The organism is Rhodovulum sulfidophilum DSM 1374, from assembly GCF_001633165.1.
GTDB lineage: Bacteria > Pseudomonadota > Alphaproteobacteria > Rhodobacterales > Rhodobacteraceae > Rhodovulum > Rhodovulum sulfidophilum.
Genome location: NZ_CP015418.1, coordinates 1,550,001 through 1,661,361, shown reverse-complemented (window position 1 = coordinate 1,661,361; position 111,361 = coordinate 1,550,001). Strand labels below are relative to the sequence as shown.

Here is a 111,361-nt window from a genome sequence, read left to right as displayed (position 1 = left end):
CGCACCGCGAAGCATGGCCCCGAAGAACGGGACCTCGCCGGCAGGCTCAGTCGTCCATCTTGAGCGCGTTGATGAAGGCCTGCTGCGGGATCTCGACCTTGCCGAACTGGCGCATCTTCTTCTTCCCGGCCTTCTGCTTTTCCAGAAGCTTCTTCTTCCGCGTCGCGTCACCGCCATAGCATTTGGCGGTCACGTCCTTGCGCAGCGCCGCCAGCGTCTCGCGCGCGACGACCCGGCCGCCGATGGCCGCCTGGATCGGGATCTTGAACATGTGGCGCGGGATCAGCTCTTTCAGCTTCTCGCACATCGCCCGGCCCCGCATCTCGGCGCGGTCGCGATGGACCATGACCGACAGCGCATCGACCGGCTCGTCATTGACGAGGATCTGCATCTTGACGAGGAAATCCGTGCGATAGCCCGAGATCTGGTAGTCGAAGCTGGCATAGCCCTTGGTCACCGATTTGAGCCGGTCGTAGAAGTCGAACACCACCTCGTTCAGCGGCAGATCGTAGACCGCCATCGCGCGCGAGCCGGCATAGGTCAGGTCCAGCTGCTCGCCGCGGCGGTCCTGGCACAGCTTCAGCACGTCGCCCAGATATTCGTCGGGCACGAGGATCGTCGCCTTGATCCGCGGTTCCTCGATATGGTCGACATAGGTCAGGTCGGGCATGTCGGCGGGGTTGTGCAGCTCGCGCACCTCGCCATCCTTCATGTGGATCTTGTAGATCACCGAGGGCGCGGTGGTGATCAGGTCGATCCCGTATTCGCGCTCGAGCCGGTCGCGCACGACCTCCAGATGCAGAAGCCCGAGGAACCCGCAGCGGAAGCCGAAGCCCAGCGCGGCCGAGGTCTCCATCTCGTAGGTGAAGGAGGCGTCATTCAGCGCCAGCTTTTCGATGGCGTCGCGCAGATCGTCGAAATCGTTGGTATCGACCGGGAAAAGCCCGCAGAACACCACCGGCTGGCTGGGCTTGAAGCCCGGAAGCGGCGCCTCGCAGCCCTTCTTCTCGGTCGTCACCGTATCGCCGACGCGGGTGTCGCGGACCTGCTTGATCGAGGCGGTCAGGAAGCCGATCTCGCCCGGGCCCAGCTCGTCCACATTCTGCATCGCGGGGCGGAACACGCCGATCCGGTCGACGGGATAGACCCCGCCCGTCCTCATCATCCGGATCCGGTCGCCCTTCTTCAGCACGCCGTCGATGATCCGCACCAGAACCACCACGCCCAGATAGGGGTCGTAATAACTGTCGACCAGCAGCGCCTTCAGCGGCTTGTCCCGCTCGCCCTCATGCGGCTGCGGCAGGTGCTTGACGATGGCCTCCAGCACATCGGGAATGCCCAGGCCCGTCTTGGCGCTGATCTCGATCGCCTCGGAGGCGTCGATGCCGATCACGTCCTCGATCTGTTCCTTGACGCGGTCGGGTTCGGCCGCGGGCAGGTCGATCTTGTTGAGGACCGGCACGATCTCGTGATCGGCGTCGATGGCGGTATAGACATTGGCCAGCGTCTGCGCCTCGACCCCCTGCGTCGCATCGACGACCAGCAGCGAGCCCTCGACCGCGCGCATCGAGCGCGACACTTCATAGGCGAAGTCGACATGGCCGGGGGTATCGATCAGGTTCAGAACGTAAGTGTGGCCGTCCTGCGCGGGATACTCGATCCGGACGGTATTGGCCTTGATGGTGATGCCGCGCTCGCGCTCGATATCCATCGCGTCGAGCATCTGCTCCTTCATGTCGCGTTCGGCAACGGTGCCGGTCAGCTGGATCAGCCGGTCGGCAAGCGTCGATTTCCCGTGGTCGATATGGGCCACGATCGAGAAGTTGCGGATATATTTGAGCTCGGTCATGCGGGCGGATATGCGGTGCTTTTCGTAGCCGGTCAATGGGCTGTTTCGGGGGGCTGTTTCGGGGCGGCCCTCCGGGCGGGCCGGGGCCGGTGAGAGACACGGTGCGAAGGCCAGATATACCACGTCTCGGCGGAAACGCACGCGGGCGATTTGGGGTGGGGGCAGGTGCATGGCGCGGAGCCTGACGCAAAGGCCGCGCTTCCCTGACTTGATCGGGCTGAAGGGGAGCCTCAGACTGCGTGGGGTAGGGCGGTGCCAGTTGGGGCGGAATGAGAATACACGGTCGAGCTAGTTCCGAGCTTTGGCTGAAGGACCAGTCGCGCGACGTTAGGGCCGCTTTCGCGATGCGTTGTGCCTTGCGCGCATTTCCCGCAGCCGTGCGTGCTGGGGATGAGATGCTTCGCGAGATTTCACTGCCAGTGCTGCGCGCCATCCTAGCTTCAGGTGTTAAAGACAAATGCCAAACTCCTGAAGTCAAAAGCGCCCTAGAAAACGTCGAAGTCGAAGTTGAAAGAGCAGCTAACACGGCTCGTGGCAGCGGAGCGTATCCCGCGGCGAGCGCTGCTGCTAACGCTGTTCAAGCCACCGCGAGTGCTGCAGGCAGTGCTTTCAAAGCAGCCAATGCAGCTCGTGACGCTTCCAACGCTGCCCGCGCCACCCATCGTTCCTCAGTATATGCCGCTGCTGACCTTGACGCGGACATTTTGTCAATTGGCGATCCAAAGGCGGTGTTTTTTCTCCCCCTCTGGCCGCTTAGCCTTCTTCCCAATGGGCTCGCAGAAGAATATGAAAAACTGTGTTCATTCTGGCAGGCAGAAGCGCCCGTCTGGGCCTTCTGGCAGAGCTGGTACGAGGACATGCTGGCGGGCCGTCCAGTAGACTGGGACTTCTTGCGGCAGGTCATTCTGCTGCCCAACGGCGATTGGAAGGCGGGACCGGGGCGAATTGCGGAAAGGATCTCCGGTCTTCAGGCGCACTATCTGGCGGAAAAGACACCACAGGCCGAACGGATCGAATTCGTGCCCGAGACGGCACGTTTCCGGGCGGTTCCTGTCCCGGCCAGCAACCCGGGTCTGCTCGAGGCGTCGCTGTCGCAGGTCTCGGATGCTCTCGACGATGCCCTGGCAAACCCGTCGAACGGCCTCTCGGACCGGTCGCGCGAGGCGCGTGTCCTGCGCCGGACCGTCGCGAAATACGGCAACGATCCTCAGCGGATCGAGATGGACCTGACGACCGTCCATGCCGCCCTGACCCGCCAGATCGTATCGGAAGACCTGCCGCCGAGCGAAGAGAACCTGGCCCTGCAGGCTGCCTGCGAAGAGGGGGCGCGGGCGGTTCGCGCCACGCATCCCGAGATTGCCGAAAACCGCCGGATCCTGTCGCGGCAGGCCTGGAAGGAGATGACGCCCGAGGGCAAAGCCGCCGTCGAGGCGGCCCTGCCGGTCCTGACCGCGATTTCCGAGGATGACCTCGCGGATCAGTTTCGCGAGGATATTCCTGAGCTTGTCAACGACGCCATCGGTCCGGTGCCGGACTGGGCGCCGAAACTGCCCGGAGCCGATCCTGCCACCCGTATCTTCGGCCGGGTCTCGAGAATGTCGATCATCCTGCGAAGCTCGACCGAGGCGCTGGACGCCGTGGCCGCACGCCTGGGCATGACGCGGGGAGAGGTCATCGGGATATTTGTCAGTCTTGCAGGTCTTGGAATTTCGCTCATTTCCTGAAGGGCTCTCGAAACCTGCGCCCTCGTTCCTAGGTGTTATATGTGTTCCGTGGAACAACGGAGATGCCGATGACCGACCGGATCGCGATCCGGGTCCGTATCGCGGGCCGGGTGCAGGGCGTGGGCTTCCGCGCATGGACCGAGGCGCAGGCGGCGGCGTTGGGCCAGTCGGGTTGGGTGCGGAACGAAGCCGACGGAGCCGTTCTGGCCCTGCTCGCAGGGCCGGAGGACCGGGTGGCGGGGATGCTCGACGCGCTGCAGGAGGGCCCCGCCCCGGCGCGGGTCGAGACCGTCGAGACCACGCCGGGCGACTGGCCCGCAGAAGCCGGTTTCCGCATTTCGCGCTGACCTGCCGGGCCTGCCGGAAAGAAAAACGCTGCGAGCTGCGTGGTTTTGACGCAGTGTTAACTCACATTCGCTTAAATTTGCGTTGAACATGAAGGAGGACAAGGTTTGGAGGCCGCCATGCAACGGGTGCCGGAACATCCTCGCGATTACTCACCGACCGAACGCTTTTCGGACGCGATCGTGCATGTCACCGGGCTGGCCGCCGTGGCCATCGGCGTTCCGACCCTGGTCGTTCTCGCGATCCTGATCAGGGGCGACACGCCCGCGATCCTCGGCATCACCGTCTACGGCGTCGCGCTCTGCGCCATGATCGGGTTTTCGGCGCTTTACCACATGGTACGCCACCCGAACTGGACGCCGATCTTCCGACGCCTCGACCATTCCGCGATCTACTGGAAGATCGCGGGCACCTACACGCCCTTCACCCTGCTCTCGGGCCATGGCGCGGCGCTGCTGGCCGGGCTTTGGGCCGCCGCGATGGCGGGCACCGGGCTCCGGGTCCTGGCGCCCTACAGGTTCCGGATCGTCAACCTCGTGCTTTACCCGATGATGGGCTGGGCCGGCGTGGTCGCGGGCTGGAGCATGTTCGCCTCGCTCTCGGCCCCGGTGCTGGGCCTCGCGATCGCGGGCGGCGCGCTCTACTCCGTGGGAATGATCTTCTATCTCTGGGAAAGGCTACCCTATCACAACACGATCTGGCATGTCTTCGTCCTGATCGCCAGCATGCTGTTCTTCGCGGCCATCACCACCCATGTCGTCCAGACCGCCTGAACAACGGCCAAGCCCCTCTTCACATCTGCATCGGCCCGGTTGCGGGGATGCTCCGCCCTGGGCTACTGTCGCGCAAACACATGCGGCCGGAATCGGAAGAGCAGTCCGGCATCCGGCCCGGGAGAGCGACAGATGACAGTGAAGCTTTTCGCGACCGCGGCCGTTCTGGCCGGTCTTTCCGCAATGACAGCCCAGGCAGGCCAGATCGAGCGCGCCTGCCTCTCGTCGGACCGCCCCGGCGTAACGCGGGGACTGTGCGGCTGCATCCAGCATGCCGCCGACATCACCCTGACCCGCGGCGACCAAAGCCGCGCAGCCGGTTTCTTCCGCGATCCGCATCAGGCTCAGGTGGTGCGCCAGTCCGACCGTCGGCGCGACGCCGAATTCTGGCGCCGCTACAAGCTTTTCGGCGAAACTGCCGCAGCCTATTGCAGCTAGGCTCCGCCCCGTGACGGGGCGCTTGCAGGGTTTGTCCATCCGTAACGCCCAGCATGAAGACGGAAGCGCTGGTTTCGCCTGGGGCCCCTCCACGTCTCTGCCATAAAGGTCGCGCGGCGAGCCATCACGGTATGACATGACAACCGCAAACCGCCTGAAGGCGGGGTCATCCCGTTGGCCCTGTTTCACAGACAGGGCGCACGACGCGGAAACGCCCTGCCCCGCGGAAAGCGCTGCCCGCGTCTCGCTGCAGTCGTCCGTTATCGATTTGGTAACGATTGGTCTGCCAGAATAAGGTCATGATGACCGCATGCCCCGGGAAGCCGATAGGCCGGACCATTTCCTGAGGCGGCGCCACGGTCCTTCCCCGTGGCCGTCATCGGCACTCCCTGGCCGCTCTGCCTCCCCCCCGGGGCGGCCAGCCCCAAGTCCCGACACACCACTCACGAAAAAGAAAAGGCCCCGGCAGGATCCGCCAGGGCCTTTTCGATCGGCCCCGAAGGGCCTCACTCCTGCAGGATCACACGCAGAGAGAGTTCGCGAAGCTGGTCATTGCCGGGCTCGGAGGGCGCGCCCATCATCAGGTCCTCGGCGCGCTGGTTCATCGGGAACATGATGACCTCGCGGATGTTCTGCTGGTCGGCCAGCAGCATCACGATCCGGTCGATCCCGGCCGCGCAGCCGCCGTGGGGCGGCGGGCCGAAGCGGAAGGCGTTGACAAGGCTGGGGAAGCGCCTGCGCACCTCGTCCTCGGAATAGCCCGCCAGCGAGAAGGCCTTGAACATGATGTCCAGCCGGTGGTTCCGGATCGCGCCCGAAACCAGCTCGTAGCCATTGCAGGCCAGATCGTACTGGAAGCCCTTGACGGTCAGCGGATCGCCGTCGAGCGCCTCCATGCCGCCCTGCGGCATCGAGAAGGGGTTGTGTTCGAAATCGACGGCACCGGTCTCTGCGTCTTTCTCGTACATCGGGAAATCGACGATCCAGCAGAAGGCGAAGCGGTCGGTCTCGGTCAGGCCCAGCTCCTCGCCGATGACGGTGCGCGCCTTGCCCGCGACGGTCTGGAAGGACGAGGCCTTGCCGCCGAGGAAGAAGGCCGCGTCGCCGACACCAAGGCCAAGCTGCTGGCGGATCGCCTCGGTCCGCTCGGGGCCGATATTCTTGGCAAGCGGGCCTGCGGCCTCGGTCTCGCCACCCTTGTCGCGCCAGAAGATGTAGCCCATCCCCGGCAGCCCCTCCCTCTGGGCAAACGAATTCATCCGGTCGCAGAACTTGCGGCTGCCGCCCTTGGGCGCGGGAATCGCGCGGATCTCGGTGCCGTCCTGTTCCAGCAGCTTGGCGAAGATCGCGAAGCCCGAGCCGCGGAAATGCTCGGACACGTCCTGCATCCTGATCGGGTTGCGCAGGTCCGGCTTGTCGGTGCCGTACCATTTCATCGCATCGGCATAGGCGATCTGCGGCCAGTCGGCATCGACCTTACGGCCACCGCCGAATTCCTCGAAGATGCCCGCAATCACCGGCTGGACGGTGTCGAACACGTCCTGCTGCTGGACGAAGCTCATCTCCATGTCGAGCTGGTAGAAATCGGTGGGCGAGCGGTCGGCGCGCGGATCCTCGTCGCGGAAACAGGGCGCGATCTGGAAATAGCGGTCGAAGCCCGAGACCATGATCAGCTGCTTGAAGATCTGCGGCGCCTGCGGCAGCGCGTAGAACTTGCCCGGATGCAGCCGCGAGGGCACCAGGAAGTCGCGCGCGCCTTCGGGGCTGGAGGCGGTGATGATCGGGGTCTGGTATTCGCGGAAGCCCTTGTCCCACATCCGCCGCCGGATTGAGGCCACGACGTCCGAGCGCAGGGTCATGTTGGCCTGCATCGCCTCGCGGCGCAGGTCGAGATAGCGGTACCGCAGCCGGGTTTCCTCGGGGTATTCCTGATCGCCGAAGACCATCAGCGGCAGTTCCTCGGCGGTGCCCAGCACCTCGAGTTCGCGGACGAAGACCTCGATCTCGCCGGTGGGCAGCTTCGGGTTCACCAGATCGTCCGAGCGCGCCTTCACCACCCCGTCGATGCGGATGCACCATTCCGAGCGCACCTTCTCGACATCGGCGAAGGCCGGGCTGTCGGGATCGGCCAGCACCTGGGTGATGCCGTAATGGTCGCGCAGGTCGATGAAGAGAATACCGCCATGGTCGCGGACGCGATGAACCCAGCCCGACAGGCGCACGGTCTCGCCCACATGGGACTTGTTCAGGTCGGCGCAGGTATGGCTGCGATAGGCGTGCATCGGACGATCCTCGGGGCTCGTGTCTTCGGTTCCGGCCGATACACCCCCGATGGCCCGCGAAGTCAAGGGGAGCGACGAGAGCGGCGGCCATCGCCCGCAGCTTTGCCGCCGAAGGCGGCCCCGGAACGCCCGGTCGAAGCGCGGCACTGTGCCCAGCCCGGCCTGACGGGGTCGAGTGCAGCGCCACTACCGCACCGCCCCGCACATGCTTCGTGCGGCGGCAGCGCGGCCGTGAAACGCAAAAGGCCCGCCCAGAACCCATCGAGGGCCCGGGCGGGGGCTGGCAAGCAGATCCGCCGCAGTGCTCAGCTTCGGGCGATCTCGAACCGGCAGACCGCTCCGCCGCTGGCCGAGCAGCTTTGTTCGCGGGTGCGCAGGCGGCGGTCGACAAGGGTCTGGAACAGCCGGTCGAACACCGCCTCATGCCAGACGCAGATCGGATGCGGCGCTGTTTCGCCGCGGATCAGCGGATTGTCGGTCAGTTCGAACACCAGCGGGCGGGTCGAGACCACCCGGAACGCGCCCGACCCGGCGAACGTCCAGCTGTGCTTGGCGATGGCCTTGGCGAGAATCGGCGCCGCCAGCGCGGGCGGCAGCAGCTTCAGCACCCGCTGCGCCATTGCCGGGATGCGATGGGCAAGGATGTAATCCCCGGTCCGCGCGCCGGCCTCCCGCAGAAGGTCGGGCGCGCGGCCGGGAAGGCGGCGGCGCAGCGCGCGATGCATGGCAGCGGCCGGTCCCTCGTCCATCAGGCCGGTATCGGACGGAGGCGTCGACAGGCCCGCCGCATCAAGCATCTCGTCGCGAAGCGCCGCTCCGCCCGCCGCCTCCAGCACAGGGAGAAGCTGGAGAACGGCATTCGGTCCGATCCGGCCCGCGCGGCCGGACAGGTCGTCCTTCATGTCAGACTTCTTCCATTTGCTGATCGCCGCCACCGCAGGCCTTCACCTGCGAGGGATCGTCGGCGGGCATCTTGAAGCTGGTGTCCTTGGACTTGCGCCGGGCCGCAGCCTGGGCGGCACGGTCGGCATTCGATTCCCAGTCCTCGATCTGCGCGGCGGCAGGTTTGCGGGACATGTCGAAATCGAAATGCACCTTGTCCTTCGATTGCGGGCCCCAGTAGTTGTTCTTGCCCAGATCGTAGAAGGACCGGCCCACACCCGCCTTCAGGAACGCCTTCAGGCAGCCCAGCAGGTACCGACGGCGGAAGCCGTTGCCGCGCCAGGGGTAATGGAACAGCGCCTTGCGCATGTAGAACCGGCGATAGTTGTGCATCACCCGGTCCAGAAGCTGGGCACGGTCCATCGCCTCGGGCTTCATGATCGGGTTCACGAAGTTGTAGCGGCTGTAATCGAAGACCTCGACCTTGTTATGCAGCTCCTGGAAGAGCGGCGTGAAGGGCCAGGGCGTGTACATCGCCCAGTTGGCCAGATCGGGCTGCCAGTCCCAGCAGAGCTGGAAGGTCTCTTCCAGGGTTTCCTCGGTCTCGTTGTCCATGCCGACGATGAACTGGGCCTCGGTCAGGATATCGGCCTCGCGCAGAAGCTGGATCGCGCGCTTGTTGTCCTCGACCCGGGTTTCCTTGTTGAACTGGTCGAGCTTGAGCTGGGCGGCCGCCTCGGTCCCTAGCGAGATATGGACGAGCCCCGCCTGGCGGTAGAAGGGCAGAAGCTCCTCGTCGCGCAGGATGTCGGTCACCCGGGTGTTTATGCCCCATTTGACCTTGTCGGGCAGGCCGCGGTCGATCAGCTCCTGACAGAAGGCGATGAACTTCTTGCGGTTGATGGTCGGTTCCTCGTCGGCGAGGATGAAGAAGCCCACCTTGTGATTCTCGACCAGATCCTCGATCTCGTCGACCACCTTCTTGGGGTCGCGGATCCGGTAGTCGCGCCAGAATTTCCATTGCGAGCAGAACGAACAGGTGAACGGGCAGCCCCGCGCCATGTTCGGGATCGCGACCCGGCAGTTCAGCGGGATGTAGATGTATTTTTCCCACTCGAGGATGGTCCAGTCGGGCTTGATCGAATCGACATCCTTGATGGTGGGCGCGGCGGCGGTCGCCACGATCTCGTCACCGTCGAGGAAGGCGAGCCCCTTGATGTCGCGGCGGCTTTCCGGCCATTTGCCGTCGCGGATCGCGTTCATCAGGTTGACCACGATCTCTTCGCCCTCGCCGCGCACGATGACGTCGATCCAGGGCGCCTCGGACAGGACCTGCTTGAACATGAAGGTCGCGTGGATGCCGCCGAGGACACGGACCGCGTTCGGCACCTCTTCCTTGGCGATCTCCATCAGCCGCTCGGCCGCGTAGATCGAGGGCGTGATCGAGGTGGTCGCGATGACGTCGGGCTGCAGCGCCTTCAGTTGCTTGCGGACCTCGTCCTCGGAAATGTCGTTGGTCATCGCGTCGATGAACGTGATGTCGTCATATCCCGCAACCCGCAGCGACCCGGTGAGATAGGCCACCCAAGCCGGCGGCCAGTTACCCGCGATCTCGGCACCGCCGGACTTGTAGTTGGGATGAATAAAGACAATGCGCATGGATCGACTCCCCGTGTTTCGCGGGGAACATGACATATCCGCTGTCAATCTGACTTGACACAAGTCAAATCGCCGCCGCCGGGCTGCGCCCTGCCCAAGGACAGGCGGGGACAGGGCACGGCCTAGAACGGGCGCACCGCATTGCCCGCGTGAAACAGGACCCCAAGCCCTCCGGTGAACAGGATCCATCCCGCCACCGCATGCAGGATAACCGCCAGCGGAAAATTCCGGCGCGCCTCGCAGGCCCAGGCGAAAACGAGCCCCCCGAGGAAGGTCAGCCCGCAGACGACCGCGTTCCAGTACATCAGATGGGCCAGCGAGAAGAGCGCGGCATTCATCACGATCGCGGTGCGCAGCCCCGGCAGGATCGGCCCGTAGCGGCGGAAGAACAGGACCCGGAACACGATTTCCTGCGGCAGCGCCGAAAGCGGCGGATAGAGAAGGAGAATCGAGGCCAGCAAAAGCGGATTGCCGCGCACCAGCGCCAGCGCGTCCTGCGGCACCACCAGAACCGTCAGCGTGCCGACGATCACCGTGGTCACCACGGCAAAGCCCAGCACCAGCCATGGATCGATCCCGCGCAGGCCGCGGATCAGCTCGGACCAGCGAAAGCCCTCGGTATGAGACAGCAGCCCAAGCCCGACCGCGGTCAGGCTCAGCAGCACCGGAAACAGCGCCTGGGGCGGCATGAACACCGCGATGGCAAGCGGCGTGCAGACATAGAACAGCACCAATTCGCCCCAAAGCCTGCCGCGTCGGGGCATGCGGCGTTCCAGTGCGAGATCGAGCGTCCAGGCCATGTCTCTTCTCCTCTCCCGGGCCTTCTTTCCCGGGCCCACTATCCCGAGGCGGCGCGGCTTCGCCCGCCGGACAGGCGGAGGGGCCGGGCATCCGGCCTTCCAGAATGGCAGAAAAGCCGGGCCGCGCCGGGGCAACGTTCCGTCAGCATGCGGGCAGATCGTTCACAAATGCGGTAGGGCCTGCGCCGGTTCCCTCCGCCCCGCAGATGCCCGCGCCGATTTTCCCTCGCCCGCCCTTGCGCCCCAAGGCCGCTTGGCTATAACCCCCATCAATTTGCCAAAACTGAGAGCGGGACATGCCGAAGAGAACCGATATCAAGTCCATCATGATCATCGGCGCGGGTCCCATTGTGATCGGACAGGCCTGCGAGTTCGATTATTCCGGCGCCCAGGCCTGCAAGGCGCTGCGCGAGGAAGGGTACCGGGTCATCCTGGTCAACTCGAACCCGGCCACGATCATGACCGATCCCGGACTGGCCGACGCGACCTATATCGAGCCGATCACCCCGGATGTCGTCGCCAGGATCATCGAGAAGGAACGCCCCGACGCGCTTCTGCCGACGATGGGCGGACAGACCGGGCTGAACACCTCGCTGAAGCTTGCCGACATGGGCGTGCTGCACAAATACGGGGTCGAGCTGATCGGCGCCAACCGCGCCGCCATCGAGATGGCCGAGGACCGCAAGCTGTTCCGCGAGGCAATGGACCGGATCGGGCTGGAAAACCCCAAGGCCACCATCGCCAACAACATGGAAGAATGCATGGCCGCGCTCGAGCATGTGGGTCTTCCGGCGATCATCCGCCCGGCCTTCACGCTGGGCGGCACCGGCGGCGGCGTGGCCTATAACCGGCAGGAATTCGAGTATTACTGCAAGAGCGGCCTCGACGCCTCGCCGGTCAGCCAGATCCTGATCGACGAAAGCCTGCTGGGCTGGAAGGAATTCGAGATGGAGGTGGTCCGCGACAAGGCGGACAATGCCATCATCGTCTGCGCGATCGAGAATGTCGATCCGATGGGGGTGCATACCGGCGACTCGATCACCGTCGCGCCGGCGCTGACCCTGACCGACAAGGAATACCAGATCATGCGCAACGGCTCGATCGCCGTGCTGCGCGAGATCGGGGTCGAGACCGGCGGCTCGAACGTGCAATGGGCGATCAACCCCGAGGACGGCCGCATGGTCGTGATCGAGATGAACCCGCGGGTGTCGCGCTCCTCGGCGCTGGCCTCGAAGGCCACCGGCTTCCCGATCGCCAAGATCGCGGCCAAGCTCGCGGTGGGCTATACCCTCGACGAGCTGGACAACGACATCACCAAGGTCACGCCCGCGAGCTTCGAGCCGACCATCGACTATGTCGTGACCAAGATCCCGCGCTTTGCCTTCGAGAAATTCCCGGGCTCCAAGCCGGAACTGACCACGGCGATGAAATCAGTGGGCGAGGCGATGGCCATCGGCCGCACCATCCACGAATCGCTGCAGAAGGCCCTGGCCTCGCTGGAAACCGGCCTGACCGGCTTTGACGAGATCGACATTCCCGGCGCGCCCGACCCGGCCCAGATCGTCGCCGCGCTGACCCGGCAGACCCCGGACCGTCTGCGGGTCGTGGCCCAGGCGATGCGCCACGGGCTGAGCGATGACGAGATCCACGCCGCCACCAGCTACGACCCCTGGTTCCTGGCCCGCATCCGCGAGATCGTCGAGACCGAGGCCGAGATCCGCAAGGAGGGTCTGCCGGTCACCGAAGACGGGCTGCGGCATCTCAAGATGATGGGCTTCACCGATGCGCGTCTGGCCATGCTCACCGGCCGCGACGAGGGTCAGGTGCGCCGCGCGCGCGACAATCTGGGGGTCCATGCCGTCTTCAAGCGGATCGACACCTGCGCCGCCGAATTCGAGGCGCAGACGCCCTACATGTACTCGACCTACGAATCCCCGGCGATGAACGAGACCGAATGCGAGGCCCGTCCCTCGGCCCGCAAGAAGGTGGTCATCCTCGGCGGTGGCCCGAACCGGATCGGTCAGGGGATCGAGTTCGACTATTGCTGCTGCCATGCCTGCTTCGCGCTGACCGAGGCCGGGTATGAGACCATCATGATCAACTGCAACCCGGAAACGGTCTCGACCGATTACGACACCTCGGACCGGCTCTATTTCGAGCCGCTGACCTTCGAGCATGTGATGGAGATCCTCCGGGTCGAGAAGATGGCAGGCACGCTGCATGGCGTGATCGTGCAGTTCGGCGGCCAGACGCCGCTGAAACTGGCCAACGATCTGGAAGCGGCGGGCATTCCGATCCTCGGGACCACGCCCGATGCCATCGACCTTGCCGAAGACCGCGAGCGGTTCCAGGCGCTGGTGAACAAGCTCGACCTCAAGCAGCCCAGGAACGCCATCGCGGCCTCGGCCGAAGCGGCGATGAAGGCCGCCGAGGAAATCGGCTATCCGCTGGTGATCCGGCCCTCCTACGTGCTGGGCGGCCGCGCCATGGAGATCGTGCGCGACACGCCCCAGCTCGAACGCTACATCAACGAGGCGGTGGTCGTTTCCGGCAAGTCGCCGGTCCTGCTCGACAGCTATCTCTCGGGCGCGACCGAGGTCGATGTCGACGCGCTCTGCGATGGCGAGAAGGTCCATGTCGCGGGCATCATGGAGCATATCGAGGAGGCGGGCGTCCATTCCGGCGACAGCGCCTGCTGCCTGCCGCCGCACAGCCTGCCCGAAGAGATCGTGGCCGAACTGATCCGCCAGGCCGAGGCGCTGGCCCTGGGCCTGGGCGTGGTCGGGCTGATGAATGTGCAATTCGCGGTCAAGGATGGCGAGATCTACCTGATCGAGGTCAACCCGCGCGCCTCGCGCACCGTGCCCTTCGTCGCCAAGGCGACCGACAGCGCCATCGCCTCGATCGCGGCGCGGCTGATGGCGGGCGAGAAGCTGAGCGCTTTCCCGATGCGCGCACCCTACCCGGCCGATACCAGCCCCGACACGCCGCTGCCGCTGGCCGACCAGATGTCGCTGGCCGACCCGATCATGCCGTGGTTCTCGGTCAAGGAGGCGGTGATGCCCTTTGCCCGCTTCCCGGGCGTCGACACGCTGCTGGGCCCCGAGATGCGCTCGACCGGCGAGGTCATGGGCTGGGACCGGTCCTTCCCGCGCGCCTTCCTCAAGGCCCAGCTGGGCGCGGGCACCGACCTCCCGCGCGAGGGGCAGGTGTTCCTGTCGATCAAGGAGGCCGACAAGACGCCCGCGCTGGTCGAAACCGCCAAGATCCTCGTCGATCTGGGCTTCGGCATTCTCGCGACCCGCGGCACCGCGCGGTTCCTGGCCGAAAGCGGGATCGAGACGACGCTGGTCAACAAGGCCTATGAGGGCGGGCGCACCATCGTCGACGTGATGAAGGACGGGCTGGTGCAGCTGGTGATGAACACCACCGAGGGCAACCGCGCGGTCGAGGACAGCCGCTCGATCCGGAATGTCGCGCTGATGGACCGCATCCCCTATTTCACCACCGCCGCGGGCTGCCATGCCGCCGCCCTGGCGATGAAATCGCGCGAGGAAGGCGAAATCGGGGTGCGCAGCCTGCAGGGCTGATCCGCCGCCGCCTGACGATCCGGCGCCCGGGCAGCCACTGCCCGGGCGTCCTGTCTTTCGGGCTCAGAGCCCCAGCGGCCGCGCCATCTTCACCGCATAGCGGTCGGTCATGCCCGAGACGAAATCGGTCAGGGCATGAAGCCCCGAATAGGGGTCGCAGACATCGCGCAGATCCATCCCGGCCGAGGTGACCAGCTTGCGCAGATAGGGTTTCTTCTCGGCCATCGCCGCGGCATCCCAGCCGTGATCGGCCAGCCCCTCGATCACCGCATGGAAGCGGTCGAGCAGCGCGAAGATCAGGTCGCGCCCCGCCACTTCCAGCTCGATCTTGCGCGACGAGGGGAAGATCCGGTCATTCGCGACCTCGGAAATCGCCGCGAAGGCCTCTTTCAGCGCGAAGACATCCGTCAGCTCGGTCGAGAACCGGCCTGCCAGGATCTCGTCATGGTGATCGAGAAAGGCCGCGACGCTGGCGCGGATCAGCGCGCCCACGGCGTCAGCCCGCAGCTTGCCCACATGTTCGGCGTCGTACCGGGCATCGGCGGCCCCCTCCTCCCGCTGGACATCTTTCTCGATCAGTCCCCGCAGAAGCGTCTCAACCTCGCCGAAGGGCAGCACGCCGCTGGTGAAGGCGTCCTCGAGATCGAGGATATTATAGCAGATATTGTCGGCCGCCTCGACCAGGAAGGCCAGCGGATGGCGCACCCAGCCGCCGTCCTGCGGGATCAGACCGGTGCTTCGCGCCATCTCCTCCAGATGCGCAGCCTCGGCCTCGAAGGCGCCGAACTTCTTGCGTCCGATATAGGGCGCCGCCTTACCCAGCGCGCCGTCGCGCGCGAGACAGGGATACTTCGTGAAGGCCCCCAAAACAGCGTGGGTCAGCCGCATGCCGCCCTCGCGCCGGGACATCTCCAGCCGGGTCAGGATCCGAAAGCCCTGGGCATTGCCCTCGAAATGCTCGAACTCGCGGCGCTGGCCCTCACTCAGATCCGCACCGAAGGGCTTTCGCATCTCGAACCATTCCGAAATCGCATCCTCGCCCGCATGGCCGAAGGGCGGGTTGCCGATGTCATGGGCGGCACAGGCCGCCTGCAGGATATAGGACAGGTCGTGCCCGGCGCCGTCGAGCAGGATGCTCTTCGCGGCCAGCGCCTGCCCGACCTCGAACCCAAGCGAGCGGCCCACGCTGCTGGTCTCGAGGCTGTGGATCATCCGGTGATGCAGGTGGTCGTTCTCGTAAAGCGGATGCACCTGGGTCTTGTTGGCCAGGCGCCGGAACGGCTGCGAGAAGATCACCCGGTCGAGATCGGCCAGAAACGCCGGACGCCGCCTATCGCGCGCCGCGCGCGTTTCGGCCTCATCCGGGGCAGGCTCGCGCTGCTCGTGCCGAGCCTTCGTCAGAAGCCCTTGCCATTCCATATGTTCCATCGCTTTCCCCTCCGGCAGATCGGCGCCAGCATAGCGGCTTCAGCTTGCGGCGACAGCGCCGATCGCCTACCCCGCCCACCAGAGCCGGGATGGCGGTGCGAGGACCCCGGCAAAGAGACCCGTATCCCGCATTGCCGCGCGACTGTCAGTGACCCGGCCCGATGACAGGGCCCGGGGGGTGCGCGAAGGTCGCACCCGCTACATGTTGACAATACGCCCCCGCAAACATCAATATACTGTTGCTTTGGTTCCCGCGGTTTGCGCCGTGGGCGAAGAGGGAAGCCGGTGAGAGTCCGGCACTGCCCCCGCAACTGTCAGCGGCAAGCCGCGGCCCCTTGATCCACTGGCGCAAGACGCCGGGAAGGAGGGCCAGGGCGTCCGAGCCGCGAAGTCAGGAGACCTGCCAGAGCGGACCGAACGACCGCGAGCGGTGGGCTCGGGTGCGTGCGTCGGACCGGCGGGTCCGCGTGCCTCCCTGCGTGCCGCCCCTGACCAGAACCGAAAGCGAACCGCCATGACCGCCCCCTCGCCCCGTTCCGTCGCCAACCGCGACGGCCAGATCGTTCCCTTCGACGCCGGCCGGATCGCCCGGGCCATCGCCCGTGCGGGCGAGGCCACCGGCGAATTCGGCGCCGAGGAGGCCGCCCATCTCACCGCCCAGGTGGTGCGGGTGCTGAGCTTCCGCCACGCGGATGGCACGCCCGATATCGAGGAAATCCAGGATGCCGTCGAACAGGCCCTGATCGGCGCCAACCGGATCGCGACGGTGCGCGCCTACGCCGTCTATCGCGCCCAGCATGCGCGGCTGCGCGAGGACCGGCAGGTGCTGGTCGATGTCGAAAGCTCGATCAACGAATATCTCGACCGCTCGGACTGGCGGGTGAATGCCAATGCCAATCAGGGCTATTCGCTGGGCGGCATGATCCTGAACACCTCGGGCAAGGTGACGGCGAATTACTGGCTGAGCCATATCTACCCGCCGGAAGTCGGCCAGGCGCATCGCGACGGCGACATCCATATCCACGATCTCGACATGTTCGCGGGCTATTGCGCGGGCTGGTCGCTGAGGACGCTGTTGCGCGAGGGGCTGAACGGGGTGCCCGGCAGCATCGAATCCGGTCCGCCGATGCACCTGACCAGCGCGCTCGGCCAGATCGTCAATTTCCTCGGCACTCTGCAGAACGAATGGGCGGGCGCCCAGGCTTTCAGCTCGTTCGACACCTATCTGGCGCCCTATGTGCGGATCGACGGGCTGGATTACGCCGCCGTCCGTCAGGCGATGCAGGAATTCATCTACAATCTCAACGTGCCCTCGCGCTGGGGCACCCAGACGCCCTTCACCAACCTGACCTTCGACTGGACCTGCCCGGATGACCTGAAGGACCAGGTGCCGGTGATCGGCGGGCGCGAGGCCGATTTCGCCTATGGCGCGTTGCAGTCCGAGATGGACATGATCAACCGCGCCTATATGGAGGTGATGACCGCGGGCGATGCCAAGGGTCGGGTCTTCACCTTCCCGATCCCGACCTACAACATCACTCCCGATTTTCCGTGGGAGAGCGAAAATGCCGGTTATCTCTTCGAGATGACGGCGAAATACGGGCTGCCCTATTTCCAGAACTTCGTGAATTCCGAGCTTGAGCCGCATATGGTCCGGTCGATGTGCTGCCGCTTGCAGCTTGACCTGACCGAGCTCTTGAAACGCGGCAACGGGCTGTTCGGCTCGGCCGAGCAGACCGGCAGCCTTGGCGTCGTCACCATCAACTGCGCCCGGCTCGGCCATCTGCACAAGGGCGACGAGGCGGGGCTTCTGGCCGCGCTCGACCGGCTGGCGGCTATCGCGCGCACAAGTCTGGAACTCAAGCGCAAGGTGATCGAGCGCCATATCGAGGCCGGGCTTTTCCCCTATACCAAGCGCTATCTCGGCACGCTCCGAAACCATTTCTCGACGCTGGGCGTGAATGGCGTGAACGAGATGATCCGGAACTTCACCGACGACCGCGAGGACATCTCGACCGAGGCCGGTCAGGGGCTTGCGATCCGGCTGATGGACCACCTGCGCGCCCGGATGGTCGAATACCAGGAAGAGACCGGGCACATGTACAATCTCGAGGCGACGCCCGCCGAGGGCACGACCTACCGCTTCGCCCGCGAGGACCGCAAGCGCTTCCCGGGCATCCTGCAGGCGGGCACCGACGATCAGCCCTATTACACCAACTCGACCCAGCTTCCGGTCGGGTATACCTCCGATCCGTTCGAGGCGCTGGAACATCAGGAGCCGCTGCAGGCCCGCTATACCGGCGGCACGGTCCTGCACCTTTACATGGGCGAACGGATCTCCTCGGCCGAGGCCTGCAAGAAGCTGGTCCGCCGGTCGCTGTCCTCGTTCCGCCTGCCCTATATCACCGTGACGCCCACCTTCTCGATCTGCCCGAAACACGGGTATCTCGCGGGCGAGCACGAATTCTGCCCCAAATGCGACGCCGAGCTGATTGCGGCGAAGCGCGCGAAAGCCAGCTGAAGGAGTGATCCGATGACCATGATCGACAAGGACATGACGACCCGCGATGCCGAAATCGTCCTGACGGACGAAGAGCGCACCCGCTGCGAGGTCTGGACCAGGGTGATGGGCTATCACCGCCCGATGGCGTCCTTCAATACCGGCAAGAAGGGCGAGGCCGCCGAACGGGTCTATTTCGACGAGGCGAAGGCACAGCTTGGCTGAGCTTGCGATCTCCGGGCTGGTCCGGCATTCGAGCGTCGACTGGCCGGGCGAACTGGTGGCGACGGTCTTCTGCCAGGGCTGTCCCTGGGCCTGCCGCTATTGCCACAACACCGAGCTGCTGGCGGCGGGGCCGGGCCGGATCGGCTGGGACACGGTCCTGGCCTTTCTCGACCGCCGGCGCGGGCTGCTCGACGGCGTGGTGATCTCGGGCGGGGAACCCTTGTTGCAGAAGGGCCTGCCCGAGGCGCTTGCGGAGCTTCGGGCGATGGGCTTTCGCACCGGGTTGCATACCGGCGGCGCCTATCCCGCGCGCTTCGCCCGCGTCCTGCCGCTGCTCGACTGGATCGGTTTCGACGTCAAGGCCCCCTTCGACGCCTATGACCGGATCACCGGCGCGCCCGGCAGCGGCGCAAAGGCGCGCGAAAGCCTCGGCCTGCTACGCGACAGCGGCGTTGCCGCCGATCTGCGCTGTACGGTTCATCCCGCCCTGCTGAGCGCTGCCGATCTGGCCCGGATGGACGACGATCTGTCGGCGCTCGGCCTGCCGCCCGCGCGCCGACAGCCGTTTCGCGCCGAGGGTTGCGCCGATCCCGCCCTCTGCCGGACACCGTAAAACCCATACCCGGCCATACTGCCGCCTGGATAAAATCCGACGGGTTTTCCTGCATGCGGCCCCGGTCTTTCGCAACCGGGGTAAGGGATTCTTTGCGGCTTTGCGACCCAATGCCCCCAGCCGCTGCGTCGCAGCTTCCAGCACAGACAGGCCAAGGGGACGATGAAACGAATTCTGCAGATGCCAATCGGGCCGCGTCTCACCATGATGATCGCCGCCATCATGGTCGTGTCCATGTCAAGCATGGGGGGCTTCCTCTACAACCGCGCTTATGAATCGAGCTATAATAACGCGGTCACCGATCTCGAGGGGATGGCCCGCGACCAGGCCACCCGCGTCAGCGAGTGGTTCGCCGACCAGCAACACGCGCTTGCGGCACAGGCAGCCAACCCCTCCATCGCCCGCGCGCTCAGCGAATTTCACGCCTCTCTCGAGGCGGCACCGGATGGCTTTGCCCCGGTTCTCGCGGCCTATGGCAGCGACAACCCCTATCCGTCCGGCGAAGGTCAGAAGCTGGCCGATGCCGGAGACGGCTCGGATTACAGCCGCATCCATGCCCGGATCCATCCCGGTTTCGAGCGGATGCTCGAGTCTTTCGGCTTTTACGATGTCTTCCTCATCGCCCCTGACGGGCAGGTAATCTACTCGGTCGTCAAGGAGGCCGATTTCGGCGAGGATGTCGGCACCGGCCGCTATTCGGGAACGGCTTTGGGCAAGGTATTCCAGCGCGCCAACAAGGCCCCGGCCGGCACATCCGTCGTCTCCGACATCGAGGAATATGCGCCCAGCGCCAATGCCCCGGCCGCCTTCATGGCCGCGCCGGTCTTTGCCGAGGATGGCACCCGGCTCGGCGTCATCGCGATCCAGGTGCCGATCGGCAAGCTCTCGGCCATGGTCACGATGGCCTCCGCCCTCGGCCGATCCGGCGACATGTATATCGTCGGCGGCGATGGCCGTGCCCGCACCTATTCGCGTTATGAAAACCGTTTCGACGTCCTGAGCCCGCTGCCCGAACGCCCCTTCATCACCGCGCTCGAGACCGGCCAGAGCGGGCTTTTTTCACCGGTCGAAGGCATCACCGGCACCGACAGCATCGTCTTCACCACGCCGGTCGGGGTCGATTTTGCCGACTGGACCCTGGTCGTCGAACTCGACCGCTCCGAATTCCTCGCCGCGCTGATCGCGTTCCGGAACAGCGTGATTGTCTTCCTGCTGATCGGGCTCGCCGCCGGCCTCGGCGTCAGCGTGCTGGCCGCCCGCACGATCACAACCCCGCTCAAGGGCTTCATCGCCTCGATGAATGAGGTCTCAGCCGGCAATTACGCCAAGAAGATCGATGTGGCCGACCGCCTGGACGAGATCGGGGCGATGGGACGTGATCTCTCTGCCTTCCGGGATCGGCTGGCAGAGGCCGACCGCCTTTCGCAAGAACAGGAAGAACGTCGCGCAGAGCAGAAAAAGGTCGTCGACCGGCTGGGCAGCGCGATCCGCGCCCTGGCCGACGGAGATCTGACAGAAACCGTGCAGGAGAAATTCCCCGACGAATACGAGGCACTCCGACACGACTTCAACAGCTCGATGGCGACGATGGGCGACCTTATCGGAGCGGTTCAGGTCAATGCCCGCGCTGTCCAGAAGCTTTCCGAAGAAATCAGCGATTCGTCCGAGAACCTCGCCCGGCGCACCGAAAGCCAGGCCGCAACGCTGGAGGAAACCGCCGCGGCAATGGACGAATTGACCACCAGCGTCAGCTCAACCGCCGAGGGCGCAACCGAGGTCTCGCGTTATGTCGGCGAGGCGCAGAACCGGGCACAGCAAAGCGGTCAGGTCGTCGACGAGGCGACCGGCGCAATGTCCGAGATCCAGCGTTCATCCGAAGGCATCACCCAGATCATCGGCGTGATCGACGACATCGCCTTCCAGACCAACCTGCTGGCGCTCAATGCAGGCGTCGAGGCCGCGCGCGCGGGCGAGGCGGGCCGAGGCTTCGCTGTCGTCGCCTCCGAGGTCCGGGCCCTCGCCCAGCGTTCCTCCGAAGCCGCCAAGGAAATCAAGACGCTGATCGATACGAGTTCGACCCAGGTCGAAACCGGCGTCTCGCTCGTCAACCGCACGGGGGCCGCCCTGCAGGACATCGCCTCGCGGGTGAGCCGAATTTCCGAACATATCGAGGGCATTGCCACCGGGGCGCAGGAACAGTCCGTCGGGCTTGGCGAAATCAACGTCGGCGTGACTCAGCTCGACAAGGTCACCCAGCAGAACGCCGCGATGGTCGAGGAGGCGACAGCTGCCTGTGTCACCCTCAAACAGGAGGCCGACAAGCTCCTTACCCTTGTGGCCCGGTTCCGGCTCGGTGACGACGTCATCGCAACAACAGCGGCGAAGCCCCGCCGCCCCTCCGCTCCCGACGCTCTGGAACGGGCCCTGAACGAGCGGCCTGCCCCACAACCACCGATCTCTGCAGGCTGGACCGAGTTCTGAGACCAGCCTGCGCGGGCCCCACCGTCTTAGGCGGGGGCATCCTTAGCCACTGCGGCAAATAACATTGCTTTTTGATCTGCCGCTTAACCATCATCCAGAGGCGTGCCTAACCTGACGGTTGTTCAGATCGATCCTCGCAGATAGAATATTCTACCGCCGTACGGAGTTTTCATCTCGCGTAGCGGAGTTGGGCAGAAGATTACCCTAGTCAGTGCCAACGCTTCGCCAACCGAGGCTTGCCACTCCCGGAAAAGTGTGGGCGAGCGATTTTGGCGTCGATGGCTCATACGGCGATCACCCCACCCGCATAAGCCAAGTTCCGCAACACGGCTTTATTACGCAGTTCACCACTCATTCGGCCCTCGAGGCACTCTACAAGGCCATTCTGAACTTGCTCAAAAAAGGCGGTGAGCACCTATCTGGGAGCCAGTAGATGTTTCCTCGGAAATCCGTGACGGTGCGGGGTTTTGATCGGCAGGCGGAACCCCAGCTCCACGTTGCAGCGCCCGGCCGCCATACCGATCGCAAAACTAGCAGGCCCAATCCGCCCGGGGAAAGGGCAAGATCGCTCAGCCCCGGATTTATGCAACCAAACCGTCGTCAACGCTCCCGGCCACGTGCCCGCCGGAGAGCGAAAGGTGACCGAGCGTGAAAGCAAGGGAGGGCTGGAAAGGCGGCGGCGCGGGCATCAGAGCTATCCGAAGCCCGAACCGTACGACTCGCCTGTAGCCTCGACACGCGCGATGCCGCATCGAACCGCGACATGGTCGGGACTTCGGATGTGGCGGCCAGGGTGCGGCGCAGTATTTCGGCGCTTCGCGACGCCGGGCTCGACGTGACGGTGGGGTCGGTGATCACCCGGCTTACCGCCGACGCCGCCCTGGCGCAGGAGCTTTCGCAAATTGGGGCCCCGGCAATCCGGCCGATCTGCGACAAGCCGCGTCGCGCCTTCCGAGCTGACGGGGTGCAACCCGATGCGGGTGCAAGACGGGCGCGACCCGACCGGGGCCTCGATCAAGATCGACCGCAGCACACTCAATCTGAACCCCGGGACCGTGCTCTGCGAAAGCGGAAGACAACGATCCGATGGAGGGGCCGCTATTGCCCGCTGCCCCGGGGCAATGCCAGTGTCGCGCTCGTCCGCAACCGACGGCAACAGCAAGGCATTGTCGGCCCCGCCCGACCGGACCTGAGCCGCGCCGAAACGGTACCTGCAACAAGGTCGCGGGCGCCAAAGGCGAATTGTCTCTGGCCCCCGCGGCGGCAATAATGGCCCAAGCGCAGTTTTCACTTGCAAGGCAGGCCCCGCCATGTCCGACACCTCGCTCGACATCCAAGCCTCCGCCGAACGGGTGGCAGACTGCCTCCGCGACCGGATCGTCAAGGGCGAATGTCCGCCCGGATCGCGGCTGGTCGAGCGCAGGCTCTCGGCCGAGTTGAACGTGTCGCGCACGCCGATCCGGGAGGCGCTGAAACTGCTGCGCGCCGACGGCCTGGTCGAGATCTCGCTGCACCGGGGGGCACAGGTTTTGGCCTATACCGCCGAGGAGGCAGAGAACCTGTTCGACCTGATCGCGGCGATCGAAAGCCTCGCCGCAGAACGGCTGGCCGGGCACATCGGGGCCGAGGTTCTGGCGCGGCTCGAGACATTGCACGAGCGCATGCTGAAGCAATATGCCGCGCGCGAGGCCTCGGCCTATTTCGACACCAATACCGAAATCCATGACAGCATCGTGCGCGAGGCGGGCAACCCGGTTCTGATCGACAGTCACCGGCGGATCGCGGTGCGGGCCCGGCGCGGACGGTTCATGGCGATCTTCGATGCCGAACGCTGGCGCCAGTCGGTCGAAGAGCATGAGGGCGTCATGGCCGCCTTCCGCGCCCGCGATACCGCCGCCGCGGCGCGGATCTGGCGGCAGCATCTCCGCCATAGCGGCGAATCGGTCGCCGAGACGCTGCGACGCCAGCGCGGCTAGGCCCCGGATCGCTCCTCAATCTCGCTCGAATTCCACGCAGGCACCGATATGGATCGCCCATATTCAGGGCGGACGGGCAAATGGCATGCCATTTTCTCCAGATGGCATGCCATTTTTCACCCCTCGCCCCGTCTTCTCCTATCGTCGGACAGGACGAAGAACAGCTTGGCGGGACGATGCGACTATTATTGGTGAACCCGAACATGACCGGGGCGATGACCGACCGAATGGCCGGTATCGCGCGTGACGTGGCCTCCCCCGGGACCGAGATCGTTCCGCTGACCGCCGGTCGCGGCTTTCCCTATATCGCCTCACGCGCCGAGGCCCAGATCGGCGGCGCACTGGCCTGCGAAATGATCGCCGATCATGCCGAGGGCGCTGATGCCGCGATCATCGCGGCCTTCGGCGATCCCGGCCTGGCCGGCGCGCGCGAGCTTTTCGATCTGCCCGTGGTCGGCATGGCCGAGGCGGCACTGGTCTCTGCGGCGATGCTGGGCGAGCGGATCTCGATCGTCACCTTCTCGCCGGTGATGCGGCGCTGGTATCTGGATTCGGTCCGCGACGCGGGCCTGAGCGCGCGGTTCGCGGGCGTCCGCACCCCCGACGGCCATGCGCCCGACCTGGGCGATGTGCAACACTCCCTGCGCGAAGACCTGATCCGGCTGTGCAACCGCACCGTCCGTGAGGACGGGGCCGATGTCGTCGTGCTGGGCGGCGCTCCGCTGGCCGGGCTTGCACCCGAGATCCGCGGCGAGGTCGAGGCCCCGGTCGTCGACCCGATCAGCGCGGCCACGTTGCAGGCGCAGGCCCTGGCGGTGCTGGCGCCTCAGGCGGGCTTCGCCGGACGCGCATCGAAACCGCTGCCCAAGACGGCAACCGGCCTGCCCCCCGCGCTGACGCGCCAATTCGCCTGCGGCTGACCTGCCCCGGCAGGCATTTCGGCCCAACGCCCCCCGGACACCCTCATAATCGGATCAACAGGGAAAGGATCTGCCACATGAAACCCCTCCTTCCGCGGGCCTTCGGGCTCTGCCTCGGCCTGTCGCTTCTGGCTGGCGCGGCTTCGGCCCAGACCGTGCTGCGCGTCGCCGGCAACTTCCCCGAAGAGCACAGCGCCACCGGGGCCATGAACGTCTTCAAGGAAGAGGTCGAGCGCCTATCGGGCGGCGATCTCGTGGTCCAGAACTTCCCGGCCATGCAACTGGGCGGCGCGCAGGAAAACGTCGACCAGGTGCGGTCGGGCGCGATCTTCGCGGTATTCACCTCGATCGCCTATTTCACCCGCTCGGTGCCCGAACTCGAAGCGGTCAGCCTGCCATTCCTGTTCGACAGCCGCGAGAAGGCCTTCGAGGTGATGGACGGCCCCGTCGGCAAGCTGATGGACAAGGCGTTACTGGAACAGGGTTTCGTTAATCTCGGCTATGGCGAGCTCGGCTTCCGCCATGTCACCAACAGCGTCCGGCCGCTGACCCGTCTCGAGGATTTCCAGGGCCTCAAGATCCGCCTGCAGCCGAACGAGGTCCATCTGGAAACCTTCCGCGCGCTTGGCGCCAATCCGCAATCGCTGGATATCTCCGAGCTTTACTCGGCGTTGCAACAAAAGGTGCTGGACGGCGAGGAAAACCCCTACAACATCATCTATACCCGGCGCTTCTTCGAGGTGCAGAAATACCTGTCGGATACCGGCCACTTCTTCGATTTCATCAATGTCGTGGCCAACAAGGACGCCTTCGACGCGCTGAGCCCCGACAACCAGGAGGCGGTGCGGAGCGCGATGCGCAGCGCCATCGAATGGCAGCGGGCCGAGGCGGCACGGGTCGATCTTGAATTCCGCGAGAAGCTGGTGGCAGAGGGCATGCAGTTCGACGAGATCCCGGCCGCGGAACGCGCCCGGCTGCGCGAGGCGACCGCCTCCATCGCCGAAAGCCTGAAGGAACGGGTCGATCCCGAGGTGATCGATCTCGTGCTGGAACAGGCCGCGCAGTGAGCTATCCGGGGCATCCCTCGCCCGGGCCGGCATCCGCCGGCCCGCTGGCGCTGCTGCGCAGGGCGGTCGATCTGACCGACGCCCTGTCGCGCTGGATCATCGTGGCCGCGATGGCCGCCATGACACTTCTGATCTCGGCGCAGGTGTTCCATCGCTATGTCCTGAGTTCGTCCATCGACGCCGCCGACGAGCTGTCGCGCCTGTTCTTCGTCTGGTCGATCTTCCTGGCCATTCCGCATGGCATCCGCCGCGGCGTGCATGTCGGCATCGACATCGTGCTGCGCCTGATGCCGGGCCGGGCCCAGGACCTGCTGCAACGCGCCTCGGCCCTGGCCGGGCTCTTGCTGATGGCGGTGGTCTTCGTCACCGCGCTCGGCGCCGCCGGGGACAAATGGGGCGAGCTGATGCCGACGCTGCCGGTGACCGCCGCGCTTTACTACATCCCGGTCTGCATCTGCGCCCTGCATTCGGCCCTGCATCTGCTGCTGTTCGCCCTTGGCGGCCCCGAAATCTGGGGCGACGATGCCTGGAAGGAAACCGCCTCATGAGCGCCCTTGCCGTCTCTGTCTTTGCCGTTCTTGCCCTGATCGGCGCGCCCTTGGCCTTTGCCATCGGGCTGGGCGCGGTCGCGGCGCTTTACATGGGCGGGTTCGACCTGGTGGTGCTGCCGCAGCGGATGATGTTCGCGGTCAATTCCTTCCCGCTGATGGCGATCCCGCTGTTCATGCTGGCGGGCGAGCTGATGGTGAAGGCGGGCATCGTCGACCGTCTGGTCAGCTTTGCCAATTCGCTGGTCGGCCGGGTTCCGGGCGGCGTTGCCCATGTGACGATCGTCGCGGGCATGGTCTTCGCCTCGGTCAGCGGCGCGGCCGTGGCCTCGGCCAGCGCGCTGGGATCGACCCTGGTGCCGGCCCTGCGCAAGACCTATCCCGACGGCTATTCCAGCGCAGTGATCGCCTCGGCCGCCAATCTGGGGCCGGTGATCCCGCCCTCGAACGCGATGATCGTCTATGCGCTGATGGCCGGCTCCTCGGTCTCGGTCGGCGGCATGTTCATGGCCGGGATCGTGCCCGGCATCATCCTCGCGCTCGGGTTCATGGCGCTGGCCACGCTGATCGCGAAACGCCGCGGCTATGCTCTCAGCGGCACCCCCTTTTCGGTCCGGAACGCCCTGATCGAGACCCGCCGCGCGGGCCTGATCCTGATGATGCCGGTGATCGTCGTGGGCGGCATCGTCGGCGGCATCTTCACAGCCACCGAGGGCGCGGCCATCGCGGTCGTCTATGCGCTGGTGGTCGGGCTCTTCGTCACCCGCAGGCTGCGCGTCGCCGATCTGCCCGGCTGCCTGTTCCGGGCCGCGGTGATGGCCGCCATGGTCGGCGCGCTGATCGCCTTCGCCTCGGTCGTGACCTTCGTCTTCACGCTAGATCTGGTGCCGATGCGGCTGTCCTCCTGGATCCGCGACCTGACCTCGGACCCGATGACCTTCATCCTGCTGGTGATGGCGATGCTGCTGGTCGTCGGCATGCTGATCGAGTCGAACGCGGCCTATATCATGCTGGTACCGCTGTTTGCGCCGATGGCGATCAGCTACGGCATCGACCCGCTCTTTTTCGGCTTCCTGTTCATGTACAACCTCGTGGTCGGCATGATGACGCCGCCGGTGGGCGTGCTGCTCTTCGTCATGAGCGGGATCACCCGGGTGCCCATGGCACAGCTCACCCGCGAGGTCGCGCCCTTCGTGGCGCTGCAATTCGGGGTGCTGGCGCTCTGCGTCGCCTTTCCGCCGCTCGTGCTCTGGCTGCCCTCGCTGTTCGGATTCTGAAAATGACGCATCCCTCCCCCGACCTCCTCGTCGATGGCGCCTCGATCCTGACCTCGGACCCGGCCCGGCCCTTCCTGAAGACCGGCTGGGTCGAGGTCACGGCCGGACGCATCACCGCCATCCGCGACACCCGCCCCGAGCGCATCGACCCCGCGACCCGCATCGTGCCCGGCGAGGGCCGGGTGCTGACGCCCGGTTTCGTCAATGTCCACACCCATGCGATCCTCAGCATGGTGCGCGGCGTGGCCGAGGATATGGGCTTTGCCCCCGCCTATACGATGGGCGTGCCCCATGGCCATGATGTGCATCCCGACGAGGCTCATGCGCTGGCGCAGCTCGGCGCGCTCGAGGCGCTCTCTTTCGGCTCGACCCTCATCAATGACAGCTTCACCCATCAGGAGATCGCGCTCCCGGCCATGGCCGGGACAGGTCTGCGCGCCTTCGGCTGCGGCCGCATCCATGATGTCGATTTCACCCGCGTGCATCTCGGCGAATGGCGCCATGACGATGCCATCGGCGACTGGACGCTGGGGCTTGCCTCGGATCTGATCGCGGCCTTCCACGACCCCGAGGGCCTCAGGACCGGCGTCGTGCTTGCCCCCCATGCGCCCGATACCTGCTCGCGCACGCTCCTGGGCCGGGTGCGCGAGCTGCGCGACGCGCATGGTCTGAAGATCAACACCCATGTCTCGCAAAGCCGGGTCGAGGTCGATTTCATCCGCGAGCGCGACGGCATGACCCCGCCCCAGTTGCTGGACGAGGTCGGCCTTCTGGACGAAAGCCTGATCGGGGCCCATTGCATCCATCTGACCGAAGACGACATCGCCCGGCTGGGCCGGGGACGGGCGACCCTCGCCCATGTCGCCAAGGGCAACCAGACCCATGGCTGCCTCGCGCCGACGGCAAAGCTGCGCCAGGCGGGCATGAACCTGGCGCTGGCCACCGACAACATGCATGCCGACATGGTCGAGGTGATGCGCTGGGCGCTGGCCACCGGCCGTTTGCAGGAAGGTGGCGTCAGCGAGAGCTGGCAGCCCGCCGCGATGTTCGAGGCCGCCACCATGGGCGGCGCGCGGGCGCTGGGGCTCGAGGCCGAGATCGGCTCGATCGAGACCGGCAAGCGCGCCGATCTGGTGCTGTTCGACTTCCGCCGCCCGCATCTGCGCCCGCTGACCAACGTGCTGGGAACGCTGGTCCATACCGGGCAGGGGCGCGACGTGGAAACGGTGATCGTCGGCGGCGAGGTCGTGATCGAGGGCGGCGAGCCCCTGCGGGTCGACCGCATGGCGGTGCTCGAGGCCGCCGAGGCCGCCGCAGCCGCGCTTTGGGACCGCGCCCGGGCCGAAGCCGCCCGGCCCCGCTGAGCCGCAGCCTTGCCGGAAATCTGCCCGGCCCGGTATTCCCCCGTATTCCCGCAGCTTGGCCATCCGTGGACCTGCCCGGGCCGGTGTGAGGGAACGGCGCGGAAAGGCGAGCGATTGCCACCGCGGCTAGGCTGACGACGATCCGCCCGGCTGCAAGCGACCGAGAGGTTCAAGCTCGCGACCGGCTCACGGTACCGGCCGACATGGCGCCGAACCTGACTGACGCGACACGCAAGGCGGTCGCGTGGCGCGCGAACCGGATCGAGGAACATCGATCCCGGATCGCCGCCGGGAGGGGCTGCTGGCGCGCGTCCCGAAAAGTGGAACTCAATGACATGAAGACCAGAGACCGAAATCGCACCCAGCGCTGGCCCTTCCGCAGGTGCGCTCTGCCGTCATCCCCCGTTATGTAGTTTTTTCTCATATTGCAAAGCGACTTGACGAGGATGATCGTGGGGCGCCGGCGTCCTGCCGGCCAGGCCGCCGCAAATGGCGCCATGTATTTGAAAGGACGTAAAGATGAAACTCAGTGCAAGAAACATCCTCGAGGGGACCGTGAGCGCGGTCGAAACCGGAACCGTCACCACCCATGTCAAGATCGATATCGGCGGCGCCACCGTCACCGCCTCGATCACCAATGAGGCCGCGACGGATCTGGACCTGAAGGTCGGCGACAAGGCCAGCGCCATCATCAAGTCGTCCGACGTTCTGGTCGGCAAGGACTGATCCCGCACCCGCGCGGCGGGGCGGGGCGGGGCGGGCCGGTTGCGACCGCCGCCCCCTGCTCTGCCGCCGCCCCGCCTTCGGCGACCGCCAGCCCGGATGTCGCGAAGGCTCAGTGTTCAGGACAGGGCCGCCCGCCGTAATCGGGCTTGAGATCGATCAGCGGCGTTCCGTCGACGCAATCGAGCCCCCGCACCAGCAGCACATCGCCCTCGCGCCCCAGCAGCGTCACCACGGAAGACGCCACCGGATTGGGCCTGTTCGGCGAGCGCAGCGAGAACGTGCCCGTGGTCGCACCGTCATTGCGCGGGCTCTGCCGGACCAGGTCGCGCCGTGCGCCATCCATCCAGTACAGCAGCAACAGCCGCTCCTTGCGCTCGATCCCCGCCAGCGCCTCGGTCCAACGCGGATCGATCTCGATCCGGCAGACCGGCCCGGCCACGGCATCGCCCTGCCGCGGACAGTCGCGCGGGTTCTGCCAGGGCGTCCGCAGCCGTCCGACGAACCAGAGCGCGGCATCGTTTCGCTCTGGAACAGCGGTGCAGACCTCGCCGGGCCTGATCGCGGCGATGACCTTTTCCATGCCGTTTCCTTTCGTTCCGGGCCGCGCGGATCGGCGGCGGCGGTTCATCCGTTATAGTGCCGAATAACATAACGTGAGACAAGCGCGCGCCCGGCCCGCCGCACGGGGACCGCCGTGTTTCCGGCTGGGCCCACCGCCGCCGCACAGGAAAGCGTCGGGCTCCACTCCACAGCCCGCAGCCTGGCGCAACGACTGACCTCGCTTAGCAGGCCGCTGAAAAGTCATGCGACGAAGGCGTTGGTATCAGAACACCCCATTCACGGTTTCTCTCGTTGCGTTGCACGGTGCTCATCGTGCTGGGGGCCGGTGAATTTGACGACAATGGTCGCCGCAAGACGTTTTTCAGCGGCCTGTTAGGCGGGCCCTCCTCATCCCCGAAACTTTCCCGAGTTGGCACGGGCCTGCCTCCGACATGACCTTGCTGCGTGCTGCCCGCCATGGGCGGGCGCGGCACTCGGCGGTGGCGGGCCGACCGGCTTCGCGCTAAGACAGGACAATCTCGGCGGAAGGAGCAGGACGGCGATGCCGGTAGGATTGCGCAGCGCGCTGACGCTGGAACGACCCGGAGCGCGGATGGGCGCCGACCGGGTGGCGCTTCTGGCCGCGGTCGGCCGCACCGGCTCGATCTCGGCGGCCGCGCGCGAGGTGGGCCTGTCCTACAAGGCCGCCTGGGACGGGGTACAGGCGATGAACAACATCTTCGCCAGCCCGCTTGTCAGCGCCGCCCCCGGCGGACGTGCGGGCGGCGGCGCCACACTGACGCCTGCCGGCGAAAAGGTTATCGCCGCCTTCACCGCGATCCAGGAGGGGCTGGAACGGGTGGTTTCCTCGCTCGACAATCAGATCGATCTCGACCCCGGCGATATTCTCTGGAGCCTGATGATGAAGACCTCGGCCCGCAACACCTACCGCGCCACCGTGACCGCGGTCACCGAAAGCCCTGTCAGCGCCGAGGTGCGGATGGATATCGGCGGCGGCCAGACACTGACCTCGGTCATCACCGGCCAGAGCGCCGCCGGGATGGGGCTTGCCCCCGGCATCGAGGTCTTCGCCCTGGTCAAGTCGAGTTTCGTGATCCTCGCCCGGGGCGAGGAGCTCGGCGCGCTCTCGGTGCGCAACCGGCTGAGCGGCACCGTCACCGGCCGCACCGACGGGCCCGTGAACAGCGAGATCGTGCTCGACCTCGGCGGCGACAAGACGCTCGCGGCAACCATCACCCGCGAAAGCGCCGAGGCGCTGGCGCTGGCCCCGGGCGACAGCGCCACCGCGCTGATCAAGTCGAGCCATGTGATCCTGGCGCTGCCCTAGGCCCCGCCTTCAGGCGCGGGCGCGCAGCCCTGCCCGGCACCACTCAAGCAGAGCGCCCCGGTCGGGATCAAGCCGGTCGGCAGCCCCACCGGTGAACGCCTCCCAGGCCGCGACGCAATCGGGTTTGACCGCGACCAGCACCGGCACCTGCCGCTCGCAGGCGCGCTCGATGACAGCGCGAAACCCGTGCCCCTCGACCTCGGCCTTGCCGAAGCGCGGCAGGATCAACAGATCGGGGCCGGTCTCCAGCGCGGCGAGCGCGGCGCAGGCGGCCTCGGCCAGACCCTGCGGGTCGAGCCTGCAGCCCTGCGACCCGGCCCCCAGCTGCTGAGAGATCGAAAAGACGCCGCCGCCGGTCAGATCCTCGACCGCCATGCCGCCATCGGCGCCGCGGCGCTGCCGAAATCCCGCGAGCCGGACGCCCTCCGCCCGAAGCGTCGCCTCGACCGTCGCCAGCAAAGCGTCGACGGTCTGCTCTGGTGAAAGCGGGATCGCGGCCACACGAAACGCCGCCTCGTCGCCGGTCTCGGTCATTCGGGCCTCCTGCCGCGTTGCGACCGGAGCCAAGGCTACATAGCGCGTCCCACGCCGGCAATCGCTGCTTGCGCCCAGCCAGGCGGGCCGCGACCATTCGCCCTGAAAAGCAGCAATGGGCCGCAATAGGCGGCAGGTCGCGCGCCCGGATCGGGAGCGCGCGCAGCTACCGGCCCTCGATCCGGATCGAGAAGCTCCGCTGGGCACCGCGCGGGGGGGCCGGGAAGGGCGCGGCGCGTTCGACGATGCGCAAGGCCGCGCGGTCAAGCGCGGTCGAGCCCGAACTGCGCGCCACCGACGCCGAGGCCAGACGACCATCCGTCGCGACCCGGAACGCCACCACCGTGGCACCGCGGGCGCGGATCCTCGGCTTCGGAACCCGCGACAGCGCCCTCATCACCAGCCCCGGATAGTTCGAGCTTTCGGCATTGCCCGACTCGGCGCTGGCCCCGCCCCGGCCGCTGCTGGCCGCCTGCGCCCGCTCGCTGCCGGCCGCCTGACCGACACGGGCATTGCGATCGGAATTGCCTCTGGTCACCGGCTTCGGTTCTGGTTTCGGCTCGGGCTCCGGTTCGGGCTCGGCGGTCACCGTCTCGGGTTCGGGCTGCTCCGCCACCTCCGGCTCGGGCACCGGCGCCAATGCCTCGGCGGGATCCGGCACGACGGTCTCGACCGGCTCGGGCATATCGGGCCGGACCGGCTCGACGGGCGCTTCGGGCTCGACCACATCCTCGACGCTTTCGGCGCTGATGCGTCCGGCCGCCATCTCGGCAAAGCTCGAGCCGATCGCCGCCTCGGCCGCCCCGCTGCGCCCTTCCATCCGGGTCTCGGTCTGGGGCACGAGAACCAGGGCAAGCGCGCTATGCGCACCGAGCGCAAGGCCCAAGGCCAGCACCTTGCCAAGGCGGGAACTCGGTATCGTCATTTCAGCCCCCGTTCGGTCACGATCACCACCCGCTCGGCCCCGGCCGCCCGCAATGCCTGTCCAAGCGCCACCAGATCGGCAGCGGGGACGTCGCGGTCGGGCACGACCCGGGCGACTGTTGCGGCCTCCTCCTCCGTGCCCTCGAGCCCGGCAACGAAGGCTTCGGGCGTCGTCTCCTGCTCCTGCAGCGTCATCCGGCCATCGGCATGCAGAACCAGCGCCTCGGCGGGCGAGGCCCCTTCCAGCCCCTCGGTATCGACAAGCTTCAGGGTCGCGTCGAGCGGCGCCGCCAGCGTGCCCGCCACGAGGAAGAAGATCAGCAGCAGGAAGACGATGTTGATCAGCGCGATGGTCGGCTCGCGCCCGGCGCGGCGCACCTTCTCGGCCCTGATGGCTGCTTTTCTGGCCGTCATGTCGCCCCCAGCACAGTCACGCCCAGCCCCGGTATCGCGCGAAGCGCGACCAGGAGATCGGTCAGCCGCTGCGCCGTGACCGCGCCGCGCAGCGCCACCAGAACAACCTGCCCCGGCTCGACCGGATCAAGCCCCTCGGCCAGCCCGTCAAGCGCAAGCTCGCGGCCGTTCAGCCGCAGCCGGTCGGGTTCGAGCTGCAGGAACAGCGGCCGCGCATCGGGAGCAGCCGGCGCCCCGCCCTGCCCGGCCGCCACCAGATCGACCTCGGAAAAGCGGGTGAAGGTCGAGCTCAGCATGAAGAAGAGCAGCAGCAGAAAGATCACGTCGACCAGCGGCGTGAGCGACAGCCGCCGCCGACGCGGCCTAGCCATGATCCCGACCGCCCGACACGACCGGACGGTCCTCGCCAAGCGCATTTCCTGGGGCCAGCACGGTATGAATCGCGGTTTCGGCCAAGACCCGCTCGGCCTCCATCCGGCTTTCGAACCAGCTCAGGATCAACGCCGTCGGCATCGCCACCGCCAGGCCGACCGCCGTGGTCAGAAGCGCCACCCAGATGCCGCCCGCGAGGATCGAGGGGTCGACCTGCGTGCCCGCCGCCTGCAGCGCCTGGAAGGCCGCGATCATGCCCAGAACGGTGCCGAACAGACCCAGCAGCGGCGAGAGCTGCGCCACCGAATCAAGCAGCCGGAAGCCGCGTTCCAGCCGGGCGAAGCGGGCCTCGGCCTCGGCCTCCAGCCGTTCGGAATCGGTCTGACCCGACATGGCGAGGTCGAGCACCGGGCGCAGATAGCTGCGCGAGCGTTCGAGCGCGGCCCGCGCCCGGGCCCGCTCGCCCCGGTCCCAATGCGCGACGGCCTCCGACAGGGCCCGGTGCCGCCCGACGCCCGAGGCCGCGAATTGCCACAGCTTGTAAAGCACCACCGCCACCGTCAGCACCGAAATCCCGATCAGGATCAGAACCACCGGCCCGCCAAGATCGGCCACCCGGCGCAAAAGCTCGATCACCGCGCCGATCATCCGATCAGCTCCACATCTGTACGGCTGCTCAGCCCGAGCCCCTCGGCGCAGGCTTCCTCGTCAAGCGCCTCGGCCTCGCAGGCCGTCGTGCCATTGATCAGGATCTGCCCCAGATCGCCGCAATCGAGCCCGGGAACGGAGAATTGCCGCATCCGCGGCCGCCCGGCGGGCAACGCCCCGAAATCGAACAGGGTCAGACGCTCGACCTGGCCCTTATCGTCGATCAGCACGGTTTCGAAAACCGCCCGGTCGATGCCGGTCTCATAGCCGTTCCGGGCCAGAAAGCTGATCAGGCAACCGGTCTCGGCCGGCGCGACCGCATTCAGCTCGATCGAGAGATGCGGCCCGGCCTCCTGCGCAGCGGCGCCGAGGGATGAGACGAGAAGGCCAGCCGCAACTGCGGCGCCAAGGTGAGAGATGCCCATCGAGCGCTCCATTCCCTGAGATCCATTGAGTCGATCTGTTCTCTGGCGGCGGGAGCGACCCGTAACTGGCTTGAGAGATCGCCGGCAAAGAACCACAGCACGACCGCAGGCACAATACCCTAGTAAAACGCTCAGGCCAATTCCCTTCGTAAAAGGCATCTTGGGACACGTCCTGTCGGGCGACCGACGCCCGGCGGAAACCGGCGCCCGGCGCCGCGATTGGGGGCCAATCGGTCCAGCCGATGCCCAGCGCCGCCTTGTTTCCGGCCGGTCGACTGCGCGCCATCTTGCGACAACCCGACACCCGGCGGGCCCGGGCTGCGCTCCGGCTCGAAGGCGGTGTCATTGGCAAGGATGTCCCGTTTGGCCCGGGCGCCGCCCGGTCCGAGCCGCCCGAGAGATATGCAGAGCCGAGATCGCTATCGCGCAGGGTCGGCCCCGATGCCGGACTGCCGCGGAAATCGTAGCCAAGCGCGCGGTTATCGAACGCGCCATGGAATACGCCTCGGCGGTACTGCCGGGGACAATTGATGATATGGGACGACGAGCCACCGCGGTCCGCGATCTTCCGACCCGTCACTGGAGCGCCCCGTTGACGGGCTGACCTGAGCGCTGCCGCCCGGCCGGATCTGCCTGCGGCCAATCCATGCTGCCGAGCTGGATCACGGACTGCGGGAACGCTGGTCCCGGCAGCCACCGGCACCGCCGAGCCCCCGGCCGTCGAGCCCATCTCTTGCCCGAGATCGCGCATCGGATATGGGCGCCGAACCGTCCACCGACCTGAGCCAGAGCCTCGGCACGGCCATTGTCATGGTACCGAAGGATGGTGCTGCACGCACTGAACCTCGCACCGCGCCATGCCGACCGGTCGCGCTGGAAGGCAGGCTCACGCGCGACGCCCCGAAGAGAGGCTCACGACGGCAACACTAAGGCAACGTTCGGGCGCGAGGGCCAGGTCGTGACCGGCCCGTCCCCAGACCAGCCGGTGATGCGGCCGCCCGGACACGGGACAGCGCCCGAAAATGCGGGGCCTGCGCAAAACGAAAGGCCGCCCCTTGCGGCGCGGCCCCGGTCTGACCCTTCCCGGGGAAACCCCGGAGGCGGCTAGATCACTTGATCTTGCCTTCCTTGTATTCGACGTGCTGACGCACGACCGGGTCATATTTCTTGACCACCATTTTCTCGGTCATGGTGCGGGCGTTTTTCTTGGTCACGTAGAAATGGCCGGTGCCCGCGGTCGAGTTCAGGCGGATCTTGATGGTTGTCGGCTTCGCCATGTCTCATCTCCGTCGCGCGGGCGGCATCGCGCCCGTGAAGTTCTTGAAGCCCGCGTTTTAGCGATCCGCGCCCCCGAGTCAAGCAGGTTCTGGCCCCGCAAAGCCAAGCAGACCAAGCCGACTGCCCGCCGCCCGGAGGCGCGCGCTTCAGGCCAGCACCTGCGGCAGCCGCATCGCCTTGTGGATCCGCTGGCGCGCGGCGCGGCCCAGATGCAGCGCATCGGCCAGGCGATCAAGATGCGCGATCTCGGCCGGGCTGTCGAGCCTGGTCGTCACCACCCCCGCGGCATAGACGGCGGTGCGCTGGTGCGTGCCGGTCTCGGCCGCAAGCGCCTCGATATCGATGGGCCGCGCCATCTCGGCCTCGACGAAGGCGCGCTCTTCCTCGGTGGCATCGCCCAGCACATCGAAGATCGCGGCGCGCTCGGCCGCGTCGATCTCGCCATCGGATTTCGCCGCCATCACCATCGAGCGGATCAGAAGCCGCGCGTTCTTCTCCATCGAGACATCGGGCGGCGCGACCTCGCCCATCGCGTTCAGGATGTCCCTGGCATTGACCGATCCCGCCCAGGCGGCGCCGCCCAGCGCCGCCATCAGCCCGCCAAGACCGACCAGCGCATGATCTCCGGTCTCGCGCCCCTTCGCGCCCAGCCATTTGGCGTTGGTCTTCAGCGCCGCCGCGCCGCCCGGAACCTGCATCCGCTCGAGCAGCGGCCCGATCTGGCTGCCGATCCCGACCCGCGTTGCGGCCGATTTCACCGAATCGGCAATTCCCGCGCCGCCGCCCATCTTCTGGAACGTCTCGAGCCCCCTGGCCGCCGCAAAGCCCACGGCAAGGGTGGCCATCGTCCTGACAAAACTCATCCGGTCTTCCGTCCCTCTGCTATCCCCTTTCCGGGGCAGCGCGCTTCCAGGATCGCAACCTAGAGGCTTTCGGGGGCTGGCCAAGGCCCGAAACCGCGCCTCGCGGCCCCAAGCGGAGGCATTTCGGGGATGGGGGCAGGAAGAAACACAGGCAGGATATGCGCGGACGGCCTGTAAGCCGGATTCTGTCCGGGGGCGCGAGGCCCCCTGGATGACCATTCCTCTGGGCGTACCGTTACCGATACGCTCAAGCTGCCAACCCGGACCCCTGGGCCGAAGCCGCCCTGCAGGTCTGGCCTGCGCGGGGTCCCTATTCGGCATTGCTCCCGGTGGGGCTTGCCTTGCCGGTCCTGTTGCCAGTCCCGCGGTGGGCTCTTACCCCACCGTTTCACCCTTACCTCCGGCAAGCGGAGGCGGTCTGTTCTCTGTGGCGCTTTCCCTGGGGTTTCCCCCGCCGGGCGTTACCCGGCACCGTTGCCTCGTGGAGTCCGGACTTTCCTCGAGGGCGTGCACCCCCGCGGCCATCCAGCCATCCGCGCGAGGCCCGATCTAGGCGCCCGCGGGGCCGGGGTCAACGGGGAAGCGGCGGGCAAGATCGGCGATGACGGCCATGTCGGCGACCGCAAGCGGCCCCGTGGCCCAGGGCCGGAACCGCTGGCGCAACGCATCGAGCACGTGGCCCGTGTCCCAGCCCGCGCCATAGCCGAAGGCCGTGGCCGCCTTGCGAAAGGCCGTCTCGTCGGGCGCGGGACCGGCAGAGCTCCGGACCTCGGGCCAGACCGCCAACCCCTGCCGTGCCAGCCTTCGCCAGTCGAACCGCGGACCAGGGTCCCATTTGCGGTCGGGCGCCATGTCGGAATGGCCGATCACCCGCTCGGGCCGGATCGACCAGCGTGCAAGGATGCCGGGCAACAGCGCCTCGAGCGCGGCCATCAGCGGCGCCGAGAACGGCCGGTCGCCCGGATTGTCGAGTTCGATGCCGATCGAGCGGGAATTGACGTCCTCGACCCCGCCCCAGCATCCGGCCCCGGCATGCCAGGCCCGCCCGGCCTCGTCGACAAGCTGGAAAACCCGCCCGTCACGGGCGATCAGGTAATGCGCCGACACCCCGGCCGCCGGGTCGCAAAGCCGGTCCAGCGCCGAGGCGGAATCGGTCATGGCGGTGAAATGCAGCACGACCATGTCGGGCCGCGCCCCGCCGCGCCTTGCCCCGCAATTGGGCGAGGGACGCCAGAGCGGCGTCACGTCCCTAGCGTTCGGCAAGACGGAACGGCGAGGGGTCCCAGTAGCAGGCGAAGCCGTCGCCATCGGGGTCGATCCCGAACCGGTCGCGCTCGGGCCCGCCATTCTTGAGGAAGGCTTCCTGCGCGTGATCGTCCGAACCGTATTTGGCGCAGCGCCGGGCCAGCGTTTCGGGCGCAACGGCCCGGCCGCGCTTGTAGACCTGCTGGCCAAGCGGATTGGTGGTGCTCAGCGCATATTCGATGATGCCGGCGCCATCGCCGCCCGGACGCGGGGGCAGCGGCTCGGGCGGGATCACGGTGTATTGCTCGCGCTGCTGTTCCAGCCGCTCGCGGTCGCTGGCGATGGTCTCGCGGGCGGTGACGGCGGCAAAGCTCTGCTCGTCCGAGATCCCGGCATGGTTTTCAGCCTGCGCGCCGGGGGGCTCGGCGCCATCGGAGCTCTCGACCGCCGAGATCGGCGCGCCGGTCACCTCGGTCACGACATCCTGCGAGGGCGCCGCGGTGATCGGCTCGGCCGAGACCGCGCCCTGCAGGACGCCTTCGCGATGGGTGCTGTAATCGGCGTAACTGTCGAAGCCCTCTCCGGCCGCGGAATCGGGCAGCTGCGTATTGCACGCGGCCAGCGCAAGAACCGCAATCGCGGAAGTCACGGCACGCATCGGGTCCATCCTGTTCGTGGTGTCAATCCCAGTGATCCGGCGCGCCTTACCACCATTTCGCGGGCTTGGAAACAAATCCCGCGGCCCGCTCAAGAACATGTGCGGTGTTCAGCAACTCGCCTTCACCCCAGGGCTGGCCGATCAGCTGAAGCCCCAGCGGCAGCCCCTGGGCATCGAGCCCGGCCGGCACCGAGATCCCCGGCAGGCCGGCAAGGTTGACGGTCACGGTGAAGACGTCGTTGAGATACATCGCCACCGGATCGGCATCGGCCATCTCGCCCAGACCGAAGGCCGCCGAGGGCGTCGCGGGGGTCAGGATCGCATCGACCCCTGCGGCGAAGACCTCGTCGAAATCGCGCTTGATCAGCGCGCGGACCTTGCGGGCGCGGTTGTAATAGGCGTCGTAGAAGCCGGCCGACAGCACATAGGTGCCGATCATCACCCGGCGCTGGACCTCCTTGCCGAAGCCCTCGGCGCGGGTCTTCTCGTACATCTCGACGATGCCGTCGCCCTGCCCCAGCCGGGCCCGGCGGCCGTAGCGCACACCGTCATAACGCGCGAGGTTCGACGAAGCCTCGGCCGGTGCGATCACGTAATAGGCGGGCAGCGCGTATTTCGTGTGCGGCAGGCTGATCTCGACGATCTCGGCACCCGCATCCCTCAGCATCTCGGCGCCGTCCGACCACAGCTTCTCGATCTCGGCGGGCATGCCCTCCATGCGGTATTCCTTGGGGATACCAATGGTCTTGCCGCGGATATCGCCGGTCAGCATCGCCTCGAAATCCGGCACCGGAATGTCGGCGCTGGTCGAATCCTTCGGGTCATGGCCCGACATCGCGCCCAGCATGATCGCCGCGTCGCGGACCGTCCTGGTCATCGGCCCGGCCTGATCCAGCGACGAGGCGAAGGCCACGATCCCCCAACGCGAGCAGCGCCCGTAGGTGGGCTTGATGCCGACGATGCCGGTGAAGGCCGCGGGCTGGCGGATCGAGCCGCCGGTATCGGTGCCGGTCGCGGCCATGCACAGATCGGCCGCCACCGCCGAGGCCGACCCGCCCGAGGACCCGCCCGGGGTCAGTTGCCGGTCGTCGACCTTCCAGGGGTTGACCGCATTGCCATAGGTGCTGGTCTCGTTCGACGAGCCCATGGCGAATTCGTCCATGTTGAGCTTGCCCAGCATGACCGCGCCCGCATCCCAGAGGTTCTGGCTGACGGTCGATTCATATTCGGGCCTGAAGCCGTCGAGGATCTTCGAGGCGGCCTGCGAGGCCACGCCCCTGGTGCAGAAGAGATCCTTGATCCCCAGCGGCATGCCGCAAAGCGCGGGCGCATCGCCCGCCGCGATCCGGGCATCGGCGGCCTTGGCCTGTTCCAGCGCGATCTCGGGGGTCTTGTGGACGAAGGCGTTCAGCGCATCCGCACCGTCGATGGCCGAGAGATAGGCCTCTGTCAGCGCCACCGAAGTGGTCTCGCCCTTGCGCAGCGCCTCGCGCGCCTCGGCAATGGTCAGCCTGGTCAGATCGCTCATGGCGTTACTCCACCACCTTGGGAACCGCGAAGAAGCCCTCGCGCGCATCGGGCGCATTCGACAGGATGCGGTCCTGCATCTCGCCATCGGTCACGACATCCGCGCGCCGTTTCAGCCGCATCGGCGTGACCCCGGTCATCGGCTCGATGCCGGTCACGTCGACCTCGTTCAGCTCTTCCATGAAGGTCAGGATGCCCGACAGCTCCTGCGCCAGCGCCGGCAGGTCGTCTTCCTGAACGGCGATCCGGGCGAGGTGCGCCACCCGCCGCGCGGTGTCGATGTCGATGGACATGGGGCCGCCTTTCCGTGCTCTTGAAATCCGTCCCCGCGTTTAGCCCCCTGCCGCGCATGCTGCAAGAGCGCGCCCGGCCGGCGGCAGGGCGATGTCGCGACCGGGTCCCAAAGCGGCGGCACCGGAATGGCGCTTGCACTCGCGCCGGGCCTTTCTCCATAACGCAAGGCGCCGAAACGCGCGTTCACGACATTCAGGCAAGGATCCCGCCCATGGCCTCGACCGATTTCATCCTGACGCTCACCTGCGACGACCAGCCCGGGATCGTCGCCACCGTCGCAAATGCCGTCACCGCACTGGGCGGGAACATCCAAGACAGCGCCCAGTTCCGCGACCCCGAAAGCAATCTCTTCTTCATGCGCGTGGCCTTCCACACCGCCGCGCCCGCCGAGGCCGAGGCCGTCCGCGCCCGGCTCGCCCCCGCGATCAACGGCTATGGCATGGATGCCGAGGTAGTCGATGCCGCGCGCCGGCCGAAGATCATCCTGATGGTGTCGAAATTCGACCATGCGCTGCTGCATATCCTCTACCAGATCCGGGTCGGCTGGATGGAGGCCGAGGTCGCCGCCGTGGTCTCGAACCACGAGGACAGCCGCGCCACCGCCGAGGCAGCGGGCATTCCCTATTACTGCTGGCCGGTGACGAAGGAGACCAAGGCCGAGCAGGAAAAACAAGTGCTCGCCCTGGTCGAGGAGACCGGCGCCGAGCTGGTGGTCCTCGCCCGTTACATGCAGGTGCTCTCGGACAAGCTGAGCCGGGCGCTGGAAGGCCGGGTCATCAACATCCACCACTCCTTCCTGCCCTCCTTCAAGGGCGCCAAGCCCTATCACCAGGCCCATGAGCGCGGCGTCAAGCTGATCGGCGCGACGGCGCATTTCGTGACGGCGGATCTCGACGAGGGGCCGATCATCGAACAGGAAACCGAGCGGGTGAACCATGCGCTCTCGGCCGAGGATTACGTGGCCGTGGGCCGCGACATTGAAAGCCGGGTCCTGGCCCGCGCCGTGCGGCTGCATCTGCAACGCCGGGTACTATTGAACGGGCACAAGACCGTGGTCTTCATGCCCGGCTGACCCGGGCAAGGCCGCCCCCTGCCCCCGTCCGGCTCAGTCCGGCCGGGGGAATTTCGGCCCCTATCGGGCGGCTGGAGAAGCGCCCCGCGCAGGCATCAGAGCGCTCCATTCCGAGTCGCTCTCTTAGCGCTGCCCCGCCCCGAGCGCTCCGCGAGAGATGACGAAATGGGCGAAAATCGCGCCGTGACGGCGTTATATCAGCAGCCTGCCAATATCGTTCCTTTCAATTGCCGGCCGCAACGCGGTCCGTTCAATTAAAATTTTCAAACATTTCCGTGGGTCTTCTGCGTCATTCGGGAATACCGGACTTGCGGTATCCGACCATGCCTTCATTTTAAATGAAAACAACCAAAGACCACCAAGGCGGCACTTAATCTTCTCAGACCCTATCTTCCGGGAAATTGCCGCATTTTAATTAGACCCAAACCCATTTCATTATTTATGCAGTCTCGCAATGGAGGAACGTCCGGACATGGATGTGGTCGAACAGATCAGGGGCTGCCGGATTCCCCTTGCGATCATAGCGATCGAGGCCGACGTTCCCGAAGCCGAGATCGCCGCCGCCCTCAAAGGGTCGCAGGCCCTGCGCTTTCTGCAGGAAAGCCGGATCGCGCGCTATCTCGAAGGACAAGACCAACGGGCCTTGGCCTGCCCGCCCTGGCCCGGCCACAAAACCCGCCACAGCCCCTGACCGGGGGCAGAATCGGCCGGGGCCGATGTCCCGTCACGACGGAACCGGCTCGGCCGGACACTCCAAGTCAGATCGAGGACCGGCGCCCGGCTTCATGTCGACGATAGACCTCGATCATCCATCCCAGCATCGCGGCATTCAGCAGATGCCAGAGGAAATGCGTGCCAAGCGGCAAGGCCGCGCAGAGCGGCTGGTCCAGCATACGGAACGCAAGCGATATCGCCAGCAACCCGACGCCGATCCCAAGCCCCGCAGCGACCTGCGGCAGGCGCCGGGCGAGCGCCAGGGCATAGATGAGGATCAGCAACGCCACCGGCGCGTAGCCGGCCGAGCTCCCGAGCCAGTCGAGGCGCGCGAAAAGCGAACCGGCGATGACGGCATAGGGAATGAACAGCGCCGTCAGACCCAGCGACGGCCAGAGCCCCAGCCCCCAATAGGCGCGGTTGGCGACGAAGATATAGAGCAGGATGAAACCGAGAATCGGCCCCACATCCGCCACCGACGCCCATTCCGTCGCCAGGGTGTGAAAGAGAAAGCTGCCGATGCCGATGAGCCCCAGAACGGCGGCAAGCGCCCGTCCCAGCGGCAGCCCGCCGGTTCGCCGCCACATGATCACCGCCGCCAGCAGAAAGGCGGCGTTGGTCGCGGCGTTGACCGGCTCGGACCAGAAGGCCGGATCGGTGCGTTCGCAATAGGCGTCGATCTGTCGCGTCCAGTCCATGGGAATGCCCGTCCCGCTCTGTTAGCCTTGTGGCAGATCTTGGGGCAGGCGGGCGGTGCGGCAAGGCCCGCAGCAGAAGGGAGACCGACATGAAGATCGTCTGGCTGGGGCATTCCGGGTTCCGGATCGAAATCGAGGATCAGGTTCTGCTGATCGACCCGTGGCTGGCGGGCAACCCGCTCTTCCCCGAGGAACGGCGGGCCGAGGCGATCGGCGACGCCACCCATGTGCTCGTCACTCACGGGCATTTCGACCATGCCGCCGACACCATCGCCATCGCCCGCGAATTGTCGATACCGACAGTCGGCATTTTCGACCTGATGAGCTGGTGGGAAAGCCGGGAGGGAATCTCGGTGATCGGGTTCAACAAGGGCGGGACCGTCCGGCTTGGCAATGTCTCGGTCACGATGGTCAACGCCACCCATTCCTCCTCGATCCAGGGGCCGGACGGACCGGTCTATGGCGGAACCGAATCGGGATACATGATCGCGGGCGAAGGCCATGTGATCTATGTCAGCGGCGATACCGACGTGATGGCCGACATGGAAATCTTCAACGACCTGCATGCGCCCGATATCGGGCTGCTCTGCGCGGGCGGGCATTTCACCATGGACATGAAGCGTGCGGCCTACGCGGCGCGGACCTTCTTCAACTTCAAGACGGTGATCCCCTGCCATTACCGGACCTTCCCGCTGCTCGAACAATCGGCGGAAGCGTTGAAACAGGACCTGCCCGGCGTCCGGGTGATCGAACCCGAGGTGCTGGTCCCGATCGAGATCTGAACCACCCGCACCGGCCCGGGCCCGAGGCCCGATTTTTCGACGAAAAATCGCGCGCGGCCCGCCAGCCCGTTCAGCGTCGCCCGGCGAAGAAGGCCCGCAGCAACGCCTCGGCCTCGGAGGCGCCGATACCGTCGTAGATCTCGGGAACGTGATGGCTCTGCGGGTGCCGGAACACCTGCGCGCCATGCGCGACGCCGCCCGATTTCGGATCCGCCGCCCCGTAATAGAGCCGCGCGATCCTCGCCTGTCCGATCGCCGAGGCGCACATCGCACAGGGTTCGAGCGTGACATAGAGATCAAAGCCCGGCAGACGCTCGGACCCGGCGGCCGAACAGGCCGCGCGCAGCGCCAGGATCTCGGCATGAGCGGTCGGATCGCTCAGCTCGCGGGTCCGGTTGCCCGCCGCAGCCACCACCCGGCCATCGGCCGCGACCACCACCGCGCCGACCGGCACCTCGTCGCGGTCGGCGGCAGCGCGGGCCTCGGCCAGGGCCTGGTCCATATGACTGCGAAACGGGCTCATCGCATCCTCTCTTGCCGTGCCGTCGTGCCCTGCGCAAGCCGCTTCCCCCGCCCCGCGATCCGGCGTAAACCCGGTCCCATGGACAAGACCGGACAAGAGGGCGAGCGGATCGCCAAGGTACTGGCACGGGCGGGCATCGCCTCGCGCCGCGAGGCCGAGCGGCTGATCGAGGCCGGGCGGGTGACGGTGAACGGCCGCCGCATCGCGAGCCCCGCGCTCAATGTCGGCCCCGCCGACCGGATCGCCGTCGACGGCGCCGCCGTCGCGGCTCCCGACCGGCCGCGGCTCTGGCTCTATCACAAGCCCGCCGGGCTGGTGACCACTGCCAGGGACGAAAAGGGCCGCGAGACCGTCTTCGACAAGCTGCCCGAGGACATGCCCCGGGTGATGCCGGTCGGCCGCCTCGACCTCAATTCCGAGGGCCTGCTTCTGCTGACCAATGACGGCGCGATCAAGCGGCGGCTCGAACTGCCCTCCACGGGATGGCTCAGAAAATACCGGGTGCGGGTCAAGGGCACGCCCGAAGACGCGACGCTGGCGCCGCTGCGCACGGGGCTCGTCATCGCCGGAGAGACCTTCCGGCCGATGGAGGTCACGCTCGACCGCCAGCAGGGCGCCAATGCCTGGCTGACCGTCGGCCTGCGCGAGGGTCGGAACCGCGAGATCCGCCGGACCATGGAGGCGGTCGGGCTGGTCGTGAACCGGCTGATCCGGATCAGCTACGGCCCGTTCCAGCTGGGCGACCTGAAGCCGGGCGAGGTCGAGGAATTGCGCGGCCGGGTGCTGCGCGACCAGCTCGGGCTTGCCGCCCCCGAGGGCGAAGCCACCGCAAAGCCGAAACCGACCCGCCGCAAGCTCCGCAACCGGCCCGCCGAGGCACCCGAGCCCCGGCCCGCCCGGAAACCGCCCCGCGGGCCCGGCCCGGGCCCCGCATCGCCCCCACGCGGAGCGCGACGCGGCAAGGCCCCGCCCGGTTGAAACGCAAAACCGGCCGACACTTGCTTTTAACGACGCCGTCGCATCCCATGTATAGGCGTGGATCGCGAGGATTGAGGAGATCATGTCGGGCACCGGGTTGCAGAAATTGTCGTTCTTCCTGCTGATCGCGCTGGTTGTTTACGTCGCCTTCATGGGGGGCGCCTGATGGCGCATCGGTTCGGCGGCCGCTACAGCCCCGGCAGGCCCGCACCCGCAGAGCCCGCGCCGCCGCGCCACCCGTTCCAGGGGCGGCGTCCGGCCCGGGCGGCGGGGCGCGCCAATGCGATGTTCTTGGCACCGCTGCCGCTTGTGCCGCGGGCCTTCTTCTCGGACCCGGCCGGACTGGCGCTGTCGCTGAGCGCCTTCGGCCTTCTGATGCTTGCCGCCTGGCTGACCCGCGAAGGGCTGCGCGCCGAGGATGCCTGGGCCGCGCGCAAGATCGCCCGCCGCCCGGCGGTGCCGCGCAAGATCCTCGGCTCGGTCCTGACCGGGGCCGGGCTTTTCCTGGCCGGGATCGGCGGCGAGGGCGCCGCTCCGGTGATCTTCGGCGCGCTCGGCCTCGTGCTGCACAGCCTGGCCTTCGGGATCGACCCGCTTTCCGACAAGGGCATGGAGGGCATCGACAGCTTCCAGAATTCCCGCGTCGCCCGGGCCGTGGAGGAAGCCGAGAAGCATCTCGCAACGATGTCAGAGGCGATCCGGCATACCGGCGAGCGCAGTCTCGTTGACCGGGTCGAGCGGTTTCAGGCCACCGTGCGCGAGATGCTGCGCACGGTCGAGGAAGATCCCCGCGACCTGACCGCCGCGCGCCGCTATCTGGTGGTCTATCTGATGGGGGCGCGCGACGCGACGGTCAAGTTCGCCGATCTCTATCCGCGCAGCCGCGATGCCTCGGCCCGGAAGGACTACGAGACGCTTCTGGCCGATCTCGAAACCCATTTCGCCGCCCGGACCCGGGCGCTGATGCAGGACGACCGGACCGATCTCGACGTGGAAATCGAAGTTCTGCGCGACAGATTGCACCGTGAAGGCATCGCCCCGGTGCCCGTCACGCCCAAAACGGGAGAAACCGCATGACCTCGGACAGCAGTCGCCACATGGCGGCGCAGGATATCGCCGAAGTTGAAAAAGTGACAGCCACGGCCTTGCCCGAACCGGCGCAGGATCTGGTGGCGCTCGACCGCGCCGACCCGCCGGTGGCCGACGCGATCCGTTCTCGCATGGCCGAGCTCGACATGAGCGACAGCAATTCGATCATCGGCTTCGGCTCGGCCGCGCAATCCGAGCTGCAGACCATCAGTCAGGCGATGCTGGCCGATGTGCGCAACAAGGATGTCGGACCCGCGGGCGACTCGCTGCGCGAGATCGTGACCACGATCCGCGGCTTCTCGGTGTCCGAACTCGACGTGCGCCGCGAGGCGAGCTGGTGGGAAAAGCTGATGGGCCGCACCGCGCCCTTCGCCAAATTCGTCGCGAGATTCGAAATGGTTCAGGGCCAGATCGACTCGATCACCGACCGGCTTCTGACGCATGAGCACAGGCTTCTGAAAGACATCAAGTCGCTGGACAAGCTCTATGAGAAGACGCTCGACTTCTATGACGAACTCGCGCTTTACATCGCCGCCGGCGAACAGAAGCTGACCCAGCTCGACACCCGGGACATTCCCGCCAAGGAGGCCGAAATCGCCGCCGCGCCCGAGGCCGATCAGGTGATCCGGGCGCAGGAGCTGCGCGACCTGCGCGCCGCGCGCGACGATCTGGAACGCCGGGTGCACGACCTCAGGCTGACGCGGCAGGTGACGATGCAGTCGCTGCCCTCGATCCGGCTGGTGCAGGAAAACGACAAGTCGCTGGTCAGCAAGATCAACTCGACGCTGGTCAATACCGTGCCGCTCTGGGAAACCCAGCTGGCGCAGGCGGTCACCATCCAGCGCTCGAAGGAGGCGGCCGAGGCGGTCCGCGGGGCCAACGACCTGACCAACGAGCTGCTGACCGCCAATGCCGCCAATCTGCGCCAGGCCAACAAGACAGTGCGCGAGGAGATGGAGCGCGGCGCGTTCGACATCGAGGCGGTGAAGAAGGCCAATGCCGATCTGGTCGCGACCATCCAGGAAAGCCTGACCATCGCCGACGAGGGCAAGGCCCGGCGCGCGCAGGCCGAGGAGGAACTCGACAAGATGGAGGCCGAGCTGCGCGACACGCTGGCCTCTGCCAAGTCGCGGGCGCCGGGCGCCGGCGCCGCAACGGGGGTCTGAGCGCATCGTGACGCCCAAGCTGCGCCGTCTCTTTCAGTCGGGGGTCCTGCTCGGGGTGCTGGCCGGGTGCCAGCTCGCGCCCGCGCCGCCCGAGACCCGGCCAGTCGCCCGCCCCGACGGGGCCGAAACCCGGCCGCGCTCGGCCGACAGCGAGATCATCGCCCGGCATTACGCCCGGGTTCAGAACGACCTTCTGGCGCGCGGGCTCCTGCGCACCGATGGCGGCGAGGCCGACGTGCCCTTCACCCGCCACGCGCTGGTCGAGGATTTCATCCGGGTCGCGCTGTTCGACGAATACGTCACCCGGGACGGGCATCTGGTCGCGCGCGAGACCCAAAGCCGCCTGCGCCGTTGGGAACAGCCGGTGCGCTTCGGCCTTGTCTTCGGCGACACCATCCCGCCCGGACAGCGCGCCGTCGACCGGGCCGAAATAGCGGAATATGTGGGCCGGCTGTCCCGGCTGACCGGGCTGTCGATGCGGATCACCGCCCCCGAACAGGCCAATTTCCAGATCTTCGTCGTCAACGAGGACGAACGCCGCCGCATCGGCCCCGAGCTGCACCGCCTGATCCCCGGCATCGACATCGCCGCCGAAAGCACCATCGCGGTGATGCCCCGCTCGACCTTCTGCCTGGTGCTGGCCTTCTCGGAGGGCGATGCCAGCACCTATTCCAGCGCGGTCGCGGTCATCCGGGGCGAGCATCCCGACCGGTTGCGCCAGTCCTGCATCCATGAGGAGCTGGCCCAGGGGCTGGGCCTGGCCAATGACAGTCCCGCCGCGCGCCCCTCGATCTTCAACGATGACGAGGAATTCGCGCTGCTGACCCCGCATGACGAATTGCTGCTGAAGATCCTCTACGACCGCCGCCTCCGGCCCGGCATGCGCCCGGCCGAGGCCCGGCCCATCGTCGAGGACATCGTGGCCGAGCTGATGGCGGGCGAGAGTTGAACTTCGGTTCGCTCCTCAGCCGGGCTTGTTGCACAAAGCGGTAAGGAGGATTCATTGCGCGCATCCCGTGCTTTAGATCGATGCCATGCCGAAGCCCTCTCCCACCCGCTATCGCACGACGAACTGGTCCGACTACAACGCCGCGCTCCGCCAGCGGGGGGCGCTCTCGGTTTGGTTCGATCCCGACACTGTCTGGCACGCCGGAAAGACCGGCAAGCGGGGGCGGCCCGAGACGTTCTCGGATGCCGCGATCCAAACCTGCCTGACGCTGAAGGTCCTGTTCGGCCTTCCACTGCGGCAGACGGTCGGGCTGGTCGAGAGCCTGATCCGGATGGCTGGGCTCGACTGGCCGGTGCCGGACTATTCGACGCTGTGCCGACGCCAGGCGCGGATCGGCGTGCAGATACGCTATCGCCGCTCAGGCATGCCCTTGCCCCTCCTTGTCGACAGCACCGGTATCAAGTTCCGTGGCGATGGCGATGGCGAATGGCTGGCCCGCAAGCATGGTCCGTCGCGTCGCAGGCAATGGCGCAAGGTCCACATCGCAATGGACACGGAGACCGGCGACATACGCTCGGTCGAGTTCACCTCGCGCCGCCAGGGCGACAGTCCCCTGCTGCCCGACCTGCTGTCGCACATTCCCGAGGATGAAGAGAGTGCCACCGTCACCGCGGACGGCGCATACGACAGGCGGCGATGCCACACTGCCATCATCGCGCGCGGCGCGGATGCCGTCATACCCATCCCCCGGAACGGCCGCGCCTGGAAAGAAGACTGCCCCGCAGCATTGGGGCGCAACGAGATCCTGCGCGCCACGCGGCACCTCGGCAGGGCGCTCTGGAAGAAGTGGGCTGGCTACCATGTCCGAAGTCGGGGCGAGGCCCAGATGAACCGTCTGAAGCTCTTCGGTGAGCGGATCATGTCACGAGAACCCGACCGCCAGACCACCGAAATCCAGATCCGCATCATTCGCCATTGTCGCTCGGACCAATGGCGCGACATGGCTCATTCATGAATCGCTTCTCGGCCCTCGGCAGGGCCGAGATCGACGCTATCGCCTGACGGGCCATGGGAAAGGGGACAGTCAGCACGAACGCTGATTTGCGCAACAACGCCTCCTCAGCCCCGAAACATTCGAATTCTTTGCGCGCTACCTGCTGGCAGGCTACGTCGTGATATTCGTGCGCTCCGCCTTCGTCATGGGGCTGAGACCGAAGCCGGCCGAGCTCCTGATCGAGGCGATCATCCTCAGCCTCATCGTCCAGTTCATCGTCTACGTTCTGGCGGCGGTCTATGGGTCTGTCGTCGTCGCAAGCGCTTCCGGACATGACCTGCCGAAATGGATCACCGCTCCTCCGGACATGCTGAAACTTGTTGCCATCGTGATTGTGGTTCCGACGGGTCTCGGCTGGACATTGGGCCGGTTTCTCAAGTCTGACTGGCGCAACGGTCTGCTACGTCGCCTGTCGCTGCCGGTCATCCACCCCGTACAGCGCGCTCATGATTTCGCGTTCGGAGACAATCGCGCGCCGGGCCTGGTCGAGGTGACCTTCAATGACGGCACCAAGATCGGCGGCTGGTTCGGGGAAAAATCGCTTGCAGCTAGCGACGATGGCCGCAGTGACCTATATCTGGAAAGAGCGTACATCATCGACACGAGCGGCACATGGCGCGAGCCAAGCCACAGCAGAGCGATCCTTATCAATCTGAGAGACGTAAGATCGATAGAGTTTCTCATGGAGGCAAAGGCAGAAGATGGACCAGAAGGCGAAAATGATCGTTAACGGCTATCAGGCGAAGCCAAGAGAGCGCTCTGCCGGCAGCGAACGTGGCTATCAAGCCGGAGGGGGCCAGAACACGAAGCCCCCGACAAGTTCCCAATTGCCCCGAAACGCCGAATCCACGGTCCGGTTGCCACAAGCCAAATAACACGACATGGGCATTTTCGACTTTCTTTCCGGCGAGTTCATCGATGTCATCCATTGGGTCGAGGACCGCCGCGATACCATGGTCTGGCGGTTCGAGCGCGAGGGCCATGCCATCAAGTATGGCGCCAAGCTGACCGTGCGCGAGGGTCAGGCGGCGGTCTTCGTGCATGAGGGCCAGCTGGCCGATGTCTTCCGGCCCGGACTCTACATGCTGGAAACCAACAACATGCCGGTGCTGACGACGCTTCAGCACTGGGATCACGGCTTCCGCTCGCCCTTCCTCTCGGATGTCTATTTCGTCGACACCACGCGCTTCACCGATCTCAAATGGGGCACCAAGAACCCGGTGATGCTGCGCGATCCCGAATTCGGACCGACCCGGATCCGCGCCTTCGGCAGCTACGCGATCCGCGTCACCGACCCCGCCCGCTTCATGGTCGAGATCGTCGGCACCGATGGCGAATTCACCATGGACGAGATCGGCTTCCAGATCCGCAACATCATCGTGCAGGAATTCTCGCGGGTGATCGCGGGCTCCGGCATCCCGGTGCTCGACATGGCCGCCAATACCGCCGATCTGGGCGCGCTGATCGCCGCCGAAGTGTCGAAGACGCTCGATGCCTACGGCCTGACCATGCCCGAATTCTACATCGAGAACATCAGCCTGCCACCCGAGGTCGAGAAGGCGCTCGACCGGCGCACCTCGATGGGCATCGCGGGCGATCTGGACCGCTATACCCGCTATTCCGCGGCCGAGGCCATGGCATCTGCCGCCACGTCCCCGGCGGGCGGCGGCATGGCCGCCGGGCTTGGCGCGGGGCTGGGCATGGCGATGGGCAGCGGCATGGCCGGGGCGACGGGGCCCTGGGGCGCGCGCCCCGAACCCGCGGCGGCCCCGGTTCCTCCGCCCCCGCCTCCGCCGGCCGAACATGTCTGGCACATCGCCGAGAACGGCCAGACCTCGGGTCCGTTCTCGATGGCCCGGCTGGGCCGGATGGCGGCCGAGGGCAGTTTCCGGCGCGACAGCTATGTCTGGACCCAGGGCCAGGACGGCTGGAAGCGGGCCGAGGATGTGATCGAGCTTGCCCGGCTTTTCACCGTCGCCCCGCCCCCGCCTCCGCCGGGGGTGTAGCCCGCCGATGACTGCCTCCGATCACCGCTTTCCCTGCGACCAATGCGGGGCCGATCTGCGTTACTCGCCCGATGCGGGCCAGCTGGTCTGCGACCATTGCGGCCATCGCGAGCCCGTCGAGGACGACGCCCGCCGGACCGAAACCCTGGTCGAGCTCGACTATCAGGCCACGCTGGACGCGATGCTGCCCGAGAGCGAGATCGAGGAGATCCGCCAGACCAGATGCACGAATTGCGGCGCCGAATTCGAGATGGACGAGGCCACCCATGCCGCCGAATGCCCGTTCTGCGCCACGCCCGTCGTCACCGGAACCGGGCTCAGGCGGCGGATCAAGCCCAGAGGCGTGCTGCCCTTCGCGCTGTCCGAGGCCGAGGCGCACAAGGCCATGACCGACTGGCTGGGCCGGCTCTGGTTCGCGCCGAACGGCCTGAAGGACTATGCCCGCAAGGGCCGCCGGATGGAGGGGATCTACGTTCCCTACTGGACCTTCGACGCCGACACGACCACGAACTACCGCGGTCAGCGCGGCACGGTCTATTACGAAACCCGCCGGGTGACGCGCAACGGCAAGACCGAGACGGTGCGGGTGCAGCGGACCAGCTGGCGCTCGGTCTCGGGCCGGGTCGCACGGGTCTTCGACGACGTGCTGGTGCTGGCCTCGAAGAGCCTGCCCAAGCGCTACACCTATGCGCTCGAACCCTGGGACCTGTCGCTGCTGCAGCCCTATCAGCCGCAGTTCCTCGCGGGGTTCCGCTCCGAGGGCTATACCATCGATCTCGAGGACGGCCTGATCGAGGCGCGCAAGATCATGGAGCAGGTGATCCGCCGCGATGCCAAGTTCGATATCGGCGGCGACCGCCAGCGCGTCGACTGGCTCGAGACCCGGATCTCGACGCTGACCTTCAAGCATGTGCTGCTGCCGGTCTGGCTGGCGGCCTATCGCTATCGCGGCAAGACCTACCGCTTTGTCGTCAACGGCCGCAACGGCCGGGTGCAGGGCGAACGGCCCTGGTCGGCCTGGAAGATCGCCTTCGCGGTGGGGCTTGTGCTGGCGGTGGTCGGCGGGCTGGCGGCGGGCATCGGCTATCTCTCGGCGCTCCAGCAATGAGCCCATGCCCCCTTGCAGGGCATGTCCCGGCCGCCGGGCTCTGCGCCAGAACCGGACGGATGAGGCCCAGATGATCCTCTGCGCGGGCGAGGCCCTGATCGACATGCTGCCCCGGACCAGCACCGAGGGCGAACCGGCTTTCGTCCCCCATCCGGGCGGGGCGGTCTTCAACACCGCCATCGCGCTGGGACGGCTGGGCGTGCCCACCGGCTTTCTCGCAGGCCTGTCGACCGATCTCTTCGGCACCAGCCTGGCCGAGGCGCTGGCCGCCTCCGGCGTCGAGACCGGGCTTTGCCCGCGTCCGGCCCGACCGACCACGCTGGCCTTCGTCACCCTTGTCGAGGGCCAGGCGCGCTATGCCTTCCATGACGAGGCGACCGCCGGGCGGATGCTGACCCCGGCCGACCTGCCCGCGCTACCCGCATCGGTGGGCGCGCTGTTCTGCGGCGGCATCTCGCTGATGGCCGAACCCTGCGGCAGCGCCTATGAGACGCTGTTCCTGCGCGAGGCCGGACGCCGGGTCACGATGCTCGACCCGAATATCCGGCCCGGCTTCATCGCCGACGAACCCGCCTATCGCGCCCGGATCGCGCGGATGATCGCGGCGGCCGACATCGTCAAGGTCTCGGACGAGGATCTGCACTGGCTCGAAGGGCCGGGCGAGCCCTGCGATCTGGCGCGCGGGTTGCTGGGCCAGGGCCCGCGGCTGGTGCTGCTGACCCGGGGCGCCGCGGGGGCCCATGCGCTGAGCCACACGGCCGAGCACTTCATGCCCGCGCCCGCCGTCCAGGTCGTCGACACGGTCGGCGCGGGCGACAGCTTCGATGCGGGCATTCTGGCCGGTCTGGCAAAAGCGGGGGCCCTCGATCGCGCGGCCCTCGCCGAGGGGCTGCCGGACAGCGTGATAGAGGCCGCGCTGTCTCTTGCGATCCGCGCCGCCGCCCTCACCGTCTCGCGCGCGGGCGCCACCCCACCCTGGATGGAGGAACTGACATGAGAGCGCTTGTCCAGCGTGTAAGCGAAGCCGCCGTCCGGGTCGACGGCACCGCCATCGGCGAGATCGGGCCCGGGCTTCTGGTGCTTGTCTGCGCCATGACGGGCGACACCGAGGCCGAGGCCGACAAGCTGGCCCGCCGCATCGCCCGGATGCGGATCTTCCGCGACGAGGCCGGCAAGATGAACCGCGCGCTGCTCGATACCGGCGGCGCGGCGCTGGTGGTCAGCCAGTTCACCCTGGCCGCCGATACCACCAGCGGCAACCGCCCCGGCTTTTCCCGCGCCGCCGCGCCCGATCTCGGCGAGAGGCTGTATCTGCGCTTCGCCGAGGCGCTGGCCGCCGAGGGCATCGAGGTCGCGACCGGCCGGTTCGGCGCCGACATGAAGGTTGCGCTTGTGAATGACGGGCCGGTCACGATCTGGATCGAGACATGATCGCCCCAGCCTGCGTCCCGCCCTCCTGAGCCAATGGGCCTGCCCGCCCCCTTCGCAGACTGGTTCGCCACCCGTGGCTGGCAGATGCACCCGCATCAGAGCGCGATGCTGGACCGCGCCGAAACGCCCGCACTGCTGCTGGTCGCGCCCACCGGCGGCGGCAAGACACTTGCAGGATTCCTGCCTACTCTGGTCGATCTGGCGGAGAATCCGCGCGATGGCTTGCACAGTCTCTACATCTCGCCGCTCAAGGCCCTCACCGCTGACATAAGGCGCAATCTCGGCCGCCCGATCGAGGAGATGGCGCTGCCGATCCGGGTCGAGGACCGGACCGGAGACACCCCGCAGTCGCGCCGTCGCCGCCAGCGCGCCGATCCGCCCCATATCCTGCTCACAACGCCCGAAAGCCTCGCGCTGCTGCTCAGCTATGAGGATGCGCCGCGCATCTTCGCCGGGCTCCGCCGGGTCATCGTCGACGAGATCCACGCGCTGGCCGACTCGAAACGGGGCGATCAGATGACCCTCGCGCTGGCCCGGCTGGAACGGCTCTGCCCCGGGCTTCGGCGCGTCGGGCTTTCGGCCACGGTCGAGGACCCGCCCGCGCTTGGCCGGTTTCTGGCCCCCGCGGGCACGCCCTGCGAGATCCTGACCGCCGATCCGGGCCCGCCGCCCGATATCGCCATGCTCGAGACCGGCACACCGCCGCCCTGGGCCGGTGGCGGCGCGCGCCATGCCATCCCGGCCGTGCTCGGGCAGATCGCAGAACACCGCACCACGCTGATCTTCCACAATACCCGCGCACAGGCCGAGCTGTTCTTCCGCGATCTCTGGTTTGCCAATGAGGCGAACCTGCCGATCGCGATCCATCACGGCAGCCTGTCGCGCGAGGCCCGGCTCAAGGTCGAGGCCGCGATGGCCGAGGGCCGGTTGCGCGCCGTCGTCTGCACCGGATCGCTCGATCTGGGGATCGACTGGGGCGATGTCGATCTGGTGATCCAGGTCGGCGCGCCGAAGAACGTCAAGCGCCTGGTGCAACGGATCGGCCGCGCCAATCACCGCTATTCCGCGCCCTCCAAGGCCCTGCTCGTGCCCGCGAACCGGTTCGAGGTGGTCGAATGCCTCGCCGCGCTCGAGGCGGTGCGCGCCCGCGATCTCGACGGAGCGCCGCGCGGCCCCGGCGCCCGCGACGTGCTGTGTCAGCACATCCTGGCCTGCGCCGCCGCCGGTCCCTTCGAGGCCGATGCGCTGTTCGACGAGATCCGCTTGGCCGGACCCTATGCCGGTCTCACCCGCTCTGGCTTCGATGCCTGTCTCGATTTCGCCGCGACCGGCGGCTATGCGCTCCGGGCCTATGACCGCTGGCAGCGGCTGAAACAGGCCCCCGACGGACGTTGGGCACTACGCGATCCGCGCACGGCCCGCCGCATCCGGATGAATCTCGGCACCATCGTCGAGGAGGAACGGCTGAAGGTGCGCCTGAAGCCCGCCCGCCGCGGCGCACCGCTCGGCGAGATCGAAGAGGCCTTTGCGGCCACGCTGACTCAAGGCGACAGCTTTCTGATCGGCGGCCAGGTGGTCCGCTTCGAGGGGCTGCGCGAGATGGTCGTCGAAGTCAGCCCAAGCCCGGGCCGCATGCCCAAAATTGCGGTCTTCGCGGGCACCAAATTCGCCACCTCGACCCGGCTCTGCGGCCGGATCCTCGAGTTGCTGAACGTGCCTGACTGGCCCGGCCTGCCCGCTCATACCGCCGACTGGCTGAAGCTGCAGCGCAGGCTCTCGCGCCTGCCCGACCCCGACCGTCTGCTGGTCGAGACCTTCGCCTTCGAGGGCCGCCATCACCTCTGCGTCTACGGCTTTGCCGGACGGAATGCACAGCAGACCCTGGGCCTCTTGCTGACCCAGAGGATGGAGGCAGCCGGGCTCGCGCCGCTGGGCTTCGTGGCCGCCGATCATGCCACGCTGATCTGGGGACTCGACGAGGTCGAGACCCCTTCAGCCTTGCTCGATTCGAACAGTCTTCATAGCGCTTTCGCGGAGTGGCTGGCCGGAAACGCCGTCATGAAACGCAGTTTTCGAACATCGGCCGTGATTGCGGGGCTGATCGAGCGCAATCTGCCAGGCCAGCGCAAGACCGGGCGCCAGGCGACATTTTCGTCGGATATCCTCTATGACACGCTCCTTCGCCACGACCCCGGCCATCTGCTTCTGGACATCACCCGCGAGGAAGCGATGCGCGGTCTCGTCGATTTCGGCCGGATCGAGGAAATGCTGGCCCGGGTACACGGCCGGATCGACCATATGCGCCTCGACCGGGTCTCTCCTCTGGCCGCACCGCTGTTGCTCGAGGCCGGGCGGGTGCCGGTTCAGGGCGCGGCCGAACAGCGCCTTCTGGACGCCGCAGCGGCGCGGATGATGGCCGAGGCCGGCCTTGCCTGAGATCTTGCATTACGGCGGCAGATCGGTTCGACACATCGCCATGACCGGACATGATTTCACCCTGGCCGGGGCCCGGCTTACCGCCCGCGCTTCGGGCGCGCTCTGGTGGCAGGACGAATCTCTGCTGGTCGTGGCCGATCTGCATCTTGGAAAGGCCGGGCGGATGGCACGACAGGGCGGGGCCTTGCTACCCCCCTATGATAGCGACGAGACGCTGGCACGGCTGTCCGCCGAGATCGACATTCTGGCGCCCCGTTGCGTGATCTGCCTCGGCGACAGCTTCGATGACGACGAGGCGTCGCGCGCGTTGCCAGCCTCCGCCGTGCGGCGGCTGTCGGCGCTGATGGCCGGACGCCGCTGGATCTGGATCGCGGGCAATCACGATCCCGCCCCGGTCGCCCCTGGCGGCAGCGCCCTGGCCGAAACCCGGATCGGGCCACTACACTTCCGGCATATCGCCATTCCGGGGGAAAAGAACGAAATTTCAGGCCATTATCACCCGAAATCCCGGATTAGCCTGGGCGGGCGACGACTGGCCCGGCCCTGCTTTCTTATCGACGCCGCGCGGGCGATCCTTCCCGCCTTCGGCGCCTATACCGGCGGGCTTACCGCAAGCGATCCGACACTCGACAGGCTCATGGGGCCAGAGGCCTTGGCCGTCCTGACCGGACAGAAGGCCCTGGCTTTTCCGATGCGCAGCTGAGCGCGGCGTGCCTCAGACGGTCAGCCCCTCGGGCTCGGGCAGATCATTGGCGCGGCAGCAGGCGGTGACGGTATTGGCCAAGAGGCAGGCGATGGTCATCGGCCCGACCCCGCCCGGCACCGGCGTGATCGCGCCCGCGACCTCGGCGGCACCGGCGAAATCGACATCGCCGACCAGCCGGGTCTTGCCCTCCCCCTTCTCGGGCGCCGGGATACGATTGATGCCGACGTCGATCACCGTGGCGCCGGGCTTGACCCAGTCGCCAGGGATCATCTGCGGACGGCCCACGGCGGCCACAAGGATATCGGCACTGCGGCAGAGCCCGGCCAGGTCGCGGGTGCGCGAATGGGCGACCGTGACGGTGCAGCTTTCCTTCAGCAGCAATTGCGCCATCGGCTTGCCGACGATGTTCGAGCGCCCGACCACGACGGCGTTCAGCCCCGACAGACTGCCCAGCGTATCGCGCAGCATCAGCAGGCATCCCAGAGGCGTGCAGGGCACCATCGACTTCTGCCCGGTGGCCAGCAGTCCGACATTCGAAATGTGAAAGCCGTCGACATCTTTTTCAGGCGCGATGGCGTTGATGACCTTGGCCTCGTCGATATGGTCGGGCACGGGCAGCTGAACCAAAATGCCATGCACGGCCGGGTCGGCATTCAGACGCGCGATCAGCGCCAGAAGGTCGGCCTCGGAGGTTTCGGCGGCGAGGCGATGTTCGAAAGAGGCCATTCCGACCTCTTTCGTCTGCTGCCCCTTGTTGCGCACATAGACTTGGCTGGCGGGGTCCTCGCCGACCAGGACCACGGCGAGACCCGGGGTCAGGCCGTGCTCGGCCTGAAGCCGCGCGACATGGGCCGCGACCTTCTCGCGGATGCTGGCGGCAAAGACCTTGCCGTCGATCAAGGTTGCGTTCATCGCGGCTCCTCCCCGGCCCCAAGGGCCATTTCCTCGCGCCCGATCGACCATTCGATGAGGTCGCGCCAAAGCATCTCGGCCAGGCCCGGATCGAGCCCCTCGGCCGAGGCCCGGGTCCGGACATTGGCCACCACCTCCTCGACGCGGTCGTCGATCCGGGCGGGCAGGCCGAGACCCGACTTGAGCTGGGCGGCGCGGTCGATATAGCGCGCCCTCTCGGCCAGAAGCGCAACCAGACGCGCGTCAAGCGCGTCGATCTGGATGCGGAGTTCGTCCATGCTGCGGCACTGGTCAGGAGCGATCATCGGGCCTCTCGCGTTCCGGGATCCGTCCATGGCGTGTTAGCCTGCCCGCCTGGGGGGTTCAATCCGTCTGCGGCTCAGAACAGCCCTTCGATCTGGCCCTCGGCATTCAGGCCGATGGTCTCGGCCGCCGGATGGCGCGGCAGGCCCGGCATGGTCATGATCCGGCCGCAGATCGCCACCACGAAACCCGCCCCCGCCGCCAGGCGCACCTCGCGGATCGGAACATCGAAGCCCTCGGGCGCGCCGATCCGTTCGGGATCCGCGGTGAAGGAATACTGGGTCTTGGCCATGCAGACCGGCAGATGACCATAGCCCGCCTCTTCCCAGGCGGTCAGCTGGTCGCGGATCTTCTGGTCGGCCACGACATGATCGGCCCGGTAGATCCGGCGCGCGATGGTCTCGATCTTGTGGAAAAGCCCCATCTCGTCGGGATAGAGCGGCGCAAAGCTGTGATGGTCGCTCTCGGCCAGCGCCACGACCTTCTCGGCCAGAGACTCGATGCCGGCGCCGCCCTCGGCCCAATGCCGGCACAGCACCGCCTCGGTCCCCTGCCCGCGCACGTAATCCTGCACGGCGGCGATCTCGGCCTCGGTATCGCCCGCGAAATGGTTGATGGCGACGATGGCGGGCACCCCGAAGGAACGCATGTTCTCGATATGGCGACCGAGATTGGCACAGCCCGCCTTGACCGCGGCCACATCCTCGGCCTTCAGATCGTCCCTGGCGACACCACCATTCATCTTCAGCGCCTTGACGGTGGCCACGACCACCACCGCCGAAGGCGCAAGCCCGGCCTTGCGGCATTTGATGTTCATGAACTTCTCGGCGCCGAGATCGGCCCCGAAGCCGGCCTCGGTGACGACGTAATCGGCCAGCCGCAGCGCCGTGCGCGTGGCGATGACGGAATTGCAGCCATGGGCGATATTGGCGAAGGGCCCGCCATGGACGAAGGCGGGGGTATGTTCCAGCGTCTGCACCAGGTTGGGCTGCATCGCCTCGCGCAAGAGCGCCGTCATCGCACCATCGGCCTTCAGGTCGCGGGCATGGACCGGCGCCTTGTCGCGGGTATAGCCGATGATGATGTCGCCAAGCCGCCGCTGCAGATCGGCCAGATCGGTGGCCAGGCAGAGGATTGCCATCACCTCGGAGGCCACGGTGATGTCGAAGCCGGTCTCGCGCGGGTAACCGTTCGAGGCCCCGCCGAGCGAGCAGACGATGTCGCGCAACGCCCGGTCGTTCATGTCCATCACCCGCCGCCAGGTCACGCGGCGCTGGTCGATATCCAGCTCGTTGCCCCAGTAGATGTGGTTGTCGATCATCGCGGCCAGCAGGTTATGGGCCGAGGTGATGGCATGGAAATCGCCGGTGAAATGGAGGTTCATGTCCTCCATCGGCACGATCTGGGCATAACCGCCGCCGGCCGCACCGCCCTTCATCCCGAAACAGGGCCCGAGCGAGGCCTCGCGGATACAGATCGCGGTGTTGTGGCCCAGACGGCTGAGGCCGTCTCCCAGCCCCACTGTCGTCGTCGTCTTGCCCTCGCCCGCTGGCGTAGGATTGATCGCGGTCACAAGGATCAGGCGGCCTTCGGGACGCCCCTCGAGACCGGCGATGAACCCGGCCCCGACCTTGGCCTTGTCACGCCCATAGGGCAGCAGCGCCTCGGCCGGAATGCCGAGCCTGGCGCCGATCTCCTCGATCGGACGCTTGTCGGCCGCGCGGGCGATTTCGATATCCGTCTTCGGCGCCATGCCGACCCTCCCTCGGTTCCCGTTTTGCCCAGAGATAGCCGCTTGCCGGGGCGAGGGCCAGCGCCTCCGAACTCGGTGTGGACAGTTGAAACCGACGCGGGAGGACCTCGGGCAGCCCCTGCCGAGGCGCCCCGGAGGGCGTCCTTCCGAAGACCACAAGACAGCACGCGACCGGGCCGCAGAAGGGGAGACAGCGAGAGCGTGGGGTGCAGCGGAACAGCCTTATACCGGACTGTCTTTCCGGGCAGCCGCAGCAATGTGAAAGGAAGCAGGCCAGGGGCTCGCGCATCGGCCCATGCGCAGACCGCCCCGCCTGAAAAAGAAAACCCCGGAACCTGCGCGGTTCCGGGGCTTCAGTTCTGCAAAGAGCGCTGGCTCAGGCCATCGGTTCCGGCTCGAAGCCGGATTTGGGCCTCGGCTTGGTCTTCGGAATGGCCGTGACCGAGGGCGTGTCGCCACCGGCACTGGGCGGGTCGTCATCGCCCCGGCTCAGCGCCTCGCCGGCGATGACCTTGGCGATCTCGCTGCCGGTCAGGGTCTCGTATTCCAGAAGCCCCTGGGCCAGCCGTTCCAGATCCTCGCGCTTGTCGGTCAGGATCTGCGTCGCGGTCCGGTAGCCCTCGTCGACCAGAGCCTTGACCTTGTCGTCGATGATCTTCTGGGTCGCGGTCGAGTGCTTGGGCCCGCTGTTATAGGACCCGAGGTAGCTGTCCTGTTCATTGGCATAGTCGACATAGCCCAGCTCTTCGTCGAAGCCGAACTGGGTCACCATCGCGCGGGCGATCCGGGTCGCCTGCTGGATGTCCGAGGAGGCGCCCGAGGTCACGTTCTCCTTGCCGAAGATCAGCTCTTCGGCCACGCGCCCGCCCATCGCCATGGCGATCTTGGACTTGTACTTGGTGTAGCTGACCGACAGCTGGTCGCGTTCGGGCAGGCTGAGCACCAGACCCAGCGCACGACCGCGCGGGATGATGGTCGCCTTGTGGATCGGGTCATGCTGCGGGACGTTCAGCCCGACGATGGCATGGCCGCCCTCGTGATAGGCGGTCAGCTTCTTCTCGTCCTCGGTCATGACCATGGACCGCCGCTCGGCGCCCATCATGACCTTGTCCTTGGCGTTCTCGAAATCCTCCATCGTGACGAAGCGCCGACCGACGCGCGCGGCCATCAGCGCCGCTTCGTTGACGAGGTTCGCGAGATCCGCACCCGAGAAGCCGGGCGTGCCGCGGGCGATGATGCGCAGATCCACATCGGGGCCAAGCGGCACCTTGCGGGCATGGACGCCGAGGATCTTCTCGCGGCCCTTGATGTCGGGGTTCGGCACCTGCACCTGGCGGTCGAACCGGCCGGGACGCAACAGCGCGGGGTCCAGCACGTCGGGGCGGTTGGTGGCCGCGACGATGATGATGCCCTCATTGGCCTCGAAGCCGTCCATCTCGACCAGAAGCTGGTTCAGCGTCTGTTCGCGCTCGTCATTGCCGCCGCCATAGCCGACGCCACGCGACCGGCCGACAGCGTCGATCTCGTCGATGAAGACGATGCAGGGGGCGTTCTTCTTGGCCTGCTCGAACATGTCGCGGACACGGCTCGCGCCGACGCCGACGAACATCTCGACGAAGTCGGAGCCCGAGATGGTGAAGAAGGGCACCCCGGCCTCGCCCGCGATGGCGCGGGCCAGAAGCGTCTTGCCGGTGCCGGGCGGGCCGACCAGCAGCGCGCCTTTCGGGATCTTGCCGCCGAGACGCGAGAATTTCTGCGGGTTGCGCAGGAATTCGACGATCTCTTCCAGCTCGTCCTTGGCCTCGTCGATGCCGGCCACGTCGTCGAAGGTGACGCGGCCATGCTTTTCGGTCAAGAGCTTGGCCTTGGACTTGCCGAAGCCCATGGCGCCGCCGCGTCCGCCGCCCTGCATCCGGTTCATCAGGAAGATCCAGATCCCGATCAGGATGATGAAGGGCAGAAGCGTGCCGATATAGGCCAGAAGCCCGTTCTGTTCCTGCGGTTCGGCGGTGACATCGACATTCTTGGCGAGCAGCTGCTCGGTCACGTCGGTGCCGCGCGGAACGATCGCGGTGACGGTGGTGCCATCGGTTTCCCGGATCAACGCACGCTCGCCGTCCAGCTTGACGCTGGAGACCTCGCCGGCCTCGACGTTGCGGAGGAACTCGGAATAGCTGATGGTTTGCGAGGACGTCGTCCCCTGCCCGCCGCTGAACAGATTGAAAAGCGCCAGGATCAGCAGAAACAGGACGACCCAGAAGGCGATTTGTCGCGCGTTGCCCAAGGCGTACTCCTTAGAATTTCGGTGCGCCGGGCAAAGGGGCGCCCGACCATTGGACTAAGATAGCGATTGAGCGCGCATGTTCAATGCGAGAGTAGGTAGGCCGTGAATGAACAGTTTACCGCAGCGCTCCAATCCTTGCCATGCCCGGCCATCGGTGCGGCGATCAGCCCGCCCCCGCGCCAGACCGCGGGCGAGGCGATCAGGCTCGTGCGCGGCAGTCCCGCCGCGCGCCAGTCCGGACAGGCGGCAAGCCCCGCCTCGCCCAGCGCGCGGATCTCAAGCCCCTCCTGCCCCTCGGCGCCCTCAGGTCCGGAAAGCCGCCAGCGCCCGTCCCAGAGGCTGCCGGGCGCGCAGCTTAGCCCTGCTACGGCGGCGGCCTCGCGCCCGATCCGGATCCGCCCCCCGGCGCGTTGCAGAAGACAGCCGTGAAGCGTAGCGCGGGGGCCGCGCGTCAACGCCGCCAGCGTGGCCTCGAGCGCCCGGGCGCGCGGCGGATAGGCCGCACCCGAAACCCAGCCGAGCCCCGCCAGCATCAGCCGGCGCGCGATCTCTGCGGGCAGAGCGGCCAGCCCCCCGGCCTCGATCAGCAGATCGCCCGCCTCTTCGCGCACCAGCCGCGCCGCCGCCTCGACGGTCGCGGCCTCGAGGGCGGCCCGGGCCGAAGCAAGCCGGGTCGCGGTCGCGGCAAGCCCCGCCGCGCCGATCCCGAGCGGGCGCAACAGATCGAGCGCCTGCCGGACCCGCACCCGCTCGAAGCGCCGGTCGTCATTGGAGGGGTCGTCGATCCAGTCCTGCCCGCAGGCCTCGAGATAGAGCCGCAGATCGGCCCGCGAGATGTCGAGAAAGGGCCGCAGCCAGGTCACGCCCCCGGCCCGCCGCTCGGGCGCCATCCCCGCCAGGCCGTCGACACCGGCCCCGCGCGCCAGCCGCATCAGCACGGTTTCGGCCTGATCGTCGCGGGTATGGGCCAGCGCCACGCGGCCGATGCCCCGTTCCTTGGCCCAACCGGCGATCAGCCGCAGCCGTGCCTGCCGCGCCGCATCCTGCAGATTGCCGCGCCCGTCCCAGCCCTGCCAGACAAGCGTCTCATGGGGAATGCCGCGCCTCGCGCAGATCGCGGCCACGCGGCGGGCCTCGGCGGCGGCTTCGGGCCGGAGCCCGTGATCGACGGTCACCGCCGAAACCTTCGGACCCGAGGCCTCGGCCCGCGCCGCCGCGACCAGCAGCAGCGCCAGGGAATCCCCGCCGCCCGAAACCGCCACCGCCAGCGGCGCCTCGCCCGGACAGGCCCTCTCGAGCGCTGCGGCCAGCGGCGCGGCGCGGGCGGTCAGTTGCACCCGGCGGCCCCCATCGCACTCGCGGCCTGCTGCGCCTCGGCCGAGCCCGAGAAGCGGTTGCGCACCTCGCCGAGCGTGACGCAGGCCTCGCGGCTCTGCCCCAGATCCTTCAGCGCAAGTCCGAGCTTGAGCAGCGCAACCGGGGCACGCGGCCCCGACGGACTGCCCGAGAAGCTTTCGAGATAGGCGCGCGCGGCCTGCGAGGTCTCGCCCGCCGCCGACAACGCCTCGCCGCGCAGGAACTGGGCCTCGCCCGAAAGCGGACTGCCCGGATAGGTCTCGCCGAACCGGGCCAGGATCTCGGCCGCCTTCTCGTTCTCTCCGGAGGCGAGCGCGGCCTTGCCGGCGTCGAAATCGGCACGCTCGCCGACCGCAAGCTCCATGCCGTCCGTGCTGCCGGTGCTGTCGGGCGCGGGCGTGATCGCCGGGGCGGGCATGTCCGGTCCGGCGCCACCGCCCAGCGTCGAGGTCTGGCCAAGCTTCGAGACGTCGCCGCCCTCCAGTTCGACCAGCCGGAATTCGAGATCGCCGATCCGGCGGGTGCCGTCATCGACCACCTGCCGGATCCGGTGTTCAAGCTCCTCGGTCTTCGAGGTCAGCCGCTGCAGCTGTTCCTCGATCGCATCGAGCCGCTGCAGCGCAGATCCGCCCGCGGCCGCGCCCATGGCACCGCCGGTGGTCGAGAGCTCGCGCTTGAGCCCCTGCACCGTGACATTCAGCACCGTCAGTTCCTGGCGGATATCCGCCAGGGTCTCGTCGCGCGACTGGGCGGAGACGGGCCCGCCCGCCGCCAGCCCCAGAGCCACCGTCAGGGCAAACGCCGCAATCCGCCTCATCATCCTGTCCTCCTCAGGCCCCCGCGCCGGCAGCGAGCACGCTCACCGCCCGCCGGTTCTTGGCATAGCACGATTCCGCCGAGCAGATCGCAAGCGGACGCTCCTTGCCATAGGTCACGGTCTGCAGCCGGTTCGGCGAGACCCCGCGCGACACCAGATATTCCTTGACCGCATTGGCGCGGCGGGCGCCGAGGGCAAGGTTGTATTCGCGGGTGCCCTGTTCGTCGGCATGGCCTTCGATGGTGGCGGAATAGGCGGTGTTCTGGTTCAGCCAGTCGGCCTGGGCATCAAGCGTGACGGTCGCGTCGGGCGAAAGCGAGCTCTGGTCGACGGCGAACAGCACGCGGTCGCCGATGGTCTGGTTGAAATAGGCGACCGAGGTCGGATCGCTGGGCGAGCCGTTGACGCCATAGGCGCCGGCGGCACCGCCATTGGCCGACCCGAACCGGTCGGCATTGGAACAGGCCGAGACGGCAAGCGCCGTCACCAGCAGAAGAGAGGTAGCGATGCGGTTCATTCGAGAAGTCCTCTTTGTCGGGTCATGGCCGGCGGGGGCATCCTACCAGCGGGATCGGATCAGGCAAACGCGCCAAGGCGGGCCGGGCGCGTCTGTCGGGCTCAGGGCTGAAGCGGAGACCAGGACGGGTCGGAGCCCTGCCCCCGATAGGGGACCTTGCGCAGGTTCCGCCCGGTGATGTCGACGGTATAGAGCCCCGGCGCCCCGGCCGCGCCAGCGGTTTCGCGGGTGAACATGATCACCCGGCCATTCGGCGCCCAGGTCGGGCCCTCGTCGAGGAAGGAGGCGGTCAGCAGGCGTTCCTCGGAGCCGTCGGTCCGCATCACGCCGATATGGAACCGGCCCTTGTTCTGCTTGGTGAAGGCGATGTAATCGCCGCGCGGGGACCAGACCGGGGTGCCGTAGCGCCCCTGCCCGAACGAGATCCGGCGCGGCTCGCCCCCGGTCGCGGGCATCACGTAAAGCTGCTGCTTGCCCGAGCGGTCGGATTCGAAGACGATCTGGCTGCCATCGGGCGAGAAGCTCGGCGCGGTCTCGATCGAGGGCGCATCCGAAAGCCGGGTGCGGCGGCCCGATTGCAGGTCAAGCTCGTACAGATCGGTATTGCCGCCCTGCGACAGCGAGAACAGCACCCGCCGACCGTCGGGGGCAAAGCGCGGCGCGAAGGTCATGGTGCCGGGCTGGTCGTCGAGCACCCGGCGCTGACCGGTCGCCACATCCAGCAGATAGATCCGGGGAAAGCCGCTTTCGTAGCTGGTGTAGAGCACCCGGTCGCCGGTCGGCGAAAAGCGCGGCGCGATCACGATCGAATTGGCATCGGTCAGCGGCTGCATGTTGGCGCCGTCGTAATCCATGATCGCCAGCTGCTTGGCGCGCTCGTTCTTGGGGCCGCGCTCGGCCACGAAGACCACGCGGCTGTCGAAATAGCCGCCCTCGCCGGTGATCCGCGAATAGACCTGATCGGCCACCTTGTGGGCCACCCGGCGCCAGCTTGCCGCTGCGCCGCCGAATTGCAGCCCGTCACCCAGCGGCGCCTGCGAGAAGACGTCGTAAAGCCGGAACTTGACGCTGAGCCGCCCCGAGCCGTCGACGCTGACCGCGCCGGTGATCAGCGCCTGGGCATTGATCGCCTTCCAGTCGGAATATTGCACCGGGCTTGCAAAGCTCGTGACCGTCGACAGGAAGGCCTCGCGCGGGATCTCGCGGAACAGCCCGCTGCCTTCGAGATCGGCGGCGATCACCCGGGTGATGTTCCGCGCATATTCGGCCGCGGCCGCATTCTCGGCCACGAATTCGGGCACGGCGAAGGGCAAGGGCTCGATCACCCCCTCGTCGATCACGATCCTCAGGGGACCGTTCTGAGCCTGCGCCGGCAGCGCGGCATGTCCAAGGGCCAGCGCAAGGATCGCGGTCAGAAGGCGCAGCATCATCGAATCCTCATCTTTCCTGGGTCGAAGGTCATCTCGATCTGGCGCCACTGGTCGTATTTCTCGACCGGCAGCGGGAAACCCGACGAGCCGCACATCACAATGGCGCGGCGCGCCGATTCGTAGGTCTGGCGTGCGGCGGTTTCCGATCCGCCGGACCAGGACACCATCCGGATCGAGCCGATATCGGGCTTTCCGGTCTCTTCCATGTCGACGCCGACAACGACCGAGGTCTGCAACGCGTCGGTCGAGAGCGAGCCGACATTCCAGCAGCGCGAGACCGCGACCCGAAGCGCGTCGCGCTCGCCGCCGGTCAGCGGCGGGCCGCTGGCCGCGCGCCCGGTCCCGCCGGTGCCCTCCGGCGCCGCGGCCGGCTCCGACATCGCATCGGCCACGGCATCGGCGACGGCATCGGCCAGATCGTCCTCTTCCGAGGCGGGCTCTGCGGGCTCTTCCGGCGCCTCGGGCGCGGCGGCGGTATCTTCAGGCGGCAGCGCGGCGGGGCGGCTCCGGGGCCGTGGCGAGGCGGCCATGGCAAGCCCGGTCTCGGGCTGTTCCTCGGCCTCGGTCACGGTCTGGGTCGCGGCCTCTTCGGGCGCGGCCTCGTCGGCCTCGGGCTGCGGGCTTTCGGCGGCCGGATCGGGGCGGGTCGCCTGCGAGGGCTGCTCGGCCAGGACCGCATCCTCGGGCGGCGGCGCCGAGGGTTCGGGCGCGATCCGGGTCGAGGGACGCGGCGGCGCGGTATCGGTCACAGGCGCTTCGGGCGCGTCGGGGATTTCGGGGGCCTCGGGCGCGGTCACGGTCTCGGCGACATCGGCCTCGGCCGGGGGCTCGAGCGCCTCGGGCGCCGGATCGGGTTCGGCCGCTTCCTGCGGCACGGGCGGGGCGGGACGCTGGGGACGGGCCTCGGGGGCGGGCGCGGGACGGGGCGAGCTGGGCAGCGACGGGGCCTCGGGCGGGGCGATCTCCTGCGACGGCTTCGGCGCCGCGGCCGGAGCCGTCAGCGCCGCGAACTCGTCGCCGGACAGGATCGTCACGTCGCTTACCTCCATCGGTTTCGGCGGCGGGGCCTCGAACAGCCCTGCCAGCATCACCCAGGCGATCAGCCCCAGATGCGCGCCCCCCGAGATATAGGTCCCGGTGTTCATTTGGCCGCCCTACTCGTCCCGGCCGTCAAGGCTCGGCCCGCCGGTATCGGTCACCAGACCGATATTTCGGAAGCCCGCGGCATTGAGCGCGCCCATCACCTGCACCACACGTTCATAGGGAATGGCGCCATCGGCGCGCAGATAGACCTTGTCATCCTCGCGTTCGGCCGCCACCGCCTTCAGTTTCGGGATCAACGCCTCGTCGGCCAGTTCGGTTTCCTGCAAGGCGATCTTGCCGTCGGCGGTCAAGGTCACGGTGAGGGGCGCCTCCTGCTCGGCCGGCAGCGCGCTGGCGGCGGTCTTCGGCAGCTCGACCGGCACCCCCGCGGTCAGGAGCGGCGCCGCCACCATGAAGATGATCAGAAGCACCAGCATCACGTCGACCATGGGCGTGACGTTGATCTCGGACATCGCCGCGGGGTGGCGGCGATGTCCGCGCACCCGCCGTCCGCCCGAACTTTTGCGAGGGGTCAGGCTGGAACCCATGGCTCAGGCGTCCAGCTGGCGCGACAGGATGGTCGAGAATTCGTCGGCGAAGGATTCGTAGCCCCCGCCCAGCCGGTCGCTGTCGGCAGAGAGCTTGTTGTAGAAGATCACCGCCGGGATCGCGGCCAGCAGCCCCAACGCGGTCGCCACCAGCGCCTCGGCGATGCCGGGCGCCACCACGGCGAGGTTGGTGTTCTGCTGCAGCGCGATCTGCTCGAAGGCGTGCTTGATCCCCCAGACCGTGCCGAACAGCCCGACGAAGGGCGCGGTCGAGCCCACCGTCGCGAGGAAGGACAGGCCGGCATTCAGGCTGTCGGTCTCCTTGGCGATGGCCACATCCATCGAGCGGTCGATCCGGGCGGCGGCGCCCGCGATCAGCTTGCCGTCCTGACGGTGGCTGCGACGCCATTCCATCATGCCCGCCGCGAAGATCCGTTCGGGCGCGGCCTGCGGCTCGGGACCGATCTTGTCGAACAGCTCGTCCAGCGGCTCGCCCGACCAGAATTCCTCGTCGAAGCGCGCCGCCTCGGCGCGGGCCTTCCGGTAGGTGATGATCTTCTGGACGATGATCGACCACGACCAGAACGAGGCCACGATCAGCAACAGCATCACCAGCTTGACCGTGATCGTCGCGCGCAAGAAAAGGGCGAGCAAGGAGAAGTCAATCTCCTGCGCCATCGCAAGGGTATCGGTTTCCATTCTGCCTGCTCGTTGGATAGGGCCGGTTCTTCCGGCCTGCGTTACACCGGACGCTAGCGCGTTTTAAGGGGGATTGCCAACACAACCGCGTCAGCGCGAGCCCTCGCCTACCCGGTTTCGAGGCTTCGGCGAAACTCTGCCGGAAGCCGGACCGGCCGCCCCCCGGCCCCCAGAGCGGCCAGCGTGACCCGGGCCTCGAACAGCCGGGTCTCGCCGCGCAGGACCGCCTGATCCAGCACCAGCCGCGCCGGCGTGAACCGCTGCAGATCGGTTTCGACCGTCAGGAGATCGTCGAATTTCGCCGGGCTGAGATAATCGGCCTCGACGCGGCGCACAGCGAAGACGATGCCGCTTTCGGCCTTCAGCCGGACCTGGTCGAGCCCCAGCCCGCGCACCCATTCCGAGCGCGCGCGTTCTATGAATTTCAGGTAATTGGCATAATAGACGATGCCGGCAAGGTCGGTGTCCTCGTAATAGACGCGGACGGTCAGGCGATGGGTCATGGCTCCTGCCCGAGTATCTGTATCTGTCCCAGGGTGTGGCCGACCCGGGCGGCGAGGCGCAGCGCATGGCTGGAATCGTGGGCGACCGTCGGCATCGCCGGGTCATAGCCCGCCTGGATCACCGCCGCAATCTCGGGCCGCAGGACCAGCATGCCGTCGGGCGCGCGGGCCAGCGGGCTGCGCTCGGCGAAGGCTGTGTCGGACCAAAGCAGGATCGTCTGGACGATCTGGTTGAGCGCGATCGACTCGGCCGGCATCTGCGACAGGTCGGAATCCATCCGGATGAAGACGAAGGCCGCCTTGATCGCGCCCTGCTCGTCGAAGCGGAAGAAGCGGTACTGGTTCGCCCCCGCCGCCCGCAGCCGGGCGACCCGGCGCGCCAGATCGGGCACCAGCCGGTCGAGATGCGGCACCCGCACCAGCTCGGTCCAGTCCTCGAAGAAGAAGACGATGAGATTGGAGCCCAGATCGGGGTCGGTCTCGGCCATCTCGTGCCCGGCCAGCCCCACCACCGCCTCGCAGGCACCCTTGAAGATCGAGAGCGTGGCGTCGTCGACCCCGAACACGACCGGCGCGATGGGACGGCCCCAGCGGGCGAACAGATAGTCGCCCTCCGACCGGGTAAACAGCGCGGTCACCTCCTCGGGGGTCATCTCGGTCTCCTTTCGGCTTCGGTCGCGGCCGCCTCCTGCAGGGACGCGGGCAAGGGCGGCGGCAGGGCCCTCGTCAAGCGCCTTCGTCGAACAGGTCGGTCTGCGCGGTCTGCCCCGGCACGCGCGGCGGTGCAAGCCCCAGATGGCTCCAGGCCTTCTGCGCCAGCATCCGTCCCCGCGGCGTGCGCTGGATAAGCCCCTGTTGCAGAAGATAGGGCTCGATCACCTCTTCCAAGGCATCCCGAGATTCAGACAACGCGGCCGAGAGCGTTTCGATCCCGACCGGACCGCCGGCATAGTTGTCGGCGATGAGCTGCAGGTAGCGCCGGTCGGCGCCGTCGAGCCCGACCGCATCGACCTCCATCCGCGTCAGCGCATGATCGGCCACCTTGCGCGTGATCCGCCCGTCGCCCTCGACCAGCGCAAAATCGACCACCCGGCGCAGGAGCCGCCCGGCGATCCGGGGCGTGCCGCGGGCGCGCCGCGCGATCTCGCGGATGCCCTCGGGATCGGCGGGAATGCCCATCAGCCGCGACCCGCGCGCCACGATCTCTTCGAGCTCGGGCACGGTGTAGAATTGCAGCCGGACCGGAATGCCGAAGCGGTCGCGCAGCGGCGTCGTCAGCAGGCCCAGCCGGGTCGTCGCGCCGACCAGCGTGAAGGGCTGCAGCTCGATCCGGACGGTGCGCGCGGCCGGGCCCTCGCCGATCACGAGGTCGAGCTCGAAATCCTCCATCGCGGGGTAGAGCACCTCCTCGACGACCGGCGACAGCCGGTGGATCTCGTCGATGAACAGCACGTCGCGCTTTTCCAGATTGGTCAGGATCGCCGCGAGATCGCCCGCCTTGGCCAGCACCGGCCCCGAGGTCATGCGGAAATTGACGCCCAGCTCGCGCGCGACGATCTGCGCCAGCGTGGTCTTGCCCAGGCCCGGCGGGCCATGGAACAGCGCATGGTCCATCGCCTCGCCGCGCTGGCGGGCGCTTTGCAAAAAGACCCGCAGATTGGCCCGCGCCTCGGCCTGGCCGATGAAGGCATCCAGCGTCTCGGGGCGCAGCGCGCGGTCGGAATCCTCGGGGCGCGCCTCGGGGCGCAGCAGGGGATCGGGTCCGGTCATTCAGTCAGCCTTCAGTCCGCCCTGGGGGCCAGAAGTTTCAGCGCCGCGCGGATCAGCGCCGTGGTGTCGGCCTCCGGCGTCTCGCCGGCAGCGCGGGCCACCGCCTGGGCGGCTTCCGACGGAGCATAGCCGAGATTTCCAAGCGCCGACAGGGCATCGGCCTGGGCCGAGACCGAGGACGAAACCGGGGCAGCGGCCGGGGCCTTCGTCCGGGTCTTGTTCCCGGCCTTGGGGGCGGGATCGGCGGGCGCGATCACCTCGCCCGCGGCCGGGTCGGGGGAAAGGTGGCCGCCAAGCGCCATCACCGCAGGCGCCTTCTCCTTCAACTCGTTGACCACGCGCTGCGCGATCTTGGGGCCGACGCCGGGCGCGGCCTTGATCGCGCCCCAGTCGCCCAGCGCGATAGCCCGGCCGACGCCCTCGGCGCCGAGCGTGCCCAGAATGGCCATAGACGCCTTCGCGCCGATCCCCTGCACCCCCATCAGAAGCCGGTGCCATTCGCGGTCATGCAGCGTCGGAAAGCCGTAAAGCTGCAACAGATCCTCGCGGACCAGAAGATCGGTATAAAGCGCGACCGCCTCGCCGAGGCCGGGCAGGCCCATCAGCGTCCGGTCAGAGACGTGAACCACATAGCCCACGCCGCCGACATCGATCATCACCTGATCGGCGCCCTTGTGGATCAGCCGCCCTGCCAGCCGCCCGATCATGCGCCTGCCCTCGCCAGCGCCGCCGCCAGCCGCGCGCCCCCCGCTAGATGATGGGCATGGCACAGCGCGATCGCCAGCGCGTCGGCGGCATCGGGCCCGGCGATCTCGATGCCGGGGAATTGCAGCCGCACCATGTGGTCGATCTGGCGCTTGTCGGCATGGCCGACGCCGACAATGGCCTTCTTGACCGCGTTGGGCGCGTATTCGCCGACCTCGAGCCCGGCCTGCGCCGGCACCAGCAGCGCGATGCCGCGTGCCTGCCCCAGCTTCAGCGTGCCCGCCGCATCGCGGTTGACGAAAGTCTGTTCGACCGCCGCCGCCTCGGGGACGTGGCGGGCGACGATCTCGGTCAGCTGGATGTGCAGCGACAGCAGCCGCTCGGCCAGGGTCTCGCCCGAGGAGTGACAGACGCCATTGGCGATGTGACCGAGTCGGCTGCCCCGTTGCTCGATCATCCCCCAACCGGTGTTCCGGAGCCCCGGATCGATGCCCAAGACACGCATGCTCGCCCCAATTCCTGTGTCTTTTCGGACGCAGTAGCACGAAAAGCGAACATCGGCCAGATGCAATGCGGCCGGCCGGTTTCCGGGTCGCCCCGAAAGGCGCCCCCGCCCGAGGCCTGGAAACGTCCTGTCGAGGTCGAAAAACGACCAGACGCGGAAGCAGTTTTTCCCTTTTTCGACAAAGAGCTAACGGAGCCTTTCCGGCATGCGCGGGATGCATGTGTCGCATGCGGAAATGTCGGGTTGCCTACCTCATTCCGGACGCATAGCTGCGGTTTCATGTAGTCGACGAACGACTCGCAGCGACGGAAGGACCCAAGAGATGGCCATGTTCGAAGTTTCGCATCCGCAACGGGCCGGCCTGCTGGCCGATGCGCCCCGGTTCGGCCTTGTCACCGCCTTTTTCGCCCGTCTCCGGAACCGGGACGAGGTCCGTCGCACGCGCGATGCGCTGTCGCTTCTGACCGATCGCGAGCTTGACGATATCGGCCTGTGCCGCGGCGATATCGACCGTCTTCTGCACTGACTTCTGCACCGAGCCTCCCTGCCCGACCGGACAGGGCCAGGAAGACCGACCCCATATGCCCCGGGACGCACGATCTCTCGTGCGTCCCGGACTTGTTTCAGCCCTCCTGCGTCAGCCCGAATGCGGCGTGATGGTGCAGCTCGCCTTCCGGTTCCGCCGTATCGAAGGGCAAGGCCTGGACGAATTGGTGCGGACAGTCCCCGACCCGCAGCCCCGGATAGGACCTGAAGCCGAACCGGGCATAATACCCGGGGTCTCCGACCAGCGCCGCGCCTTTGCATGTGCTGCGCAACCGGCGGATCGCTTCGGCCATGAGCGCGCTGCCAACCCCCTCGCCATGTCTGGACGGGAGCACGGCAAGAGGGCCTATCAGCCCCCAGCCGCTCTCTGCTCCGATCCGCGACATCGAGACGGCAAGATAGCCGACGGCCTCGCCCCGGTCCTCGGCCACCAGCGACAGGATCAGCGCATCGTCGCGCCGCAACCGGTCGATGATATCCGCCTCTGCTCCGGTCGCCTGCGGCAAGAGTTGCATGGCTTCGGTCACGATCCTGCGGATCATGGTGGCGTCGCTGCCGACTTCGTTTCTGATCAGCATGTCATGCCCCCTGATTGTCGAGTTGCGCACGGACCGAAAGGCGGCCGCGCTTCGAGATGCGATATGCGCTGCCGCAGCGGGATTCGATCAGCCGTTTGCGCCGCAGCCGGTGAAAGACGGTCATGTCGAAACCGTCGAGGATCATCCCTTCGCGCGTCACGCAGGTGACCGACGTGATCTTGGAGCCATACTCCCGCTCGTGCAGGATCCGGCCGCCAAGAGCCAGAACGTGCAACGCACGCTGTTCGTGTCTTGAGATATTCATGGAAGTCTCGTGTCTTGGACGTGAAAAAGAGACCAAGCGCTGCTGCGCCGGTCGATCCGGGTTTCACGAGGCTCTCTGAAATTCAGAGAGCCGTATCACACAAGCTCTGACATCCAGTCTCCATAGGTCGAGAAACGACCTCGGCCGTCTCTCGGACGGTAATATGGGACATGCGGCCACGGATCGCAACGCGGTGAATTGACCGCTTCACAGCTGTCGGCTTCGTTTGCCCGTTGCAATCCGACCGGCTCCGAGGCGCGTTGGGTGCCTCCCCGTTCTTAGGGGAATGGGGAAGCAGAGTTTTCCCGGCGGGATGGCCGAGGAGCTTCCGATGAGGAAGACAGGTTTCCCAAAGCCCGGGTCATCGGCATCCTGCGGCAGCTGGAGGCCCGGGCCCGTTGCCGAACAGTCCCGCGAACATGGCATGAGCCGCGCCACGGCCGACAAGTCGTGCTGCAGCGAACGAGGCCTGATGGCGAGGTTTCGGTGCCACGCGGTCCATCGCCCGGGCCGAGGCCAGTTCCAACCGCGTCCCCCTTCCAAGAGTGGCCCGAGCGCAAAAAGAACGCAGGCCCCCGAAGGCAGCTTCCACTCGATATCGAATATCCAGACCCTGCGATATGAAAGAAGGGAAACCGCGCAAACCTACCCACGGCGTTCAGTCCGCTGCTCTTCGGCATCGCGAAACCGCGGAACGAATGACCTCTGGCATCTCTTGTTGCCTTCGCCGGGATTTTTTCGTACGTGGCGGGCAAGGTGCCGGGCACCTGCCGCCTGCGGACGCAAGTCACGGTGAAGCCCGGAAACGAAGACGACATCTCACCCTCGAAGCATTTCGCAGGTGGGCAATGCAGGCTCCCTCTCGATCCGAAATGCCTCTCCGGAGGAGTGAGCGATGTCCGTCGGACCCGCCCCGAATAGAATTGAGAACCCATTTCTGACCCGCCCCATCGGGCGGTTGTTCCTGTCGAATGCCCTGCCCATGGCGGTGGTCATGTCGATGGGGGGCCTGCTGAACGTTGCCGACGGGATCTTCGTCGGGCGCTTCGTCGGCCCCCAGGCCCTGGCCGCGGTCAGCCTGGCCTTTCCTGTCGTGATACTGCTGACGGCCCTGACCACTCTGGCGGGCGGCGGCATGTCGAGCCTGATCGCGCGGCATCTCGGAGCCGGGTCCCGCCCGGAGGCAGGCGCGGTCTTCGCCGGAGCGCACGGGCTGGCCCTCGCCATCAGCGCGGTGCTGATCGCCGGGGCGCTTGTGGTCGGGCCGGCGACGGTCCTTGCGCTCGCCGCCGGAAATGCGGCGGTGGCCGAGGCCGCGCAGAGCTATCTGCTGATCCTGATCCTGGGTGCCCCCATCCAGTTCGGTCTGGGCCTGCACGCCGATGCCCTGCGCAACGAGGGCCGGGCCGGGCAGATCGCCATGCTCTCGGTGCTTGTGAACCTGCTGAACATCGGGGCGAATTATGTCGCGATCGTGCTGCTCGGACTTGGCACCGCCGGCTCTGCGCTCGGAACCGTCGCGGCGCAGAGCCTCGGTCTGGCACTGTTGCTGCTGCTGCGGACGCGCGATCGCGATCTTCTGCCCCTTGGCAGCCTTTGGCGCAGCAGCTGGCTGTCGGGATGGGGGCGGATCCTCTCGCTCGGCCTCCCGCTTTGCCTGAATTTCATCGGAATGGCCCTGGTGGCCGGCATGGTGCTCCTGCTGATCGGCACAGCCGCCGCGGATCATGCCACCTGTATCGCCGCCTACGGGGTAACGACGCGCCTTCTTGGGCTGGCCTTCCTGCCGCAGATGGCGATCGCGCTGGCCACCCAGAGCATCACCGGCAACAATGCCGGCGCGGGCCGAATGGATCGGGCCGGCAGCGCCCTGCGACTTGCCATGGGCAGCGCCTTCCTCTGGTGCCTCGGCGTGGCGCTGACCGGAGCCTTCGCGGGCGCTCCGCTGGGCGGGCTGTTCTCGGAGGACCCGGCCATCACCGAGGCGGTTGCCGCGATCCTGCGGCCAATGACGGCTCTCTACGCCATCACCGGGCCGGTTCTCGCCCTCGCCCTGCATGTCCAGGCGATGGGCTATCCGCTTCGGACGGCGGCGCTTACCCTGATCAAACCATGGCTGCTGACGCCGGCCCTGCTTATCGTCATGAATGCCCTTTGGGGGATCGAGGGCATGTGGTTCGCCTTTCCGGTCGCGGATGCGATCCTCCTTGTCCTGGCCCTGAGCATGGCTCTTCGAACCCGCCCGATCACCCCTGTCCCAGCCCCCTGCCTGTGAAGGAAACAGCATGACACAGCCATCCCTCGAAACCGTCAAGACCCAGGCCAGGGCGCTCCGGCAGGCTTTGCAAGCGCAAGGCACGGCGATCAGCCACGCCCAGTCCCTCGAGCTCATCGCCCGTCAACATGGGGCACGCGACTGGAACACGCTTCATGCCCGGCTCGGTCAGCGCAACGCCCCAGCGGAGCTCGCCCTGGGCTCCAAGGTGACGGGCCACTATCTGGGCCAGGCCTATAGCGGTGTCATTGTCGCCCTGTCGGGGCTCTCGGGAAATCGCCATGTCGAGATCGCGCTGGATCAGCCGATCGACACCGTCCGGTTCGACAGCTTTTCGAACTGGCGCCACCGCATTCGCGGCACGATCGGCGAAGATGGCCGCAGCTCTCGCAAAACATCGGACGGCTCACCGCATCTGACCGTGGACATTGCGCCAAGCTGAGCCCGCGCCATCAAACGCGACAATGGGCGGCCGCTGGTCGAGCGGGCGGGTATGACAGAATTTTTCCGGACGCAAATCGTCAACACCTATGGCGATCTGCGCTAAACGGCGAATATCGTGGGCTTGCGAAGATCACGGCCGATCTGAAAGGTGCTGGGAGCAAAACCGTGCATCCGCTGGATCATTTCAAGCGGATCGGCGCGGCTGCTTGTCGCGCCGATGTCCAGCCGGACGATGTCTGCCCCGAAGGTGGTGAAGATCACCCGCGGGGCGCCAGAGCCACTCCGTACGCGCGATCGGAGGATACGCGGGCGACGATCTGTTCTCGACCATAGACGGTGAGGCGGGCATTCTGATGGGGATTTTTCATACCCGCGGCCCCGAGTTGGAATTTGGCGATTATCGCCTAACCCCGCAGCGGGCGAACAACCTTCCGGGACTGAACACCTAGATTTTCAGTCCAGGCATCTGTTGGATCGGATCGACACTGAGACTGTCTGGCATCCTCGCAGCTCCACGGATGATTGGGCTTGGTCAGGCGGTGTTCGATACCGTTGGCGTTGTTGCAGAGAGGCGGCTTGGCGTTCTTGCGGGGCGGAATGACAGCGTGGGCGCCGCGGTCAGCAATGGCATCGTGGCATTTGCGGGTGTCGCAGGCACCGTCGGCGGTGAAGCTGCCGAACAGGGTGCTGAAGTCAGGCACCGTCCAGTCGAGGCCAACCAGCTGCAGCAGGCTCTCGACGAAGCCGCTCGTTGCGGGTGTAGCGCACGCGGGCCTCGAGGCTCCAGACATCGGTGAAGAGATGGTTGAATTCGAGGCCGAGATTGGTCTGCTCGTTGGTGTTCTCGAGCCCCACACCGTCAAGATAGCTATTCCGGGCAAGATCACCGTTGGGATTGTCCAAGAGCGTCCCCTGGATCGGCAGGCAGGTGCGCGGCGGCCCGATCTTGTCCTTCGAATAGGACCCGAGAAAGGTCAGGCTGGTATCGTCGCTGGCCCATCTTTCGGTGACATTTCGCAAGCGCTTCGGTATTTCTCCCAAAGAGATGCGCTGCTGAGGCATGGCGGCATCCGCTCTGACAACGTCCTGTGTCGGGAAGATCTGGCTGGCCAAGTGTCTGATCCCGGGTTTTGATGCTGCGATCCGTTCGCAGGAATGGCAGGAAGCCCGCACGCCTTGACCATGCCTCGTGCTGCACAGGACATGACCGGCAGCCTGGGTCTGGCCTGCGGTCAGGCGCGGTCGCGGTACGAACAGAGATGGGTCCGGTCTTTCGACCCGTTTGCGGCCGGGCCGGGCTAGGGCATCGGTTTCATGTCAGGCGGCGGTCTTCAGGGGCGGTGTCCGGCTGCCCCAGGCCTCGTCCGGCGTCCCGTCCCGTCCATCGCGACCTTCTTCTTGGAGACCAAAGGAGAGTGCCCGGCAACGACATCCAGACCAAGCCAAAGCTGCTTCCGATTACGCTCGACGTCGGCCCGTGTCGGCGCGAGAGCGGAAATACCGAGCCGTTGCGAGGCTGCTCGATCCTCTTCGGAAAAATCGGCCCGTGCCTGATCAATGACATCTTGCGTCAGCTCCGCCTCTGCCTCTGCCTGGAAACGGCGCCGCAGGTTGGTGCAGGCTTCAGTCTAAAGGTCCAGAGGCAGGCCGTCGAACCCCTTTGTGCGGGTGCGCGCCACGCCCCATAAACCTCCAAGATCAACCTCGATGAGCCCCAGGTCCTCATGATCCACCCGGATTTCGACTTCGAGATCAGGGTTGGAGAGGAAGTAGTCCTCCACCGCCTGGCAGGTATAGAAGATACCCGCAAATCGAACACCGCGCCCGGAAATGGTCCGGGGACCAGTTCATCCCATTTGCCTGAAACCCTCATCGATTGCTGCGAAGGGCAGCATGATCGAGCCAAAGCGAGGCGGAAATCCGCGGGCGGCGGAAAAAACTGACAACTCTTCCCATGGCGCGGCAAAGATCTGCTCCTGCCCCTGCAGCAGGTCCCATAGCGCCGCCCCGGCCGCAGCGACTTCAGCCCGGCACTGACCGACGGCGGCTTCGGTGACCAGGCCCAGCGAGGCCATGCCCAGGGTGCAGGCCCGCGACCGCCAGCCAAGAGCGGTGATCCGGCCCTGCTCGTGCATCAGGTCTAGGGTAATCATGCTGCCGCAAACCTGGCTTCTGCGGGAAACCGTAACCTCCGGGTCCTTCAGCCGCCGGTCGGAACGCACCCGAGCCGCAAGCTCTCGGATGCGCGGTCTGTAGAGTGCGGCCAATTCCGCCTCGTTCATAGCCACGGTCAATCCACGTCGGGCTCGGGCGTCGCCTGTCGGCCCAGCACGGCAAGAAACTGAAGCGCAAAATGCAGCCCCCGCCGTACATCCTCATCGCCCGCCGCCCGCAGCAGACCCAGCCGCGACGGCACTGGCGCGGTCGCCGCCTGATTGGCCGCATAACGCGCCGCATTGCCGAGCGCCCACGCGGTACTGGTGATGTCTTCATACGCGGTCATCATCTTCTGGATCATGGCATCATCCGCCATGTCCACACCATCCGAAGCAAGCGACATCAGATCGATGACATTGTGCAGGCGCCGGCCTTGGATCAACGGTGCGAGCTTGTTGGCCAGATCGATCAGGCCCTCCTCCGTTGCCGCGTCGGAAAAAGCGCTCTCTTGATTGATACGCTCGAGCAGCGGGGTTTCCGCGCCGTTTGCTGTGGGGTTCGCCATGGCGCCCTCCTGTTCTTAAGCTTCAGATCTCAGATGATGCCACGCGCGACAGACCAGTAGATGCCGCGGTTGAATGCCTTGCGCAGCAGTCCGCCGACCTTGGTCGGTGGCGTCGGATACACATCCTTATCGTAGTTGTAGAAAAGCGGCATGCCCGCTTCCAATCCCATCTGCGCCACGGCCTGCACCTTGCCGTCATAATGCTCGACGATGCGGCCCAGCCGCATATCCCCGGCGATATTGTTGACGATCACCGGGCATTGGTTGTGGCAGGAGCCCCCGGCCTTGGAGATCGGCAGATCGACCGTATCGCCCATCACATAGGCATTGGGATAGCCTTCGAGTTGCAACGTGTCCCGGTCGGTGGGCAGCCAGCCCTCGTTGTTCGCCGCTTGCGAGAGACCGCTGTTGATCACCGCATCCACGGCGCGGATCGGCGGGGTCGACATCAGAATGTCGAATTCCTCTTCCTCGCCCTCGCTGGAGATGGCGACCTTGCGTTCCGGATCGACCTTGGCCAGCGTGAAGCTGCGTTTGTATTTGATGTCGCGCTCTTCGAAGATCGGCGGCAGGACAGAGCAGACCTCTTCCTGCATGAACAGGCAATTGCGCAGAAGCTGAGAAACGGTCGGGTAGGTATAGACGATCTCGATCTGGTCGCGCACGCCCTTGCGGCGCAGATACTCGTCGAGCATCAGCGTGGTTTCCATCGGCGCGATACCGCATTGGTGCGGCACGTTCGGCGTTTCGGGGAAGTTCACGGTGACAAACACCCGACCCTTTTCAAGGGTCAGCAGCTTGTCCGAAAGCTTCCGGGCCGGTTCGTATTGATAGAAATAGTCTCCGCCTTCCTTCAGCCCCTCGATCCGTTCCGGCGCGGGCAGACAGCCGGTGGAAACAACGATGTAATCGTAGCTGATCGTTTTGCCGCTGGCGGTCTTGACCTTGGAGCCCTTGAAATCGAAGGCTTCAACCTTGTCGAGTTGAAAGTCGATCTCGGGACGCAGAAGAGACTGCTGCTTCCTGCGCAGTTCACCCTTAAAATACATGTCAAAGGCAACATACATGAACGCCGGCTTGTAGTAGTGCCACGGATTGTCCGAAAGCATGGTCACCTTGACCTTGCCGTTCGCGATTTCTCTCTGGAACTTGGTGACAAGGCTGTTCGCGGTCATCGTCCCACCGATGCCGCCACCGACCACGAGTATATGCTTTTGCATGATTCCTCCCCTGGAACACTGGGACCCTCCGCCCACCAGTGCGGTAGACTTCGGACCAGGGGCCCAAGTACGAGCAGATTTGGCTTGCGACCAAGCGTCAACCTTTCCATTTTGGAAAACAGGGGTGCGTGAGAGGGGCCAGGAAATGAACGACGCCATCGGCTCTCAGCAAGAGCCCGACGCGGTGCGGGCGGCGGTTCAGGCACAGATCATCGAATGTCTCAACCGGTTCTATGCGATGGAATCGGGGATGTGGGGCAAGCCGCTCGACAGCCTGATCATCCGTACGGTTGTGCAGGGCCGAATGCAGGGCAAACTCTATGATTTTTCGGCCCTGTCAGAGGCGCTCGACCTTCCGATCAGCACGCTGCACCGCAAGATCAACAGCTTGGTCGAAAGCGGCTACCTGCGGCGCGAGCCCGTGGGAAAATCGATCTATATCGCGCCCACCGAGCGCACTTCGGTTAAGTTCGACGAGTCTTTCGAGGCGATGGTCACGACCCTGCGGCGGCTCTACCGGGGCGAATACAACTTCGACGGCGCGCCGAAGCTCTGTGACGAGCCATGAGCGCCCCCATAAAGCCGGATGCTGGCGTAAGCCATGATGTGCTCTCTGCCGATCTTTGACGAGAAGCAGATCAGAGATATTCAAATGGAAGCAGCATGATTCAGGCGCTCAAGAACCAGCATGCGGAGGCGAGAATATTTGCCGTAGGCGACGACTGGCAGTCCATCTACCGGTTTGCTGCGGATGCCAGCGTCATCCAGGCTGACGCGAACCGGCAGAACTCGACGCCGAAATCGGACTGGCATCCCGACAGGATCGATCCTGAAGACGCGCCACAGGCTGTCAGGGAGTACCTAGAAACGCTCGGCCGCCCCGACCGAGAGCGAGCCTCGCGGGGGGAGCGCGGCGCTGGAGGCGTACCAGTTCGCCGTGCGATAGTGAGTGGGAGAAGGCTTCGGCATGCCGCCGATCTAACTCACTGAATTCGCGAATTTAATCCTCATCACCGCTTTGTGCAACAAGCCCCATCGGTGGGAAAGCCGAATGTCGTCAGCCAGTTTGCCGTGTCCGCCGCGACGCGATTTCGGCAGCGTGGACGCTGTATAGTTCCCATTTGGAACTTTTTAATGGATATAATTAAACTTTTGTCATGATACCGCTGCGCCTACCGTGGTCCGGACACTGACGCGGTTAGGTGCGGGAAATGCGAGACACAGCAACAACCATGAAACTGCACCAGCACCTGGCTCAGGCGCTGGTCGCGCACGGCACGACGCACCTGTACGGGCTTGTCGGAGACGCCAATCTCTTCATGGTCAATGCGTACGTCGAGACGGGGACGGGACGCTATGTTGCCTGCACCCACGAGGCCAATGCCGTGCTGGCCGCCACCGGCTTCGCCCAGGCGACCGGGCGTACCGGCGTTGCCACGATCACCCATGGTCCTGCCCTCACCAATGTCGTCACCGCGCTGGCAGAAGCCGTCCGCGGCGGCATACCCCTTGTCGTGCTCTGCGGCGATACGGCGCCGGGCGATCTTCAGCACTTGCAGAACATCGACCAGCGAGAGGTCGTTGCCAGCGTCGGCGCCGCCTTCGTCGAGATGCGCGAACCCGCGACCGCCATCGAGGACCTCGACCGTGCGTTTCGCATCGCGGCCCACCGCAGGCGTCCCGTGGTTTTCAACATGCGCGTTGATCTGATGTGGGAGCCGGTCGAGCCGGCCAAGGTCATGCCCGTACCGCCGTTGACGATTTCCCCCGCCTCTGGAAAGGCCCTGGAAGATGCCGCCGGCATGCTTGCCTCGGCACGCCGCCCACTGATCCTTGCAGGGCGCGGGGCTTGCACCCCGGAGGCACGCGCCGCGCTGATCGAGCTCGCTGCGCGGATGGAGGCCCCGCTTGCCACGACACTCAAGGCGCAAGGGCTTTTCGAAGGTGAGCCCTGCAACATCGGCATCTGCGGCGGGCTCAGCCACCCCACTGCTACCGAGGTCATCATGCAGTCCGACTGCATCCTCGCTTTCGGTGCGAGCTTAAGCAAGCACACCACCGAAGAGCGTGCCTATACCCGCGGCAAGCGCGTTGTGCAGATCCTGCCCGACGCCGAGGAGACCCCGCGGCTCGACATTCCCTCGCTCCGCCTGATTGGCGACATCGCGGGAACTGCTCGCGCCATCGTCGAACTGATGGACATGGCCGAGATTCCCGGCTCTGGTGCGACGGCGGATCTTGCCGACAGGCTTGCCACCGAGGCGGCCGATTTCGCGAAGATCCCTGCCGCTGCGCAGACCGCCCCGGGCACCGTCGACATGGTCCCGGCGTTGCGCCGCCTGCACCAGGCGCTGCCCGCCCAGCGGGTTCTGGTCGCCGACCTCGGGCGGTTCGTCACCGCGGCGTGGCGCAACCTGCCTGTGACGCGCCCGCAGGACCTTGTCTACACTTCGCATTTTGGGGCCATCGGCTGCGGTCTTGGCGAGGCAATCGGTACCGCCACCGCGATCACCGACCGCCCGACAGTGCTGGTCGCAGGTGACGGCGGCTTCACCCTGTCCGGCCTGAGCGAACTCGTCGCCGCCGTCCGCGAAAGGGCGGACATGATCGTGATCCTCTGCAACGACGGCAGCTACGGCGCCGAGCATGTCCAGTTCACCAATCGCAGCATGTCGCCGAAACTGGCGATGATCGACCGGATCGACTTCGCCGAGACCTGCGCGACGCTCGGCTTCGCGACGGTGCGCGTCACCGACGCCGCCAGCCTCGACGCCGCATGCACCGCCATCGCGGACCGGACCGGCCCCGTTCTCATCGACCTGCGGCTCGATCCAGAGAAGATCGATATGTAAGACCATCCCGAGATCCCGCCGCCAACGTGGCCGGTATAAAGGCACGACCGGGCACATGCTTCCTGAAGCCCGGACGGAACGAATAATAAAGATGCACCTCAACAGGAGAGAGCCTCAAATGACCCTCACCCGACGCAACTTCCTCAAGACCTCGGCCGGTGCCGCGGCGCTTGGCGCGCTCGGCGCACCCGCCTTCGCTGAGGGCGACACATTTATCGTGAACATGTTCGGCGGCCGCTGGGAACACGACTGGCGCCAGTACGTCATGCCGAAATTCGCCGAGCAGATCGGCCGTGATTTCGACCTCGACATCGGCCTCGGCATGGCCTGGATCTCGAACTTCCGCGCGGCAGGCCCGGACAACCCCCCGTTCCCGGCCGTCATGCTGAACGAGAAATACACCGCGATGATCCGCAACGACGGCTACTTCGCGGAGCTGACGCCCGAGAACGTGCCGAACATGGCCGATGTGATCGAACCCGCGATCCTGAAGGGCAATACCGCCGTCACCGGCATGCTTGCGCCCTTGGTCATCGCCTATCGCACCGATCTCGTGTCCGAGCCGCCCAAGGGCTGGGCCGATCTCTGGGATGAGCGTTTCAAGGGGCAGCTGGGTCTTTACAAGATCACCAACTCGGCCGCGACCATGATGGCGATGTGGGCCGGCGAGCACTTCGGCTCGGGCCGCGACGACATCGAGACCGCCGTTGCCAAGTTCAAGGAACTGGGTCCGTTCCCGCAGATCGGCTACTCGGCACAGCTGACGCCGTTGCTGTCGCAGGGACAGGTGGCCGTGGCTCCGATCGACCTTGGCGAAGTCAAGACCATGCAGGAACAGGGCATTCCGATCGACTACGTCGTGCCCGAAGAAGGCATGCTGGTGTTCGACCACTCCTTCTCTGTGTTCAAGAACAGCCCCGACAAGCAGCTTGGCTTCGACTACATCAATTTCGTCCTGTCGCCGGAAATCCAGCTGTGGATGGCCGAGAACTGGCTTATCGCGCCGACCAACAAGACGGTCGAGCTTCCCGAAGAGCTTCAGAAATGGCCTCTGCAGCCCGAGGTTGTCAGCCAGGCGATCCGCTTCGACTGGGATGAAACGCTCGCCATCATGCCGGGCCTGAACGACCTCTGGGAACGGACGATCTGAGAAATGGCGACGGTTGAAGTCAGGGATCTGCGCAAGCGTTATCAGGATTTCCTCGCGCTCGACGGCGTGTCACTCAAGGCCGAAAGCGGCCAGCTGGTGACCCTCCTCGGGCCCTCGGGCTGCGGCAAAAGCACCACCTTGCGGTGCCTGGCCGGATTCCTCGAGGCAAATGGCGGGGATATCCTGGTAGAAGGGGAGTCCATCCTCGGGATCCCGGCCAACCGTCGCGGTTTCGGCGTTGTCTTTCAGAACTACGCTCTTTTCCCGCACATGACCGTCGCCGAGAACATCGGCTACGGGCTCAAACTGCAAAAGCTGTCGAAGGATGAAATCGAAACCCGCGTCTACGACGTGAAGAAGCTGGTCCGCCTTGACGGGCTGGGCGAGCGGCTCCCGCGGGAGATATCGGGCGGTCAGCAGCAGCGGGTCGCGCTGGCGCGCGCGCTGGTGCTGAAGCCCAGGCTGCTTTTGCTGGATGAACCGCTCGCGAACCTCGATGCGCGGCTGCGCGACGAGGTGCGCTGGCTGATCCGCGACGTGCAACAGCAGTCCGGGATCACGGCGTTCTACGTCACGCACGACCAGTCCGAGGCCATGGCGATGTCGGACATGGTCGCCGTGATGAAGGCGGGCCGCGTTGCGCAGTTCGCCACCCCGCGCGAAATCTACCAGAAGCCGCTGGAACGCTATGTTGCCGACTTCACCGGCGAGGCGAATTTCATTCCCTGCCAATCCGTGAAACCGCTGGGCGAGGGGCGCTATGCCATTGCCGCCGCCGGTGCCTCGCTCGAGCTGGAGGGCGTGCCGGGCATCACCGGCGCCGCCGAACTGCTGCTGCGCCCCGAGGCGTTGTCGCTGACGGAACCCGAAGCGGGCATCTTCCGCGGCACGGTGTCCAAATCTGCCTTCCTCGGGGCCGCCTTGCATTGCGAGATCACGCTGGGCGACGGATCGGTCCTCAAACTGACTGCCGACCCGAACCACCCGGTGGAGAAGGGGGCCGAAGTCGGGATCGCCATCGATCAAAGCCACGCCTGGCTGATGCCCGAGGTCGCGCCATGAGCCTTAAGAATCCCAAACTTCTGCTCGCCATCCCGGCGATCGCGCTGATCTTCATCTTCATGATCCTGCCGATCACCAACATGGTCGAGATGAGTTTCCGCACGCCGGGCATCTCCGCGCCCTTCGGCGATGCCTATACCACGATGCACTACGATCGCATCCTGAGCGACGGCTATTACTGGGGGGTGCTTCTGCGCTCGCTGCTGACAGCTGGGGCGGTGACGCTGCTCTGCCTCCTGGTGAGCTATCCCATCGCCTGGCACATGTCGAAGGCCAAGGGGATGAAAGCGGTCTTGCTCTACGCCTGCATCGCCTCGCCGCTGATGACCGGCGTTTTGGTGCGCAACTTCGGCTGGATGATTGCCGCGGCGCTCAATGGGCCGCTGAACGAGACGCTGCTGGCACTCGGCATCATCGAACGACCGCTGCGCCTCTTGTTCACCCAGGGCCTCGTGATCCTGGCGCTGGTCCACGTCTTCGTGCCCTTCATGGTGCTGCCGATCAACAACGCGCTGCGCAACATCTCTCCGACGCTGATCGAAGCGTCTTCCTCGATGGGGGCAAACCGCCGCGAGGTGTTCCGAGACATCATCCTGCCGCTGAGCTTCCCGGGCATCTACCCCGGCATGATCCTCGTCTACGTCCTGGCCGTCGCGGCCTATGTCACCCCGGCCCTGCTGGGGGGGCAGATGGTCAGCTACATGCCGACCCTGATCATTGGCGAGCTGACCGGCACGTTCCAATGGCCCTTCGGCTCGGCGCTCGCCATCGTGCTGTCGGTCTCCACCATCCTCGTCGTCGGGCTGTTCACCGCGCTGACCTCGCGGCTCATGGAAAGGTCCAAGGCATGAGCGAAATGACCAACGCCTTCCCGTATCGGAAAACGGTCAATATCGGCTTCGGCATGCTCATCGTGTTGCTGTACGTCTTCCTCATGGCGCCGCTCGTGATGATTATCGGCGCCTCGTTCACCAAAGGGTTGATGATCGAGTTCCCGCCGCAGGGCATTTCCTTCCGCTGGTACGCCGAGTTCTTCAACCGCCAGGACCTCGTAGACGGCCTTTTCATGTCGCTGCGCATCGGTGCGGTCACCGCTGTCGTTACCATGACCGTCGCGATGATGGCGGCAATTGCGGGGCGGGTGCTCTCGGGCAAGCTTTCGGGCTGGTTCCAGCTGGGCATGACCCTGCCGCTGCTTGTGCCCGAGCTGCTGACCGCTGTCGGCCTGCTGTTCTTCCTCTACAAGATTCAATTGGCCAAGACCGTGCTCGGCCTGCAGATGGGGCATATCCTGATGTCTTTCCCCTACGCCTACGTGTCCATCGCTGCAGCGATGCGGCAGGTGCCGCAGTCACTGGAAGAGGCCTCCCAAAGCCTCGGTGCGACCGGGTTGCAGACCTTCCGGCTGGTGATCCTGCCGCTGGTGATGCCGGGCCTGGCGATGGGCGGCATCTTCGCCTTCATCAACAGTTTCGATCTCTACACCATCTCGCTGCTGCTCAAGCCGCTCGGGGGGAACACCCTGCCGCTCGCTCTGTTCGACTTCCTGACCTACGAGTTCAAACCCACCGCCGCCGCCGCCGCGACGCTGTCGATCCTTCTCTCGATCGCCGGCGTGGCCCTGGTGCAGAGACTCGTCGGCCTGCAACGCGCCTTCTGATCGCTCGCGGTCGGAAGCTCCGCCTCAACGAAAGTCCTCGGACCATGCCCGATCTGTCGGCATCTCCCCGCATACTCTACCAGCTTGCCAGCCCGCTTCACCGCACCGCTGGTGCCGAGGTGGTCCAGCGGCGCGCGGCAATGCTCCGCGCCTGGGCGCCCTCGGCCGAGGTCGCCATCAACTCACCCGAGGCAGGCCCGTCGGCCATCGAAAGCGCGGCGGATGCGGCCATGGTCTTTCCGGCGCTACGCGAGGCGGCGGCGGGCTGGGCAGAGAAGCACGACGCGGTGCTCATCGGCTGTTTCAGCGATCCGGCGGTCGAGGCCCTGGCTCAGATCTCCGGCGTCCCGGTCATCGGCCCGGGAGAGGCGGGCATGCTCGCCGCCGTGCAGCTCGGTGAGCGCTTCTCGGTACTGTCTTCGGACCCGACCCCGCCTGGCCTGCGCCGCCGCATTCGCGGCATCGGCATCGAGGGCAGCTTCGTCTCCGAGGTGACGATGGGGGGCTCGGTGGCTGATCTCAACCGCAACCCGGATGTCCATCTGCCCGCCATCGTAAAGCGCGCCCGGACCTGTGTGGCGCAGGGCGCCGACGTGCTGGTGCTCGGTTGCTTCGCGCTGTCGTTCATCCCCGGCCTGCCCGGGAAACTCTCGAGGGCCCTTGGCGTGCCTGTCGTCAACCCGGTGATCGCCGGGCTCAAGGCCGCCGAGGCGGCAGTCCTTTATAGCGCGGGCCTATCCCGCCCAAACGTACGGAGCGCATGATGTCCTTGCAGCACTCTCCCGATGCCTTCCAGTCGCTGGTCGACACGGCCAGGTTCCAGCGTAGCCGACGCATCCCCATCCCCGATTTCGCCTATCCCGAGGGCGTGAAGATCGCGGTGAACTTCACCCTCGATTTTGACGCCATGCTGCTGCGCCGCCTGCTGAACGAGCCCTGGGGTCAGAAGGCCAAGGGCGAATTCGGCGGACGTGTCGGCGTCTGGCGCATCATGGAGATGTTCGACGCGGAGGACGTAAAGGTCACGCTCTTCACCCCCGGACGCATCTGCGAGCTTTATCCAGAGGTGCTGCACCATGCGGTCGACAATGGCCACGAACTGGCCGACCACATGTGGGAACACGAGGTCTACGACGACCCTCAGATCGAGGACGCGCACCTGACCCGCACCCTCGAAGCGCTGTCCAGGATTGCGGGCAAACCGGTCACCGGCACCCGGTCGAGCCACACCCCCGGCCTGCTGCGCTCAAAAGGCGTCGTCTACAACTCCTTCACTTCGGCGGACTACCTGCCGTTCTACGAGCTGGACGCAGAGGGCGAGAACCCGATCCTGCAGCTGCCGTTCCACTACGCGCTCGATGACGCCATGTATTTCAGCTTCGGTTGGCTCGACACGGGCAACCAGGCGCAGCGCATCATGGATGTCGACGAGGTCTTCGAGATCTGGTGGGACGCCTTCCTGCAGCAATACAAGGCGGGCGGCTATGTGAACTTCCTGCTGCACCCGTTCGTCTCCGGTCACGCCATGCGGGTCGACATGCTGCAGCGGCTGATCCAGCGGATGAAGACCCTGCCGGGCGTCTGGTTCCCGACCTGTGACACGCTTGCGCAGCACATCCTGACGCAGCATCCCTATACCCCCGCCGCGGAGTAAGCTCATGCCCTGGAAAGACAATTACACCACCTCCGACGAAATCGGCATGCGCGACGGCAGCATCGTCTGGCCAGACGGACAGCAGATGGCGCTGGGTCTTACGGTCAACCTCAACCCGGCCGCCAAGGGGACGGGCATCAGCGCCAAGGACCTAGCCTATCCCACGTGGCACTTCGGGCTGACCGAGGGGTTAGATGCCTTTCTGGCGCTGTTTGCCGAGACAGGTGTGCGCGCGACCTTTGCCACGCCCGCCGTGGTGGTCGAGGCCTATCCCGACATCATCGAACGAATCCTGAAAGCGGGGCACGAGGTGGCCGCGCAGGGCCTCTATGGTGAAGATCCGGCGTCACTGGCCCCCGGTCATGAGGCCGAGCACATGGCCCGCGCCACCGAAGTACTGACCCGTGCGACCGGCGCGGCGCCCAAAGGCTGGTACGCGCTGTCGCACCCCGATGACCGCGCCGCCACCGGCTGCGTCACCGATGACACGGTCGGGCTGCTCAAGGCGAAGGGCTACGACTACATCGGCAACGGACTGGCGGATGACGCGCCCTACTATTGGGTGAGCAACGCCGAGAAGGCCGAGGCCTTGCTGGCACTGCCCTACTACTATCACTTCGACGACACCTTCTTCCTGATGTTCCCGCGTGAGGGCACCGGGCTTGAACGCCCGCAGGCGCTGTTGAACAACTGGCGCGCCGAGTTCCGCGCGCAGTACCGCCGGGGCCGCTATTTCAACCTGTGCGTCTCGCCTGCCCGCTCGGGCTGGGGACACCGCTTTGACAATCTCGCCACCCTGCTGCGCGATGCCATGGCGCATCCCGGCGTCTGGGCCGCCACCGGCGCCGAGATTGCGGCGCATTGGCATGCCGGCTACCCCGCCTCCGAGGCGCTGAAGCTCGCGCCCAGCATCTGGCAAGACTACGCCGACAGCCTGAGCTAAGCGATCATGCAGAGCGAAGACATCCTGAAGGGCCTGATGCGCTGGGTCGAGATCGATACGCCGACCGGCTCGGTCGACACGATCTCGGCGCTGGTCGATCTGATTGCCTCGGAGCTTGAACCGCTGGGCTGTGCGCTGGAACGCATCCCCGGTCGCGACGGCATGGGCGACCACCTGATCGCCCGTTTCGCCGGCGGTCACGGGCCGGGCGTGCTGGTGAGCAGCCACATCGACACGGTCTGTGCGCCCGGCAGCGTCGAAATCCGTCGCGACGGCGACCGGCAATACGGCCCGGGCATCGCGGACATGAAGGGCGGCGGCTATCTGGCGCTCTGCGCGATGCGCAACATCGTGGCGAGCGGGGCGCCCCTGCCGGGGCCGGTGACGCTGATCTACAATTCCGACGAGGAAATCGGCTCGCCCACCTCGCATGGCCTGATCCAGGCCGAGGCGCGAAAGATGGGCGCGGCGCTGATCCCCGAACCCGCGCGCGGCGACGAGGCGATCACCTTCCGCAAGGGGCGCGCCAAGTACAGGCTCGATTTCCACGGCCGCGAGAGCCACGCCGGATCGGCCTTTGCCGACGGGCGTTCGGCGATCCTGCAGATGGCGCGCACCATCGGCGTGCTCGAGGGCATGACCGATCTGGAAACGGAAACCACCGTCAACGTGGGCCGCGTGCGCGGTGGCACCGAGCCCAACGTGGTCGCGGGCCATGCCGCCTGCGACATCGACGTGCGCTTTGCCGATGACGCCCTGGGCTTCGCTGTCGAGACGCAGCTGCAGGCGCTGACATCCGAGGACCCGGACGTCAGCATCACCCTTTCCGGCGAGATCGAGAAGCCAAGCCTTGCGCGCAGGCCGGAAACCCTCGCCATGTTCGCCCGCGCGGGCGAGATCAACGCCGGCCTTGGCGTCCCGATGGTGGAAACCCGATCGGGCGGCGGTAGCGACGGCAACTTCACCTGTGCTGTGGGCGTGCCGACCCTCGATGGTCTCGGCGCGATCGGCAACAACTGGCACTCGCCGCAGGAGCATATCCTGATCGAGCCGCTGGCACGGCGCGAGGCGCTGCTGCGCGCGCTTATCCTGACCTATGCGGGCACGCGCCCGACCGGAGACAATGCATGACCCCGAACTTTGGCCAGACCCGCTCTGACATCCGGCGCAACCACGCATTGCTGACCCCGGAAAGCCACGAATGGATCACCCAGCCCGATTGGCCGGGTTCCGAATTGGCCTTCCTTATCAGCCCCGACATGGGCGCGAAATTCGCCATGGGCCTTGTGCGCAGCGCCGAGGGGCTGACCGATATCGCCCCCGCCGCCCAGGGCATCGCACGCTTCGTTTTCGTGCTGGACGGAGAGGTCACGTTTTCGACCGGCCAGACGCTCGGCGCCGAAGGCTACGCCTTCCTGCCGCCCGAGACCGAAGCCACTCTGAGCGCCTCGGCAGGCGTGACCTTCCTGCTGATGGAATGGCGCTTCGTGCCACGCGGCGAGATCCCGGCGCCGGTCTTCGGCAAGGTCTCCGATATCGAAGGCACACCCCTGCGTGGCGACGACTGGCTAATCGTGCAGAAGATGCTGCCAACCGACGCCGGTTTCGACGGCGAGGTCAACATCATGAACTTCCACCCCGGCGCCTCGCTCGCCTATGTCGAGACGCATTTCATGGAACATGGCCTATTGATGCTGGACGGTGGCGGCGTCTACCGGCTGGGCGATCAGTGGTACCCTGTCGGCAAGGGCGATGCGATCTGGATGGGGCCGCACGTGCCGCAATGGTTCGGCGCGCTTGGGCGGGTGCCGTCGCGTTACCTCATCTACAAGAACTACAACCGGTCCCCGCTGGACGCGCGATGACCGGCTCAGCCGCCATAGTTCACGAAGATCGTCTTGATCGCGGCGGCGAAGGCCTCGGACGAGACCGTCGGTGTGCGCCCTGCCATGCGGCAGCAGGCCACCGGCGGGCTTGCGAAGGGCAGCTCATTCACCTCGACGAAGGCGATGCGTTCGCGGCGGGTCTGGAGGAAACGCCCGAAAACGATTCCGATCCCCATGCCGCTTTCGACCATCTGGCGCAAAAGGGTGAAGCTGTTGGTGCTCATGACCTCGCGCACCTCCACCCCGGCCTGCGCCAGCGCCTTTTCGAGCATTTCGCGCATGGCGATAGAGGAATCCGGGAAGATCACCCTTTCCCCGTCTATGTCCTCCAATCGAACATCGCGCAGCCGCGCCATCGGATGATCCAATGCGGTGATCGCGTATGTGCGCCGACGCAGCGTCGCCAGCGTCTCGATGTCCGGCGAGGGCGGGAAATTGTAACCAAGGCCGATGTCGATATCGCCCGTCTGCAGGCGTTGGACGATTTCGCGCGTGTTCTCGACGACGATGTGAAACTTGAGACCCGGATGGTTATAGCTCATGTCCCGCAGAATGCCGGGCAGCAGGTCGGAGGCGAGAACCTCGTTCACCCCGAGCCGCAGCTGTCCGCGATGCAGCCCGTGCAACTGGTCGATCTCGTCCTGGGCGATGGTCAGCTCGTTGACCACGGAGGCGCAGCGAAACAAGAGGATCTCCCCGGCCTCGGTCACTTCCAGCCCACCGCGCCCGCGATCGCGTCGGAACAGTTCGACGTCGAGCGCCAGTTCGAGGTTCTTGATCTGCTTGCTTACGGCCGAGGGGGCGACATGCAGCTTGTCGGCCGCGGCGCGGAACGATCCCTGTTGGGCAACTTCTATGAAATGCCTCAAGCCGGGCAAGCGGCCGAGGATGGTGCTGGGCGGCATCGGGGATTCCCGCAAACGTATATTAGCGCGTCAAGGAGCACATCATAGATGGACCGAACCGGCATTCAACTGGACATCCGGGATGACATCGAACAATCCGCGTTGATCGAGGCGTTGACCGAGATTCTCGGGCCGAAGGGGCTGCTGACTGCGCCGGAAGATTGCGCGCGCTACGCCTCAGATCAGTCCGGCCTCTGCGGTGTCACCCCCCTTGCCGTCCTGCGCCCGGCCGGGACCGATGAGGTCGCGGCGCTGCTGGCCCTCTGCAACGAACGTCGCATCGGCGTGGTGCCCCAGGGTGGGCGCACCGGGCTTTCCGGCGGGGCGTGCAGCCCGCAAGGCACCGTCGTGCTGTCGACCGAGCGCATGTCCGGTGTAACGGAGATAGACCCCGATGCGATGACCCTGACGGCATGGGCCGGAACGCCGCTTGAAACCGTGCAGGAGGCGGCGCGCGCCGAGGGCCTGGACTACGCGGTCGATATCGGCGCGCGTGGATCGGCGACCATCGGCGGAACCATCGCCACCAATGCGGGCGGCATCCGCGTTCTGCAACACGGCATGACCCGCGCCAACGTGCTGGGGCTCGAGGCGGTGCTGGCGGACGGGTCGGTGATCTCGCGGCTGGGCAAGACCGTAAAGGACAACGCGGGGTTCGACCTCAAGCAGGTCTTCATCGGCTCCGAAGGCACGCTGGGCGTCGTCACGCGCGCGGTGCTGGAGTTGCGCCGGCAGGTTGTTCAGACCGCCCTTGCGCTCTTCGCGCTGCCGGATCACGCTGCGGCCCTGGCCTGCCTTTCGGCGGCACGCCAACGCTTCGGCGCGCGCCTCTCGGCGTTCGAGGGGATGTGGCCGGACTACTGGGATTTCGTCTGTCACGAGACATCCCTGGCCGCCGCGCCCCTTGAGGGACGGCATGGGATCTACCTGCTGATCGAAATCGAGGTGGACGGTCAGCATGGCGAAACGGAGCTGGAAGACTTCTTCGCCGAGCTTTTCGAGGGGGGCGTTGTCGAGGACGGCGTGCTCGCGAAGTCGCTCGGTGAAATGCGTGCGCTCTGGCAGGTGCGCGAAGCAGTGGGACAGGTCGACGACGATTTCGGCCCTCACATCAATTTCGATATCGGCGTGTCGCCCTCGGCGCTTGGCCGGTTCTGCGAGGCCGCCGATGTTCGGCTGACAGAGGTGCCCGAGGCAGTCGGCGTCCTGAAGGTCGGTCATGTCGGCGATGGCAACGTTCACCTGTTGGTCGCTCACGATGGCAGCAACACCGCGGAAGCCCGGATCGAGGCGGCGATCTACGACCTCGTGCGCGAGTGGGGCGGCGCAGTGACGGCGGAACATGGCATCGGCCGGATCAAGGGGCGCTGGATCGGCCACAGCCGTTCACCTGCCGAAGTCGCGATGATGCGCGGCATGAAGTTGCAGCTCGACCCCAACGGCATTCTCAACCCCGGTGCCCTATTCGTGGAGACGAAACCGTGATGCCCGCAACCTGACGCGCCGCGCGCGGGAGACGCTGTCTTGTGGAGGTCAGGAAGCACCTTCGATGTTCGCGATTTCCTCGTATGGACATGTCGTGTTGGAGGCGGTCATTCGACGGTGTCCTGCAGAACGGCATCAACCGTCAATGTCAGCCGTGCGAACGAAGCCGCCGTCCCGGATACGAGATCAGCCTACCTCACTGACCGAGCTAGTTTTTCGAAAGTGGATAGAAGCGCGTTCCGACGCCGCATGCGCTTGGCGTTGTTGCGCAAATCAGCGTTCGTGCTGACTGTACCCTTTCCCGTGGCCGTTCAGGCGACGGCCTCGATCTCGGCCCTGCCGAGGGCCGAGAAGCGATTCATGAATAAGCCATGTCGCGCCATTGGTCCGAGCGACAATGGCGAATGATGCGGATCTGGATTTCGGCGGTCTGGCGGTCGGGTTCTCGTGACATGATCCGCTCACCGAAGAGCTTCAGGCGGTTCATCTGGGCCTCGACCCGACTTCGGACATGGTCGCCGGCCCATTTCTTCCAGAGCGCCCTGCCGAGGTGCCGCGTGGCGCGCAGGATCTCGTTGCGCCCCGATGCTGCGGGGCAGTCTTCTTTCCAGGCGCGGCCGTTCCGGGGGATGGGTATGACGGCATCCGCGCCGCGCGCGATGATGGCAGTGTGGCATCGCCGCCTGTCGTATGCGCCGTCCGCGGTGACGGTGGCACTCTCTTCATCCTCGGGAATGTGCGACAGCAGGTCGGGCAGCAGGGGACTGTCGCCCTGGCGGCTCGAAGTGAACTCGACCGAGCGTATGTCGCCGGTCTCCGTGTCCATTGCGATGTGGACCTTGCGCCATTGCCTGCGACGCGACGGCCCGTGCTTGCGAGCCAACCATTCCCCCGGGCCTGCTTGCAGTTCTCGACCTGGACGACCCGCCCGAGGCCAGCGCCTTTGCCGACTGGCTGGTCGAACTCGAATGCCGGTCGATCAGCTTCAATCTCAGATACGATCAGCGGATGGCGGCGAACGATCCGAGACTGGCTTTGTTTCTCAGGGCCCTTCGCCGAGAGATCGCTTCTCGAAACTGGCGGGTCGCAGTGCGCGAGCTTCTGCCGACGCTTGCAGCCGGCAATGTCTTCGATGCCTGCCATCCCGGATGGCCCTGCCACCGGACGATCACCGCGGTCGACGAGGTCGGCAACATCTACTTCGGCTGCGACCGCTTCATGGCGGGCGGTCTGCATGGCTCGCGCGATTTCGTCATCGGCCATGCGGACGAGGGATTTCGGGCCGCATTCGGATCGGATCACTATGCCATTTGTCTTGAACCTACGCTCCGCGCGCTCCAAGGCTGGCAACCCTTCGGGACCACTTCGCTCTCGTCTCGGGCGATGAATTGATGACTGCCGAAAAATGGGTGACGTGCAGAGGCGAAATGCCGACGAATCCAAAGATCTGCATTCGAAGCTGGCGCACCAGTGCGGCCTTGTGGACGAGCCGAAAGAACCAGTGCGGCGTATCCGAGGTCATGATCAGCCGCACGGTGCGTCCGGCCAGAAGCGGCCGGGGCGATCCCAGCCAGGTCTTGGCGCGCGTGTCGAAGGCGCTGCCGGGCAGCAGGGCGCGGTCGAACAGGCCCTTCAACTTGGCGGGCAGACCGCCCCACCACATGGGGCTCAGCAAAACCACATGTTCGGCCCAGTCCATATTGGCCATGACCGCTTCCAGATCTGGCTCGAGAGGCTTGGCGGCACGGTAGCCGCCCCCGCCGAAATCGGGATCGAAGTCCAGATCGTGCAGATGGGTGATCCGAAGTTCGTGACCAGCCTGCACCGCGGCCTGCGCGTAGTCTTCGGAAAAGAGCCTGGAAAGCGAGGTTTCACCGGGATGTCCGTTGAGGACAAAGATGCGTCTGGGGGCCATGGGAACTCCTGAATTGACCATGGTCATATTTACTATCCCCTATATTGACCGTGGTCAATAACCTGGATAGGAGGCCCCATGGCCCGCGCAAAACAGCTCAGAAGCGTCAAGACACGGGAACGGCTTCTCGGCTGTGCGAGGGAGATTGTCTCGGACTCCGGCTTTGCGGATCTCCGGGTCGAACAGGTCGTCACCGCCGGGGGCGTGGCGAAAGGCACGTTCTTTGCACATTTCAGCGACAAGGACGCTTTGATGGATATCCTGATCGGCGAGCGGGTAGACGCGCTGCTCGACGATCTGGACGCCGTTGGCGGCTTTCGCTCTGTCGCACACGTGGTGGAGAGCATCATGCCGCTTCTGAGTTTTCTCTCGAGCGAGCGTTATGTCTTTGATATTTTTCTGCGTCTGTCAGGGGCGCTTGCCGTCGAAAAGGTCGGGGCCATCGCCAAGGCGATCTGTCGGTACGACCGCATCCTGGTCCAGAAGTTGAAGGGTGGACCGTTCCGGCAGGACATATCGGCTGAGCTTCAGTCAGAAGGAATCCAGGCTTTCTCCGTCAGTTCAGTGGCTCTGAGCCTTTGCGCAGAGCATGGCGACAAGACCCTCAGAGATCGACTGTCAATCCAGCTGCAGGCTTGGCTGTGTCCCGAGCAAATGCCTGATCGGGATATGTAGGGCGGAATCCATCGCCCGGCTCGACAGCAGCGGCGCATCCATAGCCGCCGTCGAGCGCCCAGAAGCCGTTCCGGCTGGCCACCGTCGCCATGGCCAACAAGGCCGCCCGGATCGTCTGGGCCATGCTGACGAAGCAACAGGACTACCGCCAGCCGGGCGCCTGACCGCCCGGCCGGCACGAGTTGCAAGACGCTTGGACCGTGATGATGCGGAACGAAGTCAACCAAAAGCAAGGACACTCCGTGAATGTCAGCGGCCCGCAGGCACTACGCCCTCTGACAGCAGGTTCTCGGCGACATCCATTGCCTCTTTGCGAGTCACTGCAATCTTCAACGGGAAACCCCAGAATTTAGAAAAGACCGCGCCGAAAGTCTTGAAGGTCAGACGCTTGGCGGCGCTCGGCTCAATCACAATCATCGCCAGCACGAGCGTCCGCAGTTCGGCCTTGTGCTTCTTCATCCACAGCGCAGTGCGCTTCCTTTCTTCCTGGCTGTGGTCGTGGTCTTCGTCTTCGGTCGGAGCATTATCGCTCAAGATCACGAACGGTGCGCCGCGCTTAAGGCACATCTCTAACGCCGCGAAATCCTCGTCGTGGTCGTGGTCCGGCGCTTCGTCATAGCTCATCCAGACAAGCGGAAAATTCTTGATATCCAAGGGCATGTGTCGTCTCCGAGCGAGAATGGATGGTTTTAGGTCGAACGAATGTGCCGCAACGTAAAGATATGTGTCTGGCAGGTCAGCTCTGCCCCTCCAGTAACGGAGCGCGATCACAAGATCCGCCAGCCGCCTCTGCCTCACAGCAATACGCCAGCCGGCACGTGGCGTCATTGCGCAACCTTGCCACTATATGTTTCAATCCGGCCTAATCTGATAACGTCGAGGTCTGAGATGTATCTGGACGTCCGTCCCGACTGGCTCGCCTATGTCGACGAGATCCCGCGTGCGCTGGTGGCAGCCAACGCGGTCGCCACCCTTGACGCCCTGGAGCAATCGCCCCGGCACCACCATCAGAAGGCGCAACTGCTTTTCACGGTGCGTGGCGTCGTCAATTGCGAGGTCGACGGCGCAGTCTGGATCGTACCGCCGCAATGCGCCGTGTGGATTCCCGGCGGGCTGCCCCATTCCGTTTTCGGCTCGGGCGAGGTGGAGTGTCTCTCTCTCTTCATTGATCCTCCCGAATCCGCGAACCTGCCGAAAGGCTGCTGCACGATCACGGTGTCGCGTTTTTTCCGTGAGTTGCTGATGCGGGCAAACGCTCTGCCGGACCTCTATGACGTCGACGGTCCGGATGGCCGGATCGTGTCCGTTCTCTTCGATGAGCTGGCTGTGGCACCGGTCGAGGACCTCTGCCTCCCCATCCCCGGCGATCCGCGCCTGAAGAGGCTCACCGACCTGTTGATCGCGGCGCCTGCGGATCATGCGAGCGTCGCGAAGTGGGCCTCCCGCGTCGCGCTCAGCGAGCGCAGCCTGAGCCGTCTGTTGGCCGAAGAGGTGGGCATGAGTTTCGGCCGCTGGCGCCGACAGTTGCATATTGTGCTTGCCTTGCGGCGGCTTAGCGCTGGTCAGTCGGTTCAGGCCGTCGCCATCGATCTCGGCTATGAAAGCGCCAGCAGTTTCGTGACCATGTTTCGAAAGATGGTCGGCAAGCCTCCAAGCCGCTATCTGCTCGAGCGGAGTCGTTTACGATAGGGAAGAGCGATAGGAGCTACCGAGTGTCATCCACAATCGCCGCTTAGCGAATGCTCCGGCTTGGCCCGCGCCCATCATGTCCACGCCTGGTCGATCACTCAGGAGCGGCCCATGGCCACGCTGGAGATCGAGCTCGCGCCGGGCGCGGTGGCGGAAGACGTGCGTCGCGCCGTGAAAGGCCGCGTGCGCGAGACGACCGGGACGGAACATGTGACCGTCGAGGTGGCGGCAGGCGTAGAGCGCAGGAGGGGTTAAACGCTATCCATCCCCCGGCACGAACGGGCCATGGCTGTATCCGAACAAGTCAGGCCTTCGCGCGTAGCTTCGCGAAAGCCTGGTTTGTCCAAGGTTTGTTGCTGATGTCATCGCGAGACGCAGCGGCGACAAATTTGACAGTGAGGAAGGCGCGGGCGGATTTCCCTCCCCCGACGGATGCTACACGCTGGTGCGCACGGCTGCTTCGGGTAAGTCGTACCGCGGCGTCCGTCTTTCCGTCGAAGGGCCGGTCAGGGCCGAGGCTGTGTGCAAACTCGGTCAGGCATGGACGGCGCCGGGACAAAGTTCTACCGGCGAAGCACCTACGAGATTTCTTTCTGCTGGCGGGCCGCCACGAGCTCTTACCTAGGAAGTTACTCCCCGCGGGTCTTGGAAATCTGAGTTTTCACACAGCCTCGGCCGGAAGCCGGCCTGCGGCAGCGCGGCATGACGCTTAAGCGCCTGGGGCCGCCCACTCGGGCGCTCGCTGCCCGATAGCAGATGGGGTGGATGGCTCCCGCTCCCGGCGTCGCGATGCGCCATACTGCAGGTGTCAGAATCTGCAATTGAGAGGAGCCACCCCATGCAAGTTACCACTGTCGGCCTCGACCTGGCCAAGAACATCTTTCATGTCCACGGAGTTACCGAGACCGGAGAGGTCGCCTTCAATCGGCCTTTACGCCGGGCGCAGGTGCTGGCGTTCTTCGAGCGACTGCCGCCCTGCCTCATCGGCATCGAAGCCTGCGCATCGAGCCACCACTGGGGCCGTGAGCTTACGAAGCTCGGTCATACTGTCCGGCTGATGCCGCCGATGTACGTCAAACCCTACGTGAAACGGGGCAAGTCCGATGCGGTCGATGCAGAAGCCATTTGCGAGGCCGTGACGCGGCCGACGATGCGGTTTGTCGAGATCAAGTCCGAGGACCAGCAGGCGCTTCTCTCCTTGCATCGCGCACGGGACTTCGTGGTTCGACAGCGCACTCAGTTGATCAACATGCTCCGAAGCCTGGCCGCGGAGTTCGGGATCGCCATCGCTCGGGGCGTCGCGCGGGCCATCGATTTTGCGAAAGGGATCATCGAGGGCAAGCAGTCCGGGTTCCCCGAGCTCGCCCAGGACGTTCTGCGGGTCCTCAGCCGTCAGCTGGTCGAGCTCCACAACCGCTTTCGCTGGTACGAGATCACGATGCGTATCCAGGCTCGTCTCAGCCGCCAGGCGCAACTCCTGCAGAGCATTCCCGGAGTTGGGCCGGTCACCGCCTCGGCCGTGGCCGCCACGATCGGATCGGGTCACCAGTTCAAGAGTGGGCGGGAATTTGCGGCGTGGCTTGGTCTGACACCGCGCAACCACTCCAGCGGTGGCAAGGAGCGCTTAGGGAAGATCACCAAGATGGGCGATCGGTATCTGCGTCAGCTTATCGTCGTCGGCATGACATCGCGTGTGCGGCAGGTCTCCAACCATCCGGAGCGTGCCGATCCCTGGCTGACGAAGCTGCTGCAGAGGAAGCCTGCCCGGCTCGCGACCGTCGCCATGGCGAACAAGACGGCGCGGATCATGTGGGCGGTGCTGACCAGGAACGAATCCTACCGACCTCACACAGCCTGAGACATACCGAAACAGCGAGATAGCAAGACCGACGATGTGATGGTGTACCCTTCAGCCGCAACGATCAGGAAGCTCCGCCGAATGTCCCGGGCGAAATTGCCCGCAAAGCAGATAGGAACCTGATCTGCGGATCCCATCAGGGCCAGCGGTGTGAACCGCGCAAACAGGCCGGACACAAGACTGCTTCTGAAAAGGTGCGCGAGATCATTTACGACTTGCTATGCGGGAGCCATCCACACAAGACGTTCGAGCCGGACACGATGGATGAGCGCAGGCAGCCCTAACCGGACGTGCGTCCTCCATTCGACGAAGTTCCGCTCTACGTCCTTTCATTGACCATCGCGACCCAAGCCTTGAGCCGCCATGCATCATGACTGGGCAAATTCTACCGTTTCAGTCCGGGACATGAACCGTGGTATCTGGCCTGCGCTCTAATTTGTGCCGAAACGGTGTGGATATCCCCCTTCAGGAACGCGCAAAGCCACGGCTTTTTGCAGTACTTTGCCGTCGGGATAACGTCAGCAAACTGTGCAGGCCGCTCACATCTCTGCAAGATCGATCATCGCGAGAAGCTTGAGAGTGTTGCCGAAGTAGTCTCCGTCCTCGATAGGAATGGCGGCCATGGCGGCCCAAAGAGCGTCCATCCAGACCTGATCTGAGTCCGGATCGCCGCTGCCAGCAATCGCCCCGGCGGCGAACATGGAAATCCAGCCGGGTTCTCCTGTCCACCGGCCATCCTGCGGGATGCTGCCCTCGAGCCGGTAGGTAGAGGCGATCCGGGACGGGTCCCCGCCGGTTTCGGTGCGGATCCATGCATTGATCCGCCGTAGGCGATTGGCCGCGCGAGGATCGCCGCTGACCCGGTAATCGGCCGCCAAACGATAGGGGTAGCGCAGGGCATTCCACGAATAGAACCCGTCGTAGTCCCCTTCGAGGAACTCCGCCGGGGCCGGCCGCGGATCGTCGGGCATCCCGATCATGAAATCAGGCACGAGACCGGTGCTTTGCGCGTAGGTCTCGGAAATCCGGCCCCAGACGTCATAGCCGGTGCTCCGGATCTCGGTCCACCGGGACGCATCGGAACCGGGCGCGTGGGTAAAGACTGAAAAGTTGTAGGGCATAAAATCCGAGGATCGGGAAGCCGCGTCATAGACCTCATAGCGCGCCCAGTCTCCCAGTTTGACGAGATCGTGACGGCTGATTTCACGGGCCAGAATGGCCTCACGGACCTTTGCGGCATCCTCGGCGTAGCCGCCCCATGTTTCCTGCGCCAATTGCAGCGCCAGTGCGATGTCGATGTCGCCGTCGCTGGCCGTAGTCCCGCCTTCGGGCGCGTCCTTGCAATCGCGGGTCTGGTTCCACGCCATCAGTCCAGGCCCGCTTTCGGCGGGGTGAAGCCGGAAATAGGCAAGCATCCCGTCAAAAAGAGGTTTTGCCTGGCTGTCCCGCCCCGCCATTCTGACAAGGGCGAGCATACCGTAGCCATGGGCCTCCGACACGGTGAGCGTATTGGGCACGCTATCGCCATAGGTCGGCTTCCCGTCGCCTGCTATATCGACATAGGCGCCGCCACAGCCCTCACTCAGATATACGCTCTTCCAGTCCTGCCAGAAACGATCCAGTGCGGCCCTGCGGCGGTCTTTGTCCACCGAAGGATAGATGACCGATGCATCTCCCGGCAAGACGGTCAAGGGTGGGCTAGCGGCGACGTCGTCGCCCCACACGATCAATGCCGGACATGCGATGATTGAGTATCCCAATCTCGACCAGATGCGTGTCACTTGGCGTTTCCTTTTGTAGCCTGCCTGCATGATAGTCTGAAAGATCGCCTATGCTACGGCGAAGTTCATTTCGCGCCCTCCGCTGCTCAGCGCCGCGAACGGCAGGGAGCGCCCAGGCGGTGTCACTCAGGCGCACCGCTGCAATGCCGCGTTGCCGCAGGACGCCGGAACGACTGGCGCCGCCCTCTCGGGCGCTTGCTGCCGATTGTGTTGAAAAACTCGCTTGCGGGGCCGCAGAGCACAAGCTCACGGGACATGATTCCGCTTTTCTGCGATCCGGCCTCGTAAATGGACCTTTGCTGCCCCTGTGAAGAACGGCGTTCCAAACTCAGACGACCTCTCAACCGCGGCCGGAGTTTTTCAACACAATCCGGACAAACCTGCCGCTCGGGTCCGCTGGGTCGATGTCCGCATTCGGTCCAGCGTCGGCAGGTAGGTCTATTATGTGAAGTACTTTAAGGACATCGGAACGTTGTTACTTCTCGCGGTCTTGTAGCGTCACGGCACCTTCTTTATCCTTATCCACGGTTGAAAACAGACCTTCCACGATTGTTGCGTAGCCAGCGCCCAACGCGGTTTCAAGCCATGTAATCATTTCTCTTCCTTGGTCTACCGTAAACCCGGCGCCCAAGAGATTGGTGTCCACGGCCATGATCACCGCAACATTCGCTGCGAAGACAAAGCCGGGCAACCCCACTGAAACAAGCGAAAATAAAAATAGAGCGCGATCTGCATCGTCGGAGTAGAGCCTGTTTGAAGACGAAAACCTGATGACGCTCGCAAGGGTGTATGCCGTGACAGGTAGTAGAGGAGCTCCGAGTTCAACCAATTTATCGATAGAGTCCCATTTGTATACTATTAAAGAGATCAAAAACAAGTGCCCTACAAATACGGTCATTCCTGAGATATTTCGAATAGTGCGCTTTGTGATCATTAGTTGATCTTTCTGCCAATTGCCGGATCTCTACTTACCGCGTTTAAAACAATATCTTCGCAGGAATCTTGTTGCCTGAGCGTAAACGGCATTGATCCCTGTGAAAAAAGAAGGTCAAAGTCAGTTGGCTGTTGAAAAAAATTCCTCCACTGCCCGTCACAGTCCAAGGTCACCACAGAAGGCGTTGAACTCCCATTTTTATCGCTCAGAATTGAAAAACTCGCATTCAGAGTTATTGTGATGTCGAGAAACGTGTGTTTTGCTTCACCCATTTCAGGCACGCGAGTAATGGGAAAACTGCTTAAATCGGTAAAAAAGCGAAATCTATATTTACCATCAGGGACAATTTCAGCGTAAGGAGCACCTCCAACTTTATCGCTGGCAAAGATAGAGCTGTCTGACTTATCCATTATGGAGCGGCACGTTCGGACAATAACAGCATATAGGTATCTTCGAGCAAATACGGTTTCACCTCCTGCGTCTTCTCGAAAGGAATCACAAGCACCGATATTTTTAGTTTCGATAATCTTTGGAGCAGAATTCAGTACGGGAACAAAGTTCTTCCGATCATCAAATTTTAAAAACGGCATCATCATAAGGCAGCATGCAGACATTAAGCTCACTCTGTCTGCCAAATCCGATTCGATTTGGCCGCTATTACCGAAATGGATATCCGGTGCGACACCATGCGGCGTATCTTCAACGGTTTGAGTAATGCCTGGCTGAGATGAGAAAACAATTAGGATGAATGCTATTGAGAGCATACTTTTTAATTTCATTCTCTTGCTCCAATTTCACTTGAGGCGAATAATATTTTCACCCTCATAGCAACGGAGGTCGTTGTTCCGCACCCTCAAGGTTGAGGTATTTTCTGGATGCCCCAAAACGGACCGTTGTACAGCAAAGTTTAGCGCACCTTTGGTTTCTTATACAACTGTGTCGCACCACACTTAGGTTCCGCAATTGACTAGGGAAACTCTAGGTTCAGGACTCGTTCTCTCTCAAAGCCAGAAGATTACGGTCGCAGCGAGTGCGATTGCTGAGAAGAAGGTTTGTGGGCAGCGGTCATAACGGGTTGCAACCCTCCTCCAGTCCTTGAGCCTGCCGAACATGATCTCGATCCGGTTGCGACGTTTGTATCTGCGCTTGTCGTACCGGACGGGCGTCTTGCGTTTCTTCCGGCCCGGGATGCAAGGACGTATCTGCTTGTCCTGCAAGGCTTCTCTGAACCAATCGGCATCATAGCCACGATCTCCGAGCAGCCATTTCACCTTGGGCAACCCGCTGACCAGGGCACGCGCCCCGATGTAATCGCTGACGGATCCGGCAGTCAGGAACAGGTCGATGGGCCGGCCCTGGCTGTCGCAGATGGCGTGCAGTTTCGTATTCATGCCGCCTTATCGCCCACCTCTATGCCATCCATCAGTGGCGCGTTTTGCCCCGCCCAGCCGTCAAGGATCGCATGGACGCGATCCCGGAAGGTGCCGAATTCGGGGTGGTTGCGGATGGTGCTGCGCACCTCCTCCGGCTCGACCAGCGGATCGGAATAGCCCGGGCGCGGGTTCGGCCCGAAGAGGGTGGCGCGGATGCCGGGCATGACCTCCCAGAACGCGGCGAGCCCGTCGATGTCGCGGTTCGGCACGCCGCCCTTGAGATGCGCCTCAATGTCCTGCAGGTCCTCGGGGTCGGAGCCGTCGATGTAGCGCGGGAGGTTCAGGTTGAAGTCGTTGCGCGTGATCTCGGCATAGGGGACGAGGCGGGAGTAGCCGTCAATCTCGGCCTGCCGGGTGTAGGCGTCGGTGATCTTGTGGATGTCCCGCTCACGCAGGCGGTTCTTGTTGCCGTCCTTGATGAGCCGCGTGAGGCGTCGATCATGAAAACGGGGCGCTCGGCCTCGCGCCCATGCATGATCATGTTCATCTTGGCCAGGCCGCGGGTGGTGATGTCGAATTCCTGCCCGTAGATGGTGAGCGCGACGTCGGCGGCATCAGCGGCCTTCAGGAGCAACGATCCGGAGCCACGGGTGGGGTCGTAAACGGTCTGCTTCGGGCTCGTGGCGCGACTGACACCCGCAACAGCGGCGACGACGCGTGACACCTCGGCAGGGGTATAGAACTGACCTTTGCTCTTGCCGGACTCGGTAGCGAAGTTGCGCATCAGGTATTCATAGGCGTCGCCCAGGATGTCATCGCCATCGGCCCGATTGCGGCTGAAGTTCAGCTCCTCCCGACTGAAGATGTTGATGAGCGCGGTCAGCGTCGTGACCATCTTGGCGCCACGGCCGAACTTCTCGGAATCGTTGAAGTAGGCTCGGTCGATGACGTTCTCGAGGTCGTTCGCTTCGGCGATCCCGGCGATGGCCCTGTCGATACCTTCACCGATGTCCTTGTTACCGCGGAGCTTCTTGAGGTCTTCGACGGTGCTGAAATTGCACCACATGCTCGGACACCAACTCATCCAGAGGTTGTCGTCGTCAGTTCCGGAGCCGGCTGCCGGAACGTATCTTCCGCAAGCCTAATTTTCTGACCTCTTCGCCTATGTCTTTGGGGCCGCCGCACTGCGGCAACCCGGCTAGAGTCGACCCCACCGGCCAGCATCCCCGTACCGGGGCCGCAGGACGCCTGTACCGGAGCGGGCCGCACCTCTTCACGCTGCAAGGCGCGTGGGCTCTGTGACGGGCCTCGCCCAGCTGCCCGCATTCTTGCCGGTCTCCAGCCTTCCGCCAGAGACTTCCCCTTATGTTTCAATGGGATGTCATGGAAGACCTGACCTACCGCAATGACCTTTTCGCACAAACGCTGCTGGGAAACCTGCTGGAGCACGCGCGGATCAATGGCGGAAAGACCGCCTTTTCCTTCTATGGCGGGCCCGGTGCCCCCGAAGCCACGCTGGATTTCGCAGGCCTCGAACAGAGTGTCGCCCGCATGACCGCCGCGCTTTCACGGCGTGGGCTCCAGGAACGACCGGTGATGCTCGTCTATCCCGCCGGGATCGAGTTCGCCGTGAGCTTCCTTGTCCCGTGTCTCGCAGCCCCCCCATGTCTGGATCGACGCGCAGGCCTTCGACGATGCCGAAGGCATGGTGCTGTCCTGGGATTATGACCGCACGCGCTTTCCCGAAGGCCTCGCCGCGGCGATGTTCGGTGCCTGGACCGGGCTGATCCAGCGCCTCGCCCGCGATCCGGATGCCGCGGCCTCAGCTCCGCTGCCTCTGCCCGAGGCCCAGAGCCTCGGCCGTGCGGCGGTCAATCATCGGCCTATGCCGGAGCCGCAGGCGCTGCTTTCCGATGCGGTCTTCGCCGAGGCCCGACGCCGGCCCGGCGCGGCCGCCCTGATCTGCGGCGAGGCCTCCATCAGCTTCGCCGGATTGTCCGCCGAAGCCGACCGGATTGCCGATCTGCTGCTCGCGCGGGGATTGCCGCCGGGCGGGATCGTCGCCATCGACCTGCCCCGGTCGCCGCTCCAGATCGCCTGCGTTCTGGGCGTTCTGGCCGCGGGCGGGGTCTATCTGCCCTGCGATCCCGGCTGGCTTCTTCGATCTCGACGGCGTTCAAGGTGCTACGACTCCTTTTTTTGTCATTGGTACCACCTCCGGTGGTGTCGTGCAGTATGAGGAGGCGCAAAATCTAGAGATATCCACAGGGGGCACGTTGCCGCGCGGTGCAGCACATTCAGCGTTGTCACACGACGAACCTTGGATAGGCACGAGTACGGCATCCAGTACATCGGGCATCCTACCTTGGTGCAGTCCCCTCGATGCTTAGTATCCCGCATTCTACGGCAGCGCTTCCCTAGCAGTAGTCGTCAAAGGTCTCGCCACCCTCCCATTGCAAGCCCTGGATAAGGGTGAACTCCTTCTCGGCGCCTTCCAAGGTGAAGAATGTTCCGCAGCTCTCATGGACGAAGTTTCCGGCCTCTAACGTCACTGCTGCCAGAGACCACGGCTTGATCGCGCCTTCCTCGTGCTCGCCCATGACATAGACGGCGGCCCGGTACGCGGACAAAGCGGCTTTGGCGACTTTGGTTTGGCCAAACGAAGAGATGGCGAAGACCTCGCCCTCCTTGAGGCGCTCGAAATAGACAGCCAAGGGGTTCTCGTCGTTTGGATCGGGGCACAGCGGAAACTCAGCCGGAATACGCCAGTTTCTTTGCACGGCGTTGGGAGTTTTCGAGGCCACAAGTTCTTCGACTGGTTCAGGCTCACGGACGACGCCGCGGCCGAATATCCAGTCGCCAAGCGTTCCGCCCTGTGACGGTCGATCAGATTGTGCCCATGCAAGCATGCGCTTTCGGCTGTACTCCGCTTCGGCTGGCGAGACCGTTCTCATCCATTCAAAGTCCTGGCTTAGCGTACCGTTCCGGGGCGTCCTCGGATCGGCCAGAAAATCCTCGATGCTGCCGTAAAGATACTCGACGCGCTTCGCCGTAATCGGGTTCAGGAGGATGTTTTCCAGTCGCGTAACCCAACGGAGGTTTTCTGGCCGATTATTGCGGCGGTTCGTGTCGATATGATCGACGACGTGATGCTTCGTCGGCTGGGCGCCAAGGAAAGCGGTCGCAACGATCCGATGGATTTTGTGCGAGGATATCGTCATATAGCCGTCGCTCTTGCTGGCCGTGCCGAATGTCCAGACCTCATCAAGGGGGCGCTTTCGTTTCTCAATACGAGAGCACCGAAAGACCGCTCCGTTATCACGAACACGGTATTCTTCGTCCTGATAAATGCAGGATGCCTCGCGCGCGAAGAATTCGTTTTTTTCCTGTGCCATCGTCACTGCTCCGTGAGTATTTTCTGCGGGCTACCAAGGAAGGCCTTCCCTTGCACCACACCCCGTCAAGAGAACCCGAAGTTATCCACAGGCGATCACAACCGCAGATGTCCGGCGGGGCAAGACGGCATCACCGCGCACGGATGGTCATCGGGATCAGGAAGCTGCTGATCGTCGGCATGACGTCGCGCGCCTTGATGGCCAGGAAGCATCCCGAGCGTGCCGATCTCTGGACGGCGAAGATGCTGGCCCAGAAGCCGTTCCGGCTGAATTTCCCAGGGAGCAGCTCGTTGAGCCAGCTTTGTTGTGGATGCCGGCGGCAAAGGGTGCGAGGTTTCGTGAATGGCCGCTTCCGACGTCTTGTATCGACCCAGCTGAATCTGCTCAGGTTAAGCCGCTAATGTGAATGCCTCGGCAGGCGTGCGCATGGCAAGGGCCTGATGAGGGCGGCGTTTGTTGTAGAAGCTGATCCAGTCACCGATGACGCGCATCGCGTGCTGGATGGTCTCAAAACGGTGGCGATGCACGCATTGCTCCTTCAGCGTCCGGATGAAGCGTTCGACCATGCCGTTCTGGTGGGGACAGTGTGGGGTGATGAACTCCTGCTTCAGACCGTAGCTGCGGGCGATCTTGGTGAAGTGGTGGCTGGTGAAGACCAGACCGTTGTCCGACCTCAGCAGGAACTCTTTCTCGACCTTGCCCAAAGTGCCGAACCTGGCGATCAGGGCGTGCTCGAGGGCGGCGCTGGCGGTCGTGGCTTTGCCGGACTTCGACAGATGCCAGCCCAGCAACTCTCGGTTGTGGCAGTCGATCACCAACGCCAAGGAAGCCCAGCCGTCCTTGCCCGTCCAGATACGGGCGAGATCCGTCGACCAGCGCTCGTTCGGCGCAGCCGCAACCGACGGCACGGCCTGGATGCGAGGCCGCATGCCCACGGCACGCTTGCGCACCTGCCAGCCCTTGATCTGGAAGATCCGCTGCACGGTGTTCTTGTTGAACCCCAGGAGCCAAGCCACGGTCCGATAGCCAAAGGACGGCTCTTCCTCGATCAGCTTCTTGATCGGCTCGGAAAAGCGGGCCTCGACCTTAGGCGCAGCCTTCACCGGCTTGTAGTAGACCGTCCGCCTCGGGATGCCGAACCAGGCACACAGCTTGGCGACGGACACAACGACGCCCTCGGCAATGAGGCCCTGCTGGGTGCGACGGATCAATTCCCGTCCTGCGCATCCAGCAGGGCCTGCAGCTTTTTTCGCGCCCGCAGCTCCAGCATCGCCTCTCCATAGGCTTCCTGCAGGTCCCGGAGCTGCTTCTCGTATTGCTCGCGGATGTCGAGCGGGTTGGCGCGCAGCGAGTTCTCCATGCCGCGCTTGGCATCCTCGACCCAGCCCTCGATCTCGGAGGGCGTCAGGTCGAAGGACCGGCTTGCCTCCGACGCGGTCGTCTTGCCTTGGATGATCTCGATGACGAGCGCCGTTTTACGCTTCGCCGTCAACCGCTTGATGCTGTCGTCCATCGTCTTACTCATGGCTACGTTCTCCCTTGTAGCATGAGCAGGTTTTCAGTGGGTCGATACACTGACGCCGCCGACAACGGCCGGCACCCCGGAAGGGGATCGGCTGGAAGGCATTGATAGTCTTGGAGAATTAGTGTTGGTTGCGGGGGTAGGATTTGAACCTACGACCTTCAGGTTATGAGCCTGACGAGCTACCGGGCTGCTCCACCCCGCGCCAATTCTGCGCTTGGCGAGAGCCATGCGCGTCCGTCCCATGTCTTTTTGATATAGGGACGGAACATCGAACAGAGAGTTATATGGCTCTTTCTAGGTTTGGCGGCGACCTACTCTCCCACGTCTTGAGACGCAGTACCATCGGCGCGACGGCACTTAACGGCCGGGTTCGGAATGGAGCCGGGTGTTTTGCTCGTGCTATGACCACCAAACCGAGGAAGAGCCATTCTCCAAGTCGCGTACACTGGGGTTGTGTTGCTGATGACCAGCATAGCTTGGCTATTACTGGATCAAATCAAGCCTATCGGACAATTAGTACCGGTCAACTGAACGCATTGCTGCGCTTACATCTCCGGCCTATCGACGTGGTGGTCTACCACGGTCCTCAAGGGATACCTTGTTTTGAGGGGGGCTTCCCGCTTAGATGCCTTCAGCGGTTATCCTGTCCGATCATAGCTACCCTGCACTGCCGTTGGCACGACAACAGGTCCACCAGTGGATCGTTCACCCCGGTCCTCTCGTACTAGGGGCAACTCCTCTCAAGTATCCTACACCCACGGAAGATAGGGACCGAACTGTCTCACGACGTTCTAAACCCAGCTCACGTACCTCTTTAAACGGCGAACAGCCGTACCCTTGGGACCTGCTCCAGCCCCAGGATGAGATGAGCCGACATCGAGGTGCCAAACACTGCCGTCGATATGGACTCTTGGGCAGTATCAGCCTGTTATCCCCGGCGTACCTTTTATCCGTTGAGCGATGGCCCTTCCACTCGGGACCACCGGATCACTATGGCCGACTTTCGTCTCTGCTCGACTTGTCAGTCTTGCAGTCAGGCTGGCTTCTGCCATTGCACTCAACGAGCGATTTCCGACCGCTCTGAGCCAACCTTCGCGCGCCTCCGTTACTATTTGGGAGGCGACCGCCCCAGTCAAACTACCCGCCACACAGGGTCCCGGATCCGGATAACGGACCGCGGTTAGACATCAAGCAGGAGAAGGGTGGTATCTCAAGGGAGGCTCCGCCAGAACTGGCGTCCTGGTTTCAAAGCCTACCACCTATCCTGCACATCGCATGCCTGATGCCAGTGTGAAGCTGTAGTGAAGGTGCACGGGGTCTTTCCGTCTAACCGCGGGAAGCCTGCATCTTGACAGGCAATTCAATTTCGCTGAGTCGATGTTGGAGACAGCGGGGAAGTCGTTACGCCATTCGTGCAGGTCGGAACTTACCCGACAAGGAATTTCGCTACCTTAGGACCGTTATAGTTACGGCCGCCGTTTACCGGGGCTTCAATTCGAGGCTTGCACCTCTCCTTTTAACCTTCCGGCACCGGGCAGGCGTCAGACCCTATACGTCGTCTTGCGACTTCGCAGAGCCCTGTGTTTTTAGTAAACAGTCGCCACCCCCTAGTTTGTGCCCCCGGCCCATGGTTGCCCACGAACCGGGCCTCCTTCTCGCGAACTTACGGAGGCATTTTGCCGAGTTCCTTCAACATCGTTCTCTCAAGCGCCTTGGTATGCTCTACCAGTCCACCTGTGTCGGTTTAGGGTACGGTCTGATGGAGGGCTATTTCCAGGAACCGCTCAGCGGCAAGACCAATCCGATAAGGTCTCACCACACCTGCGATCCGTCACATCCTCCTGGCCCACGAATATTAACGTGGTTCCCATCGGCTACGCTTTTCAGCCTCGCCTTAGGGGCCGGCTTACCCTGCTCAGATTAGCTTTAAGCAGGAACCCTTGGACTTTCGGCGTGAGGGTCTCTCACCCTCATTGTCGCTACTCATGTCATCATTCTCGCTAGTGATCGCTCCACCGGTGCCTCACAGCCCGGCTTCACAGCCAAACCCGTTCCTCCAATCCGCCCGAGGGCGGTAAGGAGGAGTGGGTTTTTTCACACTACGCTCCGCTACCACTGCATATGCAGTCCTAAGC

At 65.4% G+C, this 111,361-nt stretch carries 107 protein-coding genes, 1 tRNA gene, 2 rRNA genes, 1 other RNA gene, 7 pseudogenes and 1 riboswitch (1 of these 119 running past the window's edge); of the genes and pseudogenes, 55 read left to right on the top strand and 63 right to left on the bottom strand.

Annotated features, from left to right (window positions below; translation table 11 throughout):
- Positions 1 to 46: 46 nt before the first annotated feature.
- Complete coding sequence (lepA, locus tag A6W98_RS07865) at positions 47 to 1,849, bottom strand: translation elongation factor 4 (RefSeq protein WP_042459968.1); 1,803 nt, start codon at positions 1,847 to 1,849, stop codon at positions 47 to 49.
- A 395-nt stretch (positions 1,850 to 2,244) separates the two neighbouring features.
- Here lepA and A6W98_RS21010 point away from each other — a divergent pair, with 395 nt between their 5' ends.
- The 4 genes from A6W98_RS21010 (at position 2,245) to A6W98_RS07845 (ending at position 5,129) form a co-directional block, all read left to right on the top strand.
- Positions 2,245 to 3,573 (top strand): LptE family protein, encoded by a 1,329-nt coding sequence (locus tag A6W98_RS21010; protein ID WP_155734752.1) that lies wholly within the window; start codon positions 2,245 to 2,247, stop codon positions 3,571 to 3,573.
- A gap of 68 nt (positions 3,574 to 3,641) precedes the next feature.
- Positions 3,642 to 3,920, top strand: a complete 279-nt coding sequence (locus A6W98_RS07855) for an acylphosphatase (protein ID WP_042464760.1) — start codon at positions 3,642 to 3,644, stop codon at positions 3,918 to 3,920.
- A 117-nt stretch (positions 3,921 to 4,037) separates the two neighbouring features.
- Positions 4,038 to 4,691: a PAQR family membrane homeostasis protein TrhA gene (gene trhA, locus A6W98_RS07850; RefSeq protein ID WP_042464759.1), complete on the top strand. Its 654-nt coding sequence runs from the start codon at positions 4,038 to 4,040 to the stop codon at positions 4,689 to 4,691.
- Positions 4,692 to 4,823: 132 nt separating this feature from the next.
- A complete protein-coding gene (locus tag A6W98_RS07845) occupies positions 4,824 to 5,129 on the top strand; it encodes a hypothetical protein (RefSeq protein ID WP_042459965.1) in 306 nt (101 codons plus the stop codon).
- 506 nt (positions 5,130 to 5,635) lie between these two features.
- On the opposite strand, the gene aspS is transcribed toward A6W98_RS07845, so the two are convergent.
- The 4 genes from aspS to A6W98_RS07825 all read right to left on the bottom strand — a co-directional run bounded on the left by aspS (position 5,636) and on the right by A6W98_RS07825 (position 10,752).
- A complete protein-coding gene (gene aspS, locus A6W98_RS07840; protein WP_042459962.1) occupies positions 5,636 to 7,411 on the bottom strand; it encodes an aspartate--tRNA ligase in 1,776 nt (591 codons plus the stop codon).
- A gap of 305 nt (positions 7,412 to 7,716) precedes the next feature.
- Positions 7,717 to 8,313, bottom strand: coding sequence for a bacteriochlorophyll 4-vinyl reductase (gene bchJ / locus A6W98_RS07835; RefSeq protein ID WP_042459959.1), 597 nt, complete (start codon positions 8,311 to 8,313; stop codon positions 7,717 to 7,719).
- Position 8,314: 1 nt separating this feature from the next.
- A complete protein-coding gene (gene bchE, locus A6W98_RS07830) occupies positions 8,315 to 9,952 on the bottom strand; it encodes a magnesium-protoporphyrin IX monomethyl ester anaerobic oxidative cyclase (protein WP_042459957.1) in 1,638 nt (545 codons plus the stop codon).
- A gap of 122 nt (positions 9,953 to 10,074) precedes the next feature.
- Positions 10,075 to 10,752, bottom strand: coding sequence for a CPBP family intramembrane glutamic endopeptidase (locus tag A6W98_RS07825; protein WP_063490896.1), 678 nt, complete (start codon positions 10,750 to 10,752; stop codon positions 10,075 to 10,077).
- A 296-nt stretch (positions 10,753 to 11,048) separates the two neighbouring features.
- Between A6W98_RS07825 and carB the strand changes: the two genes are divergently transcribed.
- A complete protein-coding gene (carB, locus tag A6W98_RS07820) occupies positions 11,049 to 14,342 on the top strand; it encodes a carbamoyl-phosphate synthase large subunit (RefSeq protein WP_042459954.1) in 3,294 nt (1,097 codons plus the stop codon).
- 63 nt (positions 14,343 to 14,405) lie between these two features.
- Here the strand turns inward: carB and dgt are convergent, their stop codons facing one another.
- Positions 14,406 to 15,770 (bottom strand): dGTP triphosphohydrolase, encoded by a 1,365-nt coding sequence (gene dgt / locus A6W98_RS07815; RefSeq protein WP_196760258.1) that lies wholly within the window; start codon positions 15,768 to 15,770, stop codon positions 14,406 to 14,408.
- Between the two features lie 228 nt (positions 15,771 to 15,998).
- A riboswitch (cobalamin riboswitch) is annotated at positions 15,999 to 16,192 on the top strand.
- A gap of 92 nt (positions 16,193 to 16,284) precedes the next feature.
- On the opposite strand from dgt, the pseudogene A6W98_RS07810 reads away from it, so the two are divergent.
- The 10 genes and pseudogenes from A6W98_RS07810 to A6W98_RS07760 all read left to right on the top strand — a co-directional run bounded on the left by A6W98_RS07810 (position 16,285) and on the right by A6W98_RS07760 (position 29,467).
- Positions 16,285 to 18,495 (top strand): annotated as a pseudogene (locus A6W98_RS07810) (ribonucleoside triphosphate reductase).
- Positions 18,488 to 19,108: an anaerobic ribonucleoside-triphosphate reductase activating protein gene (locus A6W98_RS07800; RefSeq protein ID WP_042459946.1), complete on the top strand. Its 621-nt coding sequence runs from the start codon at positions 18,488 to 18,490 to the stop codon at positions 19,106 to 19,108. Before A6W98_RS07810 ends, A6W98_RS07800 begins: the two are co-directional and overlap by 8 nt.
- Before the next feature lie 162 nt (positions 19,109 to 19,270).
- A complete protein-coding gene (locus tag A6W98_RS07795; protein WP_052677976.1) occupies positions 19,271 to 21,589 on the top strand; it encodes a methyl-accepting chemotaxis protein in 2,319 nt (772 codons plus the stop codon).
- 1,310 nt (positions 21,590 to 22,899) lie between these two features.
- A complete protein-coding gene (locus A6W98_RS07790; protein WP_042459943.1) occupies positions 22,900 to 23,565 on the top strand; it encodes a GntR family transcriptional regulator in 666 nt (221 codons plus the stop codon).
- A 176-nt stretch (positions 23,566 to 23,741) separates the two neighbouring features.
- Positions 23,742 to 24,485 (top strand): aspartate/glutamate racemase family protein, encoded by a 744-nt coding sequence (locus tag A6W98_RS07785; RefSeq protein ID WP_042459940.1) that lies wholly within the window; start codon positions 23,742 to 23,744, stop codon positions 24,483 to 24,485.
- A gap of 77 nt (positions 24,486 to 24,562) precedes the next feature.
- A complete protein-coding gene (locus A6W98_RS07780; protein ID WP_042459937.1) occupies positions 24,563 to 25,552 on the top strand; it encodes a TRAP transporter substrate-binding protein in 990 nt (329 codons plus the stop codon).
- A complete protein-coding gene (locus A6W98_RS07775) occupies positions 25,549 to 26,100 on the top strand; it encodes a TRAP transporter small permease (protein WP_042459934.1) in 552 nt (183 codons plus the stop codon). Before A6W98_RS07780 ends, A6W98_RS07775 begins: the two co-directional genes overlap by 4 nt.
- A complete protein-coding gene (locus A6W98_RS07770) occupies positions 26,097 to 27,377 on the top strand; it encodes a TRAP transporter large permease (RefSeq protein ID WP_042459931.1) in 1,281 nt (426 codons plus the stop codon). Before A6W98_RS07775 ends, A6W98_RS07770 begins: the two co-directional genes overlap by 4 nt.
- 2 nt (positions 27,378 to 27,379) lie before the next feature.
- Entirely contained in the window at positions 27,380 to 28,741 is a 1,362-nt protein-coding gene (locus A6W98_RS07765) for an amidohydrolase family protein (protein WP_042459927.1), read from the top strand.
- Positions 28,742 to 29,260: 519 nt separating this feature from the next.
- Complete coding sequence (locus A6W98_RS07760) at positions 29,261 to 29,467, top strand: TOBE domain-containing protein (RefSeq protein WP_042459925.1); 207 nt, start codon at positions 29,261 to 29,263, stop codon at positions 29,465 to 29,467.
- Between the two features lie 109 nt (positions 29,468 to 29,576).
- On the opposite strand, the gene A6W98_RS07755 is transcribed toward A6W98_RS07760, so the two are convergent.
- Positions 29,577 to 30,047, bottom strand: a complete 471-nt coding sequence (locus A6W98_RS07755) for an SAM-dependent methyltransferase (protein ID WP_042459922.1) — start codon at positions 30,045 to 30,047, stop codon at positions 29,577 to 29,579.
- Positions 30,048 to 30,569: 522 nt separating this feature from the next.
- On the opposite strand from A6W98_RS07755, the gene A6W98_RS07750 reads away from it, so the two are divergent.
- Positions 30,570 to 31,355 carry a TOBE domain-containing protein gene (locus tag A6W98_RS07750; protein WP_042459919.1) on the top strand — a complete coding sequence of 262 codons (786 nt, stop codon included), beginning with the start codon at positions 30,570 to 30,572 and terminating at the stop codon, positions 31,353 to 31,355.
- 9 nt (positions 31,356 to 31,364) lie between these two features.
- Here A6W98_RS07750 and A6W98_RS07745 read toward each other — a convergent pair whose 3' ends face one another.
- From A6W98_RS07745 to gatC, 13 genes are all read right to left on the bottom strand, one after another.
- Positions 31,365 to 31,889 carry a DUF2478 domain-containing protein gene (locus A6W98_RS07745; protein ID WP_042459917.1) on the bottom strand — a complete coding sequence of 175 codons (525 nt, stop codon included), beginning with the start codon at positions 31,887 to 31,889 and terminating at the stop codon, positions 31,365 to 31,367.
- Between the two features lie 166 nt (positions 31,890 to 32,055).
- Positions 32,056 to 32,814, bottom strand: coding sequence for an energy transducer TonB family protein (locus A6W98_RS07740; protein WP_042459915.1), 759 nt, complete (start codon positions 32,812 to 32,814; stop codon positions 32,056 to 32,058).
- Positions 32,811 to 33,227, bottom strand: coding sequence for an ExbD/TolR family protein (locus tag A6W98_RS07735; RefSeq protein ID WP_042459912.1), 417 nt, complete (start codon positions 33,225 to 33,227; stop codon positions 32,811 to 32,813). Before A6W98_RS07735 ends, A6W98_RS07740 begins: the two co-directional genes overlap by 4 nt.
- The gene (locus tag A6W98_RS07730) at positions 33,224 to 33,598 is read right to left on the bottom strand and encodes a biopolymer transporter ExbD (RefSeq protein ID WP_042459909.1); all 375 of its coding nucleotides are present in this window, start codon (positions 33,596 to 33,598) and stop codon (positions 33,224 to 33,226) included. Before A6W98_RS07730 ends, A6W98_RS07735 begins: the two co-directional genes overlap by 4 nt.
- Positions 33,591 to 34,247: a MotA/TolQ/ExbB proton channel family protein gene (locus A6W98_RS07725; protein ID WP_042459906.1), complete on the bottom strand. Its 657-nt coding sequence runs from the start codon at positions 34,245 to 34,247 to the stop codon at positions 33,591 to 33,593. The genes A6W98_RS07730 and A6W98_RS07725 overlap by 8 nt, the downstream gene beginning before the upstream one ends.
- Positions 34,244 to 34,672, bottom strand: a complete 429-nt coding sequence (locus A6W98_RS07720) for a hypothetical protein (protein WP_081252037.1) — start codon at positions 34,670 to 34,672, stop codon at positions 34,244 to 34,246. Before A6W98_RS07720 ends, A6W98_RS07725 begins: the two co-directional genes overlap by 4 nt.
- 1,109 nt (positions 34,673 to 35,781) lie before the next feature.
- A complete protein-coding gene (gene rpmG / locus A6W98_RS07715; RefSeq protein ID WP_042459900.1) occupies positions 35,782 to 35,949 on the bottom strand; it encodes a 50S ribosomal protein L33 in 168 nt (55 codons plus the stop codon).
- A gap of 147 nt (positions 35,950 to 36,096) precedes the next feature.
- Positions 36,097 to 36,813 carry a DUF533 domain-containing protein gene (locus A6W98_RS07710; RefSeq protein ID WP_042459897.1) on the bottom strand — a complete coding sequence of 239 codons (717 nt, stop codon included), beginning with the start codon at positions 36,811 to 36,813 and terminating at the stop codon, positions 36,097 to 36,099.
- 158 nt (positions 36,814 to 36,971) lie between these two features.
- An RNA gene (gene rnpB / locus A6W98_RS07705) (RNase P RNA component class A) lies at positions 36,972 to 37,350 on the bottom strand.
- 12 nt (positions 37,351 to 37,362) lie between these two features.
- On the bottom strand, positions 37,363 to 38,058 hold the full coding sequence (locus A6W98_RS07700; RefSeq protein ID WP_406678879.1) for an N-acetylmuramoyl-L-alanine amidase: 696 nt from the start codon (positions 38,056 to 38,058) through the stop codon (positions 37,363 to 37,365).
- Positions 38,059 to 38,062: 4 nt separating this feature from the next.
- The gene (locus A6W98_RS07695; protein ID WP_042459892.1) at positions 38,063 to 38,716 is read right to left on the bottom strand and encodes a hypothetical protein; all 654 of its coding nucleotides are present in this window, start codon (positions 38,714 to 38,716) and stop codon (positions 38,063 to 38,065) included.
- A 46-nt stretch (positions 38,717 to 38,762) separates the two neighbouring features.
- Positions 38,763 to 40,244, bottom strand: coding sequence for an Asp-tRNA(Asn)/Glu-tRNA(Gln) amidotransferase subunit GatA (gene gatA / locus A6W98_RS07690; protein WP_042459889.1), 1,482 nt, complete (start codon positions 40,242 to 40,244; stop codon positions 38,763 to 38,765).
- A gap of 4 nt (positions 40,245 to 40,248) precedes the next feature.
- Positions 40,249 to 40,536, bottom strand: coding sequence for an Asp-tRNA(Asn)/Glu-tRNA(Gln) amidotransferase subunit GatC (gene gatC, locus A6W98_RS07685; protein ID WP_042459887.1), 288 nt, complete (start codon positions 40,534 to 40,536; stop codon positions 40,249 to 40,251).
- A 212-nt stretch (positions 40,537 to 40,748) separates the two neighbouring features.
- Here gatC and purU point away from each other — a divergent pair, with 212 nt between their 5' ends.
- Positions 40,749 to 41,609 (top strand): formyltetrahydrofolate deformylase, encoded by an 861-nt coding sequence (purU, locus tag A6W98_RS07680; protein ID WP_042459885.1) that lies wholly within the window; start codon positions 40,749 to 40,751, stop codon positions 41,607 to 41,609.
- 454 nt (positions 41,610 to 42,063) lie between these two features.
- A complete protein-coding gene (locus A6W98_RS07675) occupies positions 42,064 to 42,300 on the top strand; it encodes a hypothetical protein (RefSeq protein WP_155734751.1) in 237 nt (78 codons plus the stop codon).
- A gap of 67 nt (positions 42,301 to 42,367) precedes the next feature.
- Here the strand turns inward: A6W98_RS07675 and A6W98_RS07670 are convergent, their stop codons facing one another.
- Positions 42,368 to 43,021: a hypothetical protein gene (locus A6W98_RS07670; RefSeq protein ID WP_042459879.1), complete on the bottom strand. Its 654-nt coding sequence runs from the start codon at positions 43,019 to 43,021 to the stop codon at positions 42,368 to 42,370.
- An 89-nt stretch (positions 43,022 to 43,110) separates the two neighbouring features.
- Between A6W98_RS07670 and A6W98_RS07665 the strand changes: the two genes are divergently transcribed.
- A complete protein-coding gene (locus A6W98_RS07665) occupies positions 43,111 to 43,803 on the top strand; it encodes a metal-dependent hydrolase (RefSeq protein WP_042459876.1) in 693 nt (230 codons plus the stop codon).
- A gap of 70 nt (positions 43,804 to 43,873) precedes the next feature.
- Here A6W98_RS07665 and A6W98_RS07660 read toward each other — a convergent pair whose 3' ends face one another.
- Positions 43,874 to 44,326, bottom strand: coding sequence for a nucleoside deaminase (locus A6W98_RS07660; protein WP_045291854.1), 453 nt, complete (start codon positions 44,324 to 44,326; stop codon positions 43,874 to 43,876).
- Positions 44,327 to 44,404: 78 nt separating this feature from the next.
- On the opposite strand from A6W98_RS07660, the gene A6W98_RS07655 reads away from it, so the two are divergent.
- The 12 genes and pseudogenes from A6W98_RS07655 to pdeM all read left to right on the top strand — a co-directional run bounded on the left by A6W98_RS07655 (position 44,405) and on the right by pdeM (position 57,246).
- A complete protein-coding gene (locus A6W98_RS07655) occupies positions 44,405 to 45,304 on the top strand; it encodes a pseudouridine synthase (RefSeq protein WP_042459870.1) in 900 nt (299 codons plus the stop codon).
- 165 nt (positions 45,305 to 45,469) lie between these two features.
- Positions 45,470 to 46,381, top strand: coding sequence for a 5-bromo-4-chloroindolyl phosphate hydrolysis family protein (locus tag A6W98_RS07650; protein WP_042459867.1), 912 nt, complete (start codon positions 45,470 to 45,472; stop codon positions 46,379 to 46,381).
- Complete coding sequence (locus A6W98_RS07645) at positions 46,378 to 47,559, top strand: toxic anion resistance protein (protein WP_042459865.1); 1,182 nt, start codon at positions 46,378 to 46,380, stop codon at positions 47,557 to 47,559. The genes A6W98_RS07650 and A6W98_RS07645 overlap by 4 nt, the downstream gene beginning before the upstream one ends.
- A gap of 7 nt (positions 47,560 to 47,566) precedes the next feature.
- Positions 47,567 to 48,508, top strand: coding sequence for a DUF2927 domain-containing protein (locus A6W98_RS07640; protein WP_081251843.1), 942 nt, complete (start codon positions 47,567 to 47,569; stop codon positions 48,506 to 48,508).
- 85 nt (positions 48,509 to 48,593) lie between these two features.
- A pseudogene (locus tag A6W98_RS07635) lies at positions 48,594 to 49,570 on the top strand (IS5 family transposase).
- A gap of 68 nt (positions 49,571 to 49,638) precedes the next feature.
- A pseudogene (locus A6W98_RS07630) lies at positions 49,639 to 50,292 on the top strand (DUF6338 family protein); the annotation flags it as partial.
- A 151-nt stretch (positions 50,293 to 50,443) separates the two neighbouring features.
- Entirely contained in the window at positions 50,444 to 51,568 is a 1,125-nt protein-coding gene (locus A6W98_RS07625; protein ID WP_042459855.1) for an SPFH domain-containing protein, read from the top strand.
- 7 nt (positions 51,569 to 51,575) lie between these two features.
- The gene (locus tag A6W98_RS07620; RefSeq protein WP_042459852.1) at positions 51,576 to 52,676 is read left to right on the top strand and encodes a TFIIB-type zinc finger domain-containing protein; all 1,101 of its coding nucleotides are present in this window, start codon (positions 51,576 to 51,578) and stop codon (positions 52,674 to 52,676) included.
- Positions 52,677 to 52,746: 70 nt separating this feature from the next.
- The gene (locus A6W98_RS07615) at positions 52,747 to 53,673 is read left to right on the top strand and encodes a carbohydrate kinase family protein (RefSeq protein WP_042459849.1); all 927 of its coding nucleotides are present in this window, start codon (positions 52,747 to 52,749) and stop codon (positions 53,671 to 53,673) included.
- On the top strand, positions 53,670 to 54,107 hold the full coding sequence (gene dtd / locus A6W98_RS07610) for a D-aminoacyl-tRNA deacylase (RefSeq protein WP_042459846.1): 438 nt from the start codon (positions 53,670 to 53,672) through the stop codon (positions 54,105 to 54,107). Before A6W98_RS07615 ends, dtd begins: the two co-directional genes overlap by 4 nt.
- Positions 54,108 to 54,140: 33 nt before the next feature.
- Positions 54,141 to 56,543, top strand: a complete 2,403-nt coding sequence (locus A6W98_RS07605; RefSeq protein WP_042459843.1) for a ligase-associated DNA damage response DEXH box helicase — start codon at positions 54,141 to 54,143, stop codon at positions 56,541 to 56,543.
- A gap of 40 nt (positions 56,544 to 56,583) precedes the next feature.
- Entirely contained in the window at positions 56,584 to 57,246 is a 663-nt protein-coding gene (pdeM, locus tag A6W98_RS07600) for a ligase-associated DNA damage response endonuclease PdeM (RefSeq protein ID WP_042459840.1), read from the top strand.
- A 12-nt stretch (positions 57,247 to 57,258) separates the two neighbouring features.
- Here pdeM and folD read toward each other — a convergent pair whose 3' ends face one another.
- The 16 genes from folD to ruvC form a co-directional block, all read right to left on the bottom strand.
- Complete coding sequence (gene folD, locus A6W98_RS07595) at positions 57,259 to 58,161, bottom strand: bifunctional methylenetetrahydrofolate dehydrogenase/methenyltetrahydrofolate cyclohydrolase FolD (protein WP_042459837.1); 903 nt, start codon at positions 58,159 to 58,161, stop codon at positions 57,259 to 57,261.
- Positions 58,158 to 58,466, bottom strand: coding sequence for a chorismate mutase (locus A6W98_RS07590; RefSeq protein ID WP_042459835.1), 309 nt, complete (start codon positions 58,464 to 58,466; stop codon positions 58,158 to 58,160). The genes folD and A6W98_RS07590 overlap by 4 nt, the downstream gene beginning before the upstream one ends.
- Positions 58,467 to 58,540: 74 nt before the next feature.
- Positions 58,541 to 60,217 carry a formate--tetrahydrofolate ligase gene (locus A6W98_RS07585; RefSeq protein WP_042459832.1) on the bottom strand — a complete coding sequence of 559 codons (1,677 nt, stop codon included), beginning with the start codon at positions 60,215 to 60,217 and terminating at the stop codon, positions 58,541 to 58,543.
- A 376-nt stretch (positions 60,218 to 60,593) separates the two neighbouring features.
- Positions 60,594 to 62,501, bottom strand: a complete 1,908-nt coding sequence (gene ftsH, locus A6W98_RS07580) for an ATP-dependent zinc metalloprotease FtsH (protein WP_042459828.1) — start codon at positions 62,499 to 62,501, stop codon at positions 60,594 to 60,596.
- Between the two features lie 80 nt (positions 62,502 to 62,581).
- Entirely contained in the window at positions 62,582 to 63,811 is a 1,230-nt protein-coding gene (gene tilS, locus A6W98_RS07575) for a tRNA lysidine(34) synthetase TilS (RefSeq protein ID WP_042464751.1), read from the bottom strand.
- A 17-nt stretch (positions 63,812 to 63,828) separates the two neighbouring features.
- Positions 63,829 to 64,674 (bottom strand): tol-pal system protein YbgF, encoded by an 846-nt coding sequence (gene ybgF / locus A6W98_RS07570; RefSeq protein ID WP_155734886.1) that lies wholly within the window; start codon positions 64,672 to 64,674, stop codon positions 63,829 to 63,831.
- 13 nt (positions 64,675 to 64,687) lie between these two features.
- Positions 64,688 to 65,191, bottom strand: coding sequence for a peptidoglycan-associated lipoprotein Pal (gene pal, locus A6W98_RS07565; protein WP_042459822.1), 504 nt, complete (start codon positions 65,189 to 65,191; stop codon positions 64,688 to 64,690).
- Between the two features lie 101 nt (positions 65,192 to 65,292).
- Positions 65,293 to 66,618 (bottom strand): Tol-Pal system beta propeller repeat protein TolB, encoded by a 1,326-nt coding sequence (gene tolB, locus A6W98_RS07560; RefSeq protein WP_196760274.1) that lies wholly within the window; start codon positions 66,616 to 66,618, stop codon positions 65,293 to 65,295.
- The gene (locus A6W98_RS07555) at positions 66,618 to 67,766 is read right to left on the bottom strand and encodes a hypothetical protein (protein WP_042459815.1); all 1,149 of its coding nucleotides are present in this window, start codon (positions 67,764 to 67,766) and stop codon (positions 66,618 to 66,620) included. The genes tolB and A6W98_RS07555 overlap by 1 nt, the downstream gene beginning before the upstream one ends.
- Before the next feature lie 9 nt (positions 67,767 to 67,775).
- Positions 67,776 to 68,252, bottom strand: a complete 477-nt coding sequence (tolR, locus tag A6W98_RS07550) for a protein TolR (RefSeq protein ID WP_042459812.1) — start codon at positions 68,250 to 68,252, stop codon at positions 67,776 to 67,778.
- A 3-nt stretch (positions 68,253 to 68,255) separates the two neighbouring features.
- On the bottom strand, positions 68,256 to 68,951 hold the full coding sequence (tolQ, locus tag A6W98_RS07545) for a protein TolQ (RefSeq protein ID WP_042459809.1): 696 nt from the start codon (positions 68,949 to 68,951) through the stop codon (positions 68,256 to 68,258).
- A gap of 107 nt (positions 68,952 to 69,058) precedes the next feature.
- Positions 69,059 to 69,454: a tol-pal system-associated acyl-CoA thioesterase gene (gene ybgC, locus A6W98_RS07540; protein WP_042459806.1), complete on the bottom strand. Its 396-nt coding sequence runs from the start codon at positions 69,452 to 69,454 to the stop codon at positions 69,059 to 69,061.
- On the bottom strand, positions 69,451 to 70,107 hold the full coding sequence (locus A6W98_RS07535; protein WP_042459803.1) for a hypothetical protein: 657 nt from the start codon (positions 70,105 to 70,107) through the stop codon (positions 69,451 to 69,453). Before A6W98_RS07535 ends, ybgC begins: the two co-directional genes overlap by 4 nt.
- Positions 70,108 to 70,180: 73 nt before the next feature.
- Complete coding sequence (ruvB, locus tag A6W98_RS07530) at positions 70,181 to 71,224, bottom strand: Holliday junction branch migration DNA helicase RuvB (protein ID WP_042459800.1); 1,044 nt, start codon at positions 71,222 to 71,224, stop codon at positions 70,181 to 70,183.
- An 11-nt stretch (positions 71,225 to 71,235) separates the two neighbouring features.
- Positions 71,236 to 71,931 carry a Holliday junction branch migration protein RuvA gene (ruvA, locus tag A6W98_RS07525; protein ID WP_042459798.1) on the bottom strand — a complete coding sequence of 232 codons (696 nt, stop codon included), beginning with the start codon at positions 71,929 to 71,931 and terminating at the stop codon, positions 71,236 to 71,238.
- Entirely contained in the window at positions 71,928 to 72,434 is a 507-nt protein-coding gene (ruvC, locus tag A6W98_RS07520; RefSeq protein WP_042459796.1) for a crossover junction endodeoxyribonuclease RuvC, read from the bottom strand. The genes ruvA and ruvC overlap by 4 nt, the downstream gene beginning before the upstream one ends.
- A 322-nt stretch (positions 72,435 to 72,756) precedes the next feature.
- On the opposite strand from ruvC, the gene A6W98_RS07515 reads away from it, so the two are divergent.
- Positions 72,757 to 72,960: a DUF1127 domain-containing protein gene (locus A6W98_RS07515; protein WP_178390528.1), complete on the top strand. Its 204-nt coding sequence runs from the start codon at positions 72,757 to 72,759 to the stop codon at positions 72,958 to 72,960.
- Between the two features lie 97 nt (positions 72,961 to 73,057).
- Here A6W98_RS07515 and A6W98_RS07510 read toward each other — a convergent pair whose 3' ends face one another.
- Positions 73,058 to 73,558: a GNAT family N-acetyltransferase gene (locus tag A6W98_RS07510; protein WP_042459794.1), complete on the bottom strand. Its 501-nt coding sequence runs from the start codon at positions 73,556 to 73,558 to the stop codon at positions 73,058 to 73,060.
- Between the two features lies 1 nt (position 73,559).
- A complete protein-coding gene (locus tag A6W98_RS07505) occupies positions 73,560 to 73,823 on the bottom strand; it encodes a YjhX family toxin (protein WP_042459792.1) in 264 nt (87 codons plus the stop codon).
- Positions 73,824 to 74,718: 895 nt separating this feature from the next.
- Here A6W98_RS07505 and A6W98_RS07500 point away from each other — a divergent pair.
- The gene (locus tag A6W98_RS07500) at positions 74,719 to 76,098 is read left to right on the top strand and encodes an MATE family efflux transporter (protein WP_042459790.1); all 1,380 of its coding nucleotides are present in this window, start codon (positions 74,719 to 74,721) and stop codon (positions 76,096 to 76,098) included.
- 10 nt (positions 76,099 to 76,108) lie between these two features.
- Positions 76,109 to 76,540, top strand: coding sequence for a glyoxalase superfamily protein (locus A6W98_RS07495; RefSeq protein ID WP_042459788.1), 432 nt, complete (start codon positions 76,109 to 76,111; stop codon positions 76,538 to 76,540).
- A 101-nt stretch (positions 76,541 to 76,641) separates the two neighbouring features.
- On the opposite strand, the gene A6W98_RS21005 is transcribed toward A6W98_RS07495, so the two are convergent.
- From A6W98_RS21005 to A6W98_RS07475, 7 genes and pseudogenes are all read right to left on the bottom strand, one after another.
- Entirely contained in the window at positions 76,642 to 76,803 is a 162-nt protein-coding gene (locus A6W98_RS21005; protein ID WP_155734750.1) for a hypothetical protein, read from the bottom strand.
- A 311-nt stretch (positions 76,804 to 77,114) separates the two neighbouring features.
- A pseudogene (locus tag A6W98_RS21000) lies at positions 77,115 to 77,294 on the bottom strand (hypothetical protein); the annotation flags it as partial.
- Positions 77,236 to 77,655 carry a hypothetical protein gene (locus A6W98_RS21470; RefSeq protein ID WP_168161796.1) on the bottom strand — a complete coding sequence of 140 codons (420 nt, stop codon included), beginning with the start codon at positions 77,653 to 77,655 and terminating at the stop codon, positions 77,236 to 77,238. The pseudogene A6W98_RS21000 and the gene A6W98_RS21470, both read right to left, overlap by 59 nt.
- Before the next feature lie 515 nt (positions 77,656 to 78,170).
- Positions 78,171 to 78,374, bottom strand: coding sequence for a hypothetical protein (locus tag A6W98_RS22325; protein ID WP_081251842.1), 204 nt, complete (start codon positions 78,372 to 78,374; stop codon positions 78,171 to 78,173).
- Positions 78,375 to 78,389: 15 nt separating this feature from the next.
- The gene (locus tag A6W98_RS07485) at positions 78,390 to 78,824 is read right to left on the bottom strand and encodes an iron-sulfur cluster assembly scaffold protein (protein WP_042459782.1); all 435 of its coding nucleotides are present in this window, start codon (positions 78,822 to 78,824) and stop codon (positions 78,390 to 78,392) included.
- 8 nt (positions 78,825 to 78,832) lie between these two features.
- On the bottom strand, positions 78,833 to 79,264 hold the full coding sequence (locus tag A6W98_RS07480; protein ID WP_081251840.1) for a DUF1641 domain-containing protein: 432 nt from the start codon (positions 79,262 to 79,264) through the stop codon (positions 78,833 to 78,835).
- Positions 79,265 to 79,293: 29 nt separating this feature from the next.
- Positions 79,294 to 80,466, bottom strand: coding sequence for an NAD(P)/FAD-dependent oxidoreductase (locus A6W98_RS07475; protein WP_231098397.1), 1,173 nt, complete (start codon positions 80,464 to 80,466; stop codon positions 79,294 to 79,296).
- A 163-nt stretch (positions 80,467 to 80,629) separates the two neighbouring features.
- Between A6W98_RS07475 and A6W98_RS07470 the strand changes: the two genes are divergently transcribed.
- The 12 genes from A6W98_RS07470 (at position 80,630) to allE (ending at position 91,670) form a co-directional block, all read left to right on the top strand.
- Positions 80,630 to 81,052: a helix-turn-helix domain-containing protein gene (locus A6W98_RS07470; RefSeq protein ID WP_042459777.1), complete on the top strand. Its 423-nt coding sequence runs from the start codon at positions 80,630 to 80,632 to the stop codon at positions 81,050 to 81,052.
- A 95-nt stretch (positions 81,053 to 81,147) separates the two neighbouring features.
- Entirely contained in the window at positions 81,148 to 81,474 is a 327-nt protein-coding gene (locus A6W98_RS21905) for a hypothetical protein (protein ID WP_063490894.1), read from the top strand.
- 242 nt (positions 81,475 to 81,716) lie between these two features.
- Entirely contained in the window at positions 81,717 to 83,336 is a 1,620-nt protein-coding gene (locus A6W98_RS07460) for a thiamine pyrophosphate-binding protein (RefSeq protein WP_231098396.1), read from the top strand.
- Positions 83,337 to 83,391: 55 nt separating this feature from the next.
- Complete coding sequence (locus A6W98_RS07455; RefSeq protein WP_081251838.1) at positions 83,392 to 84,486, top strand: ABC transporter substrate-binding protein; 1,095 nt, start codon at positions 83,392 to 83,394, stop codon at positions 84,484 to 84,486.
- Between the two features lie 3 nt (positions 84,487 to 84,489).
- Positions 84,490 to 85,548, top strand: coding sequence for an ABC transporter ATP-binding protein (locus A6W98_RS07450; protein WP_042459768.1), 1,059 nt, complete (start codon positions 84,490 to 84,492; stop codon positions 85,546 to 85,548).
- Positions 85,545 to 86,399 (top strand): ABC transporter permease, encoded by an 855-nt coding sequence (locus A6W98_RS07445; protein WP_042459766.1) that lies wholly within the window; start codon positions 85,545 to 85,547, stop codon positions 86,397 to 86,399. Before A6W98_RS07450 ends, A6W98_RS07445 begins: the two co-directional genes overlap by 4 nt.
- Entirely contained in the window at positions 86,396 to 87,208 is an 813-nt protein-coding gene (locus A6W98_RS07440; RefSeq protein WP_042459764.1) for an ABC transporter permease, read from the top strand. Before A6W98_RS07445 ends, A6W98_RS07440 begins: the two co-directional genes overlap by 4 nt.
- A 44-nt stretch (positions 87,209 to 87,252) precedes the next feature.
- On the top strand, positions 87,253 to 87,972 hold the full coding sequence (locus tag A6W98_RS07435) for an aspartate/glutamate racemase family protein (RefSeq protein WP_042459762.1): 720 nt from the start codon (positions 87,253 to 87,255) through the stop codon (positions 87,970 to 87,972).
- Positions 87,969 to 88,862: a polysaccharide deacetylase family protein gene (locus A6W98_RS07430; RefSeq protein WP_042459760.1), complete on the top strand. Its 894-nt coding sequence runs from the start codon at positions 87,969 to 87,971 to the stop codon at positions 88,860 to 88,862. Before A6W98_RS07435 ends, A6W98_RS07430 begins: the two co-directional genes overlap by 4 nt.
- A gap of 4 nt (positions 88,863 to 88,866) precedes the next feature.
- On the top strand, positions 88,867 to 89,805 hold the full coding sequence (locus tag A6W98_RS07425) for a polysaccharide deacetylase family protein (RefSeq protein WP_042459757.1): 939 nt from the start codon (positions 88,867 to 88,869) through the stop codon (positions 89,803 to 89,805).
- Between the two features lie 6 nt (positions 89,806 to 89,811).
- Entirely contained in the window at positions 89,812 to 90,936 is a 1,125-nt protein-coding gene (locus tag A6W98_RS07420; RefSeq protein ID WP_042459754.1) for a M20 family metallopeptidase, read from the top strand.
- Positions 90,933 to 91,670 (top strand): (S)-ureidoglycine aminohydrolase, encoded by a 738-nt coding sequence (gene allE / locus A6W98_RS07415; protein ID WP_042459751.1) that lies wholly within the window; start codon positions 90,933 to 90,935, stop codon positions 91,668 to 91,670. The genes A6W98_RS07420 and allE overlap by 4 nt, the downstream gene beginning before the upstream one ends.
- A 5-nt stretch (positions 91,671 to 91,675) precedes the next feature.
- Here allE and A6W98_RS07410 read toward each other — a convergent pair whose 3' ends face one another.
- Entirely contained in the window at positions 91,676 to 92,596 is a 921-nt protein-coding gene (locus tag A6W98_RS07410) for a LysR family transcriptional regulator (RefSeq protein WP_042459748.1), read from the bottom strand.
- A 48-nt stretch (positions 92,597 to 92,644) separates the two neighbouring features.
- Between A6W98_RS07410 and A6W98_RS07405 the strand changes: the two genes are divergently transcribed.
- The gene (locus A6W98_RS07405; protein ID WP_052677974.1) at positions 92,645 to 94,081 is read left to right on the top strand and encodes an FAD-binding oxidoreductase; all 1,437 of its coding nucleotides are present in this window, start codon (positions 92,645 to 92,647) and stop codon (positions 94,079 to 94,081) included.
- A 311-nt stretch (positions 94,082 to 94,392) separates the two neighbouring features.
- On the opposite strand, the pseudogene A6W98_RS07400 reads toward A6W98_RS07405, so the two are convergent.
- Positions 94,393 to 94,979: pseudogene (locus A6W98_RS07400) on the bottom strand (IS5 family transposase); the annotation flags it as partial.
- Between A6W98_RS07400 and A6W98_RS20990 the strand changes: the two are divergent.
- Entirely contained in the window at positions 94,907 to 95,473 is a 567-nt protein-coding gene (locus A6W98_RS20990; protein WP_155734748.1) for a hypothetical protein, read from the top strand. The pseudogene A6W98_RS07400 and the gene A6W98_RS20990 sit on opposite strands and share 73 nt — an antisense overlap.
- On the opposite strand, the gene A6W98_RS07395 is transcribed toward A6W98_RS20990, so the two are convergent.
- Entirely contained in the window at positions 95,403 to 95,996 is a 594-nt protein-coding gene (locus A6W98_RS07395; protein ID WP_042459745.1) for an NAD(P)H-dependent oxidoreductase, read from the bottom strand. The genes A6W98_RS20990 and A6W98_RS07395 overlap by 71 nt on opposite strands.
- 78 nt (positions 95,997 to 96,074) lie before the next feature.
- Between A6W98_RS07395 and A6W98_RS07390 the strand changes: the two genes are divergently transcribed.
- Positions 96,075 to 96,671 carry a TetR/AcrR family transcriptional regulator gene (locus A6W98_RS07390; RefSeq protein WP_042459742.1) on the top strand — a complete coding sequence of 199 codons (597 nt, stop codon included), beginning with the start codon at positions 96,075 to 96,077 and terminating at the stop codon, positions 96,669 to 96,671.
- A gap of 59 nt (positions 96,672 to 96,730) precedes the next feature.
- Positions 96,731 to 96,835, top strand: a pseudogene (locus A6W98_RS22320) (IS110 family transposase); the annotation flags it as partial.
- An 85-nt stretch (positions 96,836 to 96,920) separates the two neighbouring features.
- Here the strand turns inward: A6W98_RS22320 and A6W98_RS07385 are convergent.
- Positions 96,921 to 97,331, bottom strand: coding sequence for a hypothetical protein (locus A6W98_RS07385; RefSeq protein ID WP_042459738.1), 411 nt, complete (start codon positions 97,329 to 97,331; stop codon positions 96,921 to 96,923).
- 228 nt (positions 97,332 to 97,559) lie between these two features.
- Between A6W98_RS07385 and A6W98_RS07380 the strand changes: the two genes are divergently transcribed.
- The 3 genes from A6W98_RS07380 (at position 97,560) to A6W98_RS07375 (ending at position 100,218) form a co-directional block, all read left to right on the top strand.
- A complete protein-coding gene (locus tag A6W98_RS07380; RefSeq protein WP_063490892.1) occupies positions 97,560 to 98,360 on the top strand; it encodes an AraC family transcriptional regulator in 801 nt (266 codons plus the stop codon).
- Between the two features lie 111 nt (positions 98,361 to 98,471).
- Positions 98,472 to 98,615 (top strand): hypothetical protein, encoded by a 144-nt coding sequence (locus A6W98_RS20290; RefSeq protein WP_231098322.1) that lies wholly within the window; start codon positions 98,472 to 98,474, stop codon positions 98,613 to 98,615.
- Between the two features lie 583 nt (positions 98,616 to 99,198).
- Positions 99,199 to 100,218 carry an IS110 family RNA-guided transposase gene (locus tag A6W98_RS07375; protein WP_042456306.1) on the top strand — a complete coding sequence of 340 codons (1,020 nt, stop codon included), beginning with the start codon at positions 99,199 to 99,201 and terminating at the stop codon, positions 100,216 to 100,218.
- A gap of 539 nt (positions 100,219 to 100,757) precedes the next feature.
- Here the strand turns inward: A6W98_RS07375 and A6W98_RS07370 are convergent.
- The 6 genes and pseudogenes from A6W98_RS07370 to A6W98_RS07350 all read right to left on the bottom strand — a co-directional run bounded on the left by A6W98_RS07370 (position 100,758) and on the right by A6W98_RS07350 (position 105,372).
- Positions 100,758 to 101,999: a glycosyl hydrolase family 8 gene (locus A6W98_RS07370; RefSeq protein WP_231098393.1), complete on the bottom strand. Its 1,242-nt coding sequence runs from the start codon at positions 101,997 to 101,999 to the stop codon at positions 100,758 to 100,760.
- A 475-nt stretch (positions 102,000 to 102,474) separates the two neighbouring features.
- Positions 102,475 to 102,933: a hypothetical protein gene (locus A6W98_RS07365; protein WP_042459730.1), complete on the bottom strand. Its 459-nt coding sequence runs from the start codon at positions 102,931 to 102,933 to the stop codon at positions 102,475 to 102,477.
- The gene (locus A6W98_RS20985; protein WP_155734747.1) at positions 102,933 to 103,712 is read right to left on the bottom strand and encodes a hypothetical protein; all 780 of its coding nucleotides are present in this window, start codon (positions 103,710 to 103,712) and stop codon (positions 102,933 to 102,935) included. Before A6W98_RS20985 ends, A6W98_RS07365 begins: the two co-directional genes overlap by 1 nt.
- A 222-nt stretch (positions 103,713 to 103,934) precedes the next feature.
- Positions 103,935 to 104,330 (bottom strand): annotated as a pseudogene (locus A6W98_RS07360) (IS5 family transposase); the annotation flags it as partial.
- Positions 104,321 to 104,737, bottom strand: a complete 417-nt coding sequence (locus A6W98_RS21900; protein ID WP_231098437.1) for an N-6 DNA methylase — start codon at positions 104,735 to 104,737, stop codon at positions 104,321 to 104,323. The pseudogene A6W98_RS07360 and the gene A6W98_RS21900, both read right to left, overlap by 10 nt.
- Positions 104,647 to 105,372, bottom strand: a complete 726-nt coding sequence (locus A6W98_RS07350) for an N-6 DNA methylase (RefSeq protein ID WP_052677971.1) — start codon at positions 105,370 to 105,372, stop codon at positions 104,647 to 104,649. The genes A6W98_RS21900 and A6W98_RS07350 overlap by 91 nt, the downstream gene beginning before the upstream one ends.
- A gap of 317 nt (positions 105,373 to 105,689) precedes the next feature.
- On the opposite strand from A6W98_RS07350, the gene A6W98_RS20980 reads away from it, so the two are divergent.
- Complete coding sequence (locus A6W98_RS20980) at positions 105,690 to 106,034, top strand: hypothetical protein (RefSeq protein ID WP_155734746.1); 345 nt, start codon at positions 105,690 to 105,692, stop codon at positions 106,032 to 106,034.
- Positions 106,012 to 106,545: an AMP-binding protein gene (locus tag A6W98_RS07345; RefSeq protein ID WP_155734745.1), complete on the top strand. Its 534-nt coding sequence runs from the start codon at positions 106,012 to 106,014 to the stop codon at positions 106,543 to 106,545. The genes A6W98_RS20980 and A6W98_RS07345 overlap by 23 nt, the downstream gene beginning before the upstream one ends.
- A gap of 178 nt (positions 106,546 to 106,723) precedes the next feature.
- Here A6W98_RS07345 and A6W98_RS07340 read toward each other — a convergent pair whose 3' ends face one another.
- The 6 genes from A6W98_RS07340 to A6W98_RS07310 form a co-directional block, all read right to left on the bottom strand.
- The gene (locus tag A6W98_RS07340) at positions 106,724 to 107,701 is read right to left on the bottom strand and encodes an HNH endonuclease signature motif containing protein (RefSeq protein ID WP_042459721.1); all 978 of its coding nucleotides are present in this window, start codon (positions 107,699 to 107,701) and stop codon (positions 106,724 to 106,726) included.
- A gap of 389 nt (positions 107,702 to 108,090) precedes the next feature.
- Positions 108,091 to 108,912 (bottom strand): IS3 family transposase, encoded by an 822-nt coding sequence (locus A6W98_RS07330; protein ID WP_042456999.1) that lies wholly within the window; start codon positions 108,910 to 108,912, stop codon positions 108,091 to 108,093.
- Positions 108,909 to 109,226 (bottom strand): DUF1153 domain-containing protein, encoded by a 318-nt coding sequence (locus A6W98_RS07325; RefSeq protein WP_042456997.1) that lies wholly within the window; start codon positions 109,224 to 109,226, stop codon positions 108,909 to 108,911. Before A6W98_RS07325 ends, A6W98_RS07330 begins: the two co-directional genes overlap by 4 nt.
- Positions 109,227 to 109,351: 125 nt before the next feature.
- Positions 109,352 to 109,428: transfer RNA gene (locus tag A6W98_RS07320), tRNA-Met, on the bottom strand.
- A gap of 96 nt (positions 109,429 to 109,524) precedes the next feature.
- Positions 109,525 to 109,639 (bottom strand): 5S ribosomal RNA (gene rrf, locus A6W98_RS07315).
- A 79-nt stretch (positions 109,640 to 109,718) separates the two neighbouring features.
- A 23S ribosomal RNA gene (locus tag A6W98_RS07310) occupies positions 109,719 to 111,361 on the bottom strand (it continues 1,183 nt past the right edge of the window).

What these genes read in the sequence shown, in the direction of transcription:
- A6W98_RS07535 (WP_042459803.1), bottom strand. Translation starts at nt 70,107, where the DNA reads ATGACCCCCGAGGAGGTGACCGCGCTGTTTACCCGGTCGGAGGGCGAC.
- A6W98_RS07455 (WP_081251838.1), top strand. Translation starts at nt 83,392, where the DNA reads ATGCTTCCTGAAGCCCGGACGGAACGAATAATAAAGATGCACCTCAAC.
- A6W98_RS07790 (WP_042459943.1), top strand. Translation starts at nt 22,900, where the DNA reads ATGTCCGACACCTCGCTCGACATCCAAGCCTCCGCCGAACGGGTGGCA.
- A6W98_RS07405 (WP_052677974.1), top strand. Translation starts at nt 92,645, where the DNA reads ATGGACCGAACCGGCATTCAACTGGACATCCGGGATGACATCGAACAA.
- A6W98_RS07440 (WP_042459764.1), top strand. Translation starts at nt 86,396, where the DNA reads ATGAGCGAAATGACCAACGCCTTCCCGTATCGGAAAACGGTCAATATC.
- ruvA (WP_042459798.1), bottom strand. Translation starts at nt 71,931, where the DNA reads ATGATCGGGCGGCTGGCAGGGCGGCTGATCCACAAGGGCGCCGATCAG.
- A6W98_RS07710 (WP_042459897.1), bottom strand. Translation starts at nt 36,813, where the DNA reads ATGAGTTTTGTCAGGACGATGGCCACCCTTGCCGTGGGCTTTGCGGCG.
- A6W98_RS07655 (WP_042459870.1), top strand. Translation starts at nt 44,405, where the DNA reads ATGGACAAGACCGGACAAGAGGGCGAGCGGATCGCCAAGGTACTGGCA.
- A6W98_RS07695 (WP_042459892.1), bottom strand. Translation starts at nt 38,716, where the DNA reads ATGCGTGCCGTGACTTCCGCGATTGCGGTTCTTGCGCTGGCCGCGTGC.
- A6W98_RS07675 (WP_155734751.1), top strand. Translation starts at nt 42,064, where the DNA reads ATGGAGGAACGTCCGGACATGGATGTGGTCGAACAGATCAGGGGCTGC.
- allE (WP_042459751.1), top strand. Translation starts at nt 90,933, where the DNA reads ATGACCCCGAACTTTGGCCAGACCCGCTCTGACATCCGGCGCAACCAC.
- bchE (WP_042459957.1), bottom strand. Translation starts at nt 9,952, where the DNA reads ATGCGCATTGTCTTTATTCATCCCAACTACAAGTCCGGCGGTGCCGAG.
- A6W98_RS07615 (WP_042459849.1), top strand. Translation starts at nt 52,747, where the DNA reads ATGATCCTCTGCGCGGGCGAGGCCCTGATCGACATGCTGCCCCGGACC.
- bchJ (WP_042459959.1), bottom strand. Translation starts at nt 8,313, where the DNA reads ATGAAGGACGACCTGTCCGGCCGCGCGGGCCGGATCGGACCGAATGCC.
- A6W98_RS07350 (WP_052677971.1), bottom strand. Translation starts at nt 105,372, where the DNA reads ATGTGGTGCAATTTCAGCACCGTCGAAGACCTCAAGAAGCTCCGCGGT.
- gatA (WP_042459889.1), bottom strand. Translation starts at nt 40,244, where the DNA reads ATGAGCGATCTGACCAGGCTGACCATTGCCGAGGCGCGCGAGGCGCTG.
- aspS (WP_042459962.1), bottom strand. Translation starts at nt 7,411, where the DNA reads ATGCACGCCTATCGCAGCCATACCTGCGCCGACCTGAACAAGTCCCAT.
- trhA (WP_042464759.1), top strand. Translation starts at nt 4,038, where the DNA reads ATGCAACGGGTGCCGGAACATCCTCGCGATTACTCACCGACCGAACGC.
- A6W98_RS07385 (WP_042459738.1), bottom strand. Translation starts at nt 97,331, where the DNA reads ATGCCCTTGGATATCAAGAATTTTCCGCTTGTCTGGATGAGCTATGAC.
- purU (WP_042459885.1), top strand. Translation starts at nt 40,749, where the DNA reads ATGGCCTCGACCGATTTCATCCTGACGCTCACCTGCGACGACCAGCCC.
- ruvC (WP_042459796.1), bottom strand. Translation starts at nt 72,434, where the DNA reads ATGCGTGTCTTGGGCATCGATCCGGGGCTCCGGAACACCGGTTGGGGG.
- A6W98_RS07425 (WP_042459757.1), top strand. Translation starts at nt 88,867, where the DNA reads ATGCCCTGGAAAGACAATTACACCACCTCCGACGAAATCGGCATGCGC.
- A6W98_RS21010 (WP_155734752.1), top strand. Translation starts at nt 2,245, where the DNA reads ATGCTTCGCGAGATTTCACTGCCAGTGCTGCGCGCCATCCTAGCTTCA.
- A6W98_RS07845 (WP_042459965.1), top strand. Translation starts at nt 4,824, where the DNA reads ATGACAGTGAAGCTTTTCGCGACCGCGGCCGTTCTGGCCGGTCTTTCC.
- A6W98_RS07510 (WP_042459794.1), bottom strand. Translation starts at nt 73,558, where the DNA reads ATGCTGATCAGAAACGAAGTCGGCAGCGACGCCACCATGATCCGCAGG.
- rpmG (WP_042459900.1), bottom strand. Translation starts at nt 35,949, where the DNA reads ATGGCGAAGCCGACAACCATCAAGATCCGCCTGAACTCGACCGCGGGC.
- tolB (WP_196760274.1), bottom strand. Translation starts at nt 66,618, where the DNA reads ATGCTGCGCCTTCTGACCGCGATCCTTGCGCTGGCCCTTGGACATGCC.
- A6W98_RS07340 (WP_042459721.1), bottom strand. Translation starts at nt 107,701, where the DNA reads ATGGCACAGGAAAAAAACGAATTCTTCGCGCGCGAGGCATCCTGCATT.
- A6W98_RS07725 (WP_042459906.1), bottom strand. Translation starts at nt 34,247, where the DNA reads ATGATCGGCGCGGTGATCGAGCTTTTGCGCCGGGTGGCCGATCTTGGC.
- A6W98_RS07735 (WP_042459912.1), bottom strand. Translation starts at nt 33,227, where the DNA reads ATGACGGCCAGAAAAGCAGCCATCAGGGCCGAGAAGGTGCGCCGCGCC.
- carB (WP_042459954.1), top strand. Translation starts at nt 11,049, where the DNA reads ATGCCGAAGAGAACCGATATCAAGTCCATCATGATCATCGGCGCGGGT.
- folD (WP_042459837.1), bottom strand. Translation starts at nt 58,161, where the DNA reads ATGAACGCAACCTTGATCGACGGCAAGGTCTTTGCCGCCAGCATCCGC.
- A6W98_RS07770 (WP_042459931.1), top strand. Translation starts at nt 26,097, where the DNA reads ATGAGCGCCCTTGCCGTCTCTGTCTTTGCCGTTCTTGCCCTGATCGGC.
- A6W98_RS07785 (WP_042459940.1), top strand. Translation starts at nt 23,742, where the DNA reads ATGCGACTATTATTGGTGAACCCGAACATGACCGGGGCGATGACCGAC.
- A6W98_RS07485 (WP_042459782.1), bottom strand. Translation starts at nt 78,824, where the DNA reads ATGAACGAGGCGGAATTGGCCGCACTCTACAGACCGCGCATCCGAGAG.
- tolQ (WP_042459809.1), bottom strand. Translation starts at nt 68,951, where the DNA reads ATGGAAACCGATACCCTTGCGATGGCGCAGGAGATTGACTTCTCCTTG.
- A6W98_RS07745 (WP_042459917.1), bottom strand. Translation starts at nt 31,889, where the DNA reads ATGACCGAGACCGGCGACGAGGCGGCGTTTCGTGTGGCCGCGATCCCG.
- A6W98_RS07825 (WP_063490896.1), bottom strand. Translation starts at nt 10,752, where the DNA reads ATGGCCTGGACGCTCGATCTCGCACTGGAACGCCGCATGCCCCGACGC.
- A6W98_RS07670 (WP_042459879.1), bottom strand. Translation starts at nt 43,021, where the DNA reads ATGGACTGGACGCGACAGATCGACGCCTATTGCGAACGCACCGATCCG.
- A6W98_RS07795 (WP_052677976.1), top strand. Translation starts at nt 19,271, where the DNA reads ATGAAACGAATTCTGCAGATGCCAATCGGGCCGCGTCTCACCATGATG.
- A6W98_RS07395 (WP_042459745.1), bottom strand. Translation starts at nt 95,996, where the DNA reads ATGGCCCCCAGACGCATCTTTGTCCTCAACGGACATCCCGGTGAAACC.
- A6W98_RS07750 (WP_042459919.1), top strand. Translation starts at nt 30,570, where the DNA reads ATGCCGGTAGGATTGCGCAGCGCGCTGACGCTGGAACGACCCGGAGCG.
- A6W98_RS07480 (WP_081251840.1), bottom strand. Translation starts at nt 79,264, where the DNA reads ATGGCGAACCCCACAGCAAACGGCGCGGAAACCCCGCTGCTCGAGCGT.
- A6W98_RS07650 (WP_042459867.1), top strand. Translation starts at nt 45,470, where the DNA reads ATGGCGCATCGGTTCGGCGGCCGCTACAGCCCCGGCAGGCCCGCACCC.
- A6W98_RS07345 (WP_155734745.1), top strand. Translation starts at nt 106,012, where the DNA reads ATGGTGCTGTCCTGGGATTATGACCGCACGCGCTTTCCCGAAGGCCTC.
- A6W98_RS07730 (WP_042459909.1), bottom strand. Translation starts at nt 33,598, where the DNA reads ATGGCTAGGCCGCGTCGGCGGCGGCTGTCGCTCACGCCGCTGGTCGAC.
- A6W98_RS07765 (WP_042459927.1), top strand. Translation starts at nt 27,380, where the DNA reads ATGACGCATCCCTCCCCCGACCTCCTCGTCGATGGCGCCTCGATCCTG.
- A6W98_RS07755 (WP_042459922.1), bottom strand. Translation starts at nt 30,047, where the DNA reads ATGGAAAAGGTCATCGCCGCGATCAGGCCCGGCGAGGTCTGCACCGCT.
- A6W98_RS07660 (WP_045291854.1), bottom strand. Translation starts at nt 44,326, where the DNA reads ATGAGCCCGTTTCGCAGTCATATGGACCAGGCCCTGGCCGAGGCCCGC.
- A6W98_RS07590 (WP_042459835.1), bottom strand. Translation starts at nt 58,466, where the DNA reads ATGATCGCTCCTGACCAGTGCCGCAGCATGGACGAACTCCGCATCCAG.
- A6W98_RS07365 (WP_042459730.1), bottom strand. Translation starts at nt 102,933, where the DNA reads ATGATCACAAAGCGCACTATTCGAAATATCTCAGGAATGACCGTATTT.
- A6W98_RS07605 (WP_042459843.1), top strand. Translation starts at nt 54,141, where the DNA reads ATGGGCCTGCCCGCCCCCTTCGCAGACTGGTTCGCCACCCGTGGCTGG.
- A6W98_RS07460 (WP_231098396.1), top strand. Translation starts at nt 81,717, where the DNA reads ATGAAACTGCACCAGCACCTGGCTCAGGCGCTGGTCGCGCACGGCACG.
- ybgF (WP_155734886.1), bottom strand. Translation starts at nt 64,674, where the DNA reads ATGAGGCGGATTGCGGCGTTTGCCCTGACGGTGGCTCTGGGGCTGGCG.
- A6W98_RS07375 (WP_042456306.1), top strand. Translation starts at nt 99,199, where the DNA reads ATGCAAGTTACCACTGTCGGCCTCGACCTGGCCAAGAACATCTTTCAT.
- A6W98_RS07435 (WP_042459762.1), top strand. Translation starts at nt 87,253, where the DNA reads ATGCCCGATCTGTCGGCATCTCCCCGCATACTCTACCAGCTTGCCAGC.
- A6W98_RS07450 (WP_042459768.1), top strand. Translation starts at nt 84,490, where the DNA reads ATGGCGACGGTTGAAGTCAGGGATCTGCGCAAGCGTTATCAGGATTTC.
- pal (WP_042459822.1), bottom strand. Translation starts at nt 65,191, where the DNA reads ATGAACCGCATCGCTACCTCTCTTCTGCTGGTGACGGCGCTTGCCGTC.
- A6W98_RS20985 (WP_155734747.1), bottom strand. Translation starts at nt 103,712, where the DNA reads ATGAAATTAAAAAGTATGCTCTCAATAGCATTCATCCTAATTGTTTTC.
- A6W98_RS07665 (WP_042459876.1), top strand. Translation starts at nt 43,111, where the DNA reads ATGAAGATCGTCTGGCTGGGGCATTCCGGGTTCCGGATCGAAATCGAG.
- A6W98_RS07430 (WP_042459760.1), top strand. Translation starts at nt 87,969, where the DNA reads ATGATGTCCTTGCAGCACTCTCCCGATGCCTTCCAGTCGCTGGTCGAC.
- gatC (WP_042459887.1), bottom strand. Translation starts at nt 40,536, where the DNA reads ATGTCCATCGACATCGACACCGCGCGGCGGGTGGCGCACCTCGCCCGG.
- A6W98_RS07505 (WP_042459792.1), bottom strand. Translation starts at nt 73,823, where the DNA reads ATGAATATCTCAAGACACGAACAGCGTGCGTTGCACGTTCTGGCTCTT.
- ruvB (WP_042459800.1), bottom strand. Translation starts at nt 71,224, where the DNA reads ATGACCGGACCCGATCCCCTGCTGCGCCCCGAGGCGCGCCCCGAGGAT.
- tolR (WP_042459812.1), bottom strand. Translation starts at nt 68,252, where the DNA reads ATGGGTTCCAGCCTGACCCCTCGCAAAAGTTCGGGCGGACGGCGGGTG.
- A6W98_RS20290 (WP_231098322.1), top strand. Translation starts at nt 98,472, where the DNA reads ATGGCCACGCTGGAGATCGAGCTCGCGCCGGGCGCGGTGGCGGAAGAC.
- lepA (WP_042459968.1), bottom strand. Translation starts at nt 1,849, where the DNA reads ATGACCGAGCTCAAATATATCCGCAACTTCTCGATCGTGGCCCATATC.
- A6W98_RS07470 (WP_042459777.1), top strand. Translation starts at nt 80,630, where the DNA reads ATGAACGACGCCATCGGCTCTCAGCAAGAGCCCGACGCGGTGCGGGCG.
- A6W98_RS07585 (WP_042459832.1), bottom strand. Translation starts at nt 60,217, where the DNA reads ATGGCGCCGAAGACGGATATCGAAATCGCCCGCGCGGCCGACAAGCGT.
- A6W98_RS07720 (WP_081252037.1), bottom strand. Translation starts at nt 34,672, where the DNA reads ATGGGCATCTCTCACCTTGGCGCCGCAGTTGCGGCTGGCCTTCTCGTC.
- A6W98_RS20980 (WP_155734746.1), top strand. Translation starts at nt 105,690, where the DNA reads ATGGAAGACCTGACCTACCGCAATGACCTTTTCGCACAAACGCTGCTG.
- A6W98_RS07780 (WP_042459937.1), top strand. Translation starts at nt 24,563, where the DNA reads ATGAAACCCCTCCTTCCGCGGGCCTTCGGGCTCTGCCTCGGCCTGTCG.
- A6W98_RS07420 (WP_042459754.1), top strand. Translation starts at nt 89,812, where the DNA reads ATGCAGAGCGAAGACATCCTGAAGGGCCTGATGCGCTGGGTCGAGATC.
- A6W98_RS07740 (WP_042459915.1), bottom strand. Translation starts at nt 32,814, where the DNA reads ATGACGATACCGAGTTCCCGCCTTGGCAAGGTGCTGGCCTTGGGCCTT.
- dtd (WP_042459846.1), top strand. Translation starts at nt 53,670, where the DNA reads ATGAGAGCGCTTGTCCAGCGTGTAAGCGAAGCCGCCGTCCGGGTCGAC.
- A6W98_RS07445 (WP_042459766.1), top strand. Translation starts at nt 85,545, where the DNA reads ATGAGCCTTAAGAATCCCAAACTTCTGCTCGCCATCCCGGCGATCGCG.
- pdeM (WP_042459840.1), top strand. Translation starts at nt 56,584, where the DNA reads ATGACCGGACATGATTTCACCCTGGCCGGGGCCCGGCTTACCGCCCGC.
- dgt (WP_196760258.1), bottom strand. Translation starts at nt 15,770, where the DNA reads ATGGAACATATGGAATGGCAAGGGCTTCTGACGAAGGCTCGGCACGAG.
- A6W98_RS07855 (WP_042464760.1), top strand. Translation starts at nt 3,642, where the DNA reads ATGACCGACCGGATCGCGATCCGGGTCCGTATCGCGGGCCGGGTGCAG.
- A6W98_RS07390 (WP_042459742.1), top strand. Translation starts at nt 96,075, where the DNA reads ATGGCCCGCGCAAAACAGCTCAGAAGCGTCAAGACACGGGAACGGCTT.
- A6W98_RS07555 (WP_042459815.1), bottom strand. Translation starts at nt 67,766, where the DNA reads ATGAACACCGGGACCTATATCTCGGGGGGCGCGCATCTGGGGCTGATC.
- A6W98_RS07515 (WP_178390528.1), top strand. Translation starts at nt 72,757, where the DNA reads ATGGCCATGTTCGAAGTTTCGCATCCGCAACGGGCCGGCCTGCTGGCC.
- ybgC (WP_042459806.1), bottom strand. Translation starts at nt 69,454, where the DNA reads ATGACCCATCGCCTGACCGTCCGCGTCTATTACGAGGACACCGACCTT.
- A6W98_RS21905 (WP_063490894.1), top strand. Translation starts at nt 81,148, where the DNA reads ATGATTCAGGCGCTCAAGAACCAGCATGCGGAGGCGAGAATATTTGCC.
- A6W98_RS07645 (WP_042459865.1), top strand. Translation starts at nt 46,378, where the DNA reads ATGACCTCGGACAGCAGTCGCCACATGGCGGCGCAGGATATCGCCGAA.
- A6W98_RS07620 (WP_042459852.1), top strand. Translation starts at nt 51,576, where the DNA reads ATGACTGCCTCCGATCACCGCTTTCCCTGCGACCAATGCGGGGCCGAT.
- A6W98_RS07410 (WP_042459748.1), bottom strand. Translation starts at nt 92,596, where the DNA reads ATGCCGCCCAGCACCATCCTCGGCCGCTTGCCCGGCTTGAGGCATTTC.
- A6W98_RS07500 (WP_042459790.1), top strand. Translation starts at nt 74,719, where the DNA reads ATGTCCGTCGGACCCGCCCCGAATAGAATTGAGAACCCATTTCTGACC.
- A6W98_RS07380 (WP_063490892.1), top strand. Translation starts at nt 97,560, where the DNA reads ATGTATCTGGACGTCCGTCCCGACTGGCTCGCCTATGTCGACGAGATC.
- A6W98_RS07760 (WP_042459925.1), top strand. Translation starts at nt 29,261, where the DNA reads ATGAAACTCAGTGCAAGAAACATCCTCGAGGGGACCGTGAGCGCGGTC.
- A6W98_RS07325 (WP_042456997.1), bottom strand. Translation starts at nt 109,226, where the DNA reads ATGAGTAAGACGATGGACGACAGCATCAAGCGGTTGACGGCGAAGCGT.
- A6W98_RS07625 (WP_042459855.1), top strand. Translation starts at nt 50,444, where the DNA reads ATGGGCATTTTCGACTTTCTTTCCGGCGAGTTCATCGATGTCATCCAT.
- A6W98_RS07495 (WP_042459788.1), top strand. Translation starts at nt 76,109, where the DNA reads ATGACACAGCCATCCCTCGAAACCGTCAAGACCCAGGCCAGGGCGCTC.